The sequence below is a fragment of the Rhodococcoides sp. S146-33 genome (assembly GCF_059489205.1).
In genome coordinates this window covers 1-112,550 of sequence record NZ_JCAJWY010000007.1, presented here as the reverse complement: position 1 = coordinate 112,550, position 112,550 = coordinate 1, and the positions used below count along the sequence as shown (strand labels likewise).

The following is a 112,550-nucleotide window of genomic DNA, read 5'->3' as shown; positions in this document are numbered from 1 at the left end:
CCCCGTGTGCGCGGGGCGCATTCGAGCACGATCTTCTCGCAGAACGCCACCTCGGCTGCCGTGGCTCCGGGGGCCATCGAGATGTATTTGATGGCTTGACGCGTCACCGGCGACGGCCGCAGCGGTAACGCCGAGCTCAATACGGCTCGACCGACCGGTGCCGGAACGCGCGGGAAGCGCTGCGGCAACGGGATGACGGTGGTCTCGCGGACCAGAGAGTCGGTGGCGGTGCTGGCGAGGAGCACGGCACTGACGAGTCGATCGACCTGTTCGGGGTAGTTTCCGGCCCACGCCATGATCGACATACCGCCCATGCTGTGCCCCACCAGGACGGCCTTGTTGTCTTCGACGACGGTCGCGGCGAGCACTGCGGCGAGGTCGTCGGCCAGCACGTCCGGGCTCAGCGGCCGCGTTCCGACATCGCTGCGGCCGTGGCCACGCTGGTCGTACGTGATGACGCGGTATCGATCGGCGAGGGCGTTGACCTGTGGAAACCAGTAGTCGGCCGAGCACGTCCAGCCGTGACTGAAGACGATCGGTTCGGCATCTGCTTCACCGTAGCTACGGACGTGCAGATGAGCTCCGTCGTCGGTGACCACCTCGGTGATGTGCGGCTCGATCGTGGGGTGCTGCAGAAGCTCGTCGGGACGCACGTCGGTCGTCTTGGTAAACGAATGCAGGCGACGCCGTCGGACGACGAAGGCACCGACCGACGCAGCCGCGGCCGCGCCGCCGATTCCGAGCAGCACACGTTCGACTACCTTGCGAGAAACCACAGAAAAATCCCCTCTACCTCGACCCCCTGGCGGGTGCGGTAGACGGTACGCCCACGATCTCGTGGGCGTCGATGCGCCTGCCTACCAGCGGGGTCCGCGTTGAATGCTGTCGATCTTGGGTCGGACGTCGACGAGATACACGCACACAGCGACGACGCCGATGATGCCCAGGAATCCGATCACTCCGGAGACCAGGATCAGTAACAGACCTACGAACAGAATGGCCAGCCAGGCGTTCTTGGTCAGCTTGTCCACGGCAGGAAAAGCGTCCGCGCGCTGACGCAGTGCGTGGAAGATCGCGAATCCTGCACCTACCACTCCGAGGATCTGCAGGAAGGTAAGGATGTAGTAGCTGAAGCTGCCGGCGATGCTCACGCGGTCAGTGTACGAGAAACGACCCCCGCACCGCGCGGCGCAGGGGTCGTATTCTTTACGAATGCTTTAGCGAGTGGTCTTCTTCGCCGGAGCCTTCTTGGCCGGAGCCGGGGTGGCCTTCTTCGCGGCCGGTGCCGGTGCCGTCTTCTTGGCCGGTGCCGGCGTCTTCTTGATCGGCGAGTTCGCGTTGCTGCGGGTCTTGGCCTCGACCGTGCCCGCCACGCCGCTCACCTTGTCGGAAGTCTTGATGGCCTTGTCCTTGGCCTCGTCGCCTGCTTCGTCGATGTTCTCGGCGAGCTCGTCGGCTGCGTCGGAGATCTCCTCGGCACCTTCACGAACCTTGTCCGACGCGATGCCGGCGAGAGCTGCGGCGCGCTCGCCGACTGCGCGAGTCTGCGAAGCAACGGTTCCGAGAGCCTGCTCGGTGAGGTCGACGACGTCGTTGGCTGCAGTGTTGGCGCGCTCGAGGCCCTCTTCGACGGCGGGCGTGCGGCGGATGCGCTCGACGGCCTCTTCGCCGCGCTCGGCGAGAGAGGTGTAGAGGTCGGAGGCAACCTTGAGGTAGGCCTCGGCAACCTTGCGCAGCTCTTCCGGGGTGAAGCGCTCACGCAGTTCGGCGATCTCGTCGGGGAGTTCCGCGGGCAGGGCGGCAAGGCGCTCGCGCAGGTTCTCCACGCCCTCGGTGACCTCTTCGGAGATGTCGGCGAGTCGAGCGTTGACCTCGTTGGTGCGGTTCTCGGCGCGCGAGCGCACCTGAGCGACGACGTCCGCTACGGCCTGGACGACAGCGTCGCCGGCACCGACAGCTGCAAAGATAGGGGTCTTGACGTTCTCGAAGTTCTTGGAATCAGACATCGGGTGTCTCCTGTTCGTCGGGTTCGGGCTCTTGCGTCGACTCGTTCTCACGACAGAACGAGTCGTAGATCTCGATCAGCACTTGCTTCTGCCGTTCGGTGATGTGCTCATCGCCGAGCAGAGCTTCGCGCACCGGACCGTGGGGACGCGCTTCCAAGATCCCGGCCCGGACGTACAGCACCTCCGAGGAGACACGCAGACCCTTGGCTATCTGCGCTAGTACTTCCGCGGACGGGTTTCGCAGTCCGCGTTCGATCTGGCTCAGGTAGGGGTTGCTCACTCCGGCCCGACTGGCGAGTTGCCGCATCGATACCTGCGCGGCTTCCCGTTGCGACCGGATGTAGCTTCCGATGTCCTGGGCTGCTGTCGTCACGACGGCAGCGACCAGATCCCCTGCCTCGGCGACCACCTGCGTCGCCTCGGTCGCCTTGGCGACCAGATCCCCCTCGTTCTCGGCCATCTCGGCCTCCTGTTTTCGGTGTCCTACTGGACAGTACCGAAGGGTGCTAACTATTGCAAGCACCCTGCTAGCACTAGTGTCCGAAGATCAGATCCGAGACCGTGTAGATGGCCAGTCCGGCGATGGATCCGACGACGGTTCCGTTGATCCGAATGAACTGCAGATCGCGTCCGACCTGCAGTTCGATCTTCTTGCTCGCTTCCTCGGCGTCCCAACGAGCGACGGTGTCGCCGATGATCGTGGTGATCTCGTCGGCATAGTTGGCAGCGATGTAACGGGCCCCGCCCAGCAACCAACCGTCGGCCTTGGCGCGCAACTCGTCGTCGTCGCGCAGACGAATGCCGAAGTTGACCGTGTTCTCTTTGATCTTGGTACGCAGCGTGCTCGTCGGATCGTCGACCGACTCGGTGATCAGACGCTTGGCGACCTTCCAGGTGGCGGCAGCCAGGCCGGTGATCTCCTCGCGCCCCATGATCTGCGCCTTGAGCTTCTCGGCCTTCTCGATGGTGGTGGGGTCGTGCTGCAGATCGTTGGCGTAATCGATGAGGAACTTGTTGGCGGCAAGACGAACGTCGTGCTCGGGGTTGGATCGGATCTTCCAGGTGAACTCGACGAGCTCCTTGTAGACCTTCTCGCCGAGCAGGGTGTCGACGAACTTCGGCGACCAGTTCGGGGAGTCCCGGGCCACGACGCGATCGATCATTTCCTGACTGCCCAGTGCCCACTGATGAGCCCTCTCGGCAAGCATGTCGATCAGCGGCAATTGACGGTTCTCACGGAGCAACTCGTCGAGGATGCGGCCGATGGGCGGCCCCCACTGCGGATCGGCGAGTCGGCGCACGATGGTGCTGTCGATCACCGCGGTGATGTCCTCGTCGTTGAGCACGTCGACCACACCGTGCAACACGGTCGCCGCTTCGGCTGCAACGCGTTCGGCGTTGTCGGGCTGAGCGAGCCAGGTACCCAACCGCAACGGAACCTGCGCCGACGCAACCTTTTCCGACACCACCTCGGGCGCAAGGAAGTTACTGCCGACGAACGAGCTCAGGCTCGCCCCGAGCTGATCCTTCTTCTTCTTGATCAGCGCCGTGTGGGGAATCGGGATGCCCAACGGATGCTTGAACAGCGCGGTCACCGCGAACCAGTCCGCGAGCGCGCCGACCATGCCCGCCTCCGACGCGGCGCGTACGTAGCCCACCCAGGCCCCCGCACCCGTCGACTCCTGCCACCGACAGAACAGGTAGACGACCGATGCGAAGACGAGGAAGCCCGTCGCGACCGTTTTCATCTTGCGGAGGTCGCGGCGCTTGGTGTCGTCGTCGAAGTTCATGAGCTGCACAACCGACATTGTGCCCAGAAATGTGACGGATCAACCGGACGCAGCCTGCAATGGTGTCGGAGCAGGCGCATAGGGTGGAGATGTGGCGAGAAATACGACGGAGGCAAAGCTGGACGAGTCCGAGCCGAGCGAGGACAAGCCCAAGGCCGAGAAGCCGGACGGCCGCAAACGTCGGTGGCGCGAGCACAAGATCGCTCGACGCGAGGAACTGGTCGACGGCACGTTGGCCGCGATTCGGTTGCGTGGCCGCGAGATCGGAATGGACGAGATCGCGTCGGAGATCGGTATCTCGAAGACGGTGCTCTACCGCTACTTCACCGACAAGAACGATCTGACCAGCGCCACCATGTCGCGGTACGTCGAAACGACACTTGCCCCACGGATCTACTCCGCCATCTCACACGAACTCGACGAGTACGAGCTCACCCGTGTGGTGGTGACCGCCTATGTCGAGACCGTTGCCACCGATCCCGAGGTGTACCTCTACGTCATGGCGAACAACGCGGGCAACAACCGCGATGTCGTCGCCGAGTCCGAGCGAATGATTGCCGAGTTGCTCTCGACCGTCCTCGGTGAGCGCCTCCGTCAACGTGAGATGGATTCCGGCGGATCGGTGCCGTGGGCCTTCGCCATCGTGGGCGCGGTCCAACTGGCCACCCACTGGTGGATCTCCAACAAGTCCATGTCGGCAGACGACCTGATCGATTACCTGTGCATGATGATGTGGGGCGGCATCCACGGTGTCGCGATGGCCGACGGGTCGCCCGCGAAGTTCAAATCGCAGCCGCATCCGCTGGTCGACGACGAGCCCAAACCTTAACGCCCGTCCCGATCGTCGTCGTCCAGAGGCACTTCTGCGCGCTGATCCAACACGTCCGAGGCATCGGCCTCGGTGGGTAGATCATCCGCACTCGGTTCGTCGGGCTCGTCCATGATCGGCAGATTCTGCTCGACGCGGTCCTCGGTCGGAGTTTCGATGGGTGATTCGCTCATGTCTCCATTCGTACCATCGCAGTGCACCCGTTCTCGTTTGAAACTCGAGCATGCCGGTAATCCGAAATTCCATGACCACACAAACATTGTCCGGACGCCGCGTCGCCATTCTCGCCACCGACGGTGTCGAGCAAGTGGAGCTGGTGCAGCCCCGCGAAGCTGTCGAAAACGCCGGAGCCACAGTCACATTGGTTTCACTCGACCACGGTGACATCCAAGCCATGGAGAGCGACGTTCATGCCGCCGACACCTTCACGGTCGATCGCGTCGTCGCAGACGTCTCGGTCAAGGACTTCGACGCGTTGATCCTGCCCGGCGGAACCACCAATCCCGACCAACTCCGCGTCGATGCGGACGCTGTCGAGTTCGTTCGCGCGTTCATGGACTCCCGAAAAGCTGTGGCCGTCATCTGCCACGGTGCCTGGACCCTCGCGGAAGCCGACGTCCTGAAGGGCCGAACGCTGACGTCCTACCCGAGCATCCGGACCGACATCCGCAATGCAGGCGGGACCGTCGTCGACGAGGAAGTAGTAGTGGACGGCAACCTGGTCTCGAGCCGCAACCCGGACGACCTGCCGGCCTTCTGCGCGAAGATCGTGGAGCATTTCGCCGCTTGATAGGTTAGCGTGCCCTATGCGCATTTCTCGTTCCCTGACGTTGCCTGCGGCAGCCCTCGCCTTCGCTCTCGCCCTGACCGCATGCAGCTCCGACGCCGGTGACGGCGGCAACTCCGATCCCGCCGAGTCGGGTGGCATCGTCGTTACCGACATGTTCGGCGAGGTGGAAGTGCCCTCGAACCCCCAGCGCGTGGTGGCACTCGGCTGGTCCGATGCCGAGACAGCGCTGGCCCTGGGCGTTCAACCCGTCGGTGCCAGTGACTGGCTCGGCGTCGGCGGAAACGGATTGGGCCCGTGGGTCGACGAGTCCTACGACACCGATCCCACGATCGTCGGGACCTTCGACGTCGACCTGGAATCGGTCGCGGCTCTGGCACCGGACCTGATTCTGTGGACGCGAAGCACCAACGACAAAGCCGTCTACGACGATCTGTCCGACATCGCGCCCACCGTCGCGGCACCGCCGGGAACCGACGTCGCCTACGGCACCACCTGGGACGGCCAGACCGAGATCGTCGCGCAGGCTCTCGGCAAAGTCGACGAGGGCAAGAAACTCGTCGACGACACCAAGGATCAGGTCGAAGAGACCGTCGCCGCCAACCCGGAGTTCGCAGGCAAGACAGTCGCCGTCGGCACGCTCTACAGCGGACAGGTCGGTGCCTACGTGCAGGGCGACACCCGCGTCGACTTCCTCGAATCACTCGGCCTGACGAACACCCCGGCCGTCCAGGATCTCGCCGAACCCGGAGCGTTCATCATCGAACTGTCGGAAGAGAACATCGCCGCGCTCGACGCCGACCTGACGGTCATGTTCCCCATCGGCACCGGACCCGAGGTGATCACCGACAACCCGTCGATCCAGGGTCTGCCGTCGGCACGCGACGGACGCCTCGTGGTGCTCGGTGACACGAACCTGTCCAACGCATTCTCGGCCGCCTCGGTCGCGGGTACCCGATACGCGCTGGAGAACGCAGTGCCACTGTTCGCAGCACCGCTGAAGGGCTAGATCACACTCGTCCCGGTGGGCTTGTCACGCTCTTCCCGGGGGCTTGTCACACTCTTCCCGGAGGGCTTGTTACACCCTCCCCGGGGGGAAGCCACCCGCGGCGATCGGGCCCCAGCTGTCGATCACTATGCGTATCAACGACTTTCCCTGCTTCACCATCGCCGCGCGGTACTCGTCCCAATCCGAGTGCTCGCCGGCGATGCTACGGAAGTACTCCACCAGAGGCTCGACGGCGTCGGGGAGATCGATGATCTCGGCCGTTCCGTCTACCTGCACGTAGTCGCCGTTCCAATCGTCGCTGTGCACCAGCACCGTGACGGCCGAATTCCGGCGAATGTTCAGCACTTTTGCGCGCTCCGGATACGTGGCGATCACTATGCGGCCCTCGGAGTCCACTCCCGCGGACACCGGCGAGACCTGCAAACCGTCGTCGCGTTTGCGGGTGATCAACGTGTGGTGATGTCGCGGAGAGACGAACTCGAGTAGCTGCTCACGCGTTGCGGATTCAGCTTTTGCAATCGTAGGGGCCATGCGTTCCATCGTAGAGAAGTAGTCTCCTCAACCATGGCCGACAACTCGAATTTGTGGACGCTGTCTCCCGTCGACGTGCTGCGCGCCGGTTCCTCTCCACGGGTGGAGGACATCGATTTCACTGCTACTCCGGGTTTCGACGGCAAGAAAGCACACGGCAACGACGTCCTCGAGCAGCGCGGCGCGGTCCTGGCCGCGCTTCAGGAGAAGCTGTATGCCCACGGACGCGCCGGGGGTACCAAATCCGTCCTGCTCGTGCTGCAGGGGATGGACACTGCAGGCAAGGGCGGCATGGTCAAGCACGTCATCGGGATGGTGGATCCACAAGGCGTCGATTTGGCGTCGTTCGGGGTTCCGACGCAGGAGGAGAAGCAACACCACTATCTGTGGCGTATCCGCAAGGCACTTCCGCGAGCCGGTCGGATCGGGGTGTTCGATCGCTCGCACTACGAGGATGTACTCGTCGTTGCCGTGCACGATCTGGTGCCACGACAGGTGTGGGAGAAGCGATTCGACGAGATCAACGCCTTCGAGAAGGAATTGGTCGACGAGGACACCGTCGTCGTCAAAGTTGCTCTGTTCGTCTCGTCGGACGAGCAGAAGAAGCGCTTGCAGGAGCGGCTCGATCGCCCCGAGAAGCATTGGAAGTACAACCCGGGTGATGTCACCGAGCGCGGTTTCCTACCGCAGTACCGGACGGCGTATCAGCGAGTTCTCGATCGCACGGATTCCGATCACGCACCCTGGTACGTCGTGCCCGCCGACCGTAAGTGGTACAGCAGATTGGCAGTTACCGAGATTCTGATCGACGCGCTCGAAAAGCTCGATCTCGATTGGCCCGCAGCCGATTTCGACGTCGAGCACGAGAAGCAGCGACTCGCCGAAAGCTGACGAGAAGGGCCCGCGACGTCATGTCGCGGGCCCTCGGTCAGATCTGGGTGGAGATCAGAACGTCGCTGCGTCGATCACGAAGCGGTAGCGCACGTCGGACTTGACGACGCGGTCGTAGGCCTCGTTGATCTTCTCGGCCGGGATGAGCTCGATCTCGGCACCGATGTGGTGCTCGGCGCAGAAGTCCAGCATTTCCTGGGTCTCGGCGATGCCGCCGACCATGGAGCCTGCGAACGACCGGCGGTTGGCCAGCAGGTTGAAGGCCGGCACCTCGAGTGGCTTCTCGGGAACACCGAGCTCGACGAGGGTGCCGTTGCGGGCCAGCAGGCCGAGGTACTTGCCCATGGGCAGGTTCGCGGAGACGGTGTTGAGGATCAGGTCGAACTTGCCCTGCAGATCCTTGAGCGCGGAAGTGTCCTTGGTGGCGTAGTACTCGTCGGCACCGTAGGCCTTGCCGTCGGCTTCCTTCGCGTCCGTCTGGCTGAGCACGGTGACGTGTGCACCCATGGCGTGGGCGATCTTCACGCCGATGTGGCCGAGGCCGCCCATGCCGATGATGGCGACCTTCTTGTCGGGGCCCGCTCCCCAGTGCTTCAGCGGCGAGTACAGCGTGATGCCTGCGCACAGCAGTGGTGCCGCTACGTCGAGCTCGACGCCCTCGGGGATGCCGAGCACGAACTTCTCCGTGACGACGATCTGGGTGGAGTAGCCACCGTTGGTGAACTCACCCTCGTACGTCTCCGAGTTGTAGGTCTGGACGACGCCCTTGGTGCAGTACTGCTCGTCGCCGTCGAGGCACGCCTCGCACTTGCCGCAGGAGTCGACGAAGCAGCCGACGCCGACGCGGTCGCCCACCTTGCGAGTGGTCACATCGGAGCCGACCTCGGCCACGATGCCGGCGATCTCGTGTCCTGGAACGACTGGGTAGGTGGTGCCGCCCCACTCGTTTCGGGCGGTGTGGATGTCGGAGTGGCAGATGCCGGCGAACTTGACGTCGATGAGGATGTCGTTCGGTCCGACTGCGCGGCGTTCGATAGTCGCCTTCTCGAGCGGGGCGTCCGGAGCGGTGGCCTGGTAAGCGGTAGCTGAAGTCATAACTACATTGCTACCTACGCATCTGTGTAAGCGCAACACAGCTACCGCTTCGACCAGGCTATTCCTTAGCTAAACGAGTCTTTCGCAACAGTAACGTCAGCCGTTCTTGGCGATGTTGACGCCCAGCCATCCAACGTACGCCACCAGACCGACCAGTCCGATCTTGCGTGTCTTGGGGTACGCGATCGCGACGCCGACTGCCAATTCGGTGGCCCCGTTGCGACTGATCCAGGTTCGCGTGTCCTTCGGGAACGGGAGCTTGGTGATTCCCTCGAAGGCCTCGGGGACCACGAAGTGGGCGGCGCCGGTGGCGGCCAATCCGATTCCGAATGCCTTGGTGACCAGACCGTTCGACTTCTTGGACTTGCTCACTGACGCGCTCCCTGCGATCGACGTGGTTGAACTGGCAAAACGACAATAGCGCTACGAGACGCCGGTTACTTTGCGACCCGGCCGTTTTCGTAGCGGTAGAACCCGGCTCCGGTCTTCTTGCCCACCTGCCCGGCCTCCACCATGCGCAACAGCAACGGTGGGGCGGCGAACAAGGGCTCCGCGAACTCGGAGTGCATCGAATCTGCAATGGCTTTCACGGTGTCGAGACCGATCAGATCGGCGAGTGCGAGTGGACCCATCGGGTGCGCGAGTCCCAGCACGGTTGCCTTGTCGACATCTTCCTTGGTGGCGAATCCGGATTCGACCATGCGAATGGCCGAGAGCAGATACGGCACGAGCAGCGCGTTGACGACGAAACCCGACCGGTCTGCGGAGCGCACCACCTGCTTGCCGAGAACGTCGCCGGCGAATTTCTCGGCGCGATCGGCAACTGCCTCGGAGGTCGCATCGGTGGTGACGAGCTCGACGAGTGGCAGTACCGGTACCGGGTTGAAGAAATGCAGTCCGACGATTCGGTTCGGGGCCGTGGTGGCGGATCCGAGCGTCGTGATGGGAATCGATGAGGTGTTGGAGGCAAGGACGGCACCGGGGTCCACCACGACGGCGTCGAGCTCGGCGAAGATGTCGGCCTTGATCTTCTCGTCTTCGAGCACCGCTTCGACGACGAGTTGACGGTCGGCGAAGTCTGAGAGATCGGAGGTGAAGCGCAGCTTGCATGCTGCCTGCTCGCGTTCACGTTCGGTGATCTTGCCGCTGCTGACGCCGCGGTCGAGTGATCGAAGGATGCGGCTGCGACCGGCCGTGGCCAATTCGCGAGTCTGTTCGTGCACCAACACGTCGACGTGTGCGCGGGCGCAGACCTCCGCGATTCCTGCCCCCATCTGCCCCGCTCCGACGATCCCCACCCTCTCGACCGTCACAGCAAACTCCTTTGAAATGCATTGCACAACAACAGCTTTGACGCGAGATAGGGGTAACTCTTGCCGGGTACGCCCAAGACCTTCGTGATACAGAACAGGCGGCCCGCAACAAAAGTTGCGGACCGCCTGACTGGTGCGCTGAAAGTCAGGAGAGGCGGTTAATGAAACTGGCCTTCTTCGGTGGAGCCCTTCAGTGCTGCCGTCGAGGTGTTGGGGTCGACGGTGGTGGCGATGCGGTCGAAGTAGCCCGCGCCGACCTCACGCTGGTGCTTGATGGCGGTGAAGCCACGCTCTTCGGCGGCCTTGAACTCGCGCTCCTGCAGGTCGACGAACGCGGTCATGCCTTCGCGGGCGTAGCCGTGTGCCAGGTCGAACATGCCGTAGTTGAGCGAGTGGAAGCCGGCGAGGGTGATGAACTGGAACTTGAAGCCCATTGCGCCGAGCTCCTTCTGGAACTTCGCGATGGTGGCGTCGTCCAGGTGCGCCTTCCAGTTGAACGAAGGCGAGCAGTTGTAGGCGAGGAGCTGATCCGGGAATTCGCTGCGAACCGACTCGGAGAACTTCTTGGCGACCTCGAGATCCGGCACGCCGGTCTCCATCCAGATGAGGTCTGCGTACGGTGCGTAGGCCTTGGCGCGAGCGATGCAGGGCTCGATGCCGTTCTTCACGCCGAAGAAGCCTTCTGCGGTGCGGGTTCCGTCGAGGAACTCACGGTCGCGCTCGTCGACGTCGGAGGTGATCAGCGTGGCTGCCTCGGCGTCGGTGCGGGCGATGATGACCGACGGCACGTCGGCGACGTCCGATGCCAGACGTGCGGAGGTCAGGGTGCGGATGTGCTGCTGGGTGGGGATGAGCACCTTGCCGCCGAGGTGGCCGCACTTCTTCTCCGATGCGAGCTGATCTTCCCAGTGCACGCCCGCAGCGCCGGCCACGATCATGGCCTTCTGCAGCTCGTAGGCGTTCAGTGCGCCACCGAAGCCGGCTTCGGCGTCGGCGACGACGGGAGCGAGCCAGTTCTTGACGGACGTGTCGCCCTCGATCTTGGCGATCTCGTCGGCGCGCAGAAGTGCGTTGTTGATGCGACGGACAACCGACGGCACCGAGTTGGCCGGGTAGAGGCTCTGGTCCGGGTAGGTGTGGCCCGAGAGGTTCGCATCGCCGGCGACCTGCCAGCCGGAGAGGTAGATCGCCTGGAGGCCGGCGCGAATCTGCTGCACGGCCTGGTTGCCGGTGAGGGCACCGAGCGAGTTGATGTAGTCCTCGTTGTTCACGAGGTCCCACAGGATCTCACTGCCGCGGCGAGCCAGTGTCGCTTCTTCGACGACGGTGCCCTGGAGGTCGGAGACCTGCTGTGCGGTGAAGTTACGGGTGACGCCCTTCCAGCGGGGATTGGTGTCCCAATCCTGCTGGATCTCGGCGGTGGTCTTCGGGGTGCCGGTGGTCGACATCTTCAGCTCCAGTCTCTTCTGCTTCTCGGCCTGCCTCGAGACGAATCTTCACATCGTTGCCAGGCCCTTCTGGTGTACTCCAAAACAATGGCACAACCCAAAACATGCGTCTACCAGTTGTTAGTGCCAATCTTGGCTAGCTTTCCCAGCGCCCTTGCTAAGTTTGCAAATTTTTGACACCGGCAAACCTCGCCGATCGGACGGCCGTGTTACTCGCCGGTAGGGACGAATCCCCAGTTGATGAACGCAATGCACAAAAACTCATACAGGACGCTTGTACGGTTTGGCGACGGCGTCTGAATCGAGTCAGAATCACGGCATGATGTGATCGACATCACAGCCATCTGATCCCACGATGTGAGCATGGCACGGGTTGCTCCACTCGACACCACTTTCGCCGGGATCCCCCGACCGACGTCACCGAGTGGAGCAGAAGTTGCACTCATCCACAGGTAGGCACCTGTCCACAGGGCATTCGATTTCCCCAGGTGGAGCGCCGGAGACCATCCGAGCCATCCCCGACGCTGCCGTCATGACACCCGCAAACCCCACCCCCACCAGAACAGGTCATTCCGCAGGCTCCACTCCCACCCGAACAGGTCATTCCGCAGGCTCCACTCCCACCCGAACAGGTCATTCCGCAGGCTCCACTCCCACCCATCTTCGGGAGCTTCTCGCCTCCGGCCTGCATCCGAGCACGATCTCGCGTCGCTTCACTCGCGTACTCCCGGAGGTCCATATCTCCGGGGACCCGTCGACGATGGATCGGTGTCAGGCCATCACGCTGTGGCGACCCGACGCCGTACTCAGTCACCGGTCGGCCGCGTACCTGCGCGGTTGGACTACCGAGCCGACCACGCTCGACGCGACCGTCCCTCGCTCGGCTCGGCTTCGACCACCGCCGTGGCTGCGGCTGCACCGTCGCGCACTCGATTCACATCTCGTCGACGAGGTCGGGTCTCTGCCCTGCACCACTCCTGCGCAGACGATGCTCGATTGCCTAGCGGTACTCCCCCGCCCAGAGGCCGAGTTGCTGATCGACGAACGCCTGAAATTCGGACTCGACCCCGCGTCGCTCATCTGCCTACTCGAGCAATTCCCGGGTCGACGCGGCAACGCAGAGTTGGCTCGTCAGGTCCGGCTGGCAGTGACAAGGTTCGCCTCGGAGCCGGAGCGCGCTTTGGGACGAGCGCTGCACCGGATAGGACTTCGTCTGGAGATGAACGCGGCGGTCGGCCCGTACGTCTGCGATCTCGTCGACCGCCGCAGTCGAACCATCATCGAAGTGGACGGACGCGAATTCCACAGTGCAGCAGAGGTGTTCAGCAGAGATCGACGCAGGCAGAACGCCCTGGTGCTCGATGGCTGGTTGGTACTGCGCTACTCGGCGTTCGATGTGCTCGCCGCGCCGGACGCCGTAGCTGCCGAAATCGCGTCCGTTGTCAGGCGGCGTCGGGAATCGCGGCGATGACTGCACACGATGCTCCACTCGCCGGGCCACAAGCGGAGTTCACCGGATCCGCAGCAACGAGTGGAGCAGCAGTTGCATCAGATGGGCTACGGCAAAGACTGCACATAAAGCACCACTCCCCGGGGCTGAGTGCGACGTTCATCGCAGACAACCCGGGGAGTGGAGCGTCAATTGCAGGGAGAGATCAGATTCGGACGCCGGTGTGCTCGTCGCTGGACGCAACCACCCTTGAGGCGATCGGGGCCCGACGCGACGCGACCACTCCGAGCGCGCCCATGGCAGCGATCACGAGTCCGCCGACGATGGCGAACAGGTCCGCGGCCAGCAGTCCGGACGGGAACACCATCAACGCGGGCGATACCGCGAGCAAGAGACCCAGGCCCACGTGGGTCCAGTGACTCTGCCTCGACGAGGATCCGATGGCCCACAGAGCGGACGAGGCGGCGAGGATGCCGAGTACGAGGATGGCACCGGTGACTTCTTGGTCTCCCTGAACGGGGAGCCAGACGGTGGCTGCAACGAGGACAGCTCCGGTGACGAAGACGACGAGGTCCCTGACGATTTCCGATGTGCGTTGACGGTTGTACATGACCGCTCCTCGAGGTGCGTGGTGAATAGCTCGTATACCGGTATACGCCCTTACTTCAGCTAATGTTCCCGATGATCACCGAATTGTGATCCAGCAGCTAGTTGTGAACGGTGTTAAGGCATTTCTTCGCAGGCGTAGCCTGGCGATGTGTCCAAGACCTTCGTCGGCGTGCGGCTACGGCAGCTCCGCAGCGAACGCAGCATGAGTCAGGTATCGCTGGCACAGAAGCTCGGGATCTCCGCCAGCTACCTCAACCAGATCGAGCACGACGTGCGACCGCTGACGGTGCCGGTGCTGCTCCGCATCTCCGAAGTGTTCGGCGTCGACACCTCGTTCTTCTCCTCCGAGGACGACACCAGGTTGGTTGCCGAACTCCGCGAAGTGGCGCTCGATCAGGACATGGGTATCGACGCCGATGCACACGAGATCGCCCAGATGGTCAGCTCTCACCCACAATTGGCGCGAGCGATGGTCAACATGCACCGCCGATACCGCAATACGACGGCTCAGCTGCTGGCCGCGACCGAGGAACGATTCTCCGACGGCAGTGGCAGTGGTTCGATCAGCAAGCCGCACGAAGAAGTGCGCGACTACTTCTATCAGCGACAGAACTACCTGCACGAGCTGGACACTGCGGCGGAAGCACTGACGTCGAGGATCCGATTCCATCGCGCCGACGTGGGCGGTGAGATCGCCAAGCGACTCCGAACGGTGCACGACGTGCAGATCGTCAATCGCATCGACCTCGGCGAGAACGTGCTGCACCGTTTCGACCCGCAGACACGAGTGTTGGAGATTTCTCCACACCTGTCCGGCGGGCAGAAGGTGTTCCGGTACGCCGCCGAACTGGCCTACCTCGAATGCGGAGATCTTCTGAACAAGATGGCCGACGAAGGCAATTTTTCCAGCGAGTCGTCGAAGAAGCTGGCGGTACTCGGCTTCGCCAATTACTTCGCTGCCGCAACAGTGTTGCCGTATCACCACTTTCACGACGTAGCCGAGGATTTCCGCTACGACATCGAGCGGCTTTCGGCCTTCTTCTCGGTCAGTTACGAGACCATCTGCCATCGACTCTCCACCCTGCAGAGACCCGAGTTGCGGGGCGTGCCCTTCTCGTTCGTCCGCGTGGATCGCGCGGGCAACATGTCGAAACGACAGTCCGCCACCGGCTTTCACTTCTCGTCGAGCGGCGGCACGTGCCCACTGTGGAATGTGTACGAGACGTTCGCCTACCCCGGTAAGATCATGACGCAGATCGCCGAGATGCCCGACGGCCGCAGCTATCTGTGGATCGCGCGCACCGTGGAGCGTCGAGCAGCGCGTTACGGTCAGCCGGGCAAAACCTTTGCAATCGGCCTCGGTTGCGAACTCCGTCATGCCGGGAGGCTGGTGTACGCCGATGGCCTGGATGTGCAGGGCTCGGCGGCTGCTACGCCGATCGGAGCGGGCTGCCGGGTCTGCGAACGCTCGAACTGCCCACAACGCGCCTTTCCTCCTTTGGGCAAGGACCTCGACATAGACGAGCACCGAAGTTCGGTGTCCCCGTACCTAGTTCGCTGACGAATAGGAGAATTGCAATGACGCGAATCGGCGTTGTACTCAGGCCCGAGCTCGCCCCGGAAGCAATCGTCGAAGCGGCGCGCGCGGCCGACGCCGCAGGCGTCGACGAGGTGTGGCTGTGGGAAGACTGCTTCTTCTCCGGTGGACTGTCCACTGCTGCACTGATTCTCGCGAGCACCGATCGCGTGAACGTCGGCATCGGGGTATTGCCCACTCCGATGCGGAACGTGGCGTCGACGGCCATGGAGATTGCCACCATTGCCCGGGTTCATCCGGGGCGGCTTCGGGTGGGACTCGGTCACGGCGTTCAGTCGTGGATGGCTCAGATCGGTGCGCGAGCGCAGTCGCCGCTGACGTTGCTGAGCGAACAGATGGCTGCGCTGACCAGTCTGCTTGCAGGCGAGACGGTTAACGTGCAGGGCCGTTACGTCTCGCTCGACGAGGTGAAGTTGAATTGGCCGCCGCTGCAGCCACCGCCGCTCCTCGTCGGTGCGACCGGGCCGAAGACCCTCGCCCTGAGCGGCCGCTGCAGTGTGGGAACGATCCTGACGAGCGAGACATCACCGGAGCAGCTTCGCTCGGCCATCGAGCACATCGACGGTGGGCCCGAACACGACGTGGTCGTCTATGTGTCGGCCGGATCCGATCCGGTCGACATCCAACGCTGGCTCGACGCAGGAGCCACCACCGTGGTGCTCGAACCCTCTGCGGACGCGGCCGATCCGACCTCGTTGTTCGCACAGGCGGCGTCTGCGACGGCCCGATTCGGCTCGTAGCGACGCTGAACTCGCAGTGAGCACACCTACTGCTCGCGCAAGAACCGACCCGCATCCGCGAACGCCCGTGCTCGACGCGTCAGCGTGGGTGGCGCTGGCGGCTCACCTCGCCACAGGCGGTAGAGCGTGCTCATGCTGAGGATGAGTCGTTCCGGTGAGTCCCAGTGGGCGTACTGCCCGAATTCGCGTGATTTCAGTAGGTTCAGGGCGGCCTCGGTCGATCCGAGCCCGGCGTCGAAGCAGCTCCGTCCCGCCTCTGCCACCCAGCTCCAGTATTGACGGACAGCGCGAATCTCGTCGGTGCCGCACAGCGGTCCGTGGCCGGGAACGTAGACGTCTGCATCGAGTTCGAGGAGGTGGTCGAGGGCATCGATCCAGTTCTGCAGCGGCCCGTGCCAGAGCACCGGGGTGGCCTCGATGAACAGCAGGTCACCGGCGAACACGACTCCGACGTCGGGTAGGTGAGCGATGAGGTCGCCCTCGGTGTGCGCCGGTCCCAGATAGCGCAAGTGGACGGATCGCCCTGCGACGTCGATTGTTTCGGTGGTTTCGAAGGTGTGGTCGGGTAGCCGCGGCAGTGCGCTGGGGAAGGTGGCACCTCCTCGGACTCGGTTCATGTACGAGCCCATTGCTCCGAGCGGTCCCGGCACCCACCCGACCTTGCCGCCGAAGGACGCGAACGCGTCCACCCCTTTCGGTGGTGTCTCCTCCTTCATGGCGTGCAGCGACGCGGCGCTGGTGGTGATGCGCGCAGAGGCGGGAACCGAGTCGTTTCCCCACCAATGATCGCCGTCGGAGTGGGTGTTGAGCACTTCGGTGATCGGCGCGTCTGCGACCAGGTCTGCCGTATCGGCGGCCACGCGCGCTGCCCAATTCGTGTCCCAGACGGTGTCGATCAGCATCGACGCGGAGCCGGGCGCCACGATGAGTCCGGTGTTGGTCTGTCCCCAACTGCCCGGCGGCCGCATGAAAGCCCAGGTCCCGTCGGCGATCTGCCGGTATCCAACCTCTGTGTCCGTCACTGCCCCAGGCTAGCCGGTGAGCAACTCGTGCACGCGCGAGTCCCATCTTCGCTCCGGGAAGCATCTGTTCAGTACCTCGATCATGATCGGCACGGCCGTCGATGCCCCAGGGGATGCACCGAGGACGGATGCGATGCTGCCGTCCTGTGAGACAACCACTTCGGTGCCGAACCGCAGTTCGCCGTTCTTGACGATCTGGGCACGCTGACCGGCACTGACGATCGACCAGTCTTCCGAATCGGCACTCGGCGCGAACTCACGTAGTGCGGCAATTTTCTTCGCTCGGGTGGCGGTCAACTCGGAGAGCAGCAGCCTGATCAATGGCGTGTTGGCCCGGGCCATCGACACCAGCGATCCAACATTGTCTCGGCTGATCGAACGCGGAAGGTCCAGCAGCGATCCGTGTTTCAGGAATTTGGGATTCGCTCCTGCGTACGGGCCGAAAAGAATGGAGCGCTGCCCGTCGACTATGCGAGTGTCCAGATGCGGAACCGACATCGGTGGCGCGCCGATGGGCGGCGTCCCATACACCTTGGCGTTGTGGCGATCGACCACCTCGCTCCGGTCGCAGCGCAGAAATTGCCCACTGATCGGCAACAGCCCGAAGCCGTGCGCATCGGGAATTCCGGCTCTGCGCAGTAACTTCAGGGCCCAACCCCCGGCACCGAGGAACACGAATCGGGCGCGCTCCACCGGTCGACCACCTCGAACGTCGAGTCGCCAAGATCCATCTCGATTCTGCGAAAGGTCACGTACTTCCCGTCCGGTTTCCACGCTTGCCCCTGCCATTGTCATGGCGTCGAACATCTGTCGCGTCGCTGCGCCGAAGTCGACGTCGGTACCCGTTACGTCTCGGGTCGCAGCCCAGCTACCGGTGCGGCCCTCGGCCACCAGCGGTGACCATTGCTGCAGGACTGCAGCGTCTTCGGTGTACTCCATCGCCTCGAACAACGGGTGCGTTCGCAGCGCACGATGCCTTGCGCGGAGGAATTCGACGTTGCCGGAACCCTGGACGAGAGTCATGTGCGGCACAGGACGTACAAACTCGGCCTGGGGCAACGCCGACCAGAAACGCCGGGTCGTTGTGAACTGCTCGGCGATACCCACTGCCCGGTCGATGTCGACAGAACCGTCGGATCGCATTGTTGTGTAGTTGGTTTCGCACAGACCGGCATGCCCGGTTCCGGCGTTGTTCCACCCATCGGTTGCTTCCGCCGCCACCCGAGGAAGGCGCTCGAGCACCCGAATCGACCAGGTCGGTTCCAATTTCTGCAGCAGCGTCCCGAGTGTTGCGCTCATGATTCCGCCGCCCACAAGAATGACGTCGTCCACCGTCCGCCCCCACTTTCTCGTACTAAGTACGAGTCACGCTAGCACCGACTCGTACACCTGTATAGTTCTGCCGATGCCACGCCTGAGCAGGACTGCGGTCGTCGACGCCGCTCTCGACGTCGCATATCGCCATGGCCTGGACTCGCTCACCATCCGCAAGATCGCCACCGAACTCGGCGTCTCACCGATGGCGATCTACTGGCATGTGAAGAACAAGGACGAGCTGCTCGATGCCATGGGTGACCGCGTCTGCCAGGACCTCGAACTCACCTTTGATCCCACCGCCCCGTGGTGGCAGCAGCTACGCACCGTGCTCGCAGACTTCATGCAGGCCTTGCGAGCCCACCCGGGCGCAGCCGACATAGTTGTTCCTCGAATGTTGTTTTCCCCCAACAGCAGAGAGGCCATGGAGTTGGCGTTGAAGGCTCTCGGCGAGGCCGGTTTCTCCCTTCCCGACGCCACCCATCTGGCCCGCCACGGCGTCCGGGTCGCCATCTCGCTCGTCACCGAGCCCTTGTTCACCGGTGTCGAGGTCGAGCCCGAGCGTCGGGCACACGTCGAGCGGGAGGTGGCCTCGACGATGGAATCACTCGATCCCGTCAGATTCCCGAACATTCTGGCGTCGGCCGAACACCTCGGCGATCCAACCTCCCGTCCGGCATTCGAGAAGCTCGGGCTCGACACGTATATCGCCGGCGTCAGAGCACTCGCCGACACCCCTGACGTTTCGTCCTGATCGATCGCGACACGCTGGACATGTCGTCAGGTGGCGAACTGTCGTCCGTGGGTGCAGGCTTTGCAGAACCGAAAACAGTCGACGCTAGGGGTTCAGTGATGACGGTGCCTGTCCTGCAGAACTACATCGACGGGGCGTTCGTGACGCCCTCGGGGACCGAGATGCTCGATGTGATCAGCCCGGTGGACGAGACAGTCGTCGCGCACTCCCCCATCTCCGATGCGGCCGACGTCGAAGCCGCAATGTCGGCCGCCGCCAGCGCATTCGAGACCTGGGGCAAGACGACGCCGAGTGAGCGGCAGAAGGTGCTTCTGAAGCTCGCCGACGCCATCGAGGCGCAAAGCGACCAGATCGTCGAGGCGCAGAGCCGCAACACCGGTCAGCCCAAGGCCACCATCGCCGCCGAGGAAGTCACGGTCGGGGCGGATCAGATTCGATTCTTCGCCGGTGCCGCCCGGATGCTCGAGGGTAAGTCCGCGGGCGAGTACATGGACGGCTTCACTTCGTACGTGCGCCGCGAACCGATCGGTGTGGTCGGCCAGGTGACCCCGTGGAACTACCCGTTCATGATGGCGATCTGGAAGATCGGGCCCGCCTTGGCCGCCGGCAACACGATCGTGCTCAAGCCCAGTGACACCACTCCCGAAAGCACGTTGGTGTTGGCGAAGCTCTCGAAGGGGATCGTTCCCGACGGCGTACTCAACGTTGTCCTCGGCAATGGCGGCACCGGTGCCGCGATCGTCGAGCACAAGACTCCAGGCCTGGTGTCGATCACCGGATCCGTACGCGCCGGCATCGCGGTGGCAGTGGCCGCCGCCAAGCAACTCAAGCGCGCGCACCTCGAACTCGGTGGCAAGGCACCGGCAATCGTCTTCGACGACGTCGACATTGCCAAGGCCGCCGACGGTATCGCCGAGGCCGCGTTCTTCAATGCCGGTCAGGACTGCACCGCCGTCACCCGCGTTCTGGTACATGAGTCGGTCCACGACACCCTCGTCGATGCGCTTGTCGCCAAGGCAAAGACGCTGAAAGTCGGCCTCCCCGACGATCCCGACACCTTCCTCGGACCACTCAACAACATCAACCACTTCGGGCAGGTGAGCGCCAAGGTCGACGGGATCGGCGCCCATGCCACCATCGTCACCGGCGGCAAGCGCATCGGCGACAAGGGTTTCTTCTTCGAGCCCACCATCATCACGGGCGTGCAGCAGTCCGATCCCATCGTGCAGGAGGAGACATTCGGGCCGGTTCTCACGGTCCAGAAGTTCTCCGACGAGGCCGAGGCGATCGCTCTTGCCAACGACGTCGACTTCGGTCTTGCATCGAGCGTGTGGACATCCGATCACGCACGCACACTTCGGGTCTCGGCAGCTCTCGACTTCGGTGCCGTCTGGGTCAACTGCCACATCCCGTTGGTCGCGGAGATGCCGCACGGCGGATTCAAGTACTCCGGTTACGGCAAGGACCTCTCGGCGTACGGCGTCGAGGACTACACCCGAATCAAGCACGTCATGAGCTCGACGGAGACCATCGCATGACTTCTCATCCCCTCGACCCACTGTCCAGCGACGAATTCGCCGCCGTAGCCGAGGTTCTCGGCCGCGATCACGGCGTCGGCGACGGTTGGCGCTACGCCTCCATCGAGATGATCGAACCGTCCAAGCCCGAAATCGCCGCGTTCGACGCGGACGGGACCGTACCTGCCCGTCGAGCAGTCTCGGTGGTATTGAACCGCGCCGAGAACAGCACCTTCAAGGCCGTGGTGTCACTGGACGATCGCACCACCGAAACGTGGACGAACATTCCGGACGTGCAACCCAACTTCACCGTCGACGAGTGGGAGGAGGCCGACGCGGCCTTGCGTGCCCACCCCGATGTGATTGCCGCCCTCGCCGATCGAGGTTTCACCGATCTGGATCTGGTGTTCATGGACACCTGGACCTACGGCGAGGCGGTGACGCCCGAGAAGTACAAGGGTCGACGCCTCGGCTGGTCCGATACGTGGGTCAAGGCCGCGGAGGGTGCCAATCCCTATGCCGGGCCGGTGGGCGGATTTCACTGCGTCATCGACGTGAACACGATGGAATTGCTCGAGATCGAGGACACGTATCGCGTCGAGCGGCCGGAGATCATGGGCGAGTACGTCCCTCGCCACATCCCGGAGCGGATCAGGAACGCGAGCACGCGTCCGCCGCTGAAGCCCCTCGAGATCACTCAATCCGACGGGCCGTCGTTCGAGCTCGACGGCAACAAGTTGACGTGGCAGAACTGGTCGCTGCGCGTGGGATTCAACTACCGCGAGGGCATGACGCTGCACGCCGTCAGCTACAACGACAACGGAAACGTGCGGTCGGTCGCGAATCGAATGTCGTTCGCGGAGATGGTCGTTCCGTATCGCGATCACACCGAGGATCACTATCGGCGCACCGCGTTCGACATCGGCGAGTGGGGTCTCGGTTTCATGACCACCTCACTCGAGCTGGGCTGCGACTGCCTCGGCGAGATCCGCTACCTCGACGCGGTACTGCACAACAGCAAGGGCGAGCCGTACACGATCACCAACGCGATCTGTATCCACGAGGAAGACAACGCCGTGCTGTGGAAGCACGTCGATCACGACGCCGGGGCCGAAGTGCGGCGCATGCGTCGCCTCACGGTCAGCTTCCACGCGACCGTCGCGAACTACGAGTATCTCGTCTACTGGCGGTTCTACCAGGACGGCAACATCGAGTGCGAGGTTCGCGCCACGGGCATCATGGTCGTCACTCACTTCGACGAAGGCAGCACTCACCCGTCCGGCACGCTGGTCGACAATCGGACGTACGCGCCGTATCACCAGCACTTCCTCGTCGCCCGGCTCGATCTGGACATCGACGGCACCGAGAACACTGTGTATTCCAGTGAGACGCAACGGGTTCCGATGGGTCCCGACAATCCGTACGGCCTCGCCCTCACTCAGGTGAACACTCCCCTGACCACCGAGTCGGAGGGCAAGCAGGATTACGACTGGAACACCCAGAAGGCGTGGAAGGTCGTCAACGACAACGTCACCAACGGTCTCGGCACTCGTCCCGCCTACAAGTTGGTGCCGGGAGCGGCAATTCCGTCGATGTTCGATCCTGCGTCGCCGATCTTTCAGCGCGCCCAGGTGATCGGACATACCGTGTGGGTTACCCCCAATTCACCCGACGAGCGTTGGCCCAGTGGTGAATTCGTCAACCAGAGCGGGATCGACCACGGCCTGCCGGAGTGGACCGAAAAGGATCGAAGCATCGAGAACACCGATGTCGTCGTCTGGTACACCTTCGGTATCCACCACATCACGCGGCCGGAGGACTGGCCGGTGATGCCCGCGGACACCGTCTCGTTCTGGCTCAAACCGTTCGGATTCTTCGATCGCAATCCCTCTCTCGACGTTGTGGCGTCGGAGCCGAAGTCGTGCCATACCGATCCCGGTAGCACCTGTCATTAGCTCGCCCAACCCTCAGGGAAGGTCCGCCCATGCGTCTGATCGTGGGGTACCAGGCAACATCGAGTGGAGCGGACGGAATAGCCCTGGGGGCAACGCTCGCGCGTTCCTTGCAGGCATCGCTGGACATCTGCGTGGTGCTGCCGCAGGAGCGTCCGGTGCCGTCCAAGGCGCCGGTCGAGACCGCCTACGACGACATCTTGATCGACCAGGCCACGAGCTGGCTGGACGAGGCACTGAAATTGGTGCCCGAGGACGTCGAGGCTCGTACTCACCTGCTGTTCGACGAGTCATTCGCGCAGGGTCTGCTCGACGCAGCCAGGAGTGGAGCCTGCGGAACGACCGAGGGTGACGACGAGTCCGATGCGTACATGATCGTCGTCGGGGCGGCCGGTGACGGTCTGCTCGGACGCCATTCGATCGGTACCGTCACCAGCGATCTGCTGCACGTGGCACACGTGCCGCTCGCGCTGGCTCCGCGGGGGTATCGGCATTCTCCGCCGCAGCGCATCAGGGAGATCACCTGCGCCATCGGAAACAGGCCGGGGGCAGCAGAACTGATCGAGGCAGCCACCGACCTGTCCGTCACCGCAGAGTTGCCGTTGCGCCTGCTCTCCCTCGTTTCCGCGGACGAGCAATCGGCGCAGGGACAGGGCGGTCTCGCCAAGGCCGAGGAGGTGCTGCGCACCGTGCAAGCGGAATTGCCCGCGGGATCGGACGTGCAGTTGAAGGTGGCGGAGGGCTCCGGCATCGAGAAGGCCGCTTCTTCGCTCGACTGGCACGACGGCGATGTGTTGATGGTGGGGTCGTCTCGACTCGCCCAGCCTCACCGTCTCTTCCTGGGATCGGTTGCCGCCAAGATGCTTCGGGTCGTTCCCGTTCCGATGATCGTTGTTCCGAGAGAGGCCGGCGATGAATGAGCACAAGGTAGTGGACGTCGAGTCCAAGGGCCTGTCCGCCGGCCAGCTCGGGTTGCTCGCAAGTGTGGTCCTGGGCATCTCGACCATTGCACCCGCGTACGCGCTCACCGCGTCGCTCGGGCCGACGGTCACCGAGGTCGGGGTCCATCTGCCCGCAATCTTCATCGTCGGCTTCATCCCGATGTTGTTGGTGGCGTTGGGCTATCGAGAGCTCAACGCAGCCGAACCCGACAGCGGCACGTCGTTCACGTGGGCGTCGAAGGCCTTCGGACCGTACGTCGGCTGGATGGGCGGGTGGGGTCTGATCGCGGCCACCATCATCGTGCTCTCGAACCTGGCCGGGGTGGCCGTCGACTTCTTCTACCTCTTTCTCGCGCAGGTCACCAGCAACGATTCGGTGGCCGACCTCACCGGCAACAAGCTCGTCAACATCGTCACCTGTCTGGTGTTCATGGCTCTGTCCGCGTGGCTGTGCTACCGCGGCATGCAGGAGACCAAGCGCGTTCAGTACACGATGCTCGGGTTCCAGTTGCTGGTGATGGCGTGGTTCATCGTCGCCGCCTTCGTCAAGATCGGGGCGGGCGACGGGGCCGACGACATCTCGTTCGGCCTGGATTGGTTCGACCCGTTCGGCATTCCGAGCTTCTCGGCATTCACTGCCGGCCTGTCGTTGTCGATCTTCATGTACTGGGGCTGGGACGTCTGCCTGACGGTCAACGAGGAAACGGCCGGTAGCGCAAAGATTCCCGGCCGTGCAGCCCTGGTGACCGTGTTCTTCATCATCGTGTTGTACTTGCTCACCGCGGTCGCCACCCTGCTGTTCGCCGGCACCGGAGAGACCGGAAACGGACTGCAGAATCCGGACACCACCGACAATGTGTTCGCCGCCCTCGCCGGGCCGGTGATGGGACCGTTCGCGATCCTGCTGTCCCTGGCCGTGTTGAGTAGCTCCGCCAGTTCACTGCAGGCCACGTTCATCTCGCCGGCGCGTACTTTGCTCGCGATGGGCCATTACCAGGCACTGCCGAAGCGGTTCGCCTCCATCACACCGCGATTCAGCACACCGGGCTTCGCGACGCTCGTGGCGGGCGGGGCGTCGGCCGGCTTCTACGCCGTGATGCGAGTGGTGAGCGACAACGTACTCACCGATACCATCGCCGCACTCGGCCTGATGATCTGTTTCTATTACGGCATCACGGCGTTCGCCTGCGTCTGGTACTTCCGCGAGGAATTGTTCACCAGCACGCGCAACGTGTTCTTCAAGTTCCTCGCGCCGCTCCTCGGCGGGGTCGGGATGGCCGTGGTGTTCGTACAGACCTCGGTCGATGCGTGGGATCCCGAGTTCGGCAGCGGCTCATCGTTGTTCGGCATCGGAATGGTCTTCCTCATCGGCGTGGGGATCATCCTTCTCGGCATCGCCATCATGTTGGTGGTGGCGCTACGCAAGCCGGAATTCTTCACGGGCGACATTCTCCGCCGCGACACTCCGTCGCTCATCGTCGAAGACTGACGCGGTGCCCTTGTTCAGAGCTGCCGCACCTCTCAGATCTCCTCTGCCTCGAAGCGCGCGTCGCGCTTGCGCATCTGCCGGATGATCAGTGCAACAACGCCGCCCCCGATCACGGCGCCCACTACTGCGCCTGCCCACGAGCTCACCTGCGAGTAGACGTCAGGCTGCAGCCTGACGGGGACTCCGACGTAACCGGCTGCTGCGATCACACCGACGATGATCCCTCGGAGTCGTCCGGCCTTTGCTGCGGTGTAGATGTTCACTCCGCGGACCGCCGAATAGCCGATCGTTGCACAGCTGATCAGCGTAAAGACGACGAGAATGCCCAGCGCTATCCACGCTCCGGTCGTGTTCGCCGCCCAGGGCAGAATTGCACCGCCGATGAGCGCAGCCCAGAGGAACAGCTGAAAACCGATGGCGGAGGCCTCGTTCCACACGTCCCGCTGGCGTTCGTCGTCGTAGAACTCGTCGTCCAGATCGCCGATGATTCGCATGGTCTTGATGAATGCACTCATGTCACTCCTCGTTTCCGAACAATGTCTCGACAGTGGTGTCCAACGCCGCGGCCAGCTTCAGTGCCAGGTAGACGCTCGGTGCGTAGTCGCCGCCTTCGACGGAGACGATGCTCTGCCTGGACACTCCGCAGGCCTTTCCGAGCTCCGCCTGGGTCAGCCGCGCCGCTTTCCGGTGTTCACGCACCGCGTTGGTCCTCAGCGCGTTGTTCATAACAAAAGTCAAGCCGACTTGTCAGAAAATGTCAACCCTTCTTGTCATCGATCGTCGACTGAAGTCGGTCCGTCGACGTCGATGCAATAACATCCGCTACCGCGGATCGAGTCCCCTCAGGAGCGCCTGCAGCCCGAACTCGAAGGCATCCTCGGATCGCTCGTGCAGATCTCCCGCAGCGTCCAGTGCAGCTTTCAGTTCCGGCTCCACGGCGCGGCCGCTGCGCCACGGCGCCTCGGGAGCCGCCAGATCCAGGGCCGAACCGAGCACGTAACTGTCGAGCACGGTGATGATGCGGAGCACGTCGGCAGGCTCGAAGCCGGCATCTGCCAGCACCCGCGCCAACGTGTTGTACATCCCGAACGCAGCGCTGCTGTTCACGGCCTGAGCCGTCAGCAAGGGAATCAGTCGTGGGTAGCGCCCGTAACTGTTTCGATACCCGCGCGCGATCCAGGCGAGCGCCTCGCGCCACGGCGTACCAGCCTCCGGCATCTCCACCTCGGACATCGCGCGACCCCGCAGCAACTCGATGATCTCGTCGCGTCCGGACACGTGGTTGTAGAGCGAGGACGGGCTGACTTTCAGCTTCTTGGCCAGCTGAGGCATGGTGAATCCGCCCGACTCCTCGACGAGAGCCAGGGCTGCCGTCGTGATGCGATCGACGTCGAGAAGCGGTGCCGGCGGTCTTCCCACAGCAATTCTCCCGTATCCGTTGCGTTCGAGGCAGACATCAACGATACTTAACGAATCACATTCGTTTTAGCAGGAGACCGGCATGCTGACCATCACCAAGCTCACACCTCCCGAGGCACCGATTCGGACCACCCCGACCGATCGGCCGCCACTGCGGGTCGGCCTGGTGCAACATCGCTGGAATCCCGACGCCGCAGGATCGAAAAGCGAACTGCTCGAAGCCATTTCCACAGCCGCCGGCCTCGGGGCGCAGGTCGTCTTCCTGCCCGAGATCACTCTGCTGCGCTACCCGGCCGACACCCCCGCCGGCGCAAATCCCGGCAGCGCGGCCGAGGATCTGCTGACCGGGCCCACCTTCGGCCTGGCCGCCGAGGCCGCCGCCGCCAACGGCATCGTGGTCCATGCCTCGCTGTACGAGAAGTCCGAGGCGGCAGACGGATTGGGCTTCAACACCTCCATCATGGTCTCGCCCTCCGGCGAACTGCTGGCCAGAACCCGCAAGCTGCACATCCCCATCTCGGCTGGATATTACGAGGACACCTACTTCCGCCCCGGCCCGGCCGAGGACCCGTACCCCGTCTATTCACCGGAGCAACTCGGCGGTGCCCGAGTGGGTCTACCCACCTGCTGGGACGAGTGGTTTCCCGAGGTCGCGCGTAGCTATGCACTCGGTGGCGCAGAGATACTCGCGTATCCGACGGCCATCGGGTCCGAGCCGTCGTTCCCGGCGTTCGACACCCAGCCGTTGTGGCAGCACGTGATCGTCGGACACGGAATTTCCAACGGCCTGTTCATGGTGGTGCCCAACCGGTGCGGCGACGAAGGCGCGATCACGTTCTACGGGTCGTCGTTCATCTCGGATCCTTACGGCCGCATCCTGGTCCAGGCACCGCGCGACGAACCAGCTGTGCTCGTCGCAGATCTCGATCTCGATCAGCGGCGAGAATGGTTGGAGCTCTTCCCGTTTCTGCTCACTCGCAGACCGGACACCTACTCGCGCCTGACCGAGCCCGTGCGCTCGGACGCTCCCTACGGTGACGGACACGCTGCGACGCCGGTGATCAAATGACCACGACCGCAAAGCAATACACGATGCCGTCCGAGACGGCACCGCAGGACAAGGTCTGGATGGCGTTCCCGTGCGAAGGCTATTCCCTCGGCGACGACCCGGCGGCCAAGCACGAGGCCCGCTCCACCTGGGCGGCCGTCGCGCATGCGGTAGCGGAGTTCGAGCCGGTGACCGTTGTCGTCGACCCGGCCGAGCGTGCGGTGGCCGCGACCTACCTTTCGCGCGATATAGACATCGTCGAGGCCCCGCTGAACGACGCATGGATGCGCGACATCGGCCCGACATTCGTTCATTCGGATGACGGTTCGGTTGCTGCCGTCGACTGGATCTTCAACGGCTGGGGCGCACAGGACTGGGCGCAGTGGGACAAAGATTGTCTCATCGGCGAATTCGTCGCCGATCAGGCTGCGGTGCAGCGGATTACCTCTCCCATGGTCAACGAGGGCGGCGGCATTGCGGTCGACGGCGCAGGCACGGTTCTGGTCACCGAAACCGTGCAACTCGATCCCGGTCGCAATCCGAGCCTGACGAAAGCAGATATCGAGGCCGAGCTGGCGCGGACCATCGGTGCGCAGCACGTCATCTGGCTGCCACGCGGGCTGACGCGTGATTCCATGCGGTTCGGCACTCGTGGCCACGTCGACATCGTTGCAGCCATTCCATCACCGGGAACGGTTCTGGTGCACAGTCAACGAGACCAGGCTCACCCTGATCACGCGGTCAGCGCACTGATCATCGATACCTTGCGCGCCACACACAGTGGCTCGGGCGAAGACTGGCACATCGTCGAGGTGCCGGCTCCGCAGACGTTGCGGGATTCGGACGGATTCGTCGACTACAGCTACATCAATCATCTCGTCGTCAACGGCGGCGTGATTGCCTGCAGCTACGACGATCCTGCCGACAGCGAGGCAGCGGCGATCCTGCGCGACGCCTATCCGGGGAGAAAGGTGGTGAGCGTGGACGCGCGGCCGCTGTTCGAGAGAGGCGGTGGCATCCACTGCATCACCCAGCACCAGCCGTCGGCGCGCGATCTCGGCCGATAGTCGGGTCTTACGAGCTGCGTCGAACTTCCAGCTGCTCGCCGACGACGACGGTCTGAGCCTCGGTCACGCAGTCCAAGCGTCCGTCGAGACGCAGTGACACGTTGTACTCGCCCGGCTTGAGGGCGAAAGTGACGATGTCGATGCTCGAGATGTTCTCGCCGACGGTGACGCGGTGGCTCAGCGACAGCATGCCGTTGTGCAGAATCTCGCACATCTGTCCCGGCAGGACATTGTCGACGTGAACGGTGATGGTCTTGGGTCCGCCGTGAGCCTCGATGGTGGGCTGCGGCGTGCTCGATCCAACGAGTCTGAGGTAGCTCTTGTCTCTGCGCACGGCCTCGACTTCCCTGTTAGCGTGCTCCACCGTGAGGTGAACGTCCGACGCGGTCTCGTTGGTACTTCGTGGCGCGACGAAGGGCGGATTGGTAGTGCACATCGTCATCGGCCTCGAACCGAGCCTCTCTTATCATCGGGCGCACGCTCGACCACGTTACGAACCCGCGCCCGACCAGCCCTGCAACAGCCGCTGACACCGGACAAACGTGATGTCATCGGACAGAACATACCTCCCGGACGGCAGATCTGCGAACGGACTGATCGAAACCGAGACCTTTACGTATCTTTGCAACGTGTCACCCCAGGTCTGGGACAATCCACACGATGCCGGTCATTTGCTTGGGTCGAACCCGAGCAGTTCGGCTTTGTCGGCGGCAAGCTCGGCTTCGCGCACTTGACGCCGCCGATTCCTGACACCCACCAGACCGGCCGCGAGCCCAACCGGCGCTGCGATCGCCGCCCCGATCCACAGAGACTGGAGATTGCCGCCACCGTAGTGAGCCAGGAGTCGGAGCGCCGCTCCTGCACCGGCGAGAAAGAAGAGCAGTCCGGCGAACGCTATCCGCGAGCGTCGAAGTTTCTGCGCGGCGTACATGTCGACCCCTCGCACCCTGGCGTATCCCGATACCACCAAGGACACGGACATCAGCACGAGGAACAGCCCGAGCGCAATCCACGCCCCGGCGACACCCGCCGCGAAGGGCAGCACTGCGCCACTGATCAGTCCGATCCACAGCAAGGACTGAAATCCGACGGCAGAGGCCTCGTTCCAGATGTCGCGTTGGAGCTCGTCGGCGTAGAACTCGTCGTCGAGGTCGCCGACGAATCGGGATGCTGTGACGAATGCACTCATGATCGACCTTTCCTTTGGGCTATGGACTAGGTAAAAGTCAACTCTGCTTGTCATAAAATGTCAAGGGTGATTGTCATTGGCCTGCTTTTACGTCGACGTAACGCGGGAAACAGACTCGTCACCGCGGAACATACCGTCGCAATAACTTCCCTTTACTGTTCGCAATCGCGAATACACCTCTGTATACAAACTCCGAAAGGGCCGTAGATGCCTGCTGTCTCGAAGCGCATGTCCGTCAAGCGCGTCATGGTCGTTCCCGCAGCTCTGGCTGCATTGAGCCTGGTCGCCACCGCCTGCGGCAGCAAGGCCGGCGACACCACCTCCGCCGAGGGCGGCGCCACCGCCACCTCGTGCGTGGACACCTCGGGTGACACCATCAAGGTGGGCTCGCTCAATTCCCTGTCCGGCACCATGGCGATCAGCGAAGTGACAGTGCGTGATTCGATCGCACTGGCCGTCGAACAGATCAACGCAGCGGGCGGCGTCAACGGCAAGCAGATCGAGGTCGTCGCCGAGGACGGCGCGTCCGAGCCCACCGTGTTCGCCGAGAAGGCAGAGAAGCTCATCAGCAGCGATTGTGTTGCAGCAGTTTTCGGCGGTTGGACCTCGTCGAGCCGCAAGGCGATGCTGCCCGTGTTCGAGGACAACGACGCTCTGCTCTACTACCCCGTGCAGTACGAGGGCCTCGAGGCGTCGGACAACATCTTCTACACCGGTGCCACCACCAACCAGCAGATCATTCCGGCCCTGGACTACCTGAAGGAACAGGGCGTCAAGTCGCTCTACCTGGTCGGTAGCGACTACGTCTTCCCGCAGACGGCCAACCGCGAGATCAAGGCCTACGCCGCGGCCAACGGCATCGAGATCAAGGGCGAGGACTACACCCCGCTCGGCTCGACCGACTTCTCCACCATCGTCAACAAGGTGCGCTCCGCCGACGCCGATGCGGTGTTCAATACCCTCAACGGCGACTCGAACGTCGCATTCTTCCGCGAGTACACCAACGCCGGCCTCAAAGCTGCTGACATGCCGGTCATCTCGGTGTCCATCGCCGAGGAGGAGGTGGCGGGCATCGGAGCTGCGAACATCGAGGGCCAGCTGACCGCCTGGAACTACTACCAAACCGTCGACTCTCCGGAGAACACCAAGTTCGTTGCCGACTACAAGGCGAAGTACGGTGCCGACAAGCCCACCTCGGATCCCATGGAGGCTGCCTACACCTCGGTCTACCTCTGGAAGAACACGGTCGAGAAGGCCGATTCCTTTGCGGTGGCGGACATTCAGGCCGCGGCCGATGGCGTCAGCTTCGCCGCTCCCGAGGGTGAGGTCGTCATCGACGGCGACAACCACCACATCTCCAAGACCGCCCGCATCGGTGAGATCCGCGCCGACGGGCTGATCTACACGGTGTGGGAGTCCCCCGAAGCGATTGCACCCGACCCGTTCCTCGAGACCTACGACTGGGCCTCCGACCTCAACTGACCATCCCCTCGTGCGCGTTTTGCGTAGCCCTGGCTACGCAAAACGCGCACGAGCTCCGAAGGAGCTCCCCCATGGACGTCGTGATCGGACAGTTGTTCACCGGCCTGTCGATCGGATCCATTCTCTTGCTCGCCGCCCTCGGGCTCTCACTGACGTTCGGTCAGATGGGCGTCATCAACATGGCGCACGGCGAGTTCATCATGGCCGGCTCCTACACGGCCTACGTTGTGCAGCAGATCGTCTCGACCGGCGGCGCCTCACTGTTCATCTCGCTGATCGTCGGCTTCCTCGTCGGCGGCGCGATGGGTGTGCTGCTCGAGGTGACGCTGATCCAGCGCATGTACCACCGCCCACTCGACACCCTGCTCGTGACGTTCGGCGTCGGGCTCATCCTGCAGCAGCTCGCACGCGACATCTTCGGCGCTCCGGCGGTCAACGTCGTCTCCCCGGAATGGCTGAGCGGCGGCGTCGACATCCTCGGTGCGGTGGTCCCCAAGACCAGAATCTTCATCCTCGTCCTCGCGGTCGTCGCCGTCGTCGCACTGTCGATCGCGCTGAAGAAGACGGCAATGGGTCGACGCATCCGCGCGGTGGTGCAGAACCGCGATCTCGCGGAGACCTCGGGCATCTCGAGCCGCAGGACCGACATCTCGACGTTCTTCCTCGGCTCCGGTTTGGCGGGTGTCGCGGGCGTGGCACTGACTCTGATCGGATCCACCAGTTCCACTGTGGGACAGAGCTATCTGATCGACGCCTTCCTCGTGGTCGTCGTCGGCGGACTCGGCCAGATCAAGGGTGCGGTGATCGCCGCTTTCGCTCTCGGAATCCTGAATTCGTTCATCGAGTACAGCACCACGGCCTCGATCGCCAAGGTCATCGTGTTCGTCCTCATCGTGATCTTCCTGCAGGCCCGCCCGCAGGGCTTGTTCGCCGTCAAGACAAGGAGCCTGGTATGAGCGAGTTCATCGCCAAGCGCGGCGCTCTACTGGGATTCGCGCTCGCCGCGATCCTGCTGTTCGCCGTCGCTCCGGCCGTCCTCAGCGACTTCCGGTTGAATTTGCTGGGCAAGTTCATCTGCTACGCGATCGTGGCCGTGGGAATCGGATTGGCGTGGGGTCGTGGCGGAATGCTCACTCTCGGCCAGGGCGTGTTCTTCGGGATCGGTGCCTACATCATGGCCATGCACCTGAAGATCTCCGACGCCGATCTTCGTGGTGACGCCGTTCCGGACTTCATGTCCATCGCCGGTATCCGTGAATTGCCCTCGTACTGGCTGCCGTTCACCTCACCCATCACGACGATCCTTGGCATCCTGTTCGTGCCTGCCCTGGTGGCTCTGGTTCTCGGACTCGGTGTGTTCAAGCGCCGGGTCAAGGGCGCGTACTTCGCGATCCTCAGTCAGGCCCTGGCCGCCGCCTTCGCCATCCTGCTCATCGGACAGCAGAGTACCGGGGGTTCCAACGGGCTCAACAGGTTCCGCACGTTCTTCGGGTTCAACCTCAACGACCCCGCGAACAAGCAGATGCTCTTCTTCATCGCCGCAGGCGTGCTGCTCGCCGTCGTCGCCATCACCCGCCAGCTGATGTACTCGCGTTACGGCGAGCTGCTGGTGGCGGTGCGTGATCAAGAGGAGCGCGTGCGCTTCCTCGGTTACGACCCGGCCAACGTCAAGATCGTGGCGTACGTCGCCGCGGCCTTCTTCGCCGGTCTGGCCGGGGCACTGTTCGTTCCGATCGTCGGCATCATCTCCCCCAACGACGTCGGCATCGTCCCGTCCATCGCGTTCCTCATCGGCGTCGCCATCGGCGGCCGCACCACCCTTCTCGGCCCGGTCCTCGGTGCCCTCGGAGTCGCGTGGGCTCAGACCACGCTGTCCGAGCAGTTCCCGTCCGGCTGGACGTACGCGCAGGGGCTGCTGTTCGTGGTGGTCGTCGGATTCTTCCCCGCCGGCATTGCCGGACTCTTTGCCTTGCGCAAGCGAAAGCAGGAAGCCGAATCGGTCCCCGAATCGAGCGCAGAACCAGAGAAGGAACTCGCACGATGATTCATGTCGAAGGCCCACAGCCCACGTTCGGCGGCAACGCCGGCATGTCGAGTCAATACCTCGAAGTCCGAGATCTCACGGTCAGTTTCGACGGTTTCAAGGCCAACACGAACGTCGATCTGACGCTGATGCAGGGCGATCTGCGCTTTCTCATCGGACCCAACGGTGCCGGCAAGACCACGCTGATCGACGCCATCACCGGTCTCGTTCCAGCCACCGGATCGGTCACCAAATCCGGGGTGGAACTGCTGGGCAAGAAGGTGCATCAGATCGCTCGCCTGGGCATCGGTCGAACCTTCCAGACCGCCAGCATCTTCGAGAATCTGACGGTGTTGCAGAACCTGGACATCGCCGCCGGATCCGGACGATCGGTGCTGACGATGTTGCGTCGACGCGGATCGGTGCTGCCTGCCATCGAGGAGGCCCTCGAGACCATCGGGCTGACAGCCGAGCGGGACAAGGCTGCAGGAATCCTGGCGCACGGCCAGAAGCAATGGCTCGAGATCGGAATGTTGTTGGTACAGAACGCCGATGTGCTCCTACTCGACGAGCCGGTCGCCGGAATGAGCCACGAGGAACGCGAGGAGACGGGTCAGCTGCTGCAACGTATCGGCGGTGAGCGGACCGTCGTGGTGGTGGAGCACGACATGGACTTCATGCGGATGTTCGCCACCTCGGTGACGGTGTTGGCTGCCGGACGCGTTCTGGCCGAGGGCACCGTGGCCGAGGTCCAGGCCGATCCGAAAGTCCAAGAGGTCTATCTCGGCACCGCCGCGGCGGGCGAGGAACTCGAACAGATCGCAGAAGAGGGAGCCGGTCATGCTTGAACTGGTGGATGTGCGTACCGGTTACGGCCGCAGCGAAGTGATTCACGGTGCGTCGCTGACGGTTCCGGCCGACGGTGTGGCTGCGGTGATGGGCCACAACGGTGCAGGCAAGACCACGCTGTTGCGCGCAGCGGTCGGATTGTTGAAGGTGAACTCCGGCAAGGTCATGTTCGACGGTGAGGATGTAAGTGCGTTGCGTCCCAGCGCGCGCGTCGCCCGCGGACTCGCCTACGTGCCACAGGGTCAGCAGTCGTTCGGCCAGTTGACGACGGCCGAGAACCTGCAGGTGGTCGCCGACGGACGCAAGCGCGGCAAGGCTCTCGTCGACGAGGCACTCGATCTCTTTCCGGCGCTGAAGGAATTGCTCGGTCGCAGAGCAGGATTGCTCTCGGGTGGTCAACGCCAACAACTGGCCATCGCCCGCGCACTGATCACCGAACCTCGGATGCTGATCCTGGACGAGCCGACCGAGGGCATCCAGCCGTCGGTGGTCGCCGAGATCGAACGCACCATCCTCGAGCTCACCCGTCACGGCGGACTCGGCGTGTTGTTGGTGGAACAGCACATCGGCTTCGCACTCGAGTCTGCGCAGAACTACTACATCCTCGAGGCCGGCCGCATCACGTCCACCGGCGTGGGCGGAGCCGAGTCCGAGGCCGACGTACGCGCAGCCATGGCAATCTGACCGGACGAATGATGCCGCGCAAGGACCTTCGCGAGAAGGTCTACTCGTCGCTGCGCCGGGATCTTGTCTCCGGTGCCATCAGCTCCACGGAACGGCTCGGCGAGGAGCGTCTCGCGGAGCTGTACGGGGTCTCACGCACTCCCGTGCGGGAGGCACTGGCACGGTTGCAGGCCGACGGTCTCGTCACCCGTGACGAGGCCGGCCTGCACGCCTACCGCCCTCGACTGACCGACCTGCCCGATCTCTACGAGCTGCGGGCCACCCTCGAGGCCCGCGGCATCACGCGTTCGACGTCGCAGTCCTTCGATCGGGCCGCACTGTCGAACCTGTCGGCCACCTGGGTCGCGCTCCGCACCGACCCGCCCGACACCACCGACGACCTGGTGGCTCTCGACGAAAGCTTTCACGTGACATTGCTTGCAGCGTCGGGTAATTCGGCACTCACCGATGCCCTGTGCACGGTCAATGCCAAGGTACGGCCGGTACGGATACTCGGTGGACTCGATGCATCGGCCGTCGTCTCGGCGATCGATCAGCACATCGACATCGTCGAGCACGTGTTGGCCGGAACCCTCGATACCGCTCTGGAACTACTTCTCGCCCACATCGAATCCTCGCGCGATCGAGTGGTCGAGCGTGCCCAGCACGCCGCGGCTCTGGCGGGTGCCGTCCGAATCTGACGCGTCAGACGCGAGCCGCCAGGAGTGGAGCCTGCGGAACGACCCGACTAGCCCGCCAGGAGTGGAGCCTGCGGAACGCCCCAACTAGTCCGAGAGAATTCGATCGATGTCGTCGAGCACGGCCTGTCCACCCTTGGGTCCGACGCCGGTGATCCAGTAGGACTGATCCACCGCGTGCGGATTCGGCAGCACGGCCGTGTTGGCGGTGATCGACGCCGGGATCGCTTCCGGGTCCGACGGATCGGTAGCGGTGACGACGATCAGGTCCGCTGCCGCCTGGGCAGCCAGTTCGGGCGAAAGGTCGACCGAGATCTCGTCGGCCCATTCCGGCCGCGGCGGAGTGGTGAACCCTGCGCACTCGAGGGTGCTGCCGGCGAACGAAGACGGCCCGTACAAGGTCAGCTCACCGTTGCGAGGCCGGATGAGTTGCGCTGTCTTTCCTTCGGTTCCGAACTTCTCGGCAATCTTGCCGCACCGGTCGTCGTATGCGTCGAGCAGTTCCTCCGCCTGTGCCTCCCTGCCGAGTACGCGTCCGACGAACCGGACACTGTCGCGCCACGGATCGGATTGGGAGGCGATGAACACCGTCGGTGCAATGGCGGAGAGTTGGTCGTAGTACTCGGCGTGCCGGGTTTCGGTGCCGAGAACGAGGTCGGGTTGCAAGGCCGCAATGTCCTCGATGGTCGGTTCGGCCACGGTGCCGACGGTCGCGATGCCTGCCGCTTCGGTGCCGAGATACGACGGCACACCGCTCACCTCGCTGAGCACCGCGGTGCCGACAGGTACGACGCCGAGGGCGACGGTGGTGTCGAGCTCGACCGGTTCGAGAGTGACCACGCGCAGTGGGGTTTCCGGAACGTCGACGGTTCCCCGAACGGTCTCGATCGATCTGGCGGCACCGCTCTCGGTCGTGGCCGCAGTGGACGAGCACGCGGTCACAGCGAGCGCTACGACGACGAGCGCGAGCCCGGCTCCGCGAGCCTTGAACTTCGTCATGGGTCCTCCGAGGGTGAGTTGTGCCTGTTCATAAAGAGGTTAGCCTAGCCTTCAATGACCCGATGACGATCCGGACGCCAGTCGGTACGGTGTGACTGTGACCACTCCACGTATTCCGTCCGGAACCGCCAAGACTCTCGGGCCCGTCAACTGGGTCATCTGCAAGGTGATCGCCAAGGGTGCGGGCGTGCCGAATCCCCATCTGTTCACCACCCTCGGTCGCACCGGCGGCCTGTTTCGAGCATGGCTGTTCTACAGCGGGCACCTGATGCCCGGCGGCAAGATCTCGCGCAAGGAATCGGAAATGGTGATCCTGCGCGTGGCCCACCTACGCGATTCCGCATACGAAATGGACCACCACATTCGGCTCGGCCGGCGCGCGGGTATCGACCGGGATCTACTCGAGTCGATCATGACCGGACCGGACGCGCCGGGACTGTCGGCGCGTTACCGCACCATTCTGACCGCCGTCGACGAGCTCATCGGTACCAAATCGCTCACCGACACCACGTGGGCCGAGCTCGCAACGCAATTCGACGAACGTCGGCTCATCGAATTCTTGCTTCTGGTCACCCAATACGACGGCCTGGCAACGACTCTCGGCACCCTGCGCGTCGAACGTGACTACGGCGACCGGCCACCACGACGATGAGCGAGTCGACCGAGACGGCACTGCGCCGCGCCCTCGAGATGATCGAGCCGGAGATGCTGCGCGGACTGGCACGCACAGACGGCGGTTACGTCGAATTGTTGCCGGACGTTCCGGCCCCGAACCCGTCGCCGGCGAGTATCGCGATGAACAATCGTGTGGTGGCAGCGATATACGAAAAGCTGTGGCGCCCGTTCGGAGTGTCCCTGATGGGGATCGCCGGCATGTCGATGTCGGCCGAGCGCGCCAAAGCCGTCGCCGACCTTCGATTGAGCGGCCCGCAGCGTGTACTCGACGTTGCGTGTGGCCCAGGCAATTTCACGAGGTTCCTGTCCGAGGCTCTCACCGGTGACGGGCTCGCAGTGGGGTTCGACATCTCCGAGGCGATGATTGCCCGGGCAGTACGCGACAACCGAGGCCCACGTGCGGCATACGTACGCGGGGATGCAGCGCATCTGCCGTATGCGGACGCGACATTCGACGCCGTCTGTTGCTACGCCGCGCTCTATCTCGTTCCGCAGCCGATGACGGTGCTGGACGAGTTGATTCGCGTCCTACGGCCGGGTGGACGCATCGCCATCATGACCAGCTGCGAGCCACGCCCGGCACCGCTCGGTTCGGTGGTGGGCTTCGGAACCGGCCTGGCGGGCGTCAGGATGTTCCCGAAGAATCAGTTCACCGATATCTTCGACCGGGCAGGTATGACCGATATCGAGCAGGAGATTCGCGGACTGGCCCAGTTCGTCAGTGCCACCAAGCAATAGACGGCTGGGACGGTCTTCTAGTTCTTGGGTCCGTAATCGTCTACGATCCATCGCCCGTCGTGATCGGAAACGGTCACGGCGAGAATGTTGGCCACCGTACCGCCGTCGGGCGACTGCACGTTACGGGTCTGCTGCTGCGCGTACACCGAGATCTTGTACACCCCGTCGCTCTCGGAATCGACTGCTGCCGAGAGCGCCTCGCCCGAGGCGACCACCTGCGACTCGGTCATGATCGCCGTCAGTGCATCCTTCACGCCGTCGTACCGGTCCTGCAACGGTTGCGCGGCACCGTCCTTGACACTGGCGAAGAATGCATCCAGGTCGTTGTAGTCGTACGTCAGCGATCTGGTCGTGTAGTCCCGGGCTGTGTTCAATGCGATCTGCCGATCGGTCTCCTGCTGCCGCGCAGCGGCGAGATCGCCTGCCGCGGTGTGCCACAGGTAGCCGAACACCGCTGCCACCACGACGGCAACCACCGCCAGTGCCGCTGCGACAACCGTGTAGGTCGAGCGACCGGACCCGCGGGGAGTGGAGGTCGTCGACGCCTGGGGCGCAGTGGAATCCGAGGCCGTCGACGAGCTCTCGGCCGGGGTGTCGTGTTCCTGAGGGGGCGCGGTATCGGTCATGAGGGTCACTCCAGTGTGGGATAGAGAAATCGGTCAGTTCGGGATGGTCACGGCTACACGCGCGGGCCCTCCCTCCGGGAAGATTCCGCCCAACATGTCGATGATCTTCCCGGCGTCGACCCGCAACGGCTTGATCGGTGCCGTGTACGGCTTCAACAACGTGGCGATCAACGCCAGGTCGGGGGACGTCGGTGTCAGGTAGCTGTCGATCTTGGCGACGAGTGGACCGACCTCGTCGTCCCACACGTCCGAGGCCACATACGAGTACTGCTCGAACGCTTGCAGAAGACTCGACACTCCCTGGCCGGTGGACCCCACCCACGGACCGGCGTCGGTGAGTACCGGACCGTAACCGTAGGCCTGTCGGCCGAGCTGCTGGGCATTGTCGTAGAGATGCCGGATCTCCTCGTTCTTGTCCCGCAGTGTCAGAGCGAGCAGCCTGAAAGTGTCGACGAGGTTGTCGATCTCCGGGTCACGGCCCACCACCGCGGTGTTCGCGGTCTCCGCCAGTCCCGAGAGCGCACCGGTGTCGATCTGCGCCACGAGCGCATCGACTTTCCCGAGGGTGTCGCTGACGGTGGCCGAGACGAGCGTCCGATCCATCGGGATCACCGACCCGTCGTGCAGGTACGGCGCGCCTGCGTGGCGCGGTCGGATATCGAGGTACTGCTCCCCCGCCACCGACAGGTTGGCCACGACGGCATCGGAATCGACCGGAATGCGATGGCTCGCATCAAGATTGATCGTCACACTCAGTCCGTCGGCGGTGACGGCGATGTCGTCGACCTCGCCGATCTTCATTCCGCGTGAGGTGACCTGTGAGGTCGTCATCAGACCGCCTGAGCTCGCCAGTTCCACGATGACCGTGTTGTGGTCGCGGCGCGGGTCCATGCCGAGAACACCGACACTCATGTAGCCGATGCCGGCCACGGTGAGTATCAACAGCGCGACGAGTGAGAACACCGTGGAGAATTTCATCGCACTATTCCGATCGATCTCAGGACGCCGATCATTTCGTCCGCCCTGGCCCCTGCGTCCGGTGCCTCTTCGGCTCGAACGGAGTCGATCGCGATGTTCGGCGTCGTGGAGAAGAAGGGCACGAGGCGCTCTCTCAGCAGAGTATTCACCTTCTCGGCGTTCATCGGGACGGTGGTGTCGGCCGACGAGATGGTCATGATCGCGGGCAGTATCACGGCGATCGCGCCGCTCAATTCCTGATAGGGCGGAGCGAGTACGTCACCGACGTGCTGCGTCCCGTAACCGAGGGCGAGGATCAAATTAACCACACTGAAGAGCACCTCGGAAAGTCCCTGCGCCCGTGATGGGCCCAGGTCCAACACCCGCGTCAGTCCCGCCTCCTGCTGTATCAGCGTATTCGAAACTCCCTCTGCTGCAGCGAGAATACGGTCGATGTCGACGGTGTTGGCTCCGAGATCGGTAATGGCCGCACGGGCCGCAGTGTTCACCCGATCGAACATCTGTGGATCCTGCGGCACCGCCGCGTTGACGTTGTTCACCGCCTCCTGCAGTTGGACCACGTGTCCTCCGGTCACCACATTCGACAACCCGCGCAATACGTCCTCGACGTTGTCGGCCGGCACGGTCCGTTCGAGAGGAATGAGATCCCCGTCCGCCAATTCGCCACCACCGGAATCATTCTCGGGCGGCTGGAGCGAGATGTAGATCTCGCCCAGAATTGTGCTCTGCCGAAGCTCGGCGATCGTGTTCTCGGGTAGGCGGACCGCGGCCGCCAGATCGACCGTCGCAACCGCTTTGTCGTCTTCGAGCGTCACGTGGTCCAGAACCCCGGCATCGACGCCGTCGACGACCACCTTGGCTTTGGCCGGCAGATTCAGCACGCTGGCGAACTCGATGCCCACGGTGTACTTGTCGCCGTCGACGTAGCTGCCGGGGATCGGCAGATCGGCCGGGTTCACGCTGCACCCGGCGATCACCGTTCCGATCACCAGAATCGTTGCGGCCCGGAATCGTGTTCGCGTCATCGCCATCCCGCCGATCCGAGAATCAACTGCACCAGTCCGACGTCGATGACATCGCCTCGCTGCTGGTCGGCCGAACAGGTGGGGCGGTACTTGTTGATCACCGCACAGATCTCGTTCGGAGAATTGGTGTCGATCTCGAATTGCGGCGGGTGGTAGGTCAATCGGCCCGCACGCAGATCCTCGTCGTAGAGCGTCACCAACGAATCGGTCACGGCGGGGACCTGTTCGAGAATGTCCTTGATATCGCCGATTCGGCCCAGCCCCACGTCCACGATGGGTATCAACTGGTCCAAAAATGCATAGATCTTGTCGCTGTACTTGTCGAGTTGTCGTTCCAGGACGGGAATGAGCTCCACCGCCAACCCCACTGCGTCGGAGAACTCGTTGGTGAACTCGGACAGCGTGATCATGCCCGCCTTCAGGTTGTCCAGCAGCTTGGCGACGTCGGGCCAGTTGACCGCGAACACGTCGACGAGCTTGTCGATGTTGTCGATCAGACGTCGCACGGTGGCGTCCCGATCGGTGGGCTCACCCACCAGCACCGAGAGCTGCTGGATGGCCGAATTGAGCTGTGGCCCAGATCCGTCGAGGGCATCGTCGAGCGATCGAAGGGTGTTGCCGAGTATCTCCGGTCGATTGCCGTCTGCATCGGCCGGACCGAGCAGATCCGTGGCGAGCTTCGAAACGGCATCGAAGGTCTCGCTCGCACCGAGAGGAGTCCGCGTGCGCGCCAGCGGAATGCACTCGGTTCGGTCGAAACCGGGCCCGTCGGTGTACGGCTCGGTGAATTCCACGCGCCGGTCGGTAACAATGGAACTGGACAATGTCACCGCGCCCACATCGGCCGGTAAGGCGAGGTTCTCGTCCACCTCCATGGTCACCAAGACGCCGTCGGGAACGTCCTCGTCGGTGGCGATGGACGTCACCGTTCCCACCTCGACGCCGAGCATGGAGACCGAGTTGCCCTCGTACAGGCCTACCGTGTCGGTGAATTCCGCACAGACACTGGAGGTTCGGCCCACCACATCGAGCGAACCACTCGCGGACGCAACGGTACCGGTCAGTGCGGCCACTGCCACCAGCGATACTGCGACCACGACCGGTCGCTTCCACTGTGGAGCCATCAGCACGCCCTCCCCGGAAGCGGAATACACACGGCCGCGCCGGTGACGACGCTCTGCGACTGATCGACGACCGCTCCATCGGCGTCTCCGTATGCCACCAATGCGCCGATCTGGTCGGAGGCGGTCTTGACCTGGGTCAGCGCCGCATCGAAGTCGCCGAATTGCGCGAAGACCTTCTGCACTATCTCCTCCAGCTGCACCACCGAAGGCTCGATGCCCTCCTCGTATGCCATCAGGGGCCGGTGCAACAGCGCGAACAGGCGCTTCAAAAGATCGAAGGCGCTGACCACATCCGTGCGCTTGTCACCGAAGCCTTTGGTCAGAGTCCCCAGCTGCCGCACCAACTCGTCCAGCATGAGGTCATCGGACGACAGAGCCGCGGTGTACTCGTCGGACACCGCCAAACCCCTTTCGAGTTGATCGGAGCGCTGAGCGATCACATCGGTGAGCTGGGTGAGATTGTCGACCACCCGGCGAGTCGACTCCGGCTGGACGGTCAACGCCGCGTCCACCTCGGCGATGGTCGCGCGCAGTGTCGAGCCGTCGATGTCGCGGACCAACGGTGTCACTTGCTCGAGTGTCTTCGAGAGGTCGAACGGGGTCTTGGTGCGCTCCGTCGGAATGGGGGTATCGCCGAGAGGTGCCTCGCCGGCGGACACGAGCTTGACGTAGTGCCCACCGATCGGAGTCAGCAATTGCACCGAGAGACTCGAGGTATCACCGACGAAGACATCGCGATCCACTCCGAATGTGACATCGACGTGATCGCCCGCGAGAGCCACCGTGCGCACTGCGCCGACTGCGATGCCGGCAATTCGGATCTCGTCCCCGGCCGCCAGGCCACCGGACGAGCCGAAATGCGCGACGTATGTCTTCTCGCCGAACGGCACGGCGTACACCGCGCCTGCTCCCAGCAGCAGCGCTGCAGCCACGAGCGCGCCGAGCAGACCCCACGTCAGATGCTTGCGGTTCTCGGACTGCTCGTCGCGAACGCCCTTGCGGACAGTTCTGTTCATCGGCACACCACCAAATTCTGATTACCGAGAACGATCCGACCGATTCCCGGAATATCCTGCTGTCCTTGACTACACGTGTAGGTCTGCCCCGGTTCGGGGATACTCCGGTTCAATCCGGTCAACAACGACGGGGCCAATGCCAGCACCTCCGTCACCTGATCGGTTTGCGGGATCAGCCGCCGAAGCATGCCGTCCACCGGTGCGTATCCGCCGTCGTAGGCGTCGCGCAGTTGCTCGCCCAGTCCGACCAGTGGGCCGAAGCCGTAGTTGGTTTGATCGAGGGACGACAGGACGCTGTCCATCTCGGTACTCAAGCGCGATACCAGCGAGGTCAACTGCTCGACGAGGCTCGCCACCGATGCCGACTTTCCGCCGATGGTCGAGGAGATGCGGCCCAGGTTGTCGATCAGCAGGGCGATGATCGCCTCACGTTGGGTGGCGAAGGTGGTGATCGTGTCGATGTCTCTCAACACCGGCGCTATTCCGCTGCCGTCGCCCTGCACCATCCGAAGAATGTTCTGCGCGAACAGGTTCAGCTGATCGGTGTCCAATGTGTCGAAGATCGGCTCGAACCCGTTGAACAGCTCGGTGATGTCGAAGGAAGGCACCGTGTTCTCGAGCGAGATGGTGGAACCGGCAGGAAGTAGCAGCCCGGAATCGGATCCCGATTGCACCAGTTCGACGTACCGCTGACCGAGCAGGTTCTGGTATCTGACGGCTGCCTGCGTTGTCTCGTACACCGACCGAGAGGACTCGACCTCCACCGACACCGTCGCCAGTGAGCCGTCGAGCTCGATCGACTCGACCTTGCCGATCTGCACTCCCGACATGCGAACATCGTCGCCCTCGTACAATCCCGATACATCGTCGAAGGTCGCTGTGTAATAAGACTTCTCACCGCTCACAGGAGTTCGCAACGCTGCGACGATCACGTATGCGCACAGCACGATCACCACGGTGAACACCACCAATTTGACGACGGTCCCGCTCACTTTGATCACCGCTCCCCCCGACTTTCGTATGCGGACACTGCGCTCGTCATGTTCGGCATCGTGCGCACGATGACGTCGAGCTGCAGTTGCGGCGCACCGTCGACCATCGGGAACGCATCGGACACACCGTCGATGACCGTCGGCACCCGGTCGTATGCCGGGGCCAATGTTCCGAGCGAGGCGGTGATCGGCACCAACAGGTCCAGAGTGGTCGAGAGCAACTTCGTCAGGTTCGGGTTGTTCGTCTCGAGCAACTTGCCCAACGGAACAAGCAATTCGTTACTCAGGCCGTCGATGGCGTCGAGGGTGCGGGTCCGGTTGTCCATCGGCTCGTAGTAGGCGCTGTTGTCCACCACTCCCACCACCAGATCCAGCAGCGGCGGTATCAGATCGTCGATGCCCTGTCCCAGTTCGCCGCCGCGATGCAACTTGAGCGACAGCGGATCGATCTGATTCTCGGTGAGCATGCGGGCGGTGTCGAAGTAAGGCTTCAGGCTTTCCGACACGTCCGAGGAGATCCGAGCCAGCAGATCCCTCAGGTGTTGCACCTGGTCGGTATCGAGCACCTCGGTCAATGCCGCGACCCGCCGAAAGACGCTGGTGACAGTGACATTGGCACTATCCGGTGCAATGGTGAGCGTCGAGTTCTCCGGAAGGGCTCCGCCTTTACCGTCGGAGATCAGCTCGATGGCCGTCGAACCGAAGACGTTGGACGACGTGAACTGGGCCTGCAGCGTATCGGTCAATTCTGCCGATTGAGCTCCGTCGATGGACAATTCGATTCGCTGGCGACCGAATCCGAGTGTGTCGATCCGGTCGACGGTACCGATCGCAAGTCCCCTGAACTTGACCTCGGCCCCCGGGGCAAGACCATCGCCAACGGTTGCCGCATCGATGGTCAACGGGAACTTCGACTCGAAATATCCCTTGGCGTAGGCGGTGAGCAGCACCGCCACCACTGCGACGATCGCGACGACGACCAGCCCACGCGTTCTGAGCGCAGCCGGCCCGGCAGACCGTCCGGACAAATCCTCGAAAACTGCCATCAGCCCGAAATCCTTATGCCCGAATCGAATCCCCACAGCACGATCGTCAGGATCATGTCCAGAACGACGACGGCGATCAGACTCGCCCTGATCGCGCGCCCCGATGCCCGCCCCACACCCTCGGGTCCGCCGGATGCGTAGTAGCCCTGGTAACCGTGGATCAGGATGATGGTGATGACGAATATCGTCGCCTTGAGCAGCGACCAGACGACGTCCATCGGCTGCAGGAATGCCGTGAAGTAGTGATCGTAGGTACCCGAGGACTGGCCGTTGAACACGTTGACGACCACCTGGCACGCAACGTAACTGAGAATCAACGTCAGCAGGTAGAGCGGAACGATGGTGATGATGCCCGCGATCACTCGCGTGGTGACGACGAACGGGATCGAACGAATTCCCTGCGCCTCGAGGGCATCGATTTCCTCGGAGATTCGCATTGCGCCGATCTCTGCGGTCATGCGACACCCGGCCTGCGCGGCGAAGCCGATGGCCGCGACCATCGGTGCCAGCTCACGGGTGCTGGCATAGGCGGAGACGAACCCGGTGAGCGGTTCCATGCCCACCATTCCCAGCGTGTTGAATCCCTCGATGCCGATGGAGGCCCCCACCGCGACACCCAGTACGACGAGCACCGAGACGGTGCCCCCACCGACCACCAATGCCCCACTGCCCCAGGTGATGTCGCTGAGAATCAGCATCATCTGCCGACGGTAGGTACGCACGGTATGCGGAATAGCGGTGAGCACCTGCACGCAGAAGGTCAATTGATGACCGAGCGCCTGCAGCATCGAACCGGGACCGCGCCCGAGGCGCTGGACGTACCGGCCGACCTGGACGGTGCCGTGCGGCGAGTAGCGAGATGGTGTTGCCATCGATTGGACTCCCTATCCCAGCTTCTGCGGCATGAACATGGCCACCAACTGAGTGATGACCACATTGACGGTGAAGGCCGAGATCACTCCGACGACAACAGCAGCATTGACGGCATTGGCTACGCCGCGGGGCCCGTCCACGGCGGCAAAGCCGCGCTGACAGGCGACGATGACCACGATCACCCCGAAGATCTCCGTCTTGATCAGGGCGACCACCAGATCGCCGACCGACGCGAAGGATGCAAACGACGAGATGTAGCTTCCCGGTGTGCCGCCCTGAAATCCGACATTGATCATGTACCCGGCGGCGATCCCCATGAAGATGATCAGGATGCACAACAGCGGTGCCACGAACAGAATCGCCGCGAGCCGGGGTACGACGAGGCGTCGGACCGGGTCGATGCCCATGGTCTTCAGCGCATCGATCTCGTCGCGGATCGTGCGCGATCCCAGATCTGCCGCGATGGCCGAACCCGCGGCCCCACCGAGAAGCAGAGCGGCGACGATCGGCGCGCCCTGCCGGATCACCCCGAGACCGCCCGCGGCGCCGGCGATCGACGTGGCCCCGATCTGGTCGGTGAGCGAACCTACCTGGACCGAGACGATGACCCCGAACGGGATGGAGACGAGGATGGCGGGAACTGCAGTGACGGTGACGACGAACCAGGCTTGATCGACCGAATCACGCCATGGATGGCGCAGTCGGACGATGTCGGCAACGAGGTGAACGAAGGCGTCGAGGGCCAGCTCGAGCGCGCGACCGAAGGTACGAAATCCGGTGGACACGCGCGAGCGCCCGGCTCCGCTGACGTTCGATCGGATCGCCAACTCGACTCACCCCCCTGGTGATGTTGCGAAGCACTTGTGGGTGCTTCCGCAGCGCGCACCGAACCCCTCGGAGCGTCGCGAAAGGGAAAGTATCAGCTGGTCTCCGGGCAGGTGACGTTTTCATCACCTATCGACCTATGACTGTTCACAGAATCGATAGCACTGCTTCATGATCCGAGTTCACCATCAGAACTGAGCGCCGTCACAACGAACGGCGGCGACCACCGAAGTGGTCGCCGCCGTCGTGTTCGGGGAGAGGATCAGAAGTTGATCATGTGGCCTGCGAGGCCGTGGATCGCTTCCTGCAGCGCCTCCGACAGAGTCGGGTGCGTGTGGACGTTGCGGGCCAGCTCGTTGACCGTCAGGTCCCACTTCTGGGCCAGGGTCAGCTCGGGCAGCAGCTCCGAGACATCCGGTCCGATGAGGTGGCCACCCAGAAGCTCGCCGTGCTCGGTGTCGGCGATGAGCTTGACGAAGCCGGTGGCGTCGCCCAGGCCGTGTGCCTTGCCGTTGGCGGCGAACGGGAAGTTCGCGACCTTGATGTCCGATCCGCGAGCCTGTGCCTCCTCGCGGGCCTGATCCTCGGTGAGCCCGAAGCTGGCGACCTGCGGCTGGCAGAACGTGGCGCGGGGCATCATGCGGTAGTCGTCGATCGGCAATGTCTCTGCGCCGCCGATGGTTTCGGCAGCCACCACGGCCTGCGCCTCCGCGACGTGGGCGAGCTGAAGCTTGGCTGTGACGTCGCCGATGGCGTAAATGTGCGGGACGTTGGTCTGCATCGTGTTCGTGATGCCGATGGCACCGCGATCGGTGAGTTCGACGCCGGTCTTCTCGAGGCCGAATCCTTCGACGCGCGGCGAGAACCCGACGGACTGCATCACCTTGTCGACGGTGAACGTCTCGCTCTCACCGGACTTGTTGTGCTTGATCTCGACGGTGACCTTGGAGCCGTCGTCGTCGATGCTCTGCACGCCTGCGCCGGTGATGACCTTGACGCCGAGCTTCTTGTACTGCTTCTCGATTTCCTTCGAGACGTCCTTGTCCTCGTTCGGAAGCGCGCGATCGAGGTACTCGACGATGGTCACGTCGACGCCGTAGTTCTTGAGCACGTAGCCGAACTCCATGCCGATCGCGCCGGCACCGACGATGAGGATCGACCCCGGCAGCTCCTTGGTCATGATCTGCTCTTCGTACGTGACGACGTTCTTGCTCAGCTCGGTTCCCGGGAGCAGCTTGGTGGTACTGCCGGTCGCGATGATCGCGTTGTCGAACGTGATCGTCTCGGTGCCACCCTTGGTCAGCTCGACCTCGATGGTGTTGGCGTCGGTGAACGTGCCCTGGCCGTCGTACTCGGGGATCTTGTTCTTCTTCATCAGGAAGTGGATGCCCTTGACGCGTCCGTCCGCGACCTTGCGGCTGCGGTCGAATGCCGCGCCGAAGCCGAAGGACGCTTCACCCGAAATGCCGAACAGCTTGGCCTCTTTGGTGAAGAGATGCGCCAACTCGGCGTTACGGAGAAGGGCCTTGGACGGGATGCAGCCGACGTTCAGGCACACACCGCCCCAGTACTTCTTCTCGATGATGGCAGTGCTGAGTCCGAGTTGTGCCGCGCGGATAGCAGCGACGTACCCACCGGGACCGGCTCCGAGGACAACGACGTCATAGTGTGAGGTCACGAGGCCCCAGCGTAGTCGTGCTCTGCCGCACTGTCTCGACCTGGTCTTCGTTACCCGCCGGTAGCCTCCGGTCGGCCGACCGACCCGAGGACGCGTCTGCTGCTAGAACTGTGGAATGGCAATTTCGGACGACCCGTACCTCTGGCTCGAAGACGTCACCGGCGACGCTGCGCTCGCGTGGGTGCGCGAGAAGAACGAGGTGACGGTCGAGGCGCTGAGCGCCACGGCCTTCGACGCCACCGAGGCGAGCATCCGAGAGATCCTCGACACCGATGCCCGCATTCCGTACGCCCGCCGCCGTGGGCAGTTTCTGTACAACTTCTGGCGCGACGGCGAGCACGTCCGCGGCCTCTGGCGTCGAACCACGATGGACGAGTACCGAACCGAGAATCCGGCGTGGGACGTGCTGCTCGATCTGGACGCGCTGGCCGAGAGCGAGGGCGAGAATTGGGTGTGGGGCGGTGCCCAGGTGCTGCGTCCCGACCAGAGACTGGCGCTGGTCACTCTGTCCCGCGGCGGAGCCGACGCGACGGTGGTTCGTGAGTTCGACCTCGACTCCCGCACGTTCCGCGCGCCGGAGGACGGCGGATTCGCACTACCCGAGGCCAAGACCGACATCGGCTGGATCGATGCCGACACCGTCTTCGTCGGAACGGACTTCGGGGACGGTTCACTCACCGAATCGGGCTACCCGCGGATCACCAAGCGGTGGCGGCGCGGCACCGACCTCGTCGAGGCCGAGACCGTCTTCGAGGGACAAGCACAGGACATCTCGATCTCCGCCTGGCACGATCGCACCCCCGGCTTCGAGCGTGACTTCGTTCAGCGGGCCACCGACTTCTACAACTCCGAGACCTACCTACTCGACGGGTCCGCGTTGACCCTGATCCCGACGCCCACCGACGCGTCGACCTCGGTTCACGAGAACTGGCTGCTGGTTCGGACGATGACGCCGTGGACCGTCGGCGACACCACTTACCCGGCCGGCGCACTGCTCGCTGCGGACTTCGACGAGTTCATTTCCGGTACAACATCTTTGACGGTGTTGTTCGCGCCGGACGAGCACACATCCCTGCATCAGTACGCGTGGACCGAGAATCATCTGCTGCTGGTGACACTGCAGGACGTGCGAACGCAGTTGCACGTCCTCACCCCTCGTGCGCGTTTTGCGTACCTGGAGGGGCGCAAAACGCGCACGACGGAGTGGGACACGGCCACCGTCGACGGGTTGTCCGACCTGACGTCCACCGAGATCATCGGTACGGACGCCGAGGAGAACGGCGACGAGTTCTTCCTGTCGTCCTCCGGCTATCTCACTCCGGCGACACTGCTGCTCGGCACGGTCGGGGGCGAACTGGAGATCCTCAAGCAGGCCCCGGCGTTCTTCGACGCCGACGGCATGACGGTGGAGCAGTTCTTCGCCCGCTCGGACGACGGAACACAGATCCCCTACTTCGTCGTCCGCCGCGTCGACGCCGGTCCCGGCCCCACGCTGCTGTACGGCTACGGCGGCTTCGAGATCTCGATGACTCCCGGCTACAGCGGCGCAACCGGACGAGCATGGCTCGAACGTGGCGGCACCTACGTCGTCGCCAACATCCGCGGCGGCGGCGAGTACGGGCCGTCCTGGCATACCCAGGTACTGCGTGCGGGACGTCATCTGGTGCACGAGGACTTCGCAGCGGTGGCGCGTGATCTCGTCACCCGGGGCATCACCACCACCGAGCAGCTGGCAGCTCAGGGCGGTAGCAACGGCGGCCTGTTGATGGGCATCATGGTGACGAAGTACCCGGAACTGTTCGGCGCGTTGGTATGTCAGGTACCGCTGTTGGACATGAAGCGTTACCACCTGCTGCTCGCAGGCGCGTCCTGGGTAGCCGAGTACGGCGATCCGGACAACCCCGACGAGTGGGAGTTCATCTCGCAGTACTCCCCCTATCAGAACGTGGTGGCCGCGTCGGAGCGGCGGTATCCACCGATCCTGATCGCGACCTCGACGAGGGACGACCGGGTCCACCCCGGACATGCTCGCAAGATGGCGGCTCGGTTGGCCGAACTCGGTCACGATGTGAACTACTACGAGAACATCGAGGGCGGACACGGCGGGGCATCGGACAATGCGCAATTGGCCTTCAAGACGGCGCTGACCTACGAGTTTCTGTGGCGGCACCTCACTCGCAGCTGACGGTCAGCCGGCGAGAGCGTCCTCGAACATCGGCCACGAGTTGTGCAGATCGGTCTCCCAGTAACCCCACGAATGGGTCCCCCGATCACGAAGCTCGAAGTGGGCCGGAATATCGAGCCGGCCAAGAGCAGTCTGCAGACGCCGCGTGCAGTCCCCCGTTGCCACCTCGATAGCGCCGCCCACGATCATCTGGTTGAGCAGTACGAAGCCCGGTCCGTTGGGATTGGTACCGTCCAGAGTGTCCGATGCTCCCGCCAGACCGCTGCCGTTGGAGATGTACAGCGCGGTTCCGCGCAACTTCTCGGCGTTGACGACCGCGTCGTTGCGAATCCAGTCGGGATCACCGTCGGGGCCCCACATGTTGGTCACGTCTGTTCCGAGAGCCAACGACGCGACGGTCTTGACGTACGCCTTGCCCAACGGATCGGTTGTCGAAGCACAGCCGCTGTACGAGCCGACTGCCCTGTAGAGCCCCGGATTCCGAATCGCCAGATTCAGCACCGATGTCGCCGCCATCGAGATACCGGCAATTACGTTGCGACCGTTGGTCTTCAACAGGTCATCGATGAGCGGGGGCAGTTCGTCCGCCAGGAACGTCGCCCACTTGTTACGGCCCTGGGCGGGATCGTCGCGCTGCCAATCCGTGTAGTAGGAGTACGCCCCACCGACCGGAGTCACCACGTTGACGTTCTTGTCGGCGAAGAAGGACACGACATCGGTTTGGGTGTACCAGTCCATTCCGTCGAGTCCGCCGCCCGCACCGTTGAGCAGATACAGCGTGGGGCTCGGTGCCGTCCGGTCGGGTGAACGCAGGATCTTCAGCGGAATCGTTCGATCCATCGCGGCAGAGTGGACGAACGCGGTCATGGCAACGTCGTCGGCAGCCTCGGTGCGCACCACGTAGGACGACGTCGAGCGAATCGGCAGCGAGTCGACAGGCGCCGCGAGTGCGAGTGGCTGCATCGCAGCCGTCATGCAGGCAACCGCGCACAGTACGGCCATTCCGCGTCCGGTCGAACGAGCGAACCCGACCCCACCCCTTCGTCGACGAATCGAATCCCCCACGCCGTTCATAGTCGTGCCCACTAACGTCGTCGAACAATTGTTGGTTCAAAAGCTTTCTACACCAAAACGAACCGGAAGTATGCTGAAATGACGAATAGTGTGCTAAAAACCAAAAGTTAATTCAAGTGGACTACCTGCGCATCCACTCGGCCACGAGGTCGGCGACCACGGTGGGGTTACGGATCCAGCCGTTGTGACCGAGAGGCTCGTCCACGTGCTTCGAGGTGACGTCCGCATGAACGAGCTTGCGGACGAGGTTCTCCATCGACCCGCGCGGTGCGAGGTCGTCACCTTCGATGGTGACCGCAAGCACCGGAAGCGTCAGCCGACCCATGCGTTCCTCGTAGTCCATGTCCGCCCCCGCCGGCTCGATCGATCCGGTGCGTGCGAACCGGGACCAATCGTCGATCAGGACGCGTGACTGACGACCGAAGCCGCCGATACCGATTCGGTCACCCGGCCAGAAGCCGGCGATGCTACTGGTGATCGCCATAGCGGCAGCGCCCACGTACAGCGGGACGCCGCGGGTCGTACCGAAGCCACGGTGATACGGCGAGCCGGACGCCACCAGAATCAATCCGCCGAGCCTGCCTCGGATACGGGCGGCGTACATCGACCCGAGCTGCCCACCCATGCTGTGACCGAGAAGGTAGGGGGTCGCTTCCGGGAACTGCTCCCGAACCACCTCGAAGATCGCGGGAAAGTCGACCGACACCAGCTCCTGATACCCGTATCTGCTCGACGAGCTCGGCTTCGGCTTACTGTCGCCCTGACCGCGAAGATCGCCTATCGCAGCATGAAAGCCGCGCGCGACGAGCGCCTCGGCAAACAGCCGGTAGTAGCCGCCGGGGATCCCGAGACCCGGGAGAATCACGATGACGGGCGCATCGTCTCGACCCTCGCCCGGAAACAGTGTCACCGGCACCGTCGAACCGTCGGGCATCTGAATAGGAACCGTCTGCATCGGCCCACCTTATGACGTGGGCCCGTGCAGCCGACTAGAGGATGATCGGGTGGAAGCTACCCGTAGACCAGCTGAACCAGAACAGCTGACTGTTGATGAAGCCGACGATGGATTCGAGCATGATGCCCCCCGGAGTTCCCGTCGATGCCCGACGCACCGGCGATCTACTCAGGTCTACCGGATCGGCGGCGAATCATCGACTGATGCAGAGCTTTTCGGTCGAACGAATGACACTTCGAAACCACGAAAGCCGGGTCCGACAGCATGTCGGGCCCGGCTTTCGGTCGCGGTTCAGCTGGGAAGCGCGCCGGGGATTTCGAGCACGCCCGAGCCGCTGCCCTCCGAGCTACCGAGAGCGAGCAACTGCAGCAGGATTGCGAGCAATTCCATTGAAAACTCCTTCAGGAAAGCGGGATTCGATGCTGCGACAGCATCGTGGAAGAACGTGGGGCCGAAAGACAGCGGCTCCGATCGGGCGTCACGGCCAGGGGCCGACGGCGTGGAGCCAGGAATGTCAGTCGGAAGAAGAACTGATACCCGAGAAGAGCTGGAGGAGAATTGCGAAGAGGTCACCGAGTTCAGCGGACATGCGACAGGCTCCTTGATAGAGGGGGATGCAGATCGAACGTGACGGTCGTCACTCGATTACCTCTGCAAGAAGATTTGTACCCGATCGGATTACGTTCTGTATACGCATTCGAGACTAAAAGTCGAAAATCTTAGTGAGCCATCACAAAACGGTCACGGTGTCGCCGATGCCGCGGCCGCCCCCGACGGCGACCGCGACATTATCCGACTGCTTAAGCGGCGCTACCGGACGTCAGCACGCCGACGATCTGGTCGACGATCGCATCGACGATGCCGTCGTAGACTCCGGTGGCGATGTCGGTGAAGAACTGCGCTGCTGAACCCATGAGAACTCCTGATGCTCGTGTGTACGTACAGCCGTAGGTAATACGACCTTCTTCGTTCTTACCGCACGCTAAGGTTTGGCGCAGCACCCGGTACCAACTCGAGATGCCGACAAGGCGTTACCGCAACCGAGTACCGGAAAGCACACCGCGAATTCGCCGAAAACTATTCGCCGATCACGTCTTTGGCGCGACCGACAAGCAGTGGGTCTGTTTCTCCGACTATTTCGGGGTCCTTGTTGGCATAGTCGAATTTGTTGAGCACAAAACGCATTGCATTGATGCGGGCGCGCTTCTTGTCGTTGCTCTTGACGATCGTCCACGGTGCGACGTCGGTGTCGGTGGCGCGAAAGTTCTCTTCCTTCGCCGCGGTGTACGCATCCCATTTGTCCAACGATGCGAGGTCCATGGGCGAAAGTTTCCATTGCCGCACCGGGTCGACCTGCCGAATAGCGAAGCGGGTGCGCTGCTCGTGTTGCGAGACCGAGAACCAGAACTTGGTCAGGCTGATGCCCTCGTCCACGAGCATCTGCTCGAACAACGGAGCCTGCCGGACGAACTGGGCGTGTTGCTCGTCAGTGCAGAAGCCCATCACGCGTTCCACACCTGCCCGGTTGTACCAGGACCTGTCGAACATGACGATCTCGCCGGCGGCAGGCAGATGCGCGATGTAGCGCTGGAAGTACCACTCCGTCGACTCACGGACCGACGGCTTCTCGAGGGCGACGACGCTGGCACCGCGGGGGTTCAGGTGCTCCATGAAGCGCTTGATCGTGCCACCCTTACCGGCGGCGTCCCGGCCCTCGAAAATGATGACGTGGCGTCGACCGGTCTCCTTGGTCCACATCTGCAGCTTCAGAAGCTCGATCTGCAGCAGTCGCTTCTCGAGGTCGTACTCCGCCCGAGTCATGCGTTCGTCGTACGGGTAGTTCTCCCGCCAGGTATCGACGACGTGCCCGTCGGGGACCGTCAGCAGAACCGGATCGTCGTCGTCGGAGTCGTCGACGGTGTAGCCCGATGTGTCGGCAAGATCAACTGCCTTGGTGATGTCGAGCAGATCGCTCAGGTTCGTACGTGAAGCCTCACCGTTGCGGAGATCGTTGTCGGTCATGTGCCGAAAGTTAGTGCTCATCGGTGACCAATCCATGGCGATTCGGTGAACACCGCACGCCTTCGGCCGCTGCACGTCGCTCCCGGCCCGCAAGGGGGACGGGCCGGGGCGACGCCCGCACGGCCGATCGAATGCGACCGTAGCCCTCACCGAAGGTTTCGGTCCAGGCCTCGGCGCGGAAAAGTCGAGGATATTGTTCCAGCAGCGTGTGCCGGACCGTCCGTTTATCGGGGTCGATATGGGTGAAACCCCCGATGCGCCGAAAGCCGTTGATGACGCAGACTTTTCACCATGACATTCGAGAGCGGTTCACCCAGAGAATTCACCCGGTCGAGTACACAGAACATGGTGGGAGGTGTGTGTGGCGGAATTGCCGAGTATTTCGGCTGGGACGTCAACATCGTCCGACTCGCCACCGTAGCCGGAGCAGTCCTCACCGGCGGCACCGTCGTACTGATCTACCTTGCGGCGCTGATGTTGATGCCGCGCCGGCCGTGATCCGGCGGCGGACACAGAAAAGGCCCCGTCGCCTCTGATCAGAGACGCGGGGCCGGTCTGTACCGAATTTAGCTGGAGCCGAAGCTGCCGGTGCTGCCGCCGAGGAGTCCTTCGAGCAGCCCGTCGAGCAGGTCGCCGGTGATGATGTCCGTGACACCGCCGTCTTCGCCGCCGCCGAGCAGACCGAGGATGAGATCAAGAAACATGAGGGAGAACCTTTCGAGGGCGTGGCCATGACCTGAGTCGCAAGTGTGACCAGGCCGCAGAAACATAACGTTCCGAATACGGCCCGGTCCACAGTTTCGGACAAAAAGGACCTACCGACTGTTTGAGCCCTCGAACGCGACGCCCAGTCAGTCCTCGTTCTTCCCTGTGATCAACCAACCGCATGGTGCCGCAAGGTCGTCGGCCGCGGCGGGTCCCATCGAACCGGGTGCGTAACTCTGCACCGTCGGCGGATTGTCCAACAACGGTGCGGCCACGTCCCACACGTGTGCCAAGCCGTCGGGCCGAGTGAACAGCGAACGATCGCCGCTGAGCACGTCGAGAATCAGGCGCGCGTACGGGCTGAGCGGCTCGGCATCGGGCACCGACTCGAGTGGGAGCGCCAGGTGTCCGACCGACAGGTCGAAATCGGGACCCGGCTCCTTGACCGTCATGGCGATGTCGATGCTGCCGTCGCCGGAGAGGTCGAACGAGAGCACCGCGCCGTCCTCCGGCAGCTCGCCCAGCGGACTGTCGGCCGGCTTGCGGAACACCAACGAGACGCGCTGTTGGCTCACCCCCAACATCTTTCCGGTGCGGAGCAGAAACGGAACCCCACGCCAGCGGTCGGTATCGACCCACAACTTCGCCGCCACGAACGTGTCGACGGACGAATTATCGTCGACGCCCTCGACGTCGCGGTAACCGTCGTACTGACCGAGAACCACCTCGGCGGTGTCGAGCGGCCGGAACCGACCGATCACGGTCTCGCGAGCGGCTTGCAGATCATCTGCCTTCAACGATGCCGGCGGCTCCATCGCCACCTCGGCCGCAACCTGGAACAGGTGGGTGACGAGCATGTCCAGCACTGCGCCGGTGGCGTCGTAGAACTCGGCGCGATCGTCGATGTCGAGGGTCTCGGGCACGTCGATCTGCACCTGCGCCACGTGCTCGGCGCTCCAGATGCCACTGATCATTCCGTTGGCGAACCGCGCCACGTGCAGGTTCTGCGTCGCTTCCTTGCCGAGGAAGTGATCGATTCGATAGACCTGTTTTTCGTCGACGACCTCGTGGACGGCCTTGTCGAGTTCCTCGAAGTTCTTCTGCGAGGTGCCGAAGGGCTTCTCATACACAACCCGGGCACCATCGGCGAGATCGTGTGCCCCGAGGGCCTTCGTGTAATCGACGAAGGTGCTCGGCGGCAATGCGATGTAGTGCACCAACTGGGCGTCGTCACCGATGTCCTTCTTCACCTCGGCGACGACGTCGGGCAACTTACCGGGATCATCGACGGTGAAGCCGTTGCCCGCAAAGCGGATTCGCTCGGAAAACGCAGACCAATCGTCCTCGGCCACGTTCTCGGCGAACTCGTCGAGAACGCTACGGACATGATCGCGGAACTCGTCGTCGGACGAGTCCTTGCGACCGTTGCCGATCAGGACCCATTTCTCGGGCAGTAGGCCCTCGAGGTGAAGTTGGTAGAACGACGGCAGGACCATTCGCTTCGCGAGGTCTCCGGTTGCGCCGAACAGGACGAATACAGTGGGTTGCGAGGACGCCATGACCTCCACTATGCACCGCAGAGTTTGGGAGCGCACAGTGCCGACGATGAGGGTGGATGATGACCAGATCACGGTTTCACGGGGAGATCTACGGGGTAGGCACGGCGTCAGGTGTGCGAATCGTCGTTGGGCATTGGACGCGGTCGCCGCTCGGCGAGTTCACCGACGTCATGGTCCAATTCGCCGACGGGCAGCGTCTGCTGATAGCGCCCAACGAGGACGTCAGGGAATTCGTCACCGCGACATACACCTTCGACTCCACCGAGCTGGTACCGGTGACGTTCGCGGCGGAACCCGACAATTGGCGCTCGGTGCGGGCCGGTGATCTGTCGGTGAGAATTCGCGTTGCCGGGCCCACCATGCTCGGCCGCGCGTTGCGCCTCGTCCCCGATGCAGTGTCGACGGCACCGTGGTTCTGCGCGATCAGCGATCCCATCGCACGAGTGATACTGCGCGGCGTACGCACCCGCGGCAGCGCCGGTGGGGGCCGACGCGAGTATTACGGTGCGCGCGGCCAACATCGGGTCACCGACGTCTCGGCATCGTGGCAGGGCAAGGACCTCGGATCGCTCACCCCCGTCACTCCCCCGGTGACCTTCGGTTTCGGCAGCACCCCGGCGGCACCGTCGGTCACCGCCATCACCACCACGATCGACAGTTAGACCACCACCGCGCCGGACTTTCGCAGATCGTCGAGGGCCGTGGCGGACGTCTCGGGCGCAACGCCCGCAACGAGATCGGTGAGAACGCGGACGTCGAGCTTCTCGGCCACAGCGTCTTTCGCGGACGCCAGCACGCAGTAGTCGGTTGCAAGTCCGACGACGTCGATGGCAGTGACCTCGTTGGCGGTGAATATCTCGGCGAGGGGTGTCCCGTCCTCGGTGACACCCTCGAACGCCGAGTACGACGGTTTCCCCTGCCCCTTGTAGACGTGCACGTCGACCGAACCGGTTGCGTAGTCCGGGTGATACTCGGCGCCGACCGTGCCCGCTACGCAGTGCACCGGCCACGTGGTGACGAAATCCGGGGCGGCATCGGTCGCGAAGTGTCCACCGTTGTCGCCCTCCGCATCGTGCCAATCGCGCGAGGACACCACGAGGTCGTACTCGTCACCGTGGCGCGCAAGGTAAGCGCTCACCTTGCGGGCGACCTCCGCGCCGCCGCTCACCGCGAGCGCGCCGCCCTCGGTGAAATCGTTCTGCACATCCACTATCAACAGAGCACGTGTCATGGAGCCCAGTATCCTCGACGCGTGCGCATATCGTCTCTCGTCACCTACCCCGTCAAGGGATGCGCAGGTGTCGCACTGGATTCGGCCCACGTGAGTGCCACCGGTCTCGAACACGATCGAGCATTCATGATCGTCGACGAAGACGGCGCTTTTCGCAGTCAACGCACCGATCCCGTTCTCGCGGTCGTTCGATGCTCGGTGGGTGACGGAACGTTGACCCTCTCGCATGCGACGACCGGTTCGGTGACCGTGCCGGTGGACCGGGACTCCGAGGCGCGGGACATCACGATGTTTCGCGCACCGATGCACGGTATCGACCAGGGCGACGAGGTCGCCGACTGGCTCGCCGAGGTGATCGGAGAACCGTCCAGGCTGGTTGTTGCCCCACGCGACCACGGCCGTGTCACCGATGGAATCTCCCCCGGGACAGCACAATTCGCCGACAGCGCTGCGGTACACATCCTCTCGACCGCCACACTGGCCGGTCTCAACTCCCGACTCGACGTCGCACTGCCGATGGATCGATTTCGCCCCAACATCGTTCTCGACGGATGGGAAGAACCGCACCGGGAGGACGAGATCCGGGAAGTCGCGATCGGGTCCGCTCGCCTCGCCTACACCAAACTGGCCATCCGCTGCGCCGTCACCACGGTCGAGCAGACCACCGGTGAGCGGGGCGGGCCGGAACCGCTGCGCACCCTGGGTGACTACCGCCGAGGTCGGCAGAAGGGCGTCGCGTTCGGTTCCAAGTTCTCGGTGATCGAAGAAGGCACCGTCTCGATCGGTGACGAACTACGCGTCGAGTCCTGGGGCGCGTCGGAGCTGTAGTGCGCTGAGTGTCCACTATTTGCGTCCGCAGACGGTTTTCCGCCTACGAGAACGAATTGTGGACAACCATCGCACTTGCTTCCGATGCAATGAGCGCCGCCAACTGAATACGTGCCTGCCCCGCGCGCAGTTCCCGTGAGAACACCGCACCCGCATTCAGCAGATCGTGCCCACCTCCGCCGCCGCCGTACGTCGGCGAGGTCTCACCGAACGGCACCCGCGTCGTGACGACCACGTGCACCCCGGCGTCCACCGCATGCTTCACCGCGCGGACGACACTGGCGTTTGTGTTCCCCGAGCCCAGTGCCTCGAGCACGATGCCCGACGCCCCGGCGTCGACGCAGGCATCGATCTGGACGCCGTCGGCACCCGGATACAACGCGACGACGTCGACCCTGATCCCGGCAACGGGCTTCCACTGCAAGGGTTTCGGCCGAAGGAGCGCGGCAGAGCGGAACGCGTCGAGCTCGGTGGTGTGCATCTTGATCGCACCGCGCGCCGGCAGCAACCGTCCACCGAAGGCGATCAAGACACCGCGTTCGGACTGCGCTGCCGCCACCGCTGCGGCGATATTGCTCGGCCCGTCGGGGTCTGGGTGATCGGCCGTGCGCTGGGCACCGGTGAACACCACCGGACGCTCGTCGTCGTGGAACAGATCGACGTAGAGGACCGACTCCTCCATCGTGTCGGTTCCGTGCAGCACCACCGCTCCGACGCAGCCGTCCTCGGCCAGGGCATCCGTCACTGCAGTGCGAATGGTGTCGAGATCCGCGAAGTCCAGAGCGGAGCTGTCCTTCGACATCACCTCACGCACCCGCACACCCTCGAGATCTATCCCTGCACCGGCCACCGGCCGAGACACCCCGTGCTCGTCGCGACTACTGGCGATCGTTCCACCGGTGGTCAACAAGGCGACATGCTCACTCACTTCGCGCTGCTACCTCTCGAATTCTGTTGCGGCACAAGTACCAACCTCCGATGAGCATCGGCGCGATGAGCAGGATCGACGCCACCGTCCAGGTTCCCACGGGTTTGTCGAAGGCCATCAGCACGAGTACACACGCCAGGAAGCCTAGCGTTGCGTATCCGGTGTACGGCGCACCGAACAGTCGGAATGCAGGTCGGGTGACCGCGCCGGTCTTGGACAGCGACCAGAACTTCAGTTGGCACGCCACGATCACGGCCCATGCGCTGATGATGCCGAGCGCAGCGAGGTTGAGCACGATCTCGAATGCCTGCGCCGGCACGACGGCATTGAGCACGACGCCGAGCAACGTCACCACCGACGTCAGTGCGATGCCGCCGTACGGCACCCCCGACTTGTTCATCCGGGCCGCAAATTTCGGAGCCGAGCCGGCGACGGCCATCGAATGCAGGATGCGTCCGGTGGAATACAGCCCGGCGTTGAGTGAGGACAGCGCCGCGGTGAGGACCACAAGATTCATGATCGCGTCGGCGCCGTCGACGTCGATGGCTCCGAAGAACGTCACGAACGGACTCTCACCGGCCTGATATGCGGTGTGCGGCAGCAGAAGTGAGAGCAACAGCACCGAACCGACGTAGAACACGACGATGCGGACGATGACGGTGTTGATCGCCTTGGGAATAACCTTCTCCGGGTGCTGCGTCTCCCCGGCTGCCGTGCCGACCAGCTCGATCGAGGCGTACGCGAATACGACGCCCTGGATCACGACGATCGCAGGTAGCAGTCCGTTGGGGATGAGACCCCCGTTGTCGGTGAGCACACTCAGACCCGGCTCCTGCCCGTCGATGGGTGTGCCGAAGATGACGTAGTAGGTGCCGATCGCCAAGAAAGTCACCAGCGCAACGACTTTGATGAGCGCGAACCAGAATTCGAGCTCGCCGAAGACCTTGACCGACACCAGATTCAAACCGAGCACGAGCACCAGGCCTGCGAGCGCGAACACCCATTGGTCGACGTCGCCCAGTGGCGCCCAGTACTTCTTGAAGAAATTCATGTACAGCGCCACGGCGGTGACATCGACAACCGCCGTCATCGCCCAGTTCATCCAGTAGAGCCAGCCGGCTGCGAAAGCGACTTTCTCCCCGAAGAATTCGCGCGAGTACGACACGAACGATCCTGATGACGGTCGGTGCATCACCAGCTCGCCCAGCGCGCGCAGGATCAGGAATGCGAAGAATCCACACAGCGCGTACACCAGAACCAACGCGGGACCGGCGTCGCGCAGTCGGCCGCCGGCACCCATGAAGAGGCCCGTGCCGATCGCGCCGCCGATGGCGATCATCTGAATCTGGCGCGGGGCCAGCTCTTTTCGATATCCCAGATCCTCTTCGTCGAAGGACTGCTTCTGGGTCGGGTTCTCTGTGCTCATCGCGTCACCTCGTCGATGTCTCGGGAGCAACGGCATGCTCGGTGGGAGCGACCCGCAGGTTCGCGAGATGCTCGGGGCTCAGCAGTCGATCCAGCTCCTCGCGCGCCAGCAACCCTTTCTCGAGCACAAGATCGACGACATTGCGACCACTGACCAGTGCTTCCTGGGCAATGGCGGTGGATTCGACGTATCCGAGATACGGGCTGAGAGCGGTGACCAGACCGATCGAGTTCTCGACGCGCTCGCGCAACAGATCCACGTTGGCAGTGATGCCGTCGACGCACCGATGCGCGACGGTGCGGCAGGCGGCACTGAGATGCGCCATACCGTCCGACAGGGATTTGACGATGATCGGCTCGAATGCGTTGAGCTGCAGCTGCCCCGCCTCGGCGGCCATCGTGATGGTGACGTCGTGCCCGATCACCTCGTAGGCAACCTGGTTGAGAACCTCGGGAATGACGGGATTCACCTTGCCGGGCATGATCGACGAACCCGCCTGCATCGGCGGCAGATTGATCTCGTTGAATCCGGCCCGCGGACCGGACGACAGCAGCCGCAGGTCGTTGCAGATCTTCGACAGCTTCACTGCCACACGCTTGAGCACACCGGACAGGTGTACGAACTGTCCGACGTCCTGAGTCGCCTCGATGAGATCCGTCGCGGTGACGAGCGGCAAGCCGGTGATGGTGCGCAGGTGCGCGACGGCCGACTCGGTGTAGCCGGCGGGTGCGTTGAGGCCGGTGCCGATAGCGGTGGCTCCGAGATTGATCTCGTGGACGAGCAGTGCGGCTTCTTCGAGCCGTGAGCAGTCCTCGTCGATCATGATCGCATAGGTACCGAACTCCTGCCCGAGGGTCATCGGCACCGCGTCCTGCAGCTGGGTGCGGCCCATCTTGACGACGGTCGCGAACTCGCTTGCTTTGCGGGAGAACGAATCTCGCAGCACCTTCATCGAGGCGATGAGCTCGTGTACGGCGAAGATGGTCGCGATGTTGACCGACGTCGGGTACACGTCGTTGGTGGACTGCGAGGCGTTCACGTGCTCGTTGGGGTGCAGCATGCTGTAGTCGCCGTGCGGATGCCCGAGGATCTCCAGGGCACGGTTCGCGATGACCTCGTTGGCGTTCATGTTGGTCGAGGTGCCCGCGCCGCCCTGAATGACGTCGACGACGAACTGCTCGTGCCACTGGCCGTCGAGAATTTCCTGGCACGCCGTGCGGATCGCCTCCCCGCGGGTGGCGTCGAGAATCCCGAGGTCCTGATTGGCCGATGCGGCCGCCCACTTCACCGCCGCGAGTCCACGAACGAGGTGCGCATTGGTGGAGATCGGACGCCCGGTGATGGGGAAGTTCTCGAGGGCTCGCAGAGTGTGGATTCCCCAATACACGCTCGTCGGGATGTCACGTTCCCCGAGAAGATCCTTCTCGATACGGGTATCGGCCACAGTTGCGCTCCTAGGTGGGGGTGTCTAGCTGTCCGGCTGTCTGACAGGTAGAGTGTGGCGCAGAACACCTCGTAGGTCAACCCCGGGATAGGATCACTGCATGAACCTGTCGGACAGCTGGGCAGTCAGTGCGCCCACCAATGCCCGCATGAGCGCAGCCGAGGCGGTGTTCGCAGACCTACGAGCCGCGATCTCGTCGGGCGATCTCCCCGTCGGACAGAAATTGCCGTCCGAGGCCTCGCTGGCCGCCCGACACAGCGTCAGCCGCTCCGTCATCCGTGAGGCCCTCAGATCGTGCACGGCCCTGGGTCTGACCGAAACCAAGACCGGCCGAGGGACGTTCGTCATCGCCGATCGGGTCACGGGCGATCTCGACATCGGCAACTACGCAGCGCGCGAGCTGATGGAGGCCAGGCCACACGTCGAAATTCCCGCCGCAGGCTGGGCAGCCGAAAGGCACACCGAGGAGGATCTGCAGATCCTGCTCGGGCTCACCGAGGAGATGCGCGAGGAGGACGACCAGCAGAGCTGGGTCACGCTCGACGGCCAATTCCACACCGCCATCGCCAGGGCCAGCAAGAACCGTGTGTTCGAGGCGATCATCGTCGATATCCGCGGCGCGTTGACCCGCCAATCCGAAACCCTCAACCTCGTCGCGCATCGCCAGCAGCAATCCAACATCGAGCACGACGCCATCGTCGAAGGAATCCGCTCGGGTAGTTACTCCGCTGCTGCTCAGGCCATGACCGACCACCTCAGCGCTGTCCGCGGAGCTGTGGAGTCACTGCGCCGGTGACGGTTGTGGACCGCACGGTGGGCCGGGAGTGCAGCCTGCGGAACGACCCCTACTAAGCTGCGGGCCGTGACGAAGGTACTGAACTCCCTCCCGGTCGGCGAACGAATCGGCATTGCATTCTCCGGCGGTCTCGACACCTCGGTGGCCGTGGCATGGATGCGCGAGCACGGCGCGGTCCCGTACGCGTACACCGCCGACATCGGCCAGTACGACGAACCGGATCTGTCGGATGTGCCCGAACGCGGCTTGGCCTATGGGGCCGAGCAGGCGCGGCTCATCGACTGTCGCGAACCGCTCGTCGAGGAGGGCCTGGCCGCGCTGACCTGCGGCGCGTTCCACATCCGCTCGTCGCTGCAGACGTACTTCAACACCACTCCGCTCGGCCGCGCGGTGACCGGCACGATGTTGGTCAAAGCGATGCAGGAGGACGGCGTCTCGATCTGGGGCGACGGTTCGACGTACAAGGGCAACGACATCGAGCGGTTCTACCGTTACGGCCTGCTCGCCAACCCGGAGCTGCGCATCTACAAGCCCTGGCTCGACGAGGCGTTCGTCGCCGAGCTCGGCGGCCGCCACGAAATGTCGCAGTGGCTCACGCAGCGCACGCTTCCCTACCGCGACTCCGCGGAGAAGGCGTACTCCACCGACGCCAACATCTGGGGTGCCACCCACGAAGCGAAGAAGCTCGAATACCTCGATACGTCCCTCGAGATCGTCAGCCCCATCATGGGCGTCAGGTTCTGGGATCCCGAGGTGGAGATCGCTCCCGAGGAGGTCACCGTCGAGTTCGAGCGCGGCCGCCCGGTGCGGATCAATGGACAGAGTTTCGACAGCCCCGTCGACCTCGTCATGGAAGCCAACGCCATCGGGGGACGCCACGGGCTCGGCATGAGCGACCAGATCGAGAACCGCATCATCGAAGCCAAGAGCCGGGGCATCTACGAGGCCCCCGGAATGGCGCTGCTGCACATCACCTACGAGCGTCTCGTCAACGCCATCCACAACGAGGACACCGTCGCGTCGTACCACAACGAGGGCCGTCGACTCGGACGCCTGCTGTACGAGGGCCGCTGGTTCGATCCGCAGGCACTGATGCTGCGCGAGGGCCTGCAGCGCTGGGTCGGTAACGTCGTTAGCGGCAGCGTGACACTGCGATTGCGCCGCGGCCAGGACTTCACGATCGTCGACACCCAGGGCAGCAACTTCAGCTACCACCCCGAGAAGCTGTCCATGGAACGCAGCCAGGGCCAGGCGTTCTTCCCCGGCGACCGCATCGGACAGTTGACGATGCGCAACCTCGACATCGCCGATTCACGCAGCAAACTCGAGCAGTACGCCGCGCAGAATCAGCTCACGGCCTGGGGCGATCTGATCGGCGAACTGCCCGCAGGCGGAGCCGACGCGATCGCCGCGAGCAGCCCCGATAGTTCGGTGGATTCCTCGGCCCTCGACAACGCCGCCATCGAGTCCGGCACCGACTAATTTTTGCCGCCGAACTCGCAGTTGTGTACGGATTTGTACGGATTTCCGTACATAACTGCGAGTTCGGCGCATCACTCTTCGGGCGCCGTCAAACCCTGATGCTCGTCGCGCTCGGCCCATTCGAGTAGCTCGTCGATCGCGAACACTGCGTCGTCGATGCCGTCATGCAGGTCACCCAATTCGGCAAACCTGGCCGGCACCGTGAACATCGTGAACTCGCGAGGATCCACGCTCGCTACTTCGTCCCACGAGATCGGCGTCGACACCGTCGCCTGCTGATTTCCCCGCACCGAATATGCACTGGCGATGGTGTGATCGCGGGCATTCTGGTTGTAATCGACGAACAGTTTCGACGGGTCGCGGTCCTTGCGCCACCACGTCGTGGTCACGTCCTCCGGTGCGCGACGCTCTACTTCTCGCGCGAAAGCCAATGCCGCCCTTCGTAAGTCCTTGAAGCCATAGGCCGGATCGATCCGAACGTAGATGTGCAGACCATGGCCGCCGGAGGTCTTGGGCCAGCCGACGGCACCGAGATCACTCAGCACTTCCTGCACCACCCCCGCCACACGCCGAACCCGATCGAAAGGGCAGTCGGGCATCGGGTCGAGGTCGATGCGCCACTCGTCGGGCATCTCGACGTCGGCGCGGCGACTGTTCCACGGGTGGAATTCGACGGTGGACATCTGCACGGCCCAGGCCACGTGCGCCAACTCCGTCACGCACAGTTCGTCGGCGGTGCGGTTGTAGCGGGGAAACGTCACCTGCACGGTCTCGAGCCACGGCGGCGCTCCGTTGGGCACGCGCTTCTGGTGCACCTTGTCGCCGGCGAGGCCCTTGGGAAAGCGGTGCATCATGCACGGGCGCTCCCGCAGCGCACGCACGATGCCGTCGCCCACGCTCAGGTAGTAGTTCACCAGATCCAGCTTGGTGGCCCCGCTCTCGGGGAAGTACACCCGATCGGGATTGGAGATGCGGACGATGCGGTCACCGACCGGTAACTCGATCGACGGAGAGCTACTGGCCATGCGGTCGAGCGTAAGCGATCAGGATCGAAGCGTGATGCCGTAACGGTCCCTTTTGCGATAGATGGTCGCGCGGCTCATGCCCAGTTCCTCCGCCGCCTCGTTCATCGTGACTCCGGGGCGAGTGAGCACGCGGATCATCTCGTCGCGCTCGAACGTCTCGATACGGGTGAGCCGATGGGTGGTGTGTGAGAGCACCTCCGGCGGAAGGTGTTCGATGCCGATGACGTCGGCGCGGATCGCCGCGTGGTGCATCACCGTCGCCACTTCGGCCACATTGCCCGGCCACGCGTATTCACGAAGCGCCCGCTCGGCGGCACCGGTCAGCGTGACTGCCCGGCCACGCACCCGGCCCGCCAGATGCAGCGCGAGCGGCGCGATGTCGTCGGGTCGGTGCCGAAGTGCAGGCAATTCGACGACCGTGCGCAGCAATCCCGCGAGTGCATGCGGCACGTCGTCGTAATTCGATGCCGTCACGGTCACCGGCACACCTGCTCCCGCGCGGCGCAGAAGCTCGGCCAACGTGTCCGCCGCGCGGGCGGGCAGCCGGTCGACGTCACGAATGACCACGGCGGTATCGGGTTTCGGCAATTCGGGAGTCCACAGGTCGAGCCAGGCTTCGACGTCACGGGCAGCGGGCGCACCGGCACTGAGGATTCGGCCACGGGGCCGAGCTGCCCGCAGCGCCCGGGCCAGGACGGTGGCTCGACCGGATCCTGCCTCGCCGACCATCAATACCGAACCATGATCGGCGAGAGCCGATTTCGCGGTGGCGAACGCGCTGCGCCACGCCGGCGAGAGGTCGTCGACGATGCCGGATCCCGCTCCACTGTGCGCGGTCTCGACCCGAAAGACCTCACCGCGCGGGGCCGGCCGAGGCTGCTGTCCCTGCGACCGGGCGAGCATCATGGCCGAAGTGTTCCCGGCAGCCGATTGAGCAAGGGCCAGAAGCAGATCCGACGACGACTGCGACCACGTCGTGAGATTGACGCACCCCTCGACCCGGCCGGTCAGTGGATCGAGCACCGGAGCAGCCGCACAGGTGTACCCGGCCAGCGACAGTGAATAGTGTTCGTCGGCTCTGACCACCGCGGGCACCCGATCCGCCAGCGCCAGCGCGAGTCCGTTGGTCCCCGTCTGATCCTCGGCATACGAGAACCCGGGTGCCAGATGGACCCGATCGAGGGCGGCGAGCAACTCGCGGTCGGCACTCACCCGATCCAGCACGAGACCGTCGGCATCGGTGAGCATCATCGATACCGGCTCGTTCGCCAACGTGTCGCGCAGGCCGTCGAGCACTTCCCGACCGCACCGGTAGAACAGGGATTCACCGTCGTAGGTGCCCGAGAAGACGGGAGCAACCTCGTCCAGCGAGACGCCGTACCGCTGACTGCGGTGCCAGGATGCGAGAAGACGGTGTGAGACGGCAGCGAGGGGCTCCGAGTGGAGTCGGGCTCGCGCGAGACCCTCCGATTCAGCCATGTGACCCACGTTACATTCGCTTGTCGCAATACCCGTCTGTCGATCGTCTCGAATTGAGACAACAAGAAGCCCTCGAGACGACCCCGCCGCTTTACCGTCGTGCACAGACAAACGTGACCCACGTCACGAACCGCACTTCGGGAGGCTCACGCATGTACACCAAGAACGGCGAAAACTTCTTCATCGTCGACGCTCACGTCGCTCTGTGGGACGCGCGACAAGAGAACCAACGCAACATCCACGGCAAGCAGTTCATCGACTGCTTCTACGACTACCACCGCAACCTCTCACCCGAGAGCGAACTGTGGACATACGACGAGTACCTCTACCAGGGCGGCGAGCGGTTGATGCACGACCTGTTCGAGATCGGGTACGTCGATCACGCCATCTTCCAGCCGGCGCACCTCGGGGAGTTCTACAAGACCGGGTTCGGGCAGACCGAGGAAGCGTCGGCGCTGGCCGCGGCGCACCCGGACAAACTGACCTACAACCACCACTTCGACCCGCGCAACGGCGAGCGCGGCCTCGACCAGCTGCGCGCCGATGCAGAACGCTTCGGGCTCAAGGGCGTCAAGCTCTACACCGCCGAGTGGCACGGTGACTCACGCGGATACAAGCTCGACGACGACTGGACGCGGCGCTACCTCGAGGTGTGCCGCGAGGTCGGCATCAAGAACATTCACGTGCACAAGGGGCCGACCATCCGTCCGCTCGATCGCGATGCGTTCGACGTTGCGGACGTCGACCACGTGGCCACCGACTTCACCGATCTGAACTTCGTCGTCGAACACTGCGGTTTGCCCCGGCTCGAGGATTTCTGCTGGATCGCCACCCAGGAGCCCAACGTGTATGCCGGCCTCGCCGTTGCCATTCCGTTCATGCACACGCGCCCGAAGTACTTCGGTCAGATCATGGGCGAGCTGCTGTACTGGCTGGGCGAGGACCGCATCTTCTTCTCTTCCGACTACGCGCTGTGGACACCCAAGTGGTTGGTCGAAGGATTCGTCGACTTCCAGATCCACGAGTCCCTCGACGAGTACGCGCCCATCACGCTCGAGCAGAAGAAGAAGGTGCTCGGACTCAACGCCGCCAAGCTGTACGACATCCCGGTGCCCGCCGAGCTGCAGCTGCCCGACGCCGACGAGACCGAGACCGGGCCGCGTCAGCCCGAACGCGCCGACCTCGCGGCGGTGTGAGATGACGACCGCTATGACCACCAGGAAAGACGAGGCGTACGCCGCCCTCGGTGTCGTCCTGGATCCCGAGTTGGACGAGCCCATCACCGATCTCGGCTTCGTCCGGTCGCTCGAGGTCGACGACGGCACAGTGCACGTTCATCTGCGGTTGCCCACGTCGTTCTGCTCGCCGAACTTCGCGTATCTGATGGCAGGGGACTCCAAGGACGTGCTGACGGCGTTGCCGTGGACCGAGCGGGTACTGGTCGAACTCGACGATCACCACGACTCGGACAAGATCAATGCCGGCCTCGCCGCCGACGCGGGCTACCGGGGCACCTTCGGACACGAGGCCGAGGAGGACCTCGAGGAACTGCGAGCAACGTTCCGCCGCAAGGCATATGTGGCAGCGATGGAACGGTCGCTCATGGCATGGTTGCGCGCCAATCCCGACTCGAACGAGAACGACTTGGCCGCAGTGGTTCTCGGAGACCTTCCGGATGATCGCACTTCGACCGCGCTGCTTCGCCGCCGTGAGGCCCTCGGGCTGAGGGTCGACCCGGCCGCCCCGGCTCTGGTCGATCACACCGGTCGCCCGCACACCGGAGATCTGACGATGGTGATGCGGCGAGCCCGCGCCACCCGCGTCTCGATCGACGGCAACGCGCATTTCTGCCGCGGATTGCTGCAGACTCGCTACCCCGGAGCGGAGGAGCAGCAAGTCCCCCGCGAGGAAGGTGCGTTCGTTCCGATCACCACACTCACTGTCCCCCTTCGTATTACACAGGAGCACGTTTCATGAGCACGATGCGCGCCGTCCAGGTCGTCGGTTATCACAAGAATCTGGAGATGGCCGAGGTTCCGATTCCGGAGGTACAGGGCCCACTCGACGTCATCGTCAAGATCGGCGGCGCAGGCGTGTGCCGTACCGATTTGCACATCCTCGAAGGACAGTGGGCCGAAAAGTCGGGCGTCACACTGCCTTACACCATTGGGCACGAGAACGCGGGCTGGGTCCATGCCGTCGGCTCGGCCGTCACCAACGTGCGCGAGGGCGACAAGGTGATTCTGCATCCACTCGTGACGTGCGGGTTGTGCCGAGCCTGCCGCTCGGGTGACGACGTGCACTGCGAGACGAGTGACTTCCCCGGCATCGACACCAACGGCGGGTATGCGGACTACCTGCGCACCAACGCCAGGACAGTCGTCAAGATCGACGATTCACTCGAACCGTCCGCGGTGGCCGCGCTGGCCGACGCCGGTTTGACGGCGTACCACGCGGCGGCGAAGGCGGCCCGGCGTCTGACACCGCGAGACAAGTGCGTCGTCATCGGTGCAGGCGGACTCGGGCACATCGGTATTCAGGTACTCGAGGCGCTGTCCCCGGCCGAGTTGATCGTCATCGACCGCAACGCCGACGCCGTGAAACTGGCGCTCACTCTGGGGGCCGACCATGCGGTGGTCGCCGACGGCAGCCAGGTCGATCAAGTCATGGAACTGACCGGCGGATTCGGTGCCGAGGTGGTGCTCGACTTCGTAGGCGAGAACGGCTCCACTGCAGAAGGATTGGCGATGACCCGACGGGCCGGCGATTATCACGTCATCGGATACGGCGAGAACGTCGACGTGCCGACCATCGACCTGGTGTCGGCGGAGAAGAACATCGTCGGCAATCTCGTCGGGTCCTACAACGACCTCTGCGATCTGATGTCGCTCGCCGCACGCGGTGCCGTCAACCTGCACACGCAGACCTACGCACTGGACGACTTCCAGAGCGCTATCGACGACCTCGACAACGGACGGGTTCGCGGTCGCGCGATTCTCGTACCGTGAAACCGGGTAGTACCCACCAGCATCACACCGACTAAGAGGAGCAACGTTGATCTTCATCACCGCCAAGTTCAAGGTCAAGCCCGAGCACGCCGACAACTGGCCCGAGATCTCACGCGATTTCACCGAAGCATGCCAGGCCGAAGAAGGGTGCCTCTGGTACTTCTGGTCGCGCACCCTCGACGACCCCACCGAGTACGTCCTCGTGGAGGCGTTCAAGGACCCGGATGCCGGCGGCGCGCACGTGAACTCGGACCACTTCAAGCAGGCTCAGAAGGATCTCCCGCCGTACCTGCAGGAGACCCCGAAGATCATCAGCCAAGAGGTGGACGGCACCGACTGGAACGAACTGGGTGAGCTCGCGGTCAACTAGCTCGAATCGCGATCCCGGACCACCTGGCCCAGCGTCACGATCGCGTCGGCGAACTGCCCCGGCAATTCCTGAGGCGGATTGTGGCCGCAATCGACCTGACGAACGTCGATCAGATCGGTGAAATGCGCCGCGTGGTCCGGGCTGCCGTACAGAGAGGCGACGGTGTCCTCGGTCGGATCGATCACGACCGTGGGCACCGTGGGCACCGTGATCCTCGGCTGCTGTGTCAGCAACTCCTGCGTTGCTGCATAGGCCGCATCCCCGGCCTCGATGCCGTATCGGTGCCGGTAGGAATGTACGGACACGTCCACGAAGTCGGGGTTGTCGAACGAGGGCGCGGTGGCCGCGAACTCGGAGTCACCGAACCGCCAGGTCGGCGACCAATCCGTCCACAGTGTCTGCGCGATCTCCGCGCGATACGCCGCCAGCCCGGCGCGGCCCCGCTCGGAGTGGAGGTAGTACTGGTACCAGTACCGCTTCTCCAGGTGCGGAAGGACCGGCGTTGACACTGCCGCCGCGATGTCCTGAACCAGATAGCCGGAGACACTCACCAGGCCCGACACCAGCTCCGGCCACACCGCGGCGACGACGCACGCGGCGCGCCCACCCCAGTCGTAGCCGGCCACGATGGGTCTGTTCAGTTCCAGCGCGATGATCAACTCACGGAGATCATGGCCGATGGCGGCCTGTTCACCGGAGCGCATCGTGTCCGCATCGACGAACCGGGTCGGTCCGAAGCCGCGCAGGTAGGGCACCACCACGTCGTAGCCGGAGTCGGCGAGCAGCCGGGCGACGTCGTCGTAGGACCTGGTGTCGTAGGGAAATCCGTGCAACAGCACCACCGAGCGGCCCGCCGGATCACCGAAGCGGTCGAACGACACATCCAGCACCCCTGCGCGAATCATCATCGGTCCATGTTCGCATTGTCGCGCCGAAGGTCAGCTGCTCAGCACGTCCTGCATGCCGGGAGCGAGGACGTCGGACAGGTCGGACCATGGGACGGTGATGGTGACGAGCCCGATTCCGTACGCCCCGACCTGGTAGTCCCCGAAGTGGATGTTCATCCCCTCCGGCGATGCCGTCCAGTTGCCGAAGTTGGCCACCGTCGGCTCGATGCCCGAGCGCTCGAAGCTCTCCCCTGCGCGGGTCGTCGGCAGAATTTCCGCCGCTCGTTCGGACAGCCGCGACAGGCCGGTATCGAGGTCGGTGAAGGCGTCGCCGAGGGAGATCGGTTGCGCGGTGTCGGCGTCGATCGTCACGGTCGCAATCAGTGAATTACCGTGCGCTCCGGGCGGCACGGCGATCCAATCCGTGATCTGCTCGGCACTGATCACTCGCCGCCCGACGTACGTCGCACCTGTCGAGTAACCGTCACTGAGGGCGAAGTCGTATCCGTAGTCGCGGTCGATCTGATCCTGCAGCGCCGCGCGCATCGACTCGTTGAACTCGGCCGTCACGGCGGGATTCCCGCCGCTGAGCTGCGGAATTGCAACATCGTAGGTGGCCCGTTCCGTAGATCCGGTGACCCGAGTGCTGCCGACGACGTACAGCTCGGCGGCACTCGAGGTGGTGGTCGGCGTTGTTGTCGTCGGCTCGACGCTCTCGGTGGTGAACGTGACTTCTGTGGTCGTCGGTGCCGACGCCGGCGTGGCGGTCCCCGAGGTGGAGCAACCTGCGAGGGCCGCTGCCACGGCAAGTGCGACCGTCATCGAGCGAATTCGAGCCATTACCCACACTAACCACAATCTGACGGGCAGCACTGTGAATCGGGTGCAGCCGACCGCGCTGAGCGCGGCCCAGTGCACCCGATTCGAAGCCCCGCAGCACGAAAAAGCCCGACCCCCTCGAAAGGGAGTCGGGCTTTTTCAGCTAGGGGCTGGACTCAGAAGTCCATGCCGCCCATGCCACCGGTCGGATCGCCTGCGGGCGCTCCGGCCTTCTCGGGCTTGTCGGCGACGACGGCCTCGGTGGTGAGGAACAGAGCCGCGATGGACGCTGCGTTCTGCAGTGCCGAGCGGGTGACCTTGACCGGGTCGTTGATGCCTGCAGCGAGCAGGTCCTCGTACTCGTTGGTCGCGGCGTTGAGGCCGTGACCAGCGGGCAGGTTGGCAACCTTGTCCGCAACGACGCCGGGCTCGAGGCCTGCGTTGAATGCGATCTGCTTGAGCGGCGCGGACAGTGCGACGCGAACGATGTTCACGCCGGTTGCCTCGTCACCGTCGAGCTTGAGGTTGTCGAGTGCGGGCGCTGCCTGGAGAAGTGCCACGCCGCCACCGGCGACGATGCCTTCTTCGACGGCTGCCTTGGCGTTACGCACGGCATCTTCGATGCGGTGCTTGCGCTCCTTGAGCTCGACCTCGGTTGCGGCTCCGGCCTTGATGACCGCAACGCCACCGGCCAGCTTGGCCAGGCGCTCCTGCAGCTTCTCGCGGTCGTAGTCGGAATCGGAGTTCTCGATCTCGGCGCGGATCTGGTTGACGCGACCGGCGATGGCGTCGGAATCTCCCGAGCCCTCGACGATGGTGGTCTCGTCCTTGGTGATGACGACCTTGCGTGCCTGACCGAGCAGCTCGAGTCCGGCGGTCTCCAGGGAGAGGCCGACCTCTTCGCTGATGACCTCGCCACCCGTGAGGATGGCGATGTCGGCGAGCTGCGCCTTGCGACGGTCACCGAATCCGGGAGCCTTGACGGCAACGGACTTGAAGGTGCCACGGATCTTGTTCACCACGAGGGTGGAGAGAGCTTCGCCCTCGACGTCCTCGGCGATGATGACGAGCGGCTTGCCGGACTGGATGACCTTCTCCAGCAGCGGCAGCAGGTCCTTGACGGTGCTGATCTTGGAGCTGACGAGCAGGATGTACGCGTCTTCGAGGACGGCTTCCTGACGCTCTGCATCGGTGGCGAAGTACGCCGAGATGTAGCCCTTGTCGAAGCGCATGCCCTCGGTGAGCTCGAGCTGCAGGCCGAAGGTGTTGGACTCCTCGACCGTGATGACGCCTTCCTTGCCGACCTTGTCCATGGCCTCGGCGATGAGCTCGCCGATGGACGGGTCGCCTGCGGAGATGCCAGCGGTAGCAGCGATCTGCTCCTTGGTGTCGATCTCCTTGGCGGACGCGAGCAGGGCTTCGGTGACGGCTGCAACAGCCTTCTCGATGCCGCGCTTGAGGCCGAGCGGGTTCGCGCCGGCTGCGACGTTGCGCAGGCCTTCACGGACGAGTGCCTGAGCGAGAACGGTAGCGGTGGTGGTGCCGTCGCCTGCGACGTCGTCGGTCTTCTTGGCGACCTCCTTGACGAGCTCGGCACCGATCTTCTCGTAGGGATCTTCGAGCTCGATCTCCTTGGCGATGGAAACACCATCGTTGGTGATCGTGGGAGCTCCCCACTTCTTCTCGAGTACGACGTTGCGACCCTTGGGGCCCAACGTCACCTTTACTGCGTCGGCGAGGGCGTTCAGCCCGCGCTCGAGGCCACGGCGTGCCTCTTCGTCGAACGCGATGATCTTGGCCATTGCGAAGTGATCCTCCGGATTGGGGGTGACACATTGCTGGCCGAGCTCGGTGCCCGCGACGGACGACCAGGGGTGTCGTTGATTCCCCGGCCTCACCGTGTCCCGACCTGGCACTCACGTGTCGAGAGTGCCAACTGCATTTCTAGCACTCGACCATGGCGAGTGCAAGGTCGTCCGCCGCCAGCGAACCGCCGCAACCCCCGTGCCCGACGCCACCGCGCGAGGCAGGCCTCGAGCAGATGCTCAGTCGAGCCGATATTCGTCACGCACTGTTCACACCCGTACGCATTGTTTACATCCGAATACTGTGCGTCGGACCCTCGACGCCAATACCGTTGGGTGACAACGGCTTCGACGCCGGAAAATTCGGACAAAACCCCGCAAAAGCGACAAGTGAGGATCGAACATGTCCGATACGGTCGATACTTCGTACGACAACTCGGCGATGGACCACGAGGAGGAGGGCTACCACAAGGGCCTGAAACCTCGACAGTTGCAGATGATCGCGATCGGCGGCGCAATCGGCACCGGCCTGTTTCTCGGCGCGGGCGGACGCCTCGCCAGTGCCGGGCCCGGCCTGTTCCTCGCCTACGCCCTCTGTGGAATTTTCGTCTTCTTCATTCTGCGCGCCCTGGGCGAGCTGGTGCTGCACCGTCCGTCGTCGGGCAGTTTCGTCTCCTACGCGCGTGAGTTCTTCGGCGAGAAGGCCGCTTTCGTCGCCGGGTGGATGTACTTCCTGAACTGGGCGATGACGGCCATCGTCGACGTCACAGCCATCGCGACGTACATGCATTACTGGGGCAGTTTCGAGGTGATTCCGCAGTGGGTCATCGCGCTGATCGCGCTGGTCATCGTCATGAGCCTGAACCTCGTCTCGGTCAAGTGGTTCGGCGAGATGGAATTCTGGGCCGCCATCATCAAGGTCATCGCCCTGGTGACATTCCTGATCGTGGGCGTCGTGTTCCTCGCAGGCCGCATCCCGGTCGGTACCCAGATGCCGGGCATCAGTCTCATCACCGACAACGGCGGCCTGTTCCCGTCGGGCGCGTGGCCGTTGGTGATCGTCATCTCAGGCGTCGTATTCGCTTACGCCGCAGTCGAATTGGTGGGCACTGCCGCGGGTGAGACGGAGAATCCGGAGAAGATCATGCCGCGGGCGATCAACTCGGTCATCGCACGTATCGCACTGTTCTACGTCGGCTCGCTCGTACTGCTCGCACTGCTGATGCCGTACACCGCGTACCAGTCCGGCACCTCACCGTTCGTGACCTTCTTCTCGAGCATCGGCCTCGGCGGCGCGGGCACCATCATGAACATAGTGGTGCTCACAGCGGCACTGTCGTCCCTGAACGCCGGCCTGTACTCGACCGGGCGCATCCTGCGATCGATGGCGATGAACGGCAGCGCGCCGGAGTTCACCAAGAAGATGACCAAGGGCGGAGTGCCGTTCGGCGGCATTCTGCTCACCTGCTTCATCACCCTGTTCGGTGTCGCCCTCAACGCGATCGCCCCCGGCGAGGCGTTCGAGATCGTGCTGAACATGTCTGCACTGGGCATCATCGCCAGCTGGGCAACTATTGTCCTGTGCCAGATCCAGCTGTATCGCTGGTCCAAGAAGGGCATCGTGGAGCGGCCCAAGTTCCGTCTCTTCGGCGCGCCGTACACCAGCTACGCGACGCTGGTGTTCCTGTTCGGCGTGCTGGTACTGATGGCCTTCGACGCTCCGATCGGGTCGTGGACCATCGCGACCCTGGTGGTCATCATCCCCGCCCTGATCGGCGGCTGGTTCCTGGTACGTACCAAGGTGCTCACCGTCGCCGAGGAACGCCTCGGCTACACCGGTCAGTACCCGGTCGTGGCCAACCGCCCGACCGAACCGGAGGAGTGACCCTTACACATCCCGAGGAACTGGGCCCCGCATCGAACCGATGCGGGGCCCAGCTCATGCAGTCAAGAAAACCTGAGCCATCTCGACCGAGTGAACGGCGAGCGTCGCAAGGGTGGTTCCGGAATTCCTGCGGCAATGGCGGCAGCAACGGCGTCGGCCAGGTCCACGCAGGTCTCGAAACGATCGGCTGGGTTTTTCGCCAATGCGCGTGCGACGACCGCGTCGAGTCCCCGCGGTAGTGATCGCCGCCGCCGCGTCACGGCAGGCGGGTCGGCCGACAGATGAGCTGCAGTGATCGCCAGTGGAGTAGCCAAGGGGTACGGCGTTCGCCCGGTGAGCAATTCGACCAGGGTCGCCCCCAATGCGTAGACATCGGTCTGCGCGCTCAGCACTCCCCCGCGGAGCAGTTCCGGGGCCGCATAGTGGATGGACGCCAGCACCGTTCCACCGACGACCAGCGGCGCCGAGTCGTCGACCAGACGCGCAATTCCCCAGTCGGACAACAACACCTGCTCGTAGCCGTCCACCCGCTCGGTGGAGATGAGGATGTTCGACGGCTTGACGTCCCGGTGCAGGACGCCGTTCGAGTGGGCGTAGTCGAGCCCCTTGGCCACCTCGGCGACGATGCGCGCCACCCGGGAGACGTCGAGGGGAATCTGGCCACGAGCGACCAGACGCGCCGCGCTGTAACCGTCGACGTAGTGCATCGACATCCACAGCTGATGCTCGAACTCACCGTGTTCGTGCACCGACACGATGTTCGGATGCACCAGCAGCGCGGCAACGGTCGCTTCGGTCCGAAACTTGGTGCGGAGTCGCGGAGACCGTGATGCGTCACGGTCGAGAATCTTCAGCGCTTCGAGCCGATCGTGTCCGCGACCGTGGACGAGGTACACCTCACTCATGCCGCCGACCCCGAGGCGGCGCTGGACTCGAAAGCCCGCGAATTCAGTGCCCGGCTGCAACCGACCGGGAGTCACGGAATCGCCTGTGCGATAAGCCTGCTCGCAGCACATCGACTTCCCAGATGGACGGCAGCGCGAGCTCGCAACATCGACAGAACTGTAGTCCGTTCGGGTGTTCGCGGCGACTCGGCAGTTTCGTCACCAGGGCATTCTCGTTTAAGGTGATTACCGGTACTTGACCAAAACAAGAGAAAAAGAACGGCAAACCGATAGTGGTCGGCCGCGACTCGAGCTGTAAGGAAGTCAAGTAAGTGAAAGCAGTCAAAGAAGCCTGGGGAGGCCTGCTCAAGCCGGTTTTCGTCCCCGCATCGATCATCATCTTCGTGATGATCGCCTTCTCCGTGATCTATGCCAGCACGGCGGCGGATTCGTTCGACAAACTCAACCAGGCCATCACGTCGGGCGTCGGCTGGTGGTACATCCTGGCCGCAACCGGCTTCGTGCTGTTCGCCCTGTACTGCGGCTTGAGCCGAGTGGGTAACATCCGCCTCGGTCGCGACGACGAGAAGCCCGAGTTCGGCGTCCTGTCCTGGTTCGCCATGCTGTTCAGCGCCGGCATGGGCATCGGCCTGGTGTTCTACGGCGTCGCCGAGCCCCTTTCGCACTACGTCACGCCACCCGAAGCCGGGGGCATTTCCGGCAGCACCGACGCGTCCGCACGTCAAGCGATGGAGCTGACGCTCTTCCACTGGGGCCTGCATGCGTGGGCCATCTACGTCGTCGTGGGCCTCGGCATGGCGTACATGACCTACCGCAAGGGTCGGCCGCTGACCGTCCGCTGGTTGCTCGAGCCGCTGCTCGGGCGTAAGCGCATCGAGGGCCCGATCGGGCACACCATCGACACGGTCGCGATCGTGGGCACCTTGTTCGGCGTCGCGACCTCACTCGGCTTCGGTGTCCAGCAGATCTCCGCCGGCCTCGAGTACCTCGGCTGGGTGGAGACCACCAACTGGTTCGTGATCCTGCTCATCGCCGCCATCACCGGCATTGCCACCTTCTCAGTGGTCAGCGGAGTGTCCAAGGGCCTCAAGTGGCTCTCGAACATCAACATGGGACTGGCTGCCGCGCTCGCGCTGTTCGTACTGGTCCTCGGACCGACACTGTTCCTGATGCAGTCCTGGGTACAGAATCTCGGCGGATACGTCCAGGCCCTGCCCGAGCTGGCCTTGCGTACCTCACCGTTCTCCGACGACGGGTGGGCCGGCGGCTGGACCATCTTCTACTGGGGCTGGTGGATGAGCTGGGCACCCTTCGTCGGCATGTTCATCGCGCGCATCTCGCGCGGCCGTACCATCCGTGAATTCGTGTTCGGAGTGCTGCTGGCACCGACGATCGTCGGCTCGCTGTGGTTCACGATCTTCGGTGACACCGGCATCCTGCGGCAGCGCAACGAGGGAGATCTGCTGGACACCGAAGGGGCCGTGAACACAAACACGAGCCTGTTCCAGGTACTCGACGGGCTCCCGATCGCCGCGATCACCAGCGTGATCGCGATTGCGGTCATCGTGTTCTTCTTCGTGACATCCTCCGATTCGGGCTCGCTCGTGATCGATATTCTCTCGACCGGTGGTGAGCTGGAAACCCCGAAGATCACCCGCGTCTACTGGGCTGTGCTGCAGGGTGTTGCCGCTGCGGTACTGCTGCTCGTCGGTGGCACCAGCTCTCTGACGGCGTTGCAAACGATGTCGATCGCCACGGCGGTGCCGTTCTCGGTGGTACTCGTGCTCGCCTGTGTGTCGATGCTGAAAGCGTTCCGCTACGACGTTGCGACCACTCCTCGCTATCTGCGAGTGACCGCGACGCCCGATGTCGCAGAGGACGAGCCTGCCGCGCCCACGTCACCGGTACAACGCAAGCGAGCAACCGCCGGAATATCGACGACGTTTTCCGGACTGACACCCTCGCAGGAGGGCGTGACGCCTGCGCGTGCCGGCGGCAGTGTCGTCCTGGCGGTCCACGAGGTCCCCACCGAGCAACTCGAAATTCATCCCGACACGGGTGCAGTCGAGTACTCCGGCGACAACGCTCCCGTCGATCCACTGGGCGGCGAGGTGTTCGACACTCAGGAGTTCGCCGACTCGGCCGAGGGACAGAAAGACAGCAACAACCCCGGCTGAAAGATCGATCCAGCTCTGGCCCTCGCGACATTGTTGCGGGGGTCAGAGGTTTTTCGAAGCCCAATCGGTGAGCGCCTCGAGTGACGGCAGCAGTGCCTCACCCGACGTCGTCAGGCTGTACTCCACCGAGATGGGGGGCCCGTCGGTGACGGCGCGCGCCACCAGTCCTGCTTTGCCGAGTTCTCCGAGACGCTCCGACAGCACCGAGTCACTGATGCCGCCGACGGCGCGGCGCAGGTCGGAGAATCCCATCGGCCCGTTCATCAGCGTCGCCAGCAGAATGCCGTTCCATCGCTTGCCGAGGAATCCGAAGGCTTTGGTCAGTGCTCCGTCACATGCACGCGGTTCATGTGGCTGCTCGTTCGTGACCATGCCTCCACCCTACCGAGGTGCTACAGTCCGCCTTGCTACTTCTCATTTACTAGTAGCCTCAGAAATGAAAGCAGGGATCATGTTCATCGCAACCCTCGTCGTCTCGGTACTGCTCGCCGTTGCACTCACGTTCTCGGCGATCGGCAAACTGACGAAAAATCCCTCCGTCATCCCGATGCTCGAGCAGGTGGGCGTCCCCGCCGACAAGATTCCGTGGTTGGCCTACGCGGAGATACTCGGTGCCATCGGCCTCCTGGTCGGCCTGGTGGTCTGGCCGATCGGCGTAGCAGCTGCTGTCGGCGTCGTCCTCTACTTCGTCGGTGCGGTTGCCGCGCACCTTCGCGCCAAGGACAAGGACTTCGCCCCAGCCGCCGGACTCGCCGTGTTCGCCATTCTCGCGCTTGTCCTACGGGTGCTCAGCGCCTGACCAGTCGTAGTCCATCTGGCCCGCGGTGGCGAGGGCGTGATCCGCTCCGGCCCACCGCGCGACCAGATGGAGCGCCAGATCGAGGCCGGCACTGATTCCGGCCGACGTCGCCAGATCGCCGTGGTCGATGTACCGAACGCCCTCGTGCACCACGAGCGCAGGCCACCGATCGCGCAGCAGCTCCAGATCCTCCCAGTGCGTCGTGACCGGCCTCGCGTCGAGCAGTCCCGCTGCGGCGAGCACGAACGCACCGGTGCACACCGACGCGACAACTTCTGCTGTGGGTCGAATTCGCCGCAGCCACTCCAGAACTCGGCCCTCGGCTTCGACCGCGTCGACGACACCGCCGGGAACCACGACGACGTCGTAGGTCCGCGGATCGTCGATCGTGGTGTCGACGCCGATCCTCATGCCACCTCGCGCGCGTACCGCTCCGTCGTCGAGCCCGACGAGCGTCACCTCGAAAGGCGCTGCGCTACCGGCACGTTCGGCCACCCGATTGGCCACCGAGAACACCTCGAACGGCCCACAGGCGTCGAGCACCTCTACGTCGTCGAACAACAGAATCGCGATGCTTCTCATGTCGCCTCAGCTGGTCGTGGTCGAGACGATGACGGGCACCATGACCGCAGCCATCACCGCGGTGTTGACGTCGGAGACCGCCTTGCGCACTGCCTCTCCTGCCCATTCGCCCTCGGCTATCTCTTTGGCTCGCGTCTTCACCAATTTCTTGTCGGCGTCTGCAATGACCTTGTGCGTGAGATCGACGGCCGAAACGAGTGAGATCAGGGCAGCCGAATGCGGCGTGGGCGTCGTGCCGTCGACGAGCGCGCTCCGGAGCGCATCTCGCAGCACCTTCTCGCGTGAGGTGTCGCTCGCCGGCCAGGTCGTAGTGGGAAACAACCCCAGCACCTTGTCTTTCTTCTCCGTGACGAAACCCCGGGACGCCAGCCGGGCGGCCAGTTCCTGGACCAGGTTCTTTTGCGACTTCTCGATCACTTTCTGCGGCTTCATCGGCCGCGACGCCGTTGCCACGAGATCGAACACACGGCGCAGCAGTTCGTCTTCGGGTGGCTCCCCCGAGACGACCACGTGATCCTTCTTGACCTGTTCGTCGGGACCGGTGATGCGCAGCGATCCACTCAGTGCGAGCTCGACGACCAACGCACCGGCCAGCACCCGCGGCAACTTCGTGCTGTCGGCCAACGGCTTGCCCGTGTCGTCGGCGAGCAACAACAGCAGCAAATCCTCCGCAATCAAGGTCATGGGGCGAGATTACCCATAACACGCACCCGATTGGCGGTGTTCATCTCCTCGATACCCAGTGTTCCACCAGTGCGGAACGGATCAGTTGATCAAACTCTGCCAGTTCGACGGCACCCGTTCCCGCGGTCCGGGAACCGTCTGGTCGAGTGGATGATGCTGCGGCGGAGCAAGTTCGGGGCCGTCGTACATCTGCTCGTCCGCGTAGTTGTAGAACCATTCTTCACCGGGTTCGAAGCTCCGCACGAATTGATGCCGGGTGGACTCGGCATGCTTGCTGGCGTGCTGCGAGGGCGATGAATCACAGCAACCGATATGACCGCACTGCGCACACCGACGCAGGTGTACCCACCAGCCCTCCGTCTGCGTGCACTCGACACAGCCGGGCCCCGACGGCGGAACGGCAGGGTCGATACCTTCGATGGTCATGATGCCTCCTCGACAGCGGGTTGGACGGGCAGTCTCACGATGAAGCGCGTGTTTCCAGGTTCGGACACCACTTGCAGATCACCCTGATGTTTCTTCACCACGATGCGCCACGAGATGTCCAAGCCGAGACCCGTACCCTCGCCCACGGCCTTGGTGGTGAAGAACGGCTCGAAGATGCGGGACCGAATATCCTGCGGCACACCGGGTCCGGTGTCGCAGATCTCGATCTGCACCTGATCCTCGTCCAACGACGTGCGCACCGTCAAAACCCCCGACCCATCCATCGCCTGCACGGCATTGTCGATCAGGTTCGTCCACACCTGATTGAGTTCGGCAGCGTAGGCAGGGATGGGCGGCACCGCCGGATCGTATTCTTTGACCACCGCGATGTCGTCGCCGATCTTGCGGCCCAACATGATCAGTGTGCTGTCGAGCAGTTCCCGCACATCCACGGTCTGGTACGGCGCACGGTCCATCTGTGAGTACTGCTTCGCGGCACCGACGAGCGTGGTGATTCTCGTGGTCGAATCCGCAATCTCGTTCATCAGCAGCTCTGTTTCGACCGTGTAGTTGAGCCACCTGATCGCGCCCTCGAGCATGGCCGGATCGTCGACGGTCGCCGATACCCGATCGAGCCACGGCACATCGAGTCCCGCGGAGACGAAAGTGGGGGCCAGATCCCATCCGTCCCGAATATCTTTGTCCTCGAACCATTCTCCGAGTTCGTCCTCGCGGTCCGACGCCTCCATGGCCGTCAACTTGGGCGCCTTGGCCACCAACTCCACGGCCTCGTTCTGCAGTTCGACCAGACGCGCCAGGCTCGCACGGTCGAGGGTGCCGCCGGCGATCATCGCCAACTTCTGCCGCATGTGCGCCACCCGATTGCGCAACGCGGACGTCGCCCGCACCGCGGCCGCGGCCGGATTGTTGAGCTCGTGCGTCAACCCTGCCGACAGAGAACCCAACGCCAGCAAGCGCTCTCGCTGTTCCACCACTTGCTTGGTGTTCTGATTTCCGAAGAACAATCCTTCGAGCAGATGCAGAGCCATCGGGAACCATTCCCGCACTATGGACGCGAAACAGTCTGCGTCGAGCACGAAGAAGCGCGAGGGCTCACTCACCCGCATCGAACCCTGATACGTCTGCGGCACCCGATCACCCAGATACGCCTGCCACGCACCGGCATACACCCCGCGTTGCGAGGTTCTGTTGATCACCAGATCCTCGCCGCCCGAGAGTTTCGACAGCACCACGGCACCGTCCATCAAGACGTAGAAGCACGTTGCCGGGTCGCCTTCGGCGTACACCGGCCCCGGTTCGATGGTCTCGATGCGCCCGTCCCGACACAGCTCAGCCAACTGAGAGTCGGTGAGATGCTCGAACAGAAACAGCGTCCGCAGCTCCTCTGGATCACACGCGGGCGTGTTCATGGGTTCGCCAGATATCTGTGCACCAGCATCACGGCCATCGCTCCTTCTCCCACTGCCGACGCGACGCGTTTGGCCGAGTCGGATCGAACGTCGCCTGCCGCGAACACCCCGGGCACACTGGTCTCGAGGTGATGCGGCAGACGATCCCGCGTCCACCCGGCAGGTCCGCGTCCGTCCACGACGAGGTCCGGCCCGGTCACAACGAATCCATGGTCGTCCCGAACGAGCACTCCGTCGAGCCACTCGGTACGCGGGGCAGCCCCGATGAACAAGAACAGGTACTGCGCGTCGACGGTCGAGGTCTCGTCGGTGGCCCGGTCGCGAAGCGTGATCGACTCGAGGTGACCGTCGCCTGCCACGCCCGCGACCTCGGTACACGGCCGCACGCTGATTTTCGGATTCTCCTCGATCTGCTTGATCAGGTAGTACGACATCGACGCTTCGAGCGAGGTTGCCCGGATCAAAATGGTGACCGACCTGGCCCCGCGCGAGAGGTACACCGCTGCCTGCCCGGCCGAGTTAGCGCCGCCCACGATGTAGACGTCCTGCTCGGCGCAGCGCGCGGCCTCGGTCATCGCCGAGCCGTAGAACACGCCCCGGCCGGTGAAGTCGTCTATTCCGGGTGCGTCCAGCCTGCGATAGGCGACGCCGGTGGACAGAATGATCGTCTGCGCACTGATGCTGCGGCCGTCCGCGAACCGCACGGTACGCGCGGCACCGTTGACGTCCAGACCCACCACGTCCTGAGTGGTGACGACCTCGGCACCGAACTTCAACGCCTGCCGCCGGGCTCGTTCGGCCAACTGAGCGCCCGAAACCCCGTCGGGAAATCCCAGATAATTCTCGATGCGAGAGCTCTGTCCGGCCTGACCACCGGTCGCGGTCCGCTCGATCAGCGTCGTTCGTAAACCTTCGGACGCGCCGTACAGTGCCGCTCCAAGTCCAGCAGGGCCACCGCCGATCACGACGAGATCGTAGAACTCCTCGGACGGCGACACGGTCAGGCCGAGCCGGTTGCCCAGCTCGGCATCGGACGGTTCGATCAGCGCATCACCCTCGGTGGTGATGACCACCGGCAGACGGTCGTCCGCCACGCCTGCCGCAGCCAACAGTCGAGCGCCCTCGGACTCGTCGGACATGTACCAGCGGTAGGGCAGCTGATTGCGGGCGAGGAACTCGCGAATCTCCGACGACCGAGCAGACCAGCGATGGCCGACGATCTTGGTGTCCTCGACGGCTCGGTGGTCATAGGCGCACCAGGCCTCGAGTTGAGCGTCGAGCACGGGGTAGAGCTTTTCCTCGGGCGGATCCCACGGCTTGAGCAGGTAGTAGTCGAGATCGATGACGTTGATGGCGTCGATCGCCGCGTCGGTGTCCGCGTAGGCAGTGAGAAGAATGCGGCGGGCCGTCGGGAAGAGGTCCATCGCTTGTTCGAGGAATTCCATGCCGCTCATCAGGGGCATGCGGTAATCGGCCAACAGAATGGCGACCGGAGTGCCGCGCAGCGTGAGTTCCTTGAGTGCGTCGAGTGCCCCGGCACCGGATTCGGCGCGCACGATGCGGTACTGCTCGCCGTAGCGGCGGCGCAGGTCGCGGGCAACCGATCTCGATACTCCGGGATCGTCGTCGACACTGAGAATGACCGGTTTCATGACCCTCCAGAAGTGGTGCTCACCAACGTCATGAGCATGCCACCGGCTCGCCCCGAATGGGAGGCAAGCGGGCCTGGAAACAGCGGGGTCAGACTCGGCCGCGTCTGATCAGATCGAGTTCGTGGGGGGTGAGGAGTCGTTCGAGCTTCTCGGCCGGCCAGGTGCGCGGGCTCCCGCTCATCCTGGCGGTCTTCAACAGGGGTAGATCACTGCTGGTACGACGCATTATCGACTGTAATTTCACGGTGGATCACTCCGAACAATTTCTTCGTTGGTCCCGACACTCCGCTTGCTACATCGATCAGTGTCCGCTCGGTGTTAACGCCGCGGTGGGATCTCGTTCGGCGTTTCGTGGTGAAACACAGTTTCTCGGGCCCCTTCTCGGGGTAAACATCTCCTCAAATCAACTGATCGGGGAACGTTAGTGAACACGTCGGGCAAATCCACTTCAGGACATGCGCAATCCGGAAAATCGATGGCCGATTCGGTCCAGAACAACGGTGCATTCGAGAAGGCGGCCCGGGCCGGCCACTTCGTCAGCGGAGTGCTGCACATCCTCATCGGTTACATCGCCATCCGGTTGGCCTTCGGCCAGGGCGGTAACGCCGACCAATCCGGTGCACTGGCCGAACTGGCCGAGAAGCCTGGCGGCAAAATCGCACTGTGGGTTGCCGTCGTCGCCTTCGTGGCGCTGGCCCTGTGGCGCATAGTCGAGGCGATCGTCGGCAAGAAGTCCGACGCCGACGAGGGTAGTGCTCTCGATCGACTCAAGGCCGCTGCACTGGCCGTCGTCTACATAGCGTTCGCGTTCTCGACCTACGGCTTCGCGACCGGTTCCGGGAAATCCAGCGGCCAGCAGAACGCCGGCTACTCGGCCCGGTTGATGGAATCCGGCGGCGGCAAGCTGGTGCTGATCGTCGTCGCTCTCGTTGTCATCGGTGTGGGCGGCTACCACGTCTACAAGGGCGTCTCGAAGAATTTCCTGGACGATCTCGAGGGCCACCAGGGTGGAGCCGTCGTCAAGCTCGGCATCGCCGGATACGCAGCCAAGGGCACAGCGCTGGTCGGGGCCGGAATCCTCGTCGGCGTGGCAGTTCTGCAGTCCGATCCGTCCAAGGCCACCGGAATCGATGGGGCCGTCAAGACACTGGGTGCCCAGCCCTACGGCCAGGTGCTGCTGATCCTCGCCGGGGTGGGAATCGCGCTCTATGGGGTGTACGCATTCGTGCTGGCTCGCTTCGCTCGCATGTGAACGAAAGTTCGTAGCGGGCTACGAATTACCGCTCACCTGGGTGGTCAACTGTGTTCGCTGACACATAGGATGCGCACGATTGAGTGTGACAGTCGGTTGCACTTACCTCATTACCAGGAGTGCCACGTTGAGCAAGACTCTCGAAGCCACGATCGATATCGCCGCGAGCCCGGAGACCGTCTGGTCGATCGTCTCCGACCTCCAACGCATGGGTGAGTGGAGCCCGCAGTGCAAGAAGATGAAGGTCTTCGGCGGACCGGTCGGCAAGGGCACCAGGACGCTCAACGTCAACCGCAAGGGTCTGCTCGTCTGGCCGACGTCGGCGAAGGTCGTCACCTTCGAGCCCAACTGTGAACTCGCGTTCCGGGTCGTGGAGAACAAGACGATCTGGTCGTACACCCTGACGCCCACGGCCACCGGGACGACCGTCGTCGAGAAGCGTCAGGCACCCAGCGGCACGTCCGCGGTCTCGTCGCTGCTGGTCAAGCGCATCCTGGGTGGGATCGACGAGTTCGACGTCGAACTGGTCGAGGGCATGAACAGCACACTGCGTCGCATGAAGGCCGAAAGCGAAAAGTTGGGCCGAAAATAAATATTCTCAGGAATGTTTCAGGTTTGTTTCTCTCGGGCATCCGGCGTTTCGACAAGCAAACGACACGAACGGAAAGTGGGGGCAACTTATGTTGGGTCTCGGAATCATCGGCTGGATCATCATCGGCGGACTCGCAGGTTGGATCGGCAGCAAGATCATGAAGACCGATGCTCAGATGGGCATCATCCTGAACATCGTCGTCGGCATCATCGGTGGCCTCATCGGTGGATACCTGCTCAAGGTCTTCGGCGTCGACGTCGAAGGTGGCGGACTGATCTTCAGCTTCATCACCTGCATCCTCGGCGCATGCATCCTGCTCTTCCTGGTCAAGCTCGTGACAGGTCGCAGCAGCCGCGTCTGATCGACTCGCAGCTCCCGACTGCCGGGGCACCTCACGTACGCTGTGAGGGCCTCGGCAGTCGTGCATCTGCACGTCGACTGCTGCACGCAACACGACCTGCCGACACCTGAACGACAAAAAAGTTAGAGGAGACCGTGGCACGCCGTCCCGCCCCGATTGGTCAACCGCCCCGCACGGGAGTGGCTCACATCGTCGATTTGGTTCGTGAAACGGTTCCACCACTACACCCCGCGGGACTTACCTTCGTGGGTGGTCCGCTCGCCGTCGCAGTGCTCGGCCGCCGCTCCAAGTGGGTGCGCAACGCCGGCCTCGTCGCTGCTGGAGCCTGTGCCACCTTCTTCCGCCACCCGTCACGGGTGCCACCCAATCGCCCCGGCGTCGTCGTTGCCCCGGCCGACGGCCTCGTCACACTCGTCGATACTGCAGTACCGCCGGCCGAGCTCGATCTCGGCTCCGAGCCGGTCCCACGCGTGAGCATCTTCCTCTCGGTCCTGGACGTTCACGTTCAGCGTGTTCCCGTCGGCGGCCGAGTGCTGGAGGTCGTTCATCGCCGCGGCCAGTTCAAATCGGCCGATCTCGCCGAGGCCAGCGAAGTCAACGAACGCAACAGCATGCACATCAGGACCGACTCAGGTCAGGACGTCGCCGTTGTGCAGATCGCCGGTCTCATCGCGCGACGCATCATCAACAACGCCAAGGTGGGCGACACTCTCTCGATCGGCGACACGTACGGCCTGATCCGCTTCGGCTCACGCGTCGACACCTACTTCCCCGCGGGCACCACGCTCCTGGTCGAACGCGGCCAACGCGCAGTCGGTGCCGAGACGGTCCTCGCCGAGCTCTCGCAGTAGACACCGACATGATCACCAGACGCGCCAAGCCGCCTGCTGCCATCCGTCTGCTCCCGTCCGTCGTCACGATTCTCGCGCTGTGCTCCGGCCTGTCCGCGGTCAAGTTCGCCCTCGACGGTCAGCTCGGCACGGCACTCGCCATGATCGGTGCCGCCGCAATTCTCGACGCGTTGGACGGGCGAATCGCGCGGCTGCTCGACGCCACCAGCAAGATCGGTGCCGAGCTGGACTCACTGTCCGACGCCATTTCGTTCGGCGTCGCCCCGGCACTGGTCCTGTACGTCACGTTGCTCGAGGGCAGTAGCGGCGGCTGGATCGTCGCACTGGTCTACGCGGTGAGCATCGTGCTTCGGCTCGCCCGCTTCAACACGTTGCTCGACGAGGACGACACCCCCGCGTACGCCCGCGAATACTTCACTGGCGTTCCCGCACCCGCCGGTGCACTCATCGCGCTGGCCCCGATCGCCGCGTTCGAGGAATTCGGCGACGGCTGGTGGGCGTCGTTCTATGTCGTGGCCGGATGGTCGATCGTGACCGCCGCTCTGATCGTCAGCCGCATTCCCACCCTCGCGCTCAAGACCGTCTCGGTTCCGCCGAGGCTGGCGGCCATCCTGCTGGTTCTGGTGGCTCTGCTCGCCGCCGCGCTCATCACTTTCCCGCTGGTTCTGCTGATGGGATTGGTGCTGGCCTATCTCATCCACATCCCGTTCGCGGTGCGGTCACAGCGCTGGACTGCCGCGCGCCCGTACACGTGGGACGCCAAGCCTGCGGAGCGTCGAGCGGAGCGACGGGCCATCCGCCGCGCCCCGGGTAACAACCGCCGGTCCCAGGCACGACTGGGACTGCGTCGGCCACGTAGCTGACAACCGCATTAGGTTGGACGTGTGACCGCATCCCGAACTCCCGAGCTCGTTCTCACTGCACGCCTCAACACCTCGGCGGCCGATGCCAGGCGCGGAGTGGTGCGACTGCATCCGGAGGTACTCGCGGCCCTCGGGCTACGGGAATGGGATGCGCTGTCGCTCATCGGATCTCGACGCACTGCCGCCGTTGTCGCAGCGGCTCCCGAGGGTTCGCCGCAGGGCACCGCACTACTGGACGACGTCACGCTCTCCAATGCCGGTTTGCGCGAAAATGCCACTGTCGCAGTCGCGCCCGTCACCGTCTACGGGGCCAAGACCGTCACGGTGACCGGCTCTGCGCTCGCCACCGGCTCCATCTCCGACGCCACCCTGCGACAAGCGTTGCTCGGCAAGGTGCTGACGGTGGGCGACACGGTGTCGCTACTCCCCCGCGATCTGGGCCCCGGCACGTCGACGAGTTCGGCGACGCAGGCACTGTCGAGAACGTTTGGAGTGGCGTGGACCACCGAACTGTTGACGGTTTCCGCCGTCGACCCGTCGGGTGGGCCGGTGAGCGTTCAGCCCAACTCGGCGGTCGGCTGGGGCACCGGCACCGTGACCGCCTCCGGCGCAACACCATCCGCGGCGATACACCCTGGACGAGATTCCGTGAAAAGGGCCGCTCTCCCACGCGTGAGCGCTGCCGATCTGGTGGGCGTGAGCGCACAGTCGGCCAAGCTCACCGAGTGGCTGCGGTTGGCTCTGGACGAATCGGAACTACTGGCCACACTCGGTGCATCGCCGCATCTGGGAGTGCTGATCACCGGGCCGGGCGGAGTGGGCAAGGCCACGCTGGCCCGCGCGGTGATCGGTGAGCGAGCGTGCGTTGCACTGGACGGTCCGTCGATCGGCGCACTCGAGGCGGCCGCTCGCGTCGAGCGGGTCACCGCGGCGGTGGACGAACTCGCCGGCTCGGGCGTTCTGCTGATCACCGACGTCGACGCCCTGTTGCCGTCCGATCCCGAACCGGCGTCCACCTTCGTGCTCGACGTACTGCGCCGGGCCGTCGACACTCCCGGTCTGGCGCTCATCGCAACGACCGCGCATCCCGAGGCCACCGACGCACGGCTCCGGGGTCAGGACCTGTGCGATCGCGAGCTCACCCTCACCCTGCCCGACGCCGCCGGTCGTAAGGGACTGCTCGAACACCTGCTGAAGAAGGTGCCGCAGGGCGACGTGGATCTGGGTGAGATAGCTTCGCGAACACCGGGTTTCGTGGTCGCAGACCTGGCCGCTTTGACGCGGGAGGCGGCGCTGCGGGCGGCTGCGCGCGCGTCGAACGATTCGGCCGCGGCCTCGTTGACGCAGGACGATCTGGTGGGCGCTCTGCAGGTGATCCGCCCACTCTCGCGTTCGGGGAGCGAGGAGTTGGCCATCGGTAGCCTCACGCTCGAGGACGTCGGCGACATGGTGGAGACCAAACAGGCACTCACCGAGGCGGTCCTGTGGCCGCTTCGACATCCGGATTCGTTTGCGCGTTTGGGAATCGAGCCGCCACGCGGGGTGCTGCTCTACGGTCCGCCCGGCTGCGGCAAGACGTTTCTGGTGCGGGCACTGGCCAGTTCCGGTCAGCTCAGCGTGCACTCGGTCAAGGGCGCGGAGCTGATGGACAAGTGGGTCGGCTCCTCGGAAAAGGCTGTCCGAGAACTGTTTCAGCGCGCCAGGGACTCTGCGCCCTCGCTGATCTTCCTCGACGAGGTGGATGCCCTGGTACCTCGGCGCGGGCAGAGCTCGGATTCAGGCGTCGGCGATCGGGTGGTAGCGGCACTACTGACCGAACTCGACGGCGTCGAACCGTTGCGCGACGTCGTGGTACTCGGTGCGACCAACCGACCCGATCTGATCGACCCGGCCCTGCTGCGGCCCGGCCGACTCGAGCGTCTGGTGTTCGTGCCGCCGCCGGATTCCGATGCCCGAGTGGACATCCTGAAGGCGTCGGGCAAATCCATTCCGCTCGCCGCGGACGTGGATCTGGAGGCGTTGGCGCGCGATCTCGACGGCTACTCCGCCGCCGATTGCGCGGCGCTGTTGCGCGAGGCCGCGCTGACGGCGATGCGTCGGTCGATGGATGCCGCCGACGTCACGGCCGCCGATGTCGCCACCGCTCGGGCGACGGTCAAGCCGTCACTCGATCCCGAGCAGGTGGCGCATCTGCGGGCCTACGGGTCGTGAACGGAAATTCGTAGTGGGCTACGAAGTTCCGTGCACGTGCGGCGAAGCCGCTCTCACTTCCAGCGGGCGAGGACCTCTTCGGCGCGCTTGGCGAGCACCATCTGGAAGATCGGTCCGAAGCTGATACGACCGACACCGAGGGATGCGAAGTGCGACAGATCGCCCTCGGCGGGGTTGGCGATGGCATTGATCGGGAGCGGGAGTTCCTCGGCCAGACGCTTGTAGTCGGCGTCGTTGTGGAAGCCGACGGGGTAGAGCGAGTCGGCTCCGGCTGCGGCGGCCAGCTTCAGGCGGGCGATGGCGCGGTCGACGCGATCGTTCTCGTCGCCGATCTCCTTGACGAACAGGTCGGTGCGGGCGTTGATGACGACGTGGACGTCGGTGGCGTCGGATGCTGCGCGCAGAGCTCCGACGAAGTCGGCGTGCTCCTGTGCTTCACGGAGCCGTCCGCCCTCGCTGTGCACGGTGTCCTCGATGTTGAGGCCGACGGCTCCGGCCGAGATGAGGCCGTCGATCAGGCGCTTGGGGTCCTCGCCGTAGCCGGATTCGATGTCGACCGAGAGCGGCGCGTCGACGGCTGCGGAGATCTGCGAGATGCGGGCGAGGAGTTCGTCGAAGGTGATGCCCTCGTTGTCCGGCTTGCCGATGGAGTCCGAGACGGGGTGACTGCCGACGGTCAGCGCGGTGAATCCTGCGGAGACGGCGAGGTTGGCGGACCAGGCGTCCCACACCGTCGGCAGCACGACCGGGTTGCCCGGCTTGTGCAGCTCGAGCAGGGTGGTGGCTTTCTGGGACAGGTTCGTCATCGAAGACTCCTTCGCGGTGGTTGTGGAGAACGTACGTTCTCTCGGTCACCAACGTACGCGATTCAGTCGACTAAATCGAGTGCTTTCATCCGGTCGAACACCATCAGAGATCCCGGAGCGACGTCGGGCATCGCCGCGTACTCGTCCCGGGTGAAGTACCTGATCTCGGCTATTTCGCTCGTCGGCGACGGTTCGCCGACCAGATCGGCCAGAAAGCATGTGATTTCGAGCGGTGTACCCGCCGGATGCCCCCAGGCCTCGCACTCGAACACTCCGAGGAGTCGAGCACCGATCACTTCCGCGTCGAGTTCTTCTCTGATCTCCCGGTGCAATGCCTGCTCTGCAGTCTCACCCGGGTCGATTTTGCCGCCGGCCATGTAGAAAGCGGATTTGCCCACCGATCGCGTCTGAATCATTCGACGGTCCCGAACGAAGGCCAACCCGGCCGTCCGAATGAGCCTCTTCTCGTTCACGGGCACTGCTCCCCTTTCCCGCGTACGTCCGATTTGTACCGCTGGGTCCGCCGCCGACCACGCAAAGTAGGATGGAAACCGACAACGTCAGGTGCCACCGTTCGGTGGCCGGTTCGTTTTTTCTCAAAGCCATAGGTCGAATTTCACACAGATTTCAAGACCCTACTCATCGCCGCCCTACGACCACCGCCCCGGCCTCGCCGCCGATGCGACCCGAGACGACGGAGTGATTTTTGCTCGCCATTCTTCTTGCGCACACCGCAGCCGCGCTGCTTGCGCCGCTTCTCGTCCGGTGGTGGGGTCGCAGTGCGTTCTTCCCGCTCGCACTCGTTCCCCTGCTGAGTCTGATCTGGGTGTTCAGCAACTGGAACACAGAGCAGAAGCTGAGCATCGAGTGGGTTCCCGGCCTGTCCATGAACATCGATATGCGCTTCGACTCACTCGCCGCCATCATGTCGTTGCTGGTGCTGGGCATAGGCGCGTTGATTCTGCTGTACTGCGCCCGCTACTTCGAGGACGACGAGCCACGGCTCGGCCTGTTCGCCGCCGAGATGGTCGCATTCTCCGGGGCCATGTTCGGCCTGATCACCAGCGACAACATGCTGGTGCTCTACATCTTCTGGGAAATCACCACCGTCCTGTCGTTCCTGCTCGTCGGTCACTACGCCGAACGGGCGTCGAGCAGGCGCGCGGCCACCCAGGCTCTGCTCGTCACCACCGCAGGCGGATTGGCGATGCTGGTCGGCATCATCGTCCTCGGCCAGGCCGCCGGGACGTACAACCTGTCCGAGGTCGTCACGAACGCCCCCGGCGGCTGGCTCCCCGGCGTGGCGATCGTGCTCATTCTGATCGGCGCACTGAGCAAATCGGCGATCGTGCCGATGCACTTCTGGCTCCCGGGTGCGATGGCCGCCCCCACACCGGTCAGTGGCTATCTACACGCGGCGGCCATGGTGAAGGCCGGCATCTACCTGGTGGCTCGCCTCGCACCGGGTTTCGCAGACTCGGGCCCGTGGCGCGCGACCATCATCAGCTTGGGACTGCTGTCGATGATCCTGGCCGGGTGGCGAGCACTCCGAGCCTTCGACCTCAAGCTCATCCTGGCGTTCGGCACCGTCAGCCAGCTCGGCTTCCTGATGGTGTTGGTCGGCATCGGCTCCGAAAAAGCCATGCTGGCGGGCCTGACGATGGTGATCGCGCACGCGATGTTCAAGGCAACGCTGTTCATGGTCGTGGGCATCGTCGATCACACCACTGGTACGCGCGACATCCGCAGGCTCGCTCACCTGGGCAAGAAGGCACCGTGGCTCGCCGCCGTCGCAGCGCTCGCCGCCGCCAGCATGGCCGGCTTACCGCCGATGATCGGTTTCGTCGGCAAGGAAACAGCCCTGTCCGCGGTGATCAGCACTCCGACGCTGAATCCCACGGTCGCCGCCGTCGTCGTCGCCGGGTTGGTCATCGGGTCGATCCTCACGGTCACCTACAGCATCCGATTCGTGTGGGGCGCGTTCGGCCGCAAGCAGCTCAAACGACCGAGCCCATCGGTGAAAAACATGCACGCACCGTCCGCACTGTTCCTGGCCGCGCCGGCATTTCTGGCCGTCCTCGGTGTGGTCGCCGGCTTCGCCTCATCGGTCGTCGACCGCATCGTCAGCCCCTACGCACGCACCCTGCCGTCGTACGGGCAGGAGCCGTACCACCTGGCGCTCTGGCACGGGTTCAACCTGCCGCTGGCGTTGACCGTCGTCGTCGTCACCGGCGGCGTCGGACTGTTCGTCGCCCATCGCGTGGTTAACCGACTCAAGTTCGAGCACCCACCGCTCGGTAACGCCGACCGCATCTACGACAACGTCCTCAAGTTCATGGACACCCTGTCCATCCGGCTCACCGGCACCACCCAGCGCGGTTCACTTCCCCTCACCCAGGGCACCATCTTGCTGACCCTGGTTCTCCTGCCGATCATCGTGTTGATCGTCGGGCAGGAACCGGGTCTGGACTACACCCTGTGGAACACCCCGCTGCAGCTGGTCATCGGAGTGATCATGATCGCCGGCGGCCTCGGCGCAACCGTCATGCGCAACCGCCTGGCCAGCGTCATCCTCGTCGGACTCACCGGCTACGGCTGTGGCGTCATCTTCGCCATCCACGGTGCTCCCGACCTCGCCCTGACTCAGTTCCTCGTCGAAACCCTGACCCTGGTGGTCTTCGTGCTGGTGCTGCGCAAACTACCGGCCGAGGTCGACGACCGGGGCTCGGCCGGATCTCGCGGACCGCGTGCCGCGCTCGCCGTCGCCGTCGGTGCCACCGTCAGTGTGCTCGGCGCATTCGCGATGAACGCGCGCAGCGCAGCTCCGGTATCCCTGCAGTTCCCCGAGGCCGCCTACGAGCTGGGCGACGGGAAGAACATCGTCAACGTGATCCTCGTCGACATCCGTGCCTGGGACACCCTCGGCGAAATCTGTGTCCTGCTCGTGGCCGCAACGGGCGTGGCCAGCCTGGTCTTCCGCAACCGGCGGTTCGGCAGCGCTCCGCGGGTGTCCGACGCCCCCGCATCGAGCTCGGATGCGAACGACACGGCGGAGACGACGTGGCTCCTCGGCGGCGATCTGATCGATCCACGACACCGTTCGTTGATTCTCGAGGTCACCACGCGGTTGATCTTCCCGACGATCATGGTGCTCTCGATCTACTTCTTCTTCTCCGGCCACAACGCCCCCGGCGGCGGTTTCGCCGGTGGTCTGACGGCCGGCTTGGCGTTGGTACTGCGGTATCTCGCGGGTGGCCGCTACGAGCTCGGCGAGGCGGTGCCGATCGACGCCGGAAAGATCCTCGGTCTCGGGTTGATCTTCGCGGCCGGCACGGCGGTGGCGTCGATGTTCCTCGGCGCACCGGCGCTGTCCTCGGCGACGCTCGAAGTGACGCTGCCGATTCTCGGTGACATCAAGCTCGTCACCGCATTGTTCTTCGACCTCGGTGTGTATCTCATCGTGGTCGGGTTGGTACTCGACGTGCTGCGCAGTCTCGGCGCACGTCTCGACGCACAGGTGGAAATGCAAAGCCAAGGCCGAGTGAGCGCCCCATGACCGCTGATCTCGGCATGCTCGTCATCGTCGGCGTGCTCGTCGCCGCCGGTGTCTACCTGCTTCTCGAACGAAGCATCACCAAGATGCTGCTCGGCCTGTTGCTGTTCGGAAACGGCGTCAATCTGCTGTTGCTCACCGTCGGTGGGCCGGCCGGTACGCCGCCCATCGTGGGCCGGGACAATTCCCTGGGCCAGGGCATGGCGGATCCGTTGGCGCAGGCGATGATCCTGACCGCGATCGTCATCACCATGGGTATCGCGGCCTTCGTGCTCGCACTCGCCTACCGATCGTTCACGCTCAACACCAAGGACGACATCGAGAACGACCCCGAGGACACCAAGGTCTCGCTGCGCAGGTCGATGGCCGAGGCACCCGACCGCGACCGCTCCGACGACCCGGTGACGGGCGAACCGAGCTTCGGCGGCGATGCCTTCGACTCGAAGGGCAACCCGATTCCGATCGAGCAGATCAAGAATCTGGAAGACCTCGAGTGCTACGAGGATCTGCACGACGGCGACTTCGACAACGACGACGACAACCCCCAGCTCCGCGGGCTCGACGGGCTCGATACGGCCGAGAAGGACGACAGCCGCCCCGAGGACCGCAGCACCGACGACACGAAGGGAGACGACAAGTGACGATCTCCCCGGGCGTGATCGACGCCCTGACGCCCCTGCCCGTGCTCATTCCGATGCTCGCCGCAGCTCTGACACTGGTGCTGGGCCGCAAACCGCGGGCTCAACGATTCATCACCATCGTCGCGCTGACCGCCGTGGTCGCGATCTCGTCGATGATGCTCTACCTCGCCGATCGCGACGGCACCAGCGCGCTTCAGGTCGGCGGTTGGGATTCACCGCTCGGCATTTCGCTTGTGGTGGACCGACTTTCGGCGATGATGCTTGTCGTCTCCTCGGTCGTGTTACTTGCGGTCATGGTGTACTCGATCGGTCAGGGTATCCGCGACGGCAGTGAGAATCAGCCGGTCTCGATCTTCCTGCCGACGTATCTCGCGTTGACCGCAGGTGTGTGCAACGCGTTCCTGGCCGGCGACCTGTTCAATCTGTTCGTCGGCTTCGAGGTCCTGCTGGCGGCCTCGTTCGTGCTCCTCACTCTGGGTGCGAGTGCCGACCGCGTGCGTGCAGGCGTGTCGTACGTGATGGTGTCGATGGTCTCGTCGCTGATCTTCCTGATCGGTATCGCGCTGGTCTACGGCGCCACCGGAACGCTGAACCTGGCCCATATCGCGGTGCGGATGGACGACATCCCGTCGGGCACGAGAACCGCGATCTTCGCCGTGCTGCTGGTTGCGTTCGGGATCAAGGCCGCGGTGTTCCCGCTGTCGACGTGGCTTCCCGACTCCTACCCCACCGCACCGGCCCCGGTCACCGCGGTGTTCGCCGGTTTGCTCACCAAAGTCGGTGTGTACGCGATCATTCGCGCACACACCCTGCTGTTCCCGGACGGCTCACTCGACAACGTGCTGATGGTCTGTGGTCTGCTGACGATGCTCGTCGGCATCCTCGGCTCCATCGCGCAGAGCGACATCAAACGACTGCTCTCGTTCACCCTCGTCAGCCACATCGGCTACATGATCTTCGGTGTCGCGCTGTCGACGCAGTCAGGACTGTCGGGCTCCATCTATTACGTCGCGCACCACATTCTGGTGCAGACGACGCTGTTCCTCGTCGTCGGTCTGATCGAGCGTCAGGCCGGTTCGTCGTCGCTGCGGCGGCTCGGCGGTTTGGCCGCGGCCAGCCCCGTGCTGGCAATCGTCTTCCTGGTGCCGGCCCTCAATCTCGGTGGCATTCCACCGTTCTCGGGCTTCATCGGCAAGGTTGCACTGCTGCAGGCCGGCAGCGAACAGGGCAGCGTGTTGGCCTGGTTGCTCGTCGCTGGCGGCACCGTCACCAGCCTGCTGACGCTGTACGTGGTGGCGCGCGTGTGGACCAAGGCGTTCTGGCGGGCTCGCGCCGACGCCCCCGAGGGCGATCTGGCGGACAACAGCCCGTCCGCTCTACTCGACGACTCGTCGGACATTCAGTTCGGTGACCGCGAGGACGTCGGCCGGATGCCGGCGTTCATGTTGATCCCGACCATCGGCCTCGTCGTCGTCGGCCTGGCGATGACGGTGTTCGCCGGCCGCATCATAGACATCAGTGACCGCGCCGCAGCGGACCTCCGCGATCGCTCGGTGTATATCGACGCGGTGCGCGGTGCGGAATTCGTCGGCGATCAGGCTTACGAGCAGGCTCGTGCAGACGAGGAGGGCACCCGATGAAGATGAAGATGGACCGCTCGATTCTGCTGCGTCTATGGACCCTCGCCTGGTTGACGGCTATCTGGGTCCTGTTGTGGGGCAACGTTTCTGCCGCGAACATCCTCGGCGGTATCGCGGTGGGACTACTCATCATGGTGCTGCTGCCGTTGCCGCGGGTTCCGGTCGAGGGCCGCATCCACGTGTTCTCGCTCGTCAAACTCGCCGTCGTATTCCTCTACTACGCAATCGAATCCAGCGTCAGTGTCGCCTGGTTGGCGATCAGGCCCAAGGCCCCGCCGGTCACCGGAGTGCTGCGCTGCCGCATCGCGATCAAGTCCGATCTGGTGCTCACGCTGTTCGTCGATGCGATGAACCTGGTGCCCGGCACGATGGTGCTCGAGATCGATCGAACCCGACGCCTGTTGTACGTGCACGTGCTGGACATGGGTACCCAGAAGGCAGTCGACGGCTTCTACGCCTACGTCCGGCATCTGGAGAAGCTGTTCATCGCCGGCTTCGAGCGTGATTCCGACTGGAAGCCCAGCCCCCTGCACTACCAGGAGTACGAGCGGTACCACGGGGTGCTCGGTGACGACCCCGTCGAGGCCGATTCGGACGCTCCTCGGGACGACAAGAAGACCGATGACAAGAGGAAGGGGGACTGGTCGTGACCGTTGTTCTCGCAATAGCCGGCGTCCTCCTGATCGCCGCCGCGATCCTCACCGCGTTCCGACTGCTCGACGGCCCCAGCACGCTCGACCGACTCGTCGCGATGGACACGATTCTTGCCGTCTCCATGTGTGGCCTCGCCGTCTGGGCCGTCTACAGCCGCGACACCACGCTGGTACCGGCCATCGTCGCGCTGTCGCTGGTCAGCTTCGTCGGGTCGGTCAGCATCGCACGATTCCGGGTGAGGGACGAATGAGCATTCCGGTGAGGGACGAACCTGATAACCCAGTGAGGGACGAATGAGCACCGTTGCGCAGGTCATCGCCTCTATCTTCATTTTGCTCGGAGCGCTGCTGGCGTTCACCGCAGCCGTCGGCATCGTGCGCTTCCCCGATACTCTCTCGCGGATGCACGCGGCTACCAAGCCGCAGGTGGTGGGTCTGATCATGGTGTTGATCGGGGCCATCATCAGCCTGCGCGGAAACGTGGACATCTGGATGCTGTTGCTGGTGGGCATCTTCACCTTGGTAACCGCCCCGGTCATCGCGCATACCGTCGGCCGCGTGGCCTACCGGGAGCAGCGGGGTCGCGACGGCCTGTTGATCGTCAACGAGATGGAACCGGACGAGCCCGATCGGTAGCTCTGGGCGAGTCGGCGAAGAACACCGCGCGGAAGCCGAACGCCATGGCGGCCAGTACGCCGAGAACGAGGGGCCCGAAGACCTGAGGGTTCGACGCGAATGCGCCGGCCAGGTAGCGGTAGGCCACCAATAGCGCACCCATCGCGGTGCAGCCGTAGGCCACCAGCGTGATTCGAGCCCGATCCCAGCCGCGCTCGGGATCACGGAGAACGGATTCGAGGGTCAGGCACAGCACTGCACCAGCGACCAGATCGACGCCGTAGTGGTAGCCGAACCCGAGAGTGGCGGCGAGGGTGCCGAGCAACCACAGGGTGCCGCCGGCCCGCAGCCACCACGGGCCGCGTCGGGAATGGATGAAGATGCTCAGCGCCCATGCCGTGTGCAGGCTCGGCATACAGTTTCGCGGAGTCTCCGAGTCGAACGGGATCTCGCTGAGCGCGCCCGAGATGGGCAACACCTGCGACGGCCACGAATCGAACGCGAACATAGGCCCCACCACCGGGAACAGTAGATAGAACACCGGTCCGACGAGCCCGATCAGCAGGAACGTCCGAACCAGGAAGTGCCTCGGCCAGGCGGCCCCCGCGGCAACTCCGCGCAGCTGGTACAGCGCAACGATGATCGCCGCGACGGGTAACTGGATGTAGATCCAGTGCAGCGTTCCCTCGGCGACCGGGCCGAGGCGCTCCAGGATGTTGCCGAACACCCAGGACGGATTCCCCAGTGCACGATCGGCGGCGTAGGCGTATTCGTCGAGAACGTACGGCCGGGCAATGGTGGTGATGTGCAACCAGGCGTCGCCCGCCTTGGTCGCGAGCAACAGCAGCGCTCCGAGAGCAACACCGTGCATCGCCCGTGTCTCACCCCGCCGGGCAACTAGAACCCCCAGCCCGACCAACACGAGGGACGGGCCGTTGCCGACAGTCAGGGTGGCGTCGAACACGAAGCGGAGACCGAGCAGCGCAGCATCGATCAGCGCGGCCAGAGCCAGGGCGCGCAGGCGAAGACCGTTGGCGAGACCGACGGTGGCCAGGGTCAGGGCCGCCCACGGCAGCGACGTCGACTTCGGCATTCCGAACAGGTCGTTCCACACGCTCGGCAACGGGCCGGGAAAATTCCAGACCGTCGCGACGATCTGCAGCAATACCAAGAACGCGGCAACGAGGGCAGCGCCGATGATCAGAGGACGAACAGAGTTCTCACGTGTCGAATCGACCTCGACGCTCCCGACGTCCCCCTGCAGCACGCCGTTGATCGTAAACGGTGAGTGAACACAAAGTTAAATACAAACGGTCACAATTGGAGCTCGGTGACCAACGACTCCACGACCGCTCGCAGATCACCGCCGGACTGCGCAGCCACCGCACGCTGGCGTTGGTACGACGCCCCGAGCCGGGGAATGTCGGCCACCGCGGCCAACTCGTCGACGCAGTTCAACCGCTTTGCCGTCGGAGTCAACTTTTCGAGCAGGTCGTGCAAATCGTCGGTGACCAGCCGCTCGTTGCTGCTCGAGTCCAGGATGATCTCGGCGTCGAGGCCGTACCGGGCCGCTCGCCACTTGTTCTCCTGCACGTGCCACGGCGGGATCGACGGCAGTGTCTCCCCCGCTTCGAGTCGCTCGTCGAGGTGGACGATGAGGCAGTGTGTCAACGCGACGAGGGCAGCCAGCTCCCGCTTGCTCGACGCCCCGTCGCACACGCGGACCTCGATGGTTCCCCACTTCGGGGCCGGCCGGATGTCCCAGTGCATGCCGCCCAGTTGCTCGATGACGCCCGTTTTGAGCTGATCGCGAACGAACCCCTCGAACTGCGACCAGTCCTCGAACTGGAACGGCAGACCGGCGGTCGGCAGTTGCTGGAACATCAGCGCACGGTTGCTGGCATATCCGGTGTCGTTTCCGGCCCAGATCGGCGAGGAGGCGGACAACGCCAACAGGTGTGGGTACTGCAGGAGCAGCGAGTTGAGAATGGGAAAGACCTTGTGGGGCGACGAGACTCCCACGTGCACGTGCACTCCCCAGATGAGCATCTGTCGACCCCACCACTGGGTGCGCGCAATCAGCTCGTCGTAGCTCGGCGAGCTGGTGAGCTGCTGGGTCGACCATTCGGCGAACGGGTGCGTGCCCGCCGAGAACAGATCGATTCCCAATGGATCCGCGGCGCGGCGCACCAGGTCCAACGATCCGCCGAGGTCGTCCATGGCCTCACCGACGTTCTCGCACACTCCGGTGACGAGCTCGACGGTGTTGCGCAGCAGTTCCTTCGTCACCCGCGGGGTGTCCCCGACGAGATCGTGTACGCCGTCCATGACCGCTTCGGCGGAGTTGACCAGGTCTCGCGTGTTCTTGTCGACGAGTGCGATCTCCCACTCGACGCCGAGCGTCGGGCGAGGTGAACTTGCGAAGTCGATCCGGGGAGCGCTCAAACTACTGCAGGACCGCGCACGCAGCCCGAGCACCGGCGTCGCCGGTCATCAGGGTCGTCATGTCGGGCACAGCGGCACCGTCGGGAAGTGTGTACCGCGGCGGAATGTTCGCGAAGTTGTCGGCACCCTCGTGCACGATCACCGAGGTTCCCGCACCGCCCGCGCGCAAATCGTCCAGCGTGATCGTGTCCGTGGTGGTGACGAGTCGCCCGGTGCCGTCCTCGCCTACCTGAAGGGACGACAGGTCGCCGCTGGAGGGGTGCTCGGTACGACCGTCGACCTGCAGGTGTCCGCCCGAGGACAGGAAGGCACCCGGTTCGCCGCCCGTGGGTGCCACGGAGTTGGGCTCGCAGACGCCGACGGTGTGAACGTGGAAGCCGTGGAATCCGGGAGTCATGTTCTCGACCTCGGCCGTGACGGTGAGCTTCTCACCCTCGGCCGCGAACATCACCGTGCCCACCTCGGCACCGGACGCGTTGCGGAGGGTGCCCTCGACGGTCTCATCGGAGCCCGACTCGGACTCGGCCCGGCCGTCGCCTGCCGTAGCGGCCGCCGACGGATCGGACTCACCGGTCCAGACCGGCGGAACGGTGCCAGGGGTATCGGACGCGACCTCGCCGTTGCTGCAGGCAGAAAGGCCGAGCGCTGCGATCGCGAGGACCGGCACCGCATATCGCAACGATCGGGTCGCAGCAGTGCGTCGCTTGAACATGTCCATCGGAAATCGCTCCTCTTTCAGGCAGTTTCGCCGGGCTCGAAAATAATAACGTGCCGCCCGATTCGACCGAACCGGGCACGTCGTCGACGTGCTGAACTCTCGGGTCTCCCAGAACTACTGGGTGACGATGACGACGACACCGACCGTGGATTCGAGCGAGGTCGGCTTGGGCTCGGCCGGAACACCGAGTTCCGTGGCGATCGACTGCGCAGCCTGTTCCTCACCAGCAGCGGTCCCGTAGTACACCGCGGTCTGGGCGAACTGGGCCTCGCTGAAGTTGCCTGTCTCGGCAACGTTCCATCCCCCGGCGGTCAGCGTGCTCGCTGTGCCGGCCGCGAGGCCGGAGACGTTCGAGTTGTTGAGCACCCGCACTTCGACATCGCCGGAGGTGCCAGAGGTGGTGGGGGCTGCGGAGCTGGTCGACGCATCAGCTGCCGGAACCTGCGCTGCTGGGGCCTGCGTCGTCGGTGCGACCGCGGCCGGTGCGCTTGTCGTCTCGGCGGCGGCGGGCTCAGCAGCCGCCTCGTCGGAATCGGAACCGGTGAGCGAGAGTGCACCGATCGCCGCGAACAGGATCGCGAGCGAAATCAACACCATGGCCAGAGCGCGGAGTGGTGGCCCGGTCTGTTCCGGGTTGGGGCTGCTCACGTACTCGACCCTAGCCGACCGTCGACGTCGACTCGGAACACGCCGCTGGTCGGCCCTGCTCAGACGTCGAAACCGAGCCGACGAGCTGCGCGAGCCTTCTGCCTACTTGCCCGCAGGCGGCGCAGACGCTTGACCAGCATCGGATCCGCGGCGAGCGATTCCGGCCGATCGACCAATGCGTTCAAAATCTGGTAGTAGCGGGTGGCCGACATGGAGAAGAGTTCCTTGATGGCCTCTTCCTTCGCTCCGGCGTACTTCCACCACTGCCGCTCGAAGGACAGGATGTCGTGCTCTCGTCGACTCAGGCCGTCTGCACCGACTTCGTTCGGATCCTGCGAGCCGTCCGAACTTCCCGGTTGCTGAGCCTGGTTCGAGTCACGCGCTGCTGCGCCGTCCATCCCACTCCTCGACTTCTCGACTCCCTGGGCCTGTGCGATCACCGACTCGTGAGACCACAGACCCTGGGGAAATCTGCTTCCCCCGGTACTGCCGGCACCCGTACGCGCACCGACCGAATTACACAGTTGTGTTTCGGGAATCATTCAACCACGCTCGACGCCCGGGGAACGGCTCCCGCGAGGTACCGGCGCGTGGCGTGTTCGGCGAACACCGGCAGCGAACCTGACCACATGCGCCACCTACAACTCTGAGTCATTCCGCAGGCTCCACTCCCCACCGCTGGGTCATTCCGCAGGCTCCACTCCCGGTATCCTTGTCGACCATGGCAATTCTTCCCATCCGGATCGTCGGCGATCCGGTGCTCCACACCGCAACCGCTCCGGTCACCGAGTCACCCGCCGAGCTCGCCGAGTTGATCGCCGACATGTACGAGACCCTGGCCGCCGCGAACGGCGTCGGTCTCGCAGCGAATCAGGTGGGCGTCGGCAAACGTCTGTTCATCTACGACTGCCCCGACCAAGGCGCGGACGGCAAGGTTTTCCGTCGTCGCGGAGAGGTCGTCAACCCTGTCCTCGAGACGTCCGAGATTCCCGAGACCATGCCCGATCCCGACGACGACGACGAGGGCTGCCTGTCGGTTCCCGGCGAGCAGCACCCCACCGGCCGCGCCGATTGGGCTCGGGTGACCGGCACCGATGCGAAGGGCGATCCCGTCGACATCGAGGGCCGAGGCTTCTTCGCCCGGATGCTCCAACACGAGGTAGGCCATCTCGACGGTTTCCTGTACACCGACGTACTCATCGGACGACACGCACGGGCAGCCAAGAAGGCCATCAAGCGCGCCGGCTGGGGCGTGCCGGGGCTGAGCTGGACGCCCGGCACCGTCGACGATCCGTTCGGGCACGACGACGACGACGAAGACGAAGACTGATCGCCCCGATGATTCTCGACCAGTGAGCATTCCTGTCGGTACCCGGGTGATGCTCCGGTATCGGCTGCCGCCCGGGCACACCCATCCGATGACGGACGTGATCGGCGAACTGGTCACGCTCGACGCCGCTGCCGTCTCGGTGCGCGGCCGGGACGGATCGTTGGTACAGGTGGCCACCGAGCGCATCGTGGCCTTGAAACCCCTGGGTCCGAGGCCCATTCGGACGTCGGAGATCAGGGCTCTCGAAGCTGCCGCCGCGGACGGATGGCCGGGCGTCGAGCGAGAATGGATCGACGGGTGGCAGCTGCGCTTCGGTCACGGCTTCACCGGTCGCGCCAATTCGGCGGCACCCCTCGAACCCGGGGCGTCGACGACGCCCGAGACGCTGGCGAGAATCTGCGATCGATACACCGCACGGGGATTGACGCCGACACTGTCGCTTCCCGATCGGCTGGGCACCGCTCCGGCCGGATGGACGTCGTACAACGAAACCGCCGTCATGGCCGCGGACATCTCGAACCTCGTTCTGCGCGAAGGCAACTCGGCCATCACCGTCACTTCGGAGCCGACCGCCGACTGGTTGACGTCACTGCACTACCAGGGCCGCGCAGCACCTCACGGCGCTGCAGAAGTGGCGTCGGCGATCCACGAGGGCACCCTCGGGTTCGGCACGCTCGGGGCAGGCGCAGTCGGATCAGGCGCGATCGCAGTCGGACGAGCGGCGGTCACCACCGCCCCGGACGGTCGTCGTTGGGTGGGGCTGACCTCACTCTGGGTCTCCCCCGAGCATCGGCGCAACGGACTCGGCACCTTGATGTGCGGCGAATTGGTCCGTTGGGGACACGAGCACGGCGCAACCCACGCCTACCTGCAGGTGGCTGTGGACAACACCGTCGCGCTCGCCCTGTACCGAGACCTGGGCTTCGTCGACCATCACCACTATCGCTACGCGCGACCGGATTCACACTGAGGCGATCGGTCGGACACCGTGTCGGCGGCGTTCTATAGGGTTCCTCTCCGTGCGCTTGGCTACCTGGAATGTGAACTCCGTCCGCTCTCGTCAGGATCGAATCGTCGATTGGTTGCAGCGATCCGATGTCGATGTACTCGCGATGCAGGAAACCAAGTGCAAGGACGCACAGTTTCCGTATGAGCGGTTCACCGATATCGGATACGAGGTGGCCCACGTCGGACTGAGTCAGTGGAACGGCGTCGCCATCGCGTCCCGAGTCGGTCTCGACGACGTGCAGATCGGGTTCGAGGATCAGCCCGGGTTCAGCAAGGATCCCGAGATCGATCCCGCGCAGGAAGCCCGAGCCATCGGAGCCACGTGTGACGGTGTGCGCGTCTGGAGCCTCTACGTGCCGAACGGCCGCGAGCTCGCCGACCCGCACTACACCTACAAACTCGAGTGGCTCGCCGCTCTGAAGGCCGACGCTCAGGCGTGGGTTGCGGCCGATCCGGAGGCCCAGATCGCGCTCGTGGGCGACTGGAACATCGCGCCCACCGACGACGACGTCTGGGATCCTGCGCTGTTCGAGGGCAAGACCCACACCTCCCAGGCCGAGCGTGATGCATTTGCCGCATTCGCCGACGCTGGATTCACCGAGGTGACGCGGCAGTTCACTCCCGAGCCCCGAACGTATACCTACTGGGATTACACGCAGCTGCGGTTTCCCAAGAAGCAGGGCCTGCGCATCGACATGGCGCTGACCTCGCCTGCGCTCTCGGCCCGGATCACCGGTGCCTCGATCGACCGAGAGGAACGCAAGGGCAAGGGAGCCAGCGATCACGCTCCGGTCATCGTCGAGATCGGCTGAGCAGACCGGACCGAGCCGCCTGCCACCGCTCGCGCGGCGATTATCGCCCCTACGGCGATCAGTAATCCGTGGGCGATCCGCAGGGCCGGCGGTGCGTAGAACTGCGGGAGAAACAGGATGAATCCGGCGGCCAACACCACCGCGTAGCGGTTCCGTAGAGCGAAGATCACCAGCCCGACAGCAATCGAGACGAGCCCGAGGCCGAACATCACAGACTGCACAGGCGAGTAGCGGATCGGATCGGCAAGATCGATCAGGTCCGGGTTGGAGTTCGCTACGGCGTCGACACCCAGAGCATGCAGGGCGAACGTCTCTGCGCCGTAGTACGGCAGAACGAGCCCGACGCCGATCCAGGTGGTCACGACCGCAAGATCGGACCGTCGACCGGTGTAGAGCACGGCCAGGCCGAGTGCAATGAAGCCGAGCATCGCGAAGGTGTGGGCCGGCACCCAGCTCGAGGATGCGAAGGCGTCCGCTCCTGCGCTCCCCACCTCGTCCGAGTAGGGCCGCAATGCGGGGTAGAGGGCGAACATGAGGCCGATGAAGAGGTACAGAGCTGCACGCATCGGGAGTACCAACCTTTCGAGAGCGGCGCTCTCTACAGGAAGCAGTATTCACCCACGATGCACTCCAGGCAAGAGCAGTGCTCTCTACTCGGCGATCAGGTCCAGAAATTCCTCGTGCTGCGCCAGATACCGTTGGACGTACGTGCAGATCGGGACGATGCGCCACCGACGATCACGCGCGGTGTTGAGCGAGGCGCGCACCAGCACACCGGCCCACCCACGATCGCCGAACTCCTCCTTGACGACGGTGTGCATGAGCGCCACGACGCAGCCTTCGCCCACGTCTCCGTCACCGAAACGGTAGCCGAGAATACCGACGAGCTCGTCGTCGACGAATAGATCGAATCTGTTGTGATCGACGTCGTCCTCGATGCGGACGACGGGTCGCTCGACAGGCGTCGCTGGGGTCGAGCGACGAGAAATGATGTGACTCATGTCACTTATGACACCAGTGTTGCTCGTGTGACGCGAGGCGAGTGTCTGGATCGTCGCCGAGTCGAGTCTCTACTGTGACCAGCCCTGAGGTAACAGGCGAAACCGGGTGACGCAGTGGTCAGAGGGCGACGAGCATGTCGTTGTACTCCGGGTTCGCGGCGGCGAATCGCTGCACATAGGTGCAGACCGGCCTGACCTTCCACCCGTAGGAACGAGCACTGTCGAGCGCGCGACGTACCAGGATTCCGGCCAGACCCTGATGACCGAAGTCCTCGGTGACGACGGTGTGCATGAAGGACACGACGTGTGTGCGCGTGGCGCGGGTGCCGTTTCCCTCCACCTCGAAGAATCCGACGATCCCGACGAGATCGCCGTTCAATCGAAGCTCGAACCGGTTCTGATCTTTGTTGATCGAGACATCAGCGCTAGGAGAACTCGCAAGCATGGGACGCCTCCTTCGCTGTGTATGAGGTGGTGAACGAATGAATCCGATGTGACGTGCACCACTATTAAACATGCGTGCAGTGGCTCTGTCACCTTTTCTACCAACAAACCTTCGGATGCGTAGGTTTGTCCGTCCATCCCGACTCGAATGCTGGTATCGGTCATAAGTCGCCCTGTTCGACGTTGTGATACAACAACATTCGAAGTCAGGTCGCATTTTCACCGGATATTCACAGGTGCGGATTCGGCCGCCGAGACGGTCGTCACCGCCCCGCCGGTACTGTCGTCTCTCGTGAAGTTCCTACCGCTCACGCCCAACGGCGAGACTCCCGTCCGCGCGCTGACGATCGCCGGAACCGACTCCGGCGGCGGCGCCGGAATCCAGGCGGACAGCCGCACGATGGCCATGTTGGGCGTCCACGCGTGTGTTGCCGTCGCGGCGGTGACGGTCCAGAACACTGTCGGCGTGACCGGCTTTCACGAGATCCCGCCCGAGATCGTCGCAGCGCAGGTTCGCTCGGTGGTCTCGGACATCGGCGTCGGCGCAGCGAAGACCGGCATGCTCGCGTCGACCGCCATCATCGAGGCGGTCACGGCCGTGTGCACCGAGGTGGGCATCGGCCGCGACCGGCCCGTTCCCCTGGTCGTCGACCCGGTGTGCGCGTCCATGCACGGCGACCCACTGCTGCACGCGGAAGCGCTCGACGCCATCCGCCACACCCTGTTTCCTATCGCGTCTCTGGTGACCCCCAATCTCGACGAGGTCCGGTTGATCACCGGCATCGACGTGATCGACGACGCGTCCGCCCACCGCGCCGCGGAGGCCCTGCACGGCCTGGGTGCGCAGTGGGCGCTGGTCAAGGGCGGTCATCTGCGCACGTCCACCCACAGCACCGACCTGCTGTTCGACGGCGACACATTCCTGGAGTTCACCAGCGAGCGCATCGACACCGGCAACGATCACGGCGGCGGCGATACCCTCGCTGCGTCGATCGCGTCGGCGCTCGCACACGGATACTCGATGCCCGACGCGGTGGCGTTCGGCAAGGAGTGGGTCACCCGATGCCTGGCCGCGTCCTACGACCTGGGCGCGGGCCACGGCCCGGTGTCACCGCTGTGGCGACTGCACGAGGCGGAGGATGCGTAGATCGTCGGGCGCGCCCTTGATCTTCGGAGCGAAAAAACTACGGCGATAGGGCTTGGCGACCACGTGTAGGGCGTCGAGCACCTCCGGCGGGACCGCCGCGAGAGCCGCTGCGGAGATCATGACGTTGCCGTTTCCACCGGTCTGCATCACGCGGGCGGCGACGGTGACGTCGACGCCGAGCCAGTCCGACCCCACCTGACGCGGGCTACCGGTGTGGATACCGACCCGCATGGTCGGGGTGTATCCGTCGACATTCACGCTGCTGAGAGCACTGCGGGCAGCGAACACGGCCTCGACGGCTTTGTCCGCATCGGAGAACACGGCCATGATCCCGTCGCCCAGTCTTTTCACGACGTGGCCGCCGCGGAACGCGACCTCGGGTTCGACGGCTTTGGAGACCTTGCGAAGCAAAGTCAGGGTCGCGGTATCGCCGGCACGAAGCGACCACGACGAAAATCCGACGAGGTCGGTGAACACGATCGTGACGTCCGCTTCGCCGCGGCCGCGGCCGGCCCGCTCGAGGATCGCCTGCCATACCTGCAGCGCACCGAGGCCGACTTCACGGGAGGCACCCGGCTCGTCGTCGAGTCCGTTGGCGGCCAGAAACCGGTCCGCAACGCGGGCGACGGCCAGAGCCCGTCCAGGGCCGTCGATCGACATCGGATCGCCGAACGTGGGGTCGCCAGGTAGTGCGCGACGCACACGCCGAACCGCCCCGACCACCGTGGGCGCTCGGTTGGTGGTGCGGACCCACTGCACCACCGAGGAGACGACTGCGTTCACAGCATCGAGCGTAACCCACGGTTACACATACTTGACCTCACCCTTCGGCGCGTGCGGCCTCGCGCGCAGCCCCGACCGGCACTCCGTTGGGACCCTCCACCGACTGCGCGTAGACGCCGATTCCGTAGGCGACGGCAGCACCGTTCTTCGCCAGTGCGGCGCGGTCGACGTTCGCCAGGGTGTCCTGATCGGTGTGGTAATTCTCGTCGAAGGTCTGGTCTGCGGTGCCGCCCCACTTCTCGGCCTGCTCGGCGGTCTTGTTCTCGTCCGCACCGCTGAACACGCCGCCCGCCGGAATGCCGACCTCGATGAACGGGCCGTAATCGGATCGACCGTCGAAATCGGTGCCGTCGACGGCGACACCGTCGGCCGCCAAGCGCTCCACGAAGGTGCGCTCGATGGCGTCGGATCCGGCCGGTCCAGCGGGCTCGCCGACCTTGTCGGAGTCGTCGCCGTCGTACGCGAGGTAGCCGGCGTTGTGCGAGCCGATCATGTCGAAGTTCAAGTACAGGGCGATGTTTCGCTTGTCGTCGTCGGACAGGCCCTCGACGTACTTGGTGGAGCCGACGAGCCCGTCCTCTTCGGCACCCCAGAATGCGAAGCGGACCGCGTTGGTCACTTCGGGTGCACTACCCATCTGCAGGGCCGTTTCGAGCACCGCCGATGTGCCGGTGCCGTTGTCGTTGATGCCGGGGCCCTCGGGCACGCTGTCGAGGTGAGCACCCGCCATCACTACGTTCTCGGTCGAGCCGGTGGTGGTCTGGGCGACGATGTTTCGGCTCGTCGTCGTGTCGGTCGTCGTGACGAGCGTCAACGTGACCTCGGGTGCCGCGAGGACAGCTGCGCCGTCCTCCTGGCTGACGCCGCCGGTCGGAATCTTCGCGGTCTCGGGATCGCCGAGTGTCCCCGAATCCAGCGGTCCCGGTTCGTTGTTGACAATGATCGCGGCGGCCGCACCCAATTCGGCGGCGACGGTCTGCTTCGCACCGAACGGGCACACGCCACGTGGCACGACGGCGACGGCACCAGCCAGGTCGAGACCCGCGTAATCCGTTGCCTCGCATCCATCCGCACCGGCGGGGGCCCCGACGACGCGTGCGGTGATTCCCTCGGCAGGCGTGGTCGGGGAATAGCTGAGCGCGAACACGGGGATCTCCGTGCCTGCGAGGAGGAGGGTTTGGGTCGTCGCCTCGAAGGTCTCGAACTCGAACTCCGGCGTGGTGACGTCGAAACCGGCCGATTCCAGTTGTGAGACAACGTAATCGACACTCGCGTCGTATCCGGCGGTACCAGCGGCCCGGTTTCCGTCGTGCGCGGTGGCGATGTTCTCCAGTTCTTGGAGGTGCCCGACGAGAGCGTCCTCGGTGACCGCGGCCGACAGTCCCGGCCCGTCGGGTGTCGCGAAAACTCTGGCCGGTTCCTCGTCCGGGGTGGACGAGCAACCGGCCAGAATCAACACGGTGACGGCGCTACCTGCAAGCAAGGAAATCCGCATAGCGGACACCCTACCCAGACAAATCGCAGGGTGTCAGGCGTCCCGACGATTGACCACGAACACTGCCAAGCCGAAGATCACCGCGGTGAACACCACGAAGTAGATCAGGCTGCCGATCGGACCCCAATGGAAGTCGGTGCCCGCCGCGCCGCCCAGGAAATGGTCGGCGTTCTGGAACGGCAGGAACGGCTGAATCTTCTCGCCGACCTTCGGGATGACACCGACGAGGCTCTCGATCAGCAACGGCCACAACAGCAGGACGGCGATGGCACCGGCGGACTGCCGGATGAGCGCGCCCACCGCAACGGCGAGAACGATCTGCACGAAGGCCAGTACGGCAGTGCCGTAGATGACACGCCACGTGCCGTCGACATCGAAGCTAAGGAGCGCGCCCGCTTCTTCGCCCGCAATCGACTTCGCCAGGAAGAACGCGCCGAATGCCAGGATCAACGACAGCACTGCGCCGTAGACGCCGACGATCAGCGCCTTGGCACCGAGCACCGAGGCCCGGTTGGTGACGGCCTGAAATGTGGTTCGGATCAGGCCGAAGCGGTATTCGCTGGTGACGGTGAGGGCCGCCAAGATCATCAGCACCATGATCCCGAGTCCGCCCACACCGCTGCCGACGACGTCGTACGCGGTGGTCGGCGGAAGCCCTTCCGGAGCATCCGGGCCGATGGCTGTCTTTGCGGCCCAACCGAGGATGGCTCCGAAGCCGAGGCCGAACACCACCACGATCGCACTGCACCACCACGGCGATTTGGTGGAGGTGAACTTGATTCTTTCTGCTGCCAAGACGCCCATCAGAGTGACCCGCCCATCGCTTGCTGAGTGTTCTTGTCTTCGGCTCCTGCGCCGTGATACTGCACTGTGTCTCCGGTGAGTTTCATGAATGCTTCCTCTAGCGAGCCTCGCTGAGAGGCCAACTCGTGCAGGGTGATTCCGGCACGCCCGGCTATATCGCCGATCGTGTCGGTCGTGGAGTTCAGCACCACGAGCGAGGGCTGAAGCTCATCGGCCTTGTCCGGCTCGCGCACGGTGAGACCAGCGGTCGTCAGTGCCTGTCGGAGACCGGCCAGCTGAGGGCTGCGCACGCGCACCGACGCCTCGGAGGCGTGGTCGATGAATTCCTGCACCGAGGAATCCGAGATCAGCTTGCCGCGTCCGATGACGATGAGGTGCTCGGCAGTCTGGGCCATCTCCGAGAGGAGGTGGCTCGAGACCAGCACCGTGCGACCCTCGGCTGCCAAGCGCTGCATGAACTTTCGGATCCAGACGATGCCCTCGGGGTCGAGACCGTTGACCGGCTCGTCGAACAGCAACACCTTGGGATCGCCCAGCAGAGCGCCGGCGAGGCCGAGCCGCTGCGACATGCCGAGCGAGAAGCCGCCCGCATTCTTCTTCGCGACGTCGGACAGCCCGACCAGACGCAGCACCTCGTCCACTCGCGACTTGGGGATGCCGTTGGACGCAGCCATCCACTCGAGATGCGCGCGTGCCGAACGATTGGGGTGCACCCACTTGGCGTCGAGCAGAGCGCCGACGGTACGCAGCGGCTGCTTCAGGTGGCCGTAACTCTTGCCCTCGATGGTCGCCGTACCCGAGGTGGGTCGGTCGAGCCCGAGGATCATCCGCATGGTGGTCGACTTGCCTGCGCCGTTGGGGCCGAGGAAGCCGGTCACGATGCCGGGTTTGATGGTGAAGGTGAGGTTGTCGACCGCCGTCACCGCGCCGTATTGCTTGGTCAGTCCTGTCACTTCGATCATGGGGTCAACCTTCCCCGATCGAGAGCGTCCGCACATCGACCTACAGTCTCCGATCGCATCATCCTTTCGGATGACACACACCCTGAGACAGTCGGCTGCATCGGTGACCGGGCGAACGCGGCCGCAGCCGAATCGGAGCCGCAAACGCGCGCGCGTTCGTCAAGTGCGAGCGGATTCCGTTCTTTGCCAGGCTGATCGTGAGACAGTCGGCGTGAACGCGGGGAACGGAC

At 64.0% G+C, this 112,550-nt stretch carries 116 protein-coding genes (1 of these 116 running past the window's edge); 51 read left to right on the top strand and 65 right to left on the bottom strand.

The genetic code is table 11. The annotated features are described in order from the left end of the window. The 5 genes from AC5WEY_RS22675 to AC5WEY_RS22655 all read right to left on the bottom strand — a co-directional run. Positions 1-776: the 5' portion of an alpha/beta fold hydrolase gene (locus AC5WEY_RS22675; protein WP_495647643.1), read on the bottom strand. Its footprint begins 250 nt before the window's first position; 776 of the gene's 1,026 nt are visible here — the first part of the coding sequence; the start codon lies at positions 774-776; its stop codon lies off the left edge, out of view. An 81-nt stretch (positions 777-857) separates the two neighbouring features. Further along, positions 858-1,145: a DUF2516 family protein gene (locus AC5WEY_RS22670; RefSeq protein WP_371828356.1), complete on the bottom strand. Its 288-nt coding sequence runs from the start codon at positions 1,143-1,145 to the stop codon at positions 858-860. A 72-nt stretch (positions 1,146-1,217) separates the two neighbouring features. Beyond that, entirely contained in the window at positions 1,218-2,006 is a 789-nt protein-coding gene (locus AC5WEY_RS22665; protein WP_495647642.1) for a heparin-binding hemagglutinin, read from the bottom strand. Next, the gene (locus tag AC5WEY_RS22660) at positions 1,999-2,466 is read right to left on the bottom strand and encodes a helix-turn-helix domain-containing protein (RefSeq protein WP_045198858.1); all 468 of its coding nucleotides are present in this window, start codon (positions 2,464-2,466) and stop codon (positions 1,999-2,001) included. The genes AC5WEY_RS22665 and AC5WEY_RS22660 overlap by 8 nt, the downstream gene beginning before the upstream one ends. Positions 2,467-2,539: 73 nt before the next feature. Next, complete coding sequence (locus tag AC5WEY_RS22655) at positions 2,540-3,814, bottom strand: DUF445 domain-containing protein (protein ID WP_057475115.1); 1,275 nt, start codon at positions 3,812-3,814, stop codon at positions 2,540-2,542. Positions 3,815-3,887: 73 nt separating this feature from the next. Between AC5WEY_RS22655 and AC5WEY_RS22650 the strand changes: the two genes are divergently transcribed. Beyond that, entirely contained in the window at positions 3,888-4,625 is a 738-nt protein-coding gene (locus AC5WEY_RS22650) for a TetR/AcrR family transcriptional regulator (protein WP_057475114.1), read from the top strand. Here the strand turns inward: AC5WEY_RS22650 and AC5WEY_RS22645 are convergent. Then, positions 4,622-4,798, bottom strand: coding sequence for an Rv3202a family protein (locus tag AC5WEY_RS22645; protein ID WP_495647641.1), 177 nt, complete (start codon positions 4,796-4,798; stop codon positions 4,622-4,624). The genes AC5WEY_RS22650 and AC5WEY_RS22645 overlap by 4 nt on opposite strands. 71 nt (positions 4,799-4,869) lie before the next feature. On the opposite strand from AC5WEY_RS22645, the gene AC5WEY_RS22640 reads away from it, so the two are divergent. Further along, positions 4,870-5,415, top strand: a complete 546-nt coding sequence (locus tag AC5WEY_RS22640; protein WP_495647640.1) for a type 1 glutamine amidotransferase domain-containing protein — start codon at positions 4,870-4,872, stop codon at positions 5,413-5,415. A 16-nt stretch (positions 5,416-5,431) separates the two neighbouring features. Continuing rightward, positions 5,432-6,421, top strand: coding sequence for an iron-siderophore ABC transporter substrate-binding protein (locus tag AC5WEY_RS22635; protein ID WP_495647639.1), 990 nt, complete (start codon positions 5,432-5,434; stop codon positions 6,419-6,421). 69 nt (positions 6,422-6,490) lie between these two features. Here the strand turns inward: AC5WEY_RS22635 and AC5WEY_RS22630 are convergent, their stop codons facing one another. Next, on the bottom strand, positions 6,491-6,952 hold the full coding sequence (locus AC5WEY_RS22630; RefSeq protein WP_495647638.1) for a PPOX class F420-dependent oxidoreductase: 462 nt from the start codon (positions 6,950-6,952) through the stop codon (positions 6,491-6,493). 33 nt (positions 6,953-6,985) lie between these two features. Between AC5WEY_RS22630 and AC5WEY_RS22625 the strand changes: the two genes are divergently transcribed. After that, a complete protein-coding gene (locus AC5WEY_RS22625; RefSeq protein WP_057475111.1) occupies positions 6,986-7,843 on the top strand; it encodes a polyphosphate kinase 2 family protein in 858 nt (285 codons plus the stop codon). A 54-nt stretch (positions 7,844-7,897) separates the two neighbouring features. On the opposite strand, the gene AC5WEY_RS22620 is transcribed toward AC5WEY_RS22625, so the two are convergent. The 4 genes from AC5WEY_RS22620 to aceA form a co-directional block, all read right to left on the bottom strand. Further along, positions 7,898-8,938: an NAD(P)-dependent alcohol dehydrogenase gene (locus tag AC5WEY_RS22620; RefSeq protein WP_057475110.1), complete on the bottom strand. Its 1,041-nt coding sequence runs from the start codon at positions 8,936-8,938 to the stop codon at positions 7,898-7,900. Positions 8,939-9,034: 96 nt separating this feature from the next. Beyond that, entirely contained in the window at positions 9,035-9,310 is a 276-nt protein-coding gene (locus AC5WEY_RS22615) for a DoxX-related protein (RefSeq protein ID WP_269607782.1), read from the bottom strand. A 65-nt stretch (positions 9,311-9,375) separates the two neighbouring features. Continuing rightward, positions 9,376-10,251, bottom strand: a complete 876-nt coding sequence (locus tag AC5WEY_RS22610) for a 3-hydroxybutyryl-CoA dehydrogenase (RefSeq protein ID WP_495647637.1) — start codon at positions 10,249-10,251, stop codon at positions 9,376-9,378. 158 nt (positions 10,252-10,409) lie between these two features. Further along, positions 10,410-11,699 (bottom strand): isocitrate lyase, encoded by a 1,290-nt coding sequence (aceA, locus tag AC5WEY_RS22605; protein ID WP_032386173.1) that lies wholly within the window; start codon positions 11,697-11,699, stop codon positions 10,410-10,412. A gap of 532 nt (positions 11,700-12,231) precedes the next feature. Between aceA and AC5WEY_RS22600 the strand changes: the two genes are divergently transcribed. Next, a complete protein-coding gene (locus AC5WEY_RS22600) occupies positions 12,232-13,170 on the top strand; it encodes a DUF559 domain-containing protein (protein WP_495647636.1) in 939 nt (312 codons plus the stop codon). A 184-nt stretch (positions 13,171-13,354) separates the two neighbouring features. Here AC5WEY_RS22600 and AC5WEY_RS22595 read toward each other — a convergent pair whose 3' ends face one another. Next, complete coding sequence (locus AC5WEY_RS22595; protein WP_495647635.1) at positions 13,355-13,759, bottom strand: SPW repeat domain-containing protein; 405 nt, start codon at positions 13,757-13,759, stop codon at positions 13,355-13,357. A gap of 147 nt (positions 13,760-13,906) precedes the next feature. On the opposite strand from AC5WEY_RS22595, the gene ramB reads away from it, so the two are divergent. Together ramB and AC5WEY_RS22585 are read left to right on the top strand one after the other, a co-directional pair. After that, positions 13,907-15,319, top strand: a complete 1,413-nt coding sequence (gene ramB, locus AC5WEY_RS22590; protein WP_495647634.1) for an acetate metabolism transcriptional regulator RamB — start codon at positions 13,907-13,909, stop codon at positions 15,317-15,319. 17 nt (positions 15,320-15,336) lie between these two features. Beyond that, entirely contained in the window at positions 15,337-16,095 is a 759-nt protein-coding gene (locus tag AC5WEY_RS22585; protein WP_495647633.1) for an LLM class flavin-dependent oxidoreductase, read from the top strand. 26 nt (positions 16,096-16,121) lie between these two features. Here the strand turns inward: AC5WEY_RS22585 and AC5WEY_RS22580 are convergent, their stop codons facing one another. Further along, positions 16,122-17,117: an MBL fold metallo-hydrolase gene (locus tag AC5WEY_RS22580; protein ID WP_495647632.1), complete on the bottom strand. Its 996-nt coding sequence runs from the start codon at positions 17,115-17,117 to the stop codon at positions 16,122-16,124. Between the two features lie 9 nt (positions 17,118-17,126). Then, positions 17,127-18,449: a malate dehydrogenase (quinone) gene (mqo, locus tag AC5WEY_RS22575; protein WP_057475103.1), complete on the bottom strand. Its 1,323-nt coding sequence runs from the start codon at positions 18,447-18,449 to the stop codon at positions 17,127-17,129. A gap of 73 nt (positions 18,450-18,522) precedes the next feature. On the opposite strand from mqo, the gene AC5WEY_RS22570 reads away from it, so the two are divergent. The 5 genes from AC5WEY_RS22570 (at position 18,523) to AC5WEY_RS22550 (ending at position 25,084) form a co-directional block, all read left to right on the top strand. Then, entirely contained in the window at positions 18,523-19,185 is a 663-nt protein-coding gene (locus tag AC5WEY_RS22570) for a TetR family transcriptional regulator (RefSeq protein WP_057475102.1), read from the top strand. 98 nt (positions 19,186-19,283) lie between these two features. Next, positions 19,284-20,723: a gamma-aminobutyraldehyde dehydrogenase gene (locus AC5WEY_RS22565; protein WP_495647631.1), complete on the top strand. Its 1,440-nt coding sequence runs from the start codon at positions 19,284-19,286 to the stop codon at positions 20,721-20,723. Continuing rightward, on the top strand, positions 20,720-22,657 hold the full coding sequence (locus AC5WEY_RS22560) for a primary-amine oxidase (RefSeq protein WP_495647630.1): 1,938 nt from the start codon (positions 20,720-20,722) through the stop codon (positions 22,655-22,657). Before AC5WEY_RS22565 ends, AC5WEY_RS22560 begins: the two co-directional genes overlap by 4 nt. A gap of 29 nt (positions 22,658-22,686) precedes the next feature. Further along, complete coding sequence (locus tag AC5WEY_RS22555) at positions 22,687-23,574, top strand: universal stress protein (RefSeq protein WP_495647629.1); 888 nt, start codon at positions 22,687-22,689, stop codon at positions 23,572-23,574. Then, entirely contained in the window at positions 23,567-25,084 is a 1,518-nt protein-coding gene (locus AC5WEY_RS22550; protein ID WP_495647628.1) for an APC family permease, read from the top strand. The genes AC5WEY_RS22555 and AC5WEY_RS22550 overlap by 8 nt, the downstream gene beginning before the upstream one ends. A gap of 32 nt (positions 25,085-25,116) precedes the next feature. Here the strand turns inward: AC5WEY_RS22550 and AC5WEY_RS22545 are convergent, their stop codons facing one another. The 3 genes from AC5WEY_RS22545 to AC5WEY_RS22535 all read right to left on the bottom strand — a co-directional run bounded on the left by AC5WEY_RS22545 (position 25,117) and on the right by AC5WEY_RS22535 (position 26,503). Beyond that, a complete protein-coding gene (locus tag AC5WEY_RS22545) occupies positions 25,117-25,599 on the bottom strand; it encodes a DUF2029 domain-containing protein (RefSeq protein WP_495647627.1) in 483 nt (160 codons plus the stop codon). Position 25,600: 1 nt separating this feature from the next. Then, positions 25,601-25,810 (bottom strand): helix-turn-helix transcriptional regulator, encoded by a 210-nt coding sequence (locus AC5WEY_RS22540; protein ID WP_057475097.1) that lies wholly within the window; start codon positions 25,808-25,810, stop codon positions 25,601-25,603. A 96-nt stretch (positions 25,811-25,906) separates the two neighbouring features. Beyond that, positions 25,907-26,503 carry a TetR/AcrR family transcriptional regulator C-terminal domain-containing protein gene (locus AC5WEY_RS22535; protein ID WP_495647626.1) on the bottom strand — a complete coding sequence of 199 codons (597 nt, stop codon included), beginning with the start codon at positions 26,501-26,503 and terminating at the stop codon, positions 25,907-25,909. 82 nt (positions 26,504-26,585) lie between these two features. On the opposite strand from AC5WEY_RS22535, the gene AC5WEY_RS22530 reads away from it, so the two are divergent. Both AC5WEY_RS22530 and AC5WEY_RS22525 read left to right on the top strand, forming a co-directional pair. Continuing rightward, positions 26,586-27,572, top strand: a complete 987-nt coding sequence (locus tag AC5WEY_RS22530; RefSeq protein WP_495647625.1) for a nitrilase-related carbon-nitrogen hydrolase — start codon at positions 26,586-26,588, stop codon at positions 27,570-27,572. After that, positions 27,569-28,618 (top strand): agmatine deiminase family protein, encoded by a 1,050-nt coding sequence (locus tag AC5WEY_RS22525; RefSeq protein ID WP_495647624.1) that lies wholly within the window; start codon positions 27,569-27,571, stop codon positions 28,616-28,618. Before AC5WEY_RS22530 ends, AC5WEY_RS22525 begins: the two co-directional genes overlap by 4 nt. A gap of 7 nt (positions 28,619-28,625) precedes the next feature. Here the strand turns inward: AC5WEY_RS22525 and AC5WEY_RS22520 are convergent, their stop codons facing one another. Together AC5WEY_RS22520 and AC5WEY_RS22515 are read right to left on the bottom strand one after the other, a co-directional pair. Next, positions 28,626-28,952, bottom strand: a complete 327-nt coding sequence (locus AC5WEY_RS22520; protein WP_495647623.1) for a hypothetical protein — start codon at positions 28,950-28,952, stop codon at positions 28,626-28,628. 333 nt (positions 28,953-29,285) lie between these two features. Then, on the bottom strand, positions 29,286-29,807 hold the full coding sequence (locus AC5WEY_RS22515; RefSeq protein WP_495647622.1) for a hypothetical protein: 522 nt from the start codon (positions 29,805-29,807) through the stop codon (positions 29,286-29,288). Positions 29,808-30,014: 207 nt separating this feature from the next. Here AC5WEY_RS22515 and urtA point away from each other — a divergent pair, with 207 nt between their 5' ends. The 6 genes from urtA to AC5WEY_RS22485 all read left to right on the top strand — a co-directional run bounded on the left by urtA (position 30,015) and on the right by AC5WEY_RS22485 (position 35,525). After that, entirely contained in the window at positions 30,015-31,289 is a 1,275-nt protein-coding gene (urtA, locus tag AC5WEY_RS22510) for an urea ABC transporter substrate-binding protein (protein ID WP_495647621.1), read from the top strand. Positions 31,290-31,360: 71 nt separating this feature from the next. Next, positions 31,361-32,245, top strand: a complete 885-nt coding sequence (gene urtB / locus AC5WEY_RS22505; protein ID WP_027498414.1) for an urea ABC transporter permease subunit UrtB — start codon at positions 31,361-31,363, stop codon at positions 32,243-32,245. Next, a complete protein-coding gene (urtC, locus tag AC5WEY_RS22500; protein ID WP_057475090.1) occupies positions 32,242-33,333 on the top strand; it encodes an urea ABC transporter permease subunit UrtC in 1,092 nt (363 codons plus the stop codon). The genes urtB and urtC overlap by 4 nt, the downstream gene beginning before the upstream one ends. Then, on the top strand, positions 33,330-34,160 hold the full coding sequence (gene urtD, locus AC5WEY_RS22495; RefSeq protein WP_032380315.1) for an urea ABC transporter ATP-binding protein UrtD: 831 nt from the start codon (positions 33,330-33,332) through the stop codon (positions 34,158-34,160). Before urtC ends, urtD begins: the two co-directional genes overlap by 4 nt. After that, positions 34,153-34,845 carry an urea ABC transporter ATP-binding subunit UrtE gene (gene urtE / locus AC5WEY_RS22490; RefSeq protein ID WP_495647620.1) on the top strand — a complete coding sequence of 231 codons (693 nt, stop codon included), beginning with the start codon at positions 34,153-34,155 and terminating at the stop codon, positions 34,843-34,845. Before urtD ends, urtE begins: the two co-directional genes overlap by 8 nt. Positions 34,846-34,853: 8 nt before the next feature. After that, complete coding sequence (locus AC5WEY_RS22485) at positions 34,854-35,525, top strand: GntR family transcriptional regulator (RefSeq protein ID WP_495647619.1); 672 nt, start codon at positions 34,854-34,856, stop codon at positions 35,523-35,525. 84 nt (positions 35,526-35,609) lie between these two features. Here AC5WEY_RS22485 and AC5WEY_RS22480 read toward each other — a convergent pair whose 3' ends face one another. Beyond that, the gene (locus AC5WEY_RS22480) at positions 35,610-36,521 is read right to left on the bottom strand and encodes an ABC transporter substrate-binding protein (RefSeq protein ID WP_495647618.1); all 912 of its coding nucleotides are present in this window, start codon (positions 36,519-36,521) and stop codon (positions 35,610-35,612) included. Positions 36,522-36,612: 91 nt separating this feature from the next. Between AC5WEY_RS22480 and AC5WEY_RS22475 the strand changes: the two genes are divergently transcribed. Together AC5WEY_RS22475 and AC5WEY_RS22470 are read left to right on the top strand one after the other, a co-directional pair. Then, positions 36,613-37,173 (top strand): carboxymuconolactone decarboxylase family protein, encoded by a 561-nt coding sequence (locus AC5WEY_RS22475; protein WP_495647617.1) that lies wholly within the window; start codon positions 36,613-36,615, stop codon positions 37,171-37,173. After that, entirely contained in the window at positions 37,170-37,934 is a 765-nt protein-coding gene (locus AC5WEY_RS22470) for a class I SAM-dependent methyltransferase (RefSeq protein WP_495647616.1), read from the top strand. The genes AC5WEY_RS22475 and AC5WEY_RS22470 overlap by 4 nt, the downstream gene beginning before the upstream one ends. Before the next feature lie 17 nt (positions 37,935-37,951). On the opposite strand, the gene AC5WEY_RS22465 is transcribed toward AC5WEY_RS22470, so the two are convergent. The 10 genes from AC5WEY_RS22465 to lpdA form a co-directional block, all read right to left on the bottom strand. Beyond that, the gene (locus tag AC5WEY_RS22465) at positions 37,952-38,560 is read right to left on the bottom strand and encodes a hypothetical protein (protein WP_495647615.1); all 609 of its coding nucleotides are present in this window, start codon (positions 38,558-38,560) and stop codon (positions 37,952-37,954) included. A gap of 33 nt (positions 38,561-38,593) precedes the next feature. Next, positions 38,594-39,538, bottom strand: coding sequence for an MlaD family protein (locus tag AC5WEY_RS22460; RefSeq protein ID WP_495647614.1), 945 nt, complete (start codon positions 39,536-39,538; stop codon positions 38,594-38,596). Next, positions 39,535-40,563 (bottom strand): MlaD family protein, encoded by a 1,029-nt coding sequence (locus tag AC5WEY_RS22455; protein WP_495647613.1) that lies wholly within the window; start codon positions 40,561-40,563, stop codon positions 39,535-39,537. Before AC5WEY_RS22455 ends, AC5WEY_RS22460 begins: the two co-directional genes overlap by 4 nt. Continuing rightward, the gene (locus AC5WEY_RS22450) at positions 40,560-41,687 is read right to left on the bottom strand and encodes an MCE family protein (protein WP_156399328.1); all 1,128 of its coding nucleotides are present in this window, start codon (positions 41,685-41,687) and stop codon (positions 40,560-40,562) included. The genes AC5WEY_RS22455 and AC5WEY_RS22450 overlap by 4 nt, the downstream gene beginning before the upstream one ends. Further along, the gene (locus AC5WEY_RS22445) at positions 41,687-42,703 is read right to left on the bottom strand and encodes an MlaD family protein (RefSeq protein ID WP_495647612.1); all 1,017 of its coding nucleotides are present in this window, start codon (positions 42,701-42,703) and stop codon (positions 41,687-41,689) included. The genes AC5WEY_RS22450 and AC5WEY_RS22445 overlap by 1 nt, the downstream gene beginning before the upstream one ends. After that, positions 42,700-43,704 carry an MlaD family protein gene (locus AC5WEY_RS22440; RefSeq protein ID WP_495647611.1) on the bottom strand — a complete coding sequence of 335 codons (1,005 nt, stop codon included), beginning with the start codon at positions 43,702-43,704 and terminating at the stop codon, positions 42,700-42,702. The genes AC5WEY_RS22445 and AC5WEY_RS22440 overlap by 4 nt, the downstream gene beginning before the upstream one ends. After that, on the bottom strand, positions 43,701-44,741 hold the full coding sequence (locus AC5WEY_RS22435; protein ID WP_495647610.1) for an MlaD family protein: 1,041 nt from the start codon (positions 44,739-44,741) through the stop codon (positions 43,701-43,703). The genes AC5WEY_RS22440 and AC5WEY_RS22435 overlap by 4 nt, the downstream gene beginning before the upstream one ends. Beyond that, a complete protein-coding gene (locus AC5WEY_RS22430) occupies positions 44,741-45,613 on the bottom strand; it encodes an MlaE family ABC transporter permease (RefSeq protein WP_057475080.1) in 873 nt (290 codons plus the stop codon). Before AC5WEY_RS22430 ends, AC5WEY_RS22435 begins: the two co-directional genes overlap by 1 nt. A 12-nt stretch (positions 45,614-45,625) precedes the next feature. After that, positions 45,626-46,441 carry an MlaE family ABC transporter permease gene (locus AC5WEY_RS22425; protein ID WP_057475079.1) on the bottom strand — a complete coding sequence of 272 codons (816 nt, stop codon included), beginning with the start codon at positions 46,439-46,441 and terminating at the stop codon, positions 45,626-45,628. Positions 46,442-46,701: 260 nt separating this feature from the next. After that, positions 46,702-48,117 (bottom strand): dihydrolipoyl dehydrogenase, encoded by a 1,416-nt coding sequence (gene lpdA, locus AC5WEY_RS22420; RefSeq protein WP_495647609.1) that lies wholly within the window; start codon positions 48,115-48,117, stop codon positions 46,702-46,704. 115 nt (positions 48,118-48,232) lie between these two features. Here lpdA and AC5WEY_RS22415 point away from each other — a divergent pair, with 115 nt between their 5' ends. After that, positions 48,233-50,302 carry a prolyl oligopeptidase family serine peptidase gene (locus tag AC5WEY_RS22415; RefSeq protein ID WP_495647608.1) on the top strand — a complete coding sequence of 690 codons (2,070 nt, stop codon included), beginning with the start codon at positions 48,233-48,235 and terminating at the stop codon, positions 50,300-50,302. Positions 50,303-50,305: 3 nt separating this feature from the next. Here AC5WEY_RS22415 and AC5WEY_RS22410 read toward each other — a convergent pair whose 3' ends face one another. The 3 genes from AC5WEY_RS22410 to ppk2 all read right to left on the bottom strand — a co-directional run bounded on the left by AC5WEY_RS22410 (position 50,306) and on the right by ppk2 (position 54,353). Continuing rightward, positions 50,306-51,304: an alpha/beta hydrolase gene (locus tag AC5WEY_RS22410; RefSeq protein ID WP_495647607.1), complete on the bottom strand. Its 999-nt coding sequence runs from the start codon at positions 51,302-51,304 to the stop codon at positions 50,306-50,308. A 193-nt stretch (positions 51,305-51,497) separates the two neighbouring features. Further along, the gene (locus AC5WEY_RS22405) at positions 51,498-52,331 is read right to left on the bottom strand and encodes an alpha/beta hydrolase family protein (RefSeq protein WP_495647606.1); all 834 of its coding nucleotides are present in this window, start codon (positions 52,329-52,331) and stop codon (positions 51,498-51,500) included. Positions 52,332-53,408: 1,077 nt separating this feature from the next. Then, positions 53,409-54,353, bottom strand: coding sequence for a polyphosphate kinase 2 (gene ppk2, locus AC5WEY_RS22400; protein ID WP_495647605.1), 945 nt, complete (start codon positions 54,351-54,353; stop codon positions 53,409-53,411). Positions 54,354-54,644: 291 nt separating this feature from the next. Here ppk2 and AC5WEY_RS22395 point away from each other — a divergent pair, with 291 nt between their 5' ends. Next, positions 54,645-54,851 (top strand): PspC domain-containing protein, encoded by a 207-nt coding sequence (locus tag AC5WEY_RS22395; RefSeq protein ID WP_057475074.1) that lies wholly within the window; start codon positions 54,645-54,647, stop codon positions 54,849-54,851. A 68-nt stretch (positions 54,852-54,919) separates the two neighbouring features. Here AC5WEY_RS22395 and AC5WEY_RS22390 read toward each other — a convergent pair whose 3' ends face one another. Next, positions 54,920-55,057 (bottom strand): hypothetical protein, encoded by a 138-nt coding sequence (locus AC5WEY_RS22390; protein ID WP_495647604.1) that lies wholly within the window; start codon positions 55,055-55,057, stop codon positions 54,920-54,922. Positions 55,058-55,204: 147 nt separating this feature from the next. Beyond that, positions 55,205-56,617, bottom strand: coding sequence for a glucose-6-phosphate dehydrogenase (locus tag AC5WEY_RS22385; RefSeq protein ID WP_495647603.1), 1,413 nt, complete (start codon positions 56,615-56,617; stop codon positions 55,205-55,207). A gap of 59 nt (positions 56,618-56,676) precedes the next feature. Here AC5WEY_RS22385 and AC5WEY_RS22380 point away from each other — a divergent pair, with 59 nt between their 5' ends. Then, complete coding sequence (locus tag AC5WEY_RS22380) at positions 56,677-57,279, top strand: hypothetical protein (RefSeq protein ID WP_495647602.1); 603 nt, start codon at positions 56,677-56,679, stop codon at positions 57,277-57,279. On the opposite strand, the gene AC5WEY_RS22375 is transcribed toward AC5WEY_RS22380, so the two are convergent. After that, positions 57,276-57,848 (bottom strand): isochorismatase family protein, encoded by a 573-nt coding sequence (locus AC5WEY_RS22375; RefSeq protein WP_495647601.1) that lies wholly within the window; start codon positions 57,846-57,848, stop codon positions 57,276-57,278. The two genes, AC5WEY_RS22380 and AC5WEY_RS22375, sit on opposite strands and share 4 nt — an antisense overlap. A gap of 21 nt (positions 57,849-57,869) precedes the next feature. Here AC5WEY_RS22375 and AC5WEY_RS22370 point away from each other — a divergent pair, with 21 nt between their 5' ends. Then, on the top strand, positions 57,870-58,676 hold the full coding sequence (locus AC5WEY_RS22370; protein ID WP_495647600.1) for an MOSC domain-containing protein: 807 nt from the start codon (positions 57,870-57,872) through the stop codon (positions 58,674-58,676). 43 nt (positions 58,677-58,719) lie between these two features. On the opposite strand, the gene AC5WEY_RS22365 is transcribed toward AC5WEY_RS22370, so the two are convergent. From AC5WEY_RS22365 to aspA, 3 genes are read right to left on the bottom strand one after another with little or no spacing between them, the layout of a single operon-like run. Then, a complete protein-coding gene (locus AC5WEY_RS22365) occupies positions 58,720-59,604 on the bottom strand; it encodes an asparaginase (RefSeq protein ID WP_495647599.1) in 885 nt (294 codons plus the stop codon). Beyond that, the gene (locus AC5WEY_RS22360) at positions 59,597-61,030 is read right to left on the bottom strand and encodes an amino acid permease (RefSeq protein WP_495647598.1); all 1,434 of its coding nucleotides are present in this window, start codon (positions 61,028-61,030) and stop codon (positions 59,597-59,599) included. The genes AC5WEY_RS22365 and AC5WEY_RS22360 overlap by 8 nt, the downstream gene beginning before the upstream one ends. Before the next feature lie 4 nt (positions 61,031-61,034). Continuing rightward, positions 61,035-62,474: an aspartate ammonia-lyase gene (gene aspA / locus AC5WEY_RS22355; protein ID WP_495647597.1), complete on the bottom strand. Its 1,440-nt coding sequence runs from the start codon at positions 62,472-62,474 to the stop codon at positions 61,035-61,037. A 100-nt stretch (positions 62,475-62,574) separates the two neighbouring features. Here aspA and AC5WEY_RS22350 point away from each other — a divergent pair, with 100 nt between their 5' ends. Both AC5WEY_RS22350 and argG read left to right on the top strand, forming a co-directional pair. Further along, entirely contained in the window at positions 62,575-63,270 is a 696-nt protein-coding gene (locus AC5WEY_RS22350; RefSeq protein WP_057475068.1) for a FadR/GntR family transcriptional regulator, read from the top strand. 66 nt (positions 63,271-63,336) lie between these two features. Continuing rightward, positions 63,337-64,752, top strand: a complete 1,416-nt coding sequence (gene argG / locus AC5WEY_RS22345) for an argininosuccinate synthase (protein WP_495647596.1) — start codon at positions 63,337-63,339, stop codon at positions 64,750-64,752. Positions 64,753-64,823: 71 nt separating this feature from the next. Here the strand turns inward: argG and ligD are convergent, their stop codons facing one another. Both ligD and AC5WEY_RS22335 read right to left on the bottom strand, forming a co-directional pair. After that, positions 64,824-65,777: a non-homologous end-joining DNA ligase gene (ligD, locus tag AC5WEY_RS22340; protein WP_495647595.1), complete on the bottom strand. Its 954-nt coding sequence runs from the start codon at positions 65,775-65,777 to the stop codon at positions 64,824-64,826. An 18-nt stretch (positions 65,778-65,795) separates the two neighbouring features. Next, positions 65,796-67,256 carry an AAA-type ATPase lid domain-containing protein gene (locus AC5WEY_RS22335; protein WP_495647594.1) on the bottom strand — a complete coding sequence of 487 codons (1,461 nt, stop codon included), beginning with the start codon at positions 67,254-67,256 and terminating at the stop codon, positions 65,796-65,798. Positions 67,257-67,408: 152 nt separating this feature from the next. Between AC5WEY_RS22335 and AC5WEY_RS22330 the strand changes: the two genes are divergently transcribed. From AC5WEY_RS22330 to AC5WEY_RS22315, 4 genes are read left to right on the top strand one after another with little or no spacing between them, the layout of a single operon-like run. Next, a complete protein-coding gene (locus AC5WEY_RS22330) occupies positions 67,409-68,452 on the top strand; it encodes an amidohydrolase family protein (protein ID WP_037171974.1) in 1,044 nt (347 codons plus the stop codon). A gap of 1 nt (position 68,453) precedes the next feature. Further along, entirely contained in the window at positions 68,454-69,233 is a 780-nt protein-coding gene (locus AC5WEY_RS22325) for an iron-sulfur cluster assembly protein (protein ID WP_495647593.1), read from the top strand. 5 nt (positions 69,234-69,238) lie between these two features. Then, positions 69,239-70,264, top strand: a complete 1,026-nt coding sequence (locus tag AC5WEY_RS22320) for an NAD(P)-dependent alcohol dehydrogenase (protein ID WP_495647712.1) — start codon at positions 69,239-69,241, stop codon at positions 70,262-70,264. Positions 70,265-70,310: 46 nt separating this feature from the next. Beyond that, positions 70,311-70,634, top strand: a complete 324-nt coding sequence (locus tag AC5WEY_RS22315) for a putative quinol monooxygenase (RefSeq protein WP_057475065.1) — start codon at positions 70,311-70,313, stop codon at positions 70,632-70,634. On the opposite strand, the gene AC5WEY_RS22310 is transcribed toward AC5WEY_RS22315, so the two are convergent. The 3 genes from AC5WEY_RS22310 to groL form a co-directional block, all read right to left on the bottom strand. Then, the gene (locus tag AC5WEY_RS22310; protein WP_495647592.1) at positions 70,631-71,542 is read right to left on the bottom strand and encodes an alpha/beta fold hydrolase; all 912 of its coding nucleotides are present in this window, start codon (positions 71,540-71,542) and stop codon (positions 70,631-70,633) included. The genes AC5WEY_RS22315 and AC5WEY_RS22310 overlap by 4 nt on opposite strands. 30 nt (positions 71,543-71,572) lie before the next feature. Then, on the bottom strand, positions 71,573-72,343 hold the full coding sequence (locus AC5WEY_RS22305) for an RsiV family protein (protein ID WP_495647591.1): 771 nt from the start codon (positions 72,341-72,343) through the stop codon (positions 71,573-71,575). Positions 72,344-72,516: 173 nt separating this feature from the next. Continuing rightward, on the bottom strand, positions 72,517-74,142 hold the full coding sequence (gene groL, locus AC5WEY_RS22300; protein WP_032380280.1) for a chaperonin GroEL: 1,626 nt from the start codon (positions 74,140-74,142) through the stop codon (positions 72,517-72,519). Between the two features lie 406 nt (positions 74,143-74,548). On the opposite strand from groL, the gene AC5WEY_RS22295 reads away from it, so the two are divergent. Next, positions 74,549-76,030, top strand: coding sequence for an amino acid permease (locus AC5WEY_RS22295; RefSeq protein ID WP_495647590.1), 1,482 nt, complete (start codon positions 74,549-74,551; stop codon positions 76,028-76,030). Positions 76,031-76,092: 62 nt separating this feature from the next. On the opposite strand, the gene AC5WEY_RS22290 is transcribed toward AC5WEY_RS22295, so the two are convergent. Continuing rightward, positions 76,093-77,046 carry a serine/threonine-protein kinase gene (locus tag AC5WEY_RS22290; RefSeq protein ID WP_495647589.1) on the bottom strand — a complete coding sequence of 318 codons (954 nt, stop codon included), beginning with the start codon at positions 77,044-77,046 and terminating at the stop codon, positions 76,093-76,095. Positions 77,047-77,246: 200 nt separating this feature from the next. On the opposite strand from AC5WEY_RS22290, the gene AC5WEY_RS22285 reads away from it, so the two are divergent. Next, the gene (locus AC5WEY_RS22285) at positions 77,247-79,112 is read left to right on the top strand and encodes a BCCT family transporter (protein WP_495647588.1); all 1,866 of its coding nucleotides are present in this window, start codon (positions 77,247-77,249) and stop codon (positions 79,110-79,112) included. Between the two features lie 42 nt (positions 79,113-79,154). Here the strand turns inward: AC5WEY_RS22285 and AC5WEY_RS22280 are convergent, their stop codons facing one another. After that, a complete protein-coding gene (locus AC5WEY_RS22280) occupies positions 79,155-79,484 on the bottom strand; it encodes a winged helix-turn-helix transcriptional regulator (protein ID WP_495647587.1) in 330 nt (109 codons plus the stop codon). Between the two features lie 79 nt (positions 79,485-79,563). On the opposite strand from AC5WEY_RS22280, the gene AC5WEY_RS22275 reads away from it, so the two are divergent. After that, the gene (locus AC5WEY_RS22275; protein WP_495647586.1) at positions 79,564-79,911 is read left to right on the top strand and encodes a DoxX family protein; all 348 of its coding nucleotides are present in this window, start codon (positions 79,564-79,566) and stop codon (positions 79,909-79,911) included. On the opposite strand, the gene AC5WEY_RS22270 is transcribed toward AC5WEY_RS22275, so the two are convergent. The 5 genes from AC5WEY_RS22270 to AC5WEY_RS22250 form a co-directional block, all read right to left on the bottom strand. Beyond that, positions 79,891-80,493 (bottom strand): DJ-1/PfpI family protein, encoded by a 603-nt coding sequence (locus tag AC5WEY_RS22270; protein WP_495647585.1) that lies wholly within the window; start codon positions 80,491-80,493, stop codon positions 79,891-79,893. The genes AC5WEY_RS22275 and AC5WEY_RS22270 overlap by 21 nt on opposite strands. A gap of 6 nt (positions 80,494-80,499) precedes the next feature. Further along, on the bottom strand, positions 80,500-81,177 hold the full coding sequence (locus AC5WEY_RS22265; protein ID WP_495647584.1) for a GOLPH3/VPS74 family protein: 678 nt from the start codon (positions 81,175-81,177) through the stop codon (positions 80,500-80,502). 81 nt (positions 81,178-81,258) lie between these two features. Further along, on the bottom strand, positions 81,259-81,603 hold the full coding sequence (locus tag AC5WEY_RS22260) for a UBP-type zinc finger domain-containing protein (RefSeq protein ID WP_495647583.1): 345 nt from the start codon (positions 81,601-81,603) through the stop codon (positions 81,259-81,261). Beyond that, positions 81,600-83,033, bottom strand: a complete 1,434-nt coding sequence (locus AC5WEY_RS22255) for an ATP-binding protein (protein ID WP_495647582.1) — start codon at positions 83,031-83,033, stop codon at positions 81,600-81,602. The genes AC5WEY_RS22260 and AC5WEY_RS22255 overlap by 4 nt, the downstream gene beginning before the upstream one ends. Next, positions 83,030-84,685 carry an NAD(P)/FAD-dependent oxidoreductase gene (locus AC5WEY_RS22250; protein ID WP_495647581.1) on the bottom strand — a complete coding sequence of 552 codons (1,656 nt, stop codon included), beginning with the start codon at positions 84,683-84,685 and terminating at the stop codon, positions 83,030-83,032. Before AC5WEY_RS22250 ends, AC5WEY_RS22255 begins: the two co-directional genes overlap by 4 nt. A 475-nt stretch (positions 84,686-85,160) precedes the next feature. Here AC5WEY_RS22250 and AC5WEY_RS22245 point away from each other — a divergent pair, with 475 nt between their 5' ends. From AC5WEY_RS22245 to AC5WEY_RS22220, 6 genes are all read left to right on the top strand, one after another. Next, positions 85,161-85,937, top strand: a complete 777-nt coding sequence (locus AC5WEY_RS22245) for a DUF1206 domain-containing protein (RefSeq protein ID WP_495647580.1) — start codon at positions 85,161-85,163, stop codon at positions 85,935-85,937. A gap of 127 nt (positions 85,938-86,064) precedes the next feature. Next, entirely contained in the window at positions 86,065-86,529 is a 465-nt protein-coding gene (locus AC5WEY_RS22240; protein ID WP_495647579.1) for an SRPBCC family protein, read from the top strand. Between the two features lie 88 nt (positions 86,530-86,617). Further along, positions 86,618-86,890, top strand: a complete 273-nt coding sequence (locus tag AC5WEY_RS22235; RefSeq protein ID WP_057475051.1) for a GlsB/YeaQ/YmgE family stress response membrane protein — start codon at positions 86,618-86,620, stop codon at positions 86,888-86,890. Positions 86,891-87,024: 134 nt separating this feature from the next. Next, positions 87,025-87,741, top strand: a complete 717-nt coding sequence (locus AC5WEY_RS22230; RefSeq protein ID WP_495647578.1) for a phosphatidylserine decarboxylase — start codon at positions 87,025-87,027, stop codon at positions 87,739-87,741. An 8-nt stretch (positions 87,742-87,749) separates the two neighbouring features. Further along, positions 87,750-88,604, top strand: a complete 855-nt coding sequence (pssA, locus tag AC5WEY_RS22225; protein ID WP_057475049.1) for a CDP-diacylglycerol--serine O-phosphatidyltransferase — start codon at positions 87,750-87,752, stop codon at positions 88,602-88,604. A 21-nt stretch (positions 88,605-88,625) separates the two neighbouring features. Further along, positions 88,626-90,815: an AAA family ATPase gene (locus tag AC5WEY_RS22220; protein WP_495647577.1), complete on the top strand. Its 2,190-nt coding sequence runs from the start codon at positions 88,626-88,628 to the stop codon at positions 90,813-90,815. Positions 90,816-90,868: 53 nt separating this feature from the next. Here the strand turns inward: AC5WEY_RS22220 and AC5WEY_RS22215 are convergent, their stop codons facing one another. Next, the gene (locus AC5WEY_RS22215; RefSeq protein ID WP_495647576.1) at positions 90,869-91,621 is read right to left on the bottom strand and encodes an isocitrate lyase/PEP mutase family protein; all 753 of its coding nucleotides are present in this window, start codon (positions 91,619-91,621) and stop codon (positions 90,869-90,871) included. A 62-nt stretch (positions 91,622-91,683) separates the two neighbouring features. Further along, positions 91,684-92,094 (bottom strand): NUDIX hydrolase, encoded by a 411-nt coding sequence (locus AC5WEY_RS22210; protein ID WP_327213056.1) that lies wholly within the window; start codon positions 92,092-92,094, stop codon positions 91,684-91,686. A gap of 233 nt (positions 92,095-92,327) precedes the next feature. Here AC5WEY_RS22210 and AC5WEY_RS22205 point away from each other — a divergent pair, with 233 nt between their 5' ends. Genes AC5WEY_RS22205 through mnhG form a run of 6 tightly spaced genes read left to right on the top strand, consistent with a single transcriptional unit; the run spans position 92,328 to position 98,744 of the window. Then, positions 92,328-95,177, top strand: coding sequence for a Na+/H+ antiporter subunit A (locus AC5WEY_RS22205; RefSeq protein WP_057475046.1), 2,850 nt, complete (start codon positions 92,328-92,330; stop codon positions 95,175-95,177). Beyond that, on the top strand, positions 95,174-95,815 hold the full coding sequence (locus tag AC5WEY_RS22200; protein WP_057475045.1) for a Na(+)/H(+) antiporter subunit C: 642 nt from the start codon (positions 95,174-95,176) through the stop codon (positions 95,813-95,815). The genes AC5WEY_RS22205 and AC5WEY_RS22200 overlap by 4 nt, the downstream gene beginning before the upstream one ends. Then, positions 95,812-97,455 carry a Na+/H+ antiporter subunit D gene (locus tag AC5WEY_RS22195; RefSeq protein WP_495647575.1) on the top strand — a complete coding sequence of 548 codons (1,644 nt, stop codon included), beginning with the start codon at positions 95,812-95,814 and terminating at the stop codon, positions 97,453-97,455. The genes AC5WEY_RS22200 and AC5WEY_RS22195 overlap by 4 nt, the downstream gene beginning before the upstream one ends. An 8-nt stretch (positions 97,456-97,463) precedes the next feature. Continuing rightward, complete coding sequence (locus tag AC5WEY_RS22190) at positions 97,464-98,105, top strand: Na+/H+ antiporter subunit E (RefSeq protein WP_371832580.1); 642 nt, start codon at positions 97,464-97,466, stop codon at positions 98,103-98,105. Continuing rightward, entirely contained in the window at positions 98,102-98,359 is a 258-nt protein-coding gene (locus AC5WEY_RS22185; protein WP_032401073.1) for a monovalent cation/H+ antiporter complex subunit F, read from the top strand. The genes AC5WEY_RS22190 and AC5WEY_RS22185 overlap by 4 nt, the downstream gene beginning before the upstream one ends. Positions 98,360-98,402: 43 nt before the next feature. Next, positions 98,403-98,744 carry a monovalent cation/H(+) antiporter subunit G gene (mnhG, locus tag AC5WEY_RS22180; RefSeq protein WP_057475043.1) on the top strand — a complete coding sequence of 114 codons (342 nt, stop codon included), beginning with the start codon at positions 98,403-98,405 and terminating at the stop codon, positions 98,742-98,744. Here mnhG and AC5WEY_RS22175 read toward each other — a convergent pair. The 5 genes from AC5WEY_RS22175 to napA all read right to left on the bottom strand — a co-directional run bounded on the left by AC5WEY_RS22175 (position 98,710) and on the right by napA (position 102,932). Further along, positions 98,710-99,987: a phosphatase PAP2 family protein gene (locus AC5WEY_RS22175; RefSeq protein WP_495647711.1), complete on the bottom strand. Its 1,278-nt coding sequence runs from the start codon at positions 99,985-99,987 to the stop codon at positions 98,710-98,712. The genes mnhG and AC5WEY_RS22175 overlap by 35 nt on opposite strands. A 50-nt stretch (positions 99,988-100,037) precedes the next feature. Continuing rightward, complete coding sequence (locus tag AC5WEY_RS22170; RefSeq protein ID WP_495647574.1) at positions 100,038-101,168, bottom strand: glutamate--cysteine ligase; 1,131 nt, start codon at positions 101,166-101,168, stop codon at positions 100,038-100,040. Between the two features lies 1 nt (position 101,169). After that, positions 101,170-101,886 carry a superoxide dismutase[Cu-Zn] gene (gene sodC / locus AC5WEY_RS22165; protein ID WP_495647573.1) on the bottom strand — a complete coding sequence of 239 codons (717 nt, stop codon included), beginning with the start codon at positions 101,884-101,886 and terminating at the stop codon, positions 101,170-101,172. Positions 101,887-102,000: 114 nt separating this feature from the next. Continuing rightward, a complete protein-coding gene (locus AC5WEY_RS22160) occupies positions 102,001-102,534 on the bottom strand; it encodes a LytR C-terminal domain-containing protein (RefSeq protein WP_495647572.1) in 534 nt (177 codons plus the stop codon). A gap of 59 nt (positions 102,535-102,593) precedes the next feature. Further along, the gene (gene napA / locus AC5WEY_RS22155; RefSeq protein ID WP_032380761.1) at positions 102,594-102,932 is read right to left on the bottom strand and encodes a nucleoid-associated protein NapA; all 339 of its coding nucleotides are present in this window, start codon (positions 102,930-102,932) and stop codon (positions 102,594-102,596) included. A 323-nt stretch (positions 102,933-103,255) separates the two neighbouring features. On the opposite strand from napA, the gene AC5WEY_RS22150 reads away from it, so the two are divergent. Genes AC5WEY_RS22150 through AC5WEY_RS22140 form a run of 3 tightly spaced genes read left to right on the top strand, consistent with a single transcriptional unit; the run spans position 103,256 to position 105,684 of the window. Then, positions 103,256-103,864, top strand: a complete 609-nt coding sequence (locus AC5WEY_RS22150) for a peptide deformylase (protein WP_495647571.1) — start codon at positions 103,256-103,258, stop codon at positions 103,862-103,864. A gap of 49 nt (positions 103,865-103,913) precedes the next feature. Continuing rightward, positions 103,914-104,834, top strand: coding sequence for an N-acetylglutamate synthase, CG3035 family (locus tag AC5WEY_RS22145; RefSeq protein ID WP_495647710.1), 921 nt, complete (start codon positions 103,914-103,916; stop codon positions 104,832-104,834). Positions 104,835-104,883: 49 nt separating this feature from the next. Further along, a complete protein-coding gene (locus AC5WEY_RS22140) occupies positions 104,884-105,684 on the top strand; it encodes an exodeoxyribonuclease III (RefSeq protein ID WP_495647570.1) in 801 nt (266 codons plus the stop codon). On the opposite strand, the gene AC5WEY_RS22135 is transcribed toward AC5WEY_RS22140, so the two are convergent. From AC5WEY_RS22135 to AC5WEY_RS22125, 3 genes are all read right to left on the bottom strand, one after another. Next, positions 105,654-106,250: a hypothetical protein gene (locus tag AC5WEY_RS22135; RefSeq protein WP_495647569.1), complete on the bottom strand. Its 597-nt coding sequence runs from the start codon at positions 106,248-106,250 to the stop codon at positions 105,654-105,656. The genes AC5WEY_RS22140 and AC5WEY_RS22135 overlap by 31 nt on opposite strands. A gap of 84 nt (positions 106,251-106,334) precedes the next feature. Beyond that, positions 106,335-106,685: a GNAT family N-acetyltransferase gene (locus AC5WEY_RS22130; protein WP_495647568.1), complete on the bottom strand. Its 351-nt coding sequence runs from the start codon at positions 106,683-106,685 to the stop codon at positions 106,335-106,337. A gap of 118 nt (positions 106,686-106,803) precedes the next feature. Continuing rightward, positions 106,804-107,130, bottom strand: a complete 327-nt coding sequence (locus AC5WEY_RS22125) for a GNAT family N-acetyltransferase (protein ID WP_032380255.1) — start codon at positions 107,128-107,130, stop codon at positions 106,804-106,806. A gap of 291 nt (positions 107,131-107,421) precedes the next feature. Here AC5WEY_RS22125 and thiD point away from each other — a divergent pair, with 291 nt between their 5' ends. After that, entirely contained in the window at positions 107,422-108,276 is an 855-nt protein-coding gene (thiD, locus tag AC5WEY_RS22120) for a bifunctional hydroxymethylpyrimidine kinase/phosphomethylpyrimidine kinase (RefSeq protein WP_495647567.1), read from the top strand. Here the strand turns inward: thiD and AC5WEY_RS22115 are convergent. Genes AC5WEY_RS22115 through AC5WEY_RS22100 form a run of 4 tightly spaced genes read right to left on the bottom strand, consistent with a single transcriptional unit; the run spans position 108,238 to position 112,320 of the window. Further along, positions 108,238-109,059 carry an adenylate/guanylate cyclase domain-containing protein gene (locus tag AC5WEY_RS22115; RefSeq protein WP_495647566.1) on the bottom strand — a complete coding sequence of 274 codons (822 nt, stop codon included), beginning with the start codon at positions 109,057-109,059 and terminating at the stop codon, positions 108,238-108,240. The two genes, thiD and AC5WEY_RS22115, sit on opposite strands and share 39 nt — an antisense overlap. A 37-nt stretch (positions 109,060-109,096) precedes the next feature. Beyond that, positions 109,097-110,554 (bottom strand): M28 family peptidase, encoded by a 1,458-nt coding sequence (locus AC5WEY_RS22110; protein WP_495647565.1) that lies wholly within the window; start codon positions 110,552-110,554, stop codon positions 109,097-109,099. A 33-nt stretch (positions 110,555-110,587) separates the two neighbouring features. Next, positions 110,588-111,358: an ABC transporter permease gene (locus AC5WEY_RS22105; RefSeq protein WP_057475033.1), complete on the bottom strand. Its 771-nt coding sequence runs from the start codon at positions 111,356-111,358 to the stop codon at positions 110,588-110,590. Then, complete coding sequence (locus tag AC5WEY_RS22100; protein ID WP_495647564.1) at positions 111,358-112,320, bottom strand: ABC transporter ATP-binding protein; 963 nt, start codon at positions 112,318-112,320, stop codon at positions 111,358-111,360. Before AC5WEY_RS22100 ends, AC5WEY_RS22105 begins: the two co-directional genes overlap by 1 nt. Positions 112,321-112,550: the final 230 nt, after the last annotated feature.

Bases quoted from the DNA above. Each gene is read 5' to 3' on its own strand.
- AC5WEY_RS22665 (WP_495647642.1), bottom strand. From the start codon at position 2,006: ATGTCTGATTCCAAGAACTTCGAGAACGTCAAGACCCCTATCTTTGCA.
- AC5WEY_RS22660 (WP_045198858.1), bottom strand. From the start codon at position 2,466: ATGGCCGAGAACGAGGGGGATCTGGTCGCCAAGGCGACCGAGGCGACG.
- AC5WEY_RS22655 (WP_057475115.1), bottom strand. From the start codon at position 3,814: ATGTCGGTTGTGCAGCTCATGAACTTCGACGACGACACCAAGCGCCGC.
- AC5WEY_RS22645 (WP_495647641.1), bottom strand. From the start codon at position 4,798: ATGAGCGAATCACCCATCGAAACTCCGACCGAGGACCGCGTCGAGCAG.
- AC5WEY_RS22640 (WP_495647640.1), top strand. From the start codon at position 4,870: ATGACCACACAAACATTGTCCGGACGCCGCGTCGCCATTCTCGCCACC.
- AC5WEY_RS22635 (WP_495647639.1), top strand. From the start codon at position 5,432: ATGCGCATTTCTCGTTCCCTGACGTTGCCTGCGGCAGCCCTCGCCTTC.
- AC5WEY_RS22630 (WP_495647638.1), bottom strand. From the start codon at position 6,952: ATGGCCCCTACGATTGCAAAAGCTGAATCCGCAACGCGTGAGCAGCTA.
- AC5WEY_RS22625 (WP_057475111.1), top strand. From the start codon at position 6,986: ATGGCCGACAACTCGAATTTGTGGACGCTGTCTCCCGTCGACGTGCTG.
- AC5WEY_RS22620 (WP_057475110.1), bottom strand. From the start codon at position 8,938: ATGACTTCAGCTACCGCTTACCAGGCCACCGCTCCGGACGCCCCGCTC.
- aceA (WP_032386173.1), bottom strand. From the start codon at position 11,699: ATGTCGACCACCGGCACCCCGAAGACCACCGCCGAGATCCAGCAGGAT.
- AC5WEY_RS22600 (WP_495647636.1), top strand. From the start codon at position 12,232: ATGACACCCGCAAACCCCACCCCCACCAGAACAGGTCATTCCGCAGGC.
- AC5WEY_RS22595 (WP_495647635.1), bottom strand. From the start codon at position 13,759: ATGTACAACCGTCAACGCACATCGGAAATCGTCAGGGACCTCGTCGTC.
- AC5WEY_RS22585 (WP_495647633.1), top strand. From the start codon at position 15,337: ATGACGCGAATCGGCGTTGTACTCAGGCCCGAGCTCGCCCCGGAAGCA.
- AC5WEY_RS22570 (WP_057475102.1), top strand. From the start codon at position 18,523: ATGCCACGCCTGAGCAGGACTGCGGTCGTCGACGCCGCTCTCGACGTC.
- AC5WEY_RS22565 (WP_495647631.1), top strand. From the start codon at position 19,284: ATGACGGTGCCTGTCCTGCAGAACTACATCGACGGGGCGTTCGTGACG.
- AC5WEY_RS22560 (WP_495647630.1), top strand. From the start codon at position 20,720: ATGACTTCTCATCCCCTCGACCCACTGTCCAGCGACGAATTCGCCGCC.
- AC5WEY_RS22555 (WP_495647629.1), top strand. From the start codon at position 22,687: ATGCGTCTGATCGTGGGGTACCAGGCAACATCGAGTGGAGCGGACGGA.
- AC5WEY_RS22550 (WP_495647628.1), top strand. From the start codon at position 23,567: ATGAATGAGCACAAGGTAGTGGACGTCGAGTCCAAGGGCCTGTCCGCC.
- AC5WEY_RS22545 (WP_495647627.1), bottom strand. From the start codon at position 25,599: ATGAGTGCATTCATCAAGACCATGCGAATCATCGGCGATCTGGACGAC.
- AC5WEY_RS22540 (WP_057475097.1), bottom strand. From the start codon at position 25,810: ATGAACAACGCGCTGAGGACCAACGCGGTGCGTGAACACCGGAAAGCG.
- AC5WEY_RS22530 (WP_495647625.1), top strand. From the start codon at position 26,586: ATGCTGACCATCACCAAGCTCACACCTCCCGAGGCACCGATTCGGACC.
- AC5WEY_RS22525 (WP_495647624.1), top strand. From the start codon at position 27,569: ATGACCACGACCGCAAAGCAATACACGATGCCGTCCGAGACGGCACCG.
- AC5WEY_RS22515 (WP_495647622.1), bottom strand. From the start codon at position 29,807: ATGAGTGCATTCGTCACAGCATCCCGATTCGTCGGCGACCTCGACGAC.
- urtA (WP_495647621.1), top strand. From the start codon at position 30,015: ATGCCTGCTGTCTCGAAGCGCATGTCCGTCAAGCGCGTCATGGTCGTT.
- urtB (WP_027498414.1), top strand. From the start codon at position 31,361: ATGGACGTCGTGATCGGACAGTTGTTCACCGGCCTGTCGATCGGATCC.
- urtC (WP_057475090.1), top strand. From the start codon at position 32,242: ATGAGCGAGTTCATCGCCAAGCGCGGCGCTCTACTGGGATTCGCGCTC.
- urtD (WP_032380315.1), top strand. From the start codon at position 33,330: ATGATTCATGTCGAAGGCCCACAGCCCACGTTCGGCGGCAACGCCGGC.
- urtE (WP_495647620.1), top strand. From the start codon at position 34,153: ATGCTTGAACTGGTGGATGTGCGTACCGGTTACGGCCGCAGCGAAGTG.
- AC5WEY_RS22485 (WP_495647619.1), top strand. From the start codon at position 34,854: ATGATGCCGCGCAAGGACCTTCGCGAGAAGGTCTACTCGTCGCTGCGC.
- AC5WEY_RS22480 (WP_495647618.1), bottom strand. From the start codon at position 36,521: ATGACGAAGTTCAAGGCTCGCGGAGCCGGGCTCGCGCTCGTCGTCGTA.
- AC5WEY_RS22470 (WP_495647616.1), top strand. From the start codon at position 37,170: ATGAGCGAGTCGACCGAGACGGCACTGCGCCGCGCCCTCGAGATGATC.
- AC5WEY_RS22465 (WP_495647615.1), bottom strand. From the start codon at position 38,560: ATGACCGATACCGCGCCCCCTCAGGAACACGACACCCCGGCCGAGAGC.
- AC5WEY_RS22460 (WP_495647614.1), bottom strand. From the start codon at position 39,538: ATGAAATTCTCCACGGTGTTCTCACTCGTCGCGCTGTTGATACTCACC.
- AC5WEY_RS22455 (WP_495647613.1), bottom strand. From the start codon at position 40,563: ATGACGCGAACACGATTCCGGGCCGCAACGATTCTGGTGATCGGAACG.
- AC5WEY_RS22450 (WP_156399328.1), bottom strand. From the start codon at position 41,687: ATGGCTCCACAGTGGAAGCGACCGGTCGTGGTCGCAGTATCGCTGGTG.
- AC5WEY_RS22445 (WP_495647612.1), bottom strand. From the start codon at position 42,703: ATGAACAGAACTGTCCGCAAGGGCGTTCGCGACGAGCAGTCCGAGAAC.
- AC5WEY_RS22435 (WP_495647610.1), bottom strand. From the start codon at position 44,741: ATGGCAGTTTTCGAGGATTTGTCCGGACGGTCTGCCGGGCCGGCTGCG.
- AC5WEY_RS22430 (WP_057475080.1), bottom strand. From the start codon at position 45,613: ATGGCAACACCATCTCGCTACTCGCCGCACGGCACCGTCCAGGTCGGC.
- AC5WEY_RS22415 (WP_495647608.1), top strand. From the start codon at position 48,233: ATGGCAATTTCGGACGACCCGTACCTCTGGCTCGAAGACGTCACCGGC.
- AC5WEY_RS22410 (WP_495647607.1), bottom strand. From the start codon at position 51,304: ATGGCCGTACTGTGCGCGGTTGCCTGCATGACGGCTGCGATGCAGCCA.
- AC5WEY_RS22405 (WP_495647606.1), bottom strand. From the start codon at position 52,331: ATGCAGACGGTTCCTATTCAGATGCCCGACGGTTCGACGGTGCCGGTG.
- ppk2 (WP_495647605.1), bottom strand. From the start codon at position 54,353: ATGACCGACAACGATCTCCGCAACGGTGAGGCTTCACGTACGAACCTG.
- AC5WEY_RS22395 (WP_057475074.1), top strand. From the start codon at position 54,645: ATGACATTCGAGAGCGGTTCACCCAGAGAATTCACCCGGTCGAGTACA.
- AC5WEY_RS22390 (WP_495647604.1), bottom strand. From the start codon at position 55,057: ATGTTTCTTGATCTCATCCTCGGTCTGCTCGGCGGCGGCGAAGACGGC.
- AC5WEY_RS22385 (WP_495647603.1), bottom strand. From the start codon at position 56,617: ATGGCGTCCTCGCAACCCACTGTATTCGTCCTGTTCGGCGCAACCGGA.
- AC5WEY_RS22380 (WP_495647602.1), top strand. From the start codon at position 56,677: ATGACCAGATCACGGTTTCACGGGGAGATCTACGGGGTAGGCACGGCG.
- AC5WEY_RS22375 (WP_495647601.1), bottom strand. From the start codon at position 57,848: ATGACACGTGCTCTGTTGATAGTGGATGTGCAGAACGATTTCACCGAG.
- AC5WEY_RS22360 (WP_495647598.1), bottom strand. From the start codon at position 61,030: ATGAGCACAGAGAACCCGACCCAGAAGCAGTCCTTCGACGAAGAGGAT.
- AC5WEY_RS22350 (WP_057475068.1), top strand. From the start codon at position 62,575: ATGAACCTGTCGGACAGCTGGGCAGTCAGTGCGCCCACCAATGCCCGC.
- ligD (WP_495647595.1), bottom strand. From the start codon at position 65,777: ATGGCCAGTAGCTCTCCGTCGATCGAGTTACCGGTCGGTGACCGCATC.
- AC5WEY_RS22335 (WP_495647594.1), bottom strand. From the start codon at position 67,256: ATGGCTGAATCGGAGGGTCTCGCGCGAGCCCGACTCCACTCGGAGCCC.
- AC5WEY_RS22330 (WP_037171974.1), top strand. From the start codon at position 67,409: ATGTACACCAAGAACGGCGAAAACTTCTTCATCGTCGACGCTCACGTC.
- AC5WEY_RS22325 (WP_495647593.1), top strand. From the start codon at position 68,454: ATGACGACCGCTATGACCACCAGGAAAGACGAGGCGTACGCCGCCCTC.
- AC5WEY_RS22320 (WP_495647712.1), top strand. From the start codon at position 69,239: ATGCGCGCCGTCCAGGTCGTCGGTTATCACAAGAATCTGGAGATGGCC.
- AC5WEY_RS22310 (WP_495647592.1), bottom strand. From the start codon at position 71,542: ATGATGATTCGCGCAGGGGTGCTGGATGTGTCGTTCGACCGCTTCGGT.
- AC5WEY_RS22305 (WP_495647591.1), bottom strand. From the start codon at position 72,343: ATGACGGTCGCACTTGCCGTGGCAGCGGCCCTCGCAGGTTGCTCCACC.
- groL (WP_032380280.1), bottom strand. From the start codon at position 74,142: ATGGCCAAGATCATCGCGTTCGACGAAGAGGCACGCCGTGGCCTCGAG.
- AC5WEY_RS22295 (WP_495647590.1), top strand. From the start codon at position 74,549: ATGTCCGATACGGTCGATACTTCGTACGACAACTCGGCGATGGACCAC.
- AC5WEY_RS22290 (WP_495647589.1), bottom strand. From the start codon at position 77,046: ATGTGCTGCGAGCAGGCTTATCGCACAGGCGATTCCGTGACTCCCGGT.
- AC5WEY_RS22280 (WP_495647587.1), bottom strand. From the start codon at position 79,484: ATGGTCACGAACGAGCAGCCACATGAACCGCGTGCATGTGACGGAGCA.
- AC5WEY_RS22275 (WP_495647586.1), top strand. From the start codon at position 79,564: ATGTTCATCGCAACCCTCGTCGTCTCGGTACTGCTCGCCGTTGCACTC.
- AC5WEY_RS22270 (WP_495647585.1), bottom strand. From the start codon at position 80,493: ATGAGAAGCATCGCGATTCTGTTGTTCGACGACGTAGAGGTGCTCGAC.
- AC5WEY_RS22265 (WP_495647584.1), bottom strand. From the start codon at position 81,177: ATGACCTTGATTGCGGAGGATTTGCTGCTGTTGTTGCTCGCCGACGAC.
- AC5WEY_RS22260 (WP_495647583.1), bottom strand. From the start codon at position 81,603: ATGACCATCGAAGGTATCGACCCTGCCGTTCCGCCGTCGGGGCCCGGC.
- AC5WEY_RS22255 (WP_495647582.1), bottom strand. From the start codon at position 83,033: ATGAACACGCCCGCGTGTGATCCAGAGGAGCTGCGGACGCTGTTTCTG.
- AC5WEY_RS22250 (WP_495647581.1), bottom strand. From the start codon at position 84,685: ATGAAACCGGTCATTCTCAGTGTCGACGACGATCCCGGAGTATCGAGA.
- AC5WEY_RS22245 (WP_495647580.1), top strand. From the start codon at position 85,161: ATGGCCGATTCGGTCCAGAACAACGGTGCATTCGAGAAGGCGGCCCGG.
- AC5WEY_RS22235 (WP_057475051.1), top strand. From the start codon at position 86,618: ATGTTGGGTCTCGGAATCATCGGCTGGATCATCATCGGCGGACTCGCA.
- pssA (WP_057475049.1), top strand. From the start codon at position 87,750: ATGATCACCAGACGCGCCAAGCCGCCTGCTGCCATCCGTCTGCTCCCG.
- AC5WEY_RS22215 (WP_495647576.1), bottom strand. From the start codon at position 91,621: ATGACGAACCTGTCCCAGAAAGCCACCACCCTGCTCGAGCTGCACAAG.
- AC5WEY_RS22200 (WP_057475045.1), top strand. From the start codon at position 95,174: ATGACCGCTGATCTCGGCATGCTCGTCATCGTCGGCGTGCTCGTCGCC.
- AC5WEY_RS22190 (WP_371832580.1), top strand. From the start codon at position 97,464: ATGGACCGCTCGATTCTGCTGCGTCTATGGACCCTCGCCTGGTTGACG.
- mnhG (WP_057475043.1), top strand. From the start codon at position 98,403: ATGAGCACCGTTGCGCAGGTCATCGCCTCTATCTTCATTTTGCTCGGA.
- sodC (WP_495647573.1), bottom strand. From the start codon at position 101,886: ATGGACATGTTCAAGCGACGCACTGCTGCGACCCGATCGTTGCGATAT.
- napA (WP_032380761.1), bottom strand. From the start codon at position 102,932: ATGGACGGCGCAGCAGCGCGTGACTCGAACCAGGCTCAGCAACCGGGA.
- AC5WEY_RS22150 (WP_495647571.1), top strand. From the start codon at position 103,256: ATGGCAATTCTTCCCATCCGGATCGTCGGCGATCCGGTGCTCCACACC.
- AC5WEY_RS22145 (WP_495647710.1), top strand. From the start codon at position 103,914: ATGCTCCGGTATCGGCTGCCGCCCGGGCACACCCATCCGATGACGGAC.
- AC5WEY_RS22135 (WP_495647569.1), bottom strand. From the start codon at position 106,250: ATGCGTGCAGCTCTGTACCTCTTCATCGGCCTCATGTTCGCCCTCTAC.
- AC5WEY_RS22130 (WP_495647568.1), bottom strand. From the start codon at position 106,685: ATGAGTCACATCATTTCTCGTCGCTCGACCCCAGCGACGCCTGTCGAG.
- AC5WEY_RS22125 (WP_032380255.1), bottom strand. From the start codon at position 107,130: ATGCTTGCGAGTTCTCCTAGCGCTGATGTCTCGATCAACAAAGATCAG.
- AC5WEY_RS22110 (WP_495647565.1), bottom strand. From the start codon at position 110,554: ATGCGGATTTCCTTGCTTGCAGGTAGCGCCGTCACCGTGTTGATTCTG.
- AC5WEY_RS22105 (WP_057475033.1), bottom strand. From the start codon at position 111,358: ATGGGCGTCTTGGCAGCAGAAAGAATCAAGTTCACCTCCACCAAATCG.
- AC5WEY_RS22100 (WP_495647564.1), bottom strand. From the start codon at position 112,320: ATGATCGAAGTGACAGGACTGACCAAGCAATACGGCGCGGTGACGGCG.